We start from the raw sequence: 112,426 nt of genomic DNA, 5'->3' as shown, positions 1-112,426 counted from the left end.
ACTACGACCACTATGCCGCGCAGCGGCAGGACGAACAGGCAGCCGCCGAAGCCCAGCTGGCCCTGCGCAGGCGCGAGCGGCGGCAGGAGCAGGCCGCACTGCGCGAGCAGCGCGAACGCCAGGAGCATCGCCAGTCGCGCGCCCAGCGCGACGCACGCAGCGCAAACCAGGCACCGATCCTGCTCGGCGGCATGAAGAACCGCGCCGAGAACAGCGCCGGCCGGCTGCAGGCGCAGCAACTGGAGCGCCGCGAGGCAGCCGACACCCGGGTACGGGAAGCGGCGGCCAGCGTCGATGTTGCGGTACAGATCGCGATGCCAGGCCCCAGCCTGGCCGCGCCCGGCCCGCAGCAGGTTGCCGCCCTCGCCGGGGTGACACTGCCCTGGGTGCTGCCGCCGTGGCAGCGCATCGACCTGACCCTGCAACGCGGCGATCGCATCGGCGTGCGCGGTCGCAACGGCAGTGGCAAGTCCACCCTGCTGCGCGTCCTGGCCGGCGCGCTCGCGCCGTTGGCAGGCGAGGTCAAGCGCGCAGCAAGCGTGGCCCTGCTCGACCAGAGCCTGTCGTCATTGCCCGCCGAGGACTCCGCGCTGCAGCTGCTGCAGCGCGCGAACCCGCAGGCCAGCGACGCCACGCTGCGTACCCGGCTTGCCCTGCTCGGGCTAGATGCAGAGCGCAGCCTGCGCCCGCTGGCCACCCTCAGCGGCGGCGAACGGGTCAAGGCCGCGCTCGCCGCAGTGCTCTACGCCGAGGTCCCGCCGCAGTTGCTGCTGCTCGACGAACCGGGCAACCACCTGGACCTGGCCTCACTCGCCGCGCTGGAACAAATGCTCAACCAGTACCGGGGCAGCGTGGTGATCGTGTCGCATGACCAGGCGCTGCTGGATGCAGTGCAGCTGACGCACCACCTTGATGCTACCGAGCAGGGATGGGAGCTGCGCCTGCTCTAGTGCGAGGGCTTTGGTTCATAGCGCCAGTCATGAAGGCGCCAGTTTCAACGCCGGCGCAAATGTTACTATATAACACCCACGCTCCAGCCCCCTGCGCCCATGAAACCTACCTCCGCCCTGCTCGACGCCGGCGCCATCGCCCTATCCACCCTCTGCCTGCTCCACTGCCTCGCCCTGCCGCTGCTCGCAGCAGCCCTGCCGTTGATGGGCGTATGGGCGCAGGCGGAATGGGTGCACATCCTGTTCGTCGCCATCGCCGCCCCCACCACCGGCTTCGCGCTGTGGCGGGCGAATCGCCAGCACCCGTTGCCTGCGCTGGCCCTGCTCAGCGCAGCGACCGGCCTGTTGCTGCTCCTGGCCGGCGCCGCCGGCTGGCCCAGCCACGACGCCGAAACCCCCATGACCGTAGCCGGCAGCCTGCTGCTGGCCAGCACCCACGTCTGGAACGCCTGGCGCCGCCACCGCCACTAAGGCTGCTTGGACGCCTGCACCGCCCACTGCGCCCCGCTATGGCTGAATCGACCCCGCCATAGAGCCAGGCCCTGCCTGGCTGCCCCACCCACCCACTACAACCGAAACAGCATCCCCAACAGGTAAAGCTTCAACGGCAACGCACTGATCACAGCACCGACACTCCCCACCCAAGGCCAACGCTCACGCCGCACCCGCGAACCGATGGCGCACAACAATCCCAGTATCAGACACGCCAACACGCCCACCGCCACCCCGGCATTCCCGACCAGGAACCGGGCTGCTTCAGGCGATGCCTGTGCAGCCGCGTAAGCAGCCGACACCAACGCCGGCGCCACCAGCCAGCTGAGCGCACCCAACAGCGGCCACCGCACGTTGCCGGCAGGTGCAACAGGCGTTGCAGCGGCGGGAGAAGCAGCGCTGGCTGCGCTGTCAGACGTCGGGTGCGGCGTGACGCTGGACTGTGGCATGGGAAGGCTCCGTGGATGGCCCCAACCCTACAGCATCGCCGCGCGTGCACACGCCCTGCGCAATACCGGGTGCAAGCTGTTCCCACACCTGTCCCTGGGGGGATCCGTCATGCGCATGTTCCACGTCATGCTTCTGCTGCCCGTCCCGTTCCTGCTGTCTGCCTGCCGCGATGGCGACAACGGTCCCGGCATGCTTTCCTCCGACCCGATGCTGGGCTGTTTCTCCACCCATCCACGCAAACCGGCGGAGTTCCGCATCGAACAGCAGCAAGGCCAATACTTCGTCTCCTTCAACCGCGACGACCAATGGCAACGCGACACCACCCCGCTGCAGGTCTCCTCGCGCGCCGACATCGCGCGGTTCTTCAAGGACGACGTCGACCAGATCGACAAGGCGCTGGTACGCCCTACCGGCGGCTTCGGCATATTCCACTTCAATCCCGGTGCCACGCTCAAGGGAAAAGACAAGGACAGCGACTACATGGCGTTGGTGCTCATCGGCGCCGGGCCCGTGTTCCAGGTGAGCTGCCCCTGAGCGCTCCACCCATGGCGCGCCGCAGCGGCGAGCCCCGGATATGCAGCTGACGCCGGCGTTGCCTCGTCGGAGCGGTTCCCCGCCGCCCCCAACCCCGGCGTGTCCGTTGCATCCCACAGTGCGCCGCCAGGCGCACTCCCCTTCCCCTGTACCGCCCAGCCGCGCAGGCACCGGCGCGCTCCAGCGGGTAGCCAGCAGCCCATACCCCCGTATGGACGCTTTCCAACCCATTGGTACTGCACCGCGCGCCGCGCGAGCAAGACGGCTGGACGCTCAGCATGGCCCACTCCCCCTGTTGCAGCGTCGATGGATCGAGCTGTACGGCCACTCGCACGCATCACGCACCAGCCCCTGCTCGACCGGCAGGTCGTGCACGTAGGCAACATGCCGCTGCACGTCCTCGGCATCCCGCAGCCGATGTTCGCGGAAGTGGTCATGCCACAACGGCCGAACGCAGCGATCGCGGCGCACCATCGCGCGCGGAGGTTGGCCGGGCAACTGGCGGTCGAACACCGCCTGGATGCGCAGCCAACGCCGATGACCGTCCTCGTCGCCGGTCGGCAGCGTCCACACCCCATGCAGATGGTTCGGCAGCACCACGATCGCATTGATCCGGAAGGGATAGGCCTGCTGCGCCACGCGGAACGCTAGGCCCAACACCTGCGCATGCTCCACCAGCAACCGGCTGGAGCGATCACGCAGATGCGCGCTGAAGAAGAACGCGCCGCCGGCTTGCCGGGTGTCGTGGTGAGTAGCCATGCCCTGCAGTGTGCAAATCCGCGCAGCCGCCAACGATCAGGGCAACACCTGCCTCCTCGTCAGCGCCCCACCCAACAACAGGTCAGCGCAAAAGCTCACTGAGGACGAGCCGCATGGCATGCATCTGACGGCTGCACGCATGCAGGCACGCGGGCATTCCAGACCAGGCGCAATCGGCCCGCTCATGGGCGACGCACCGCACAGTTGTGCATGCTCCTTTCAACCGGGCCATCCAGATGCGACCCAGCGCACAGCGTTGGCCGGATAGGCTCCGACAGACTGGCCGCCCGAGCTGAAACGCGATTGGCCATGACCACCCTGCTGTTGCTGTTACTGCTTGCCACCAGTGCGCCCAACCGCTTCCCGCCCGGCTTCCATGACCGCCCGGGCATCGGCGAGGACGGCACCCCGGTTGTCATCCGCACCGCATTGTGGGACGACTTCCGCGGCGGGACTGCCGCGGTGGAACAGGTGCTGCTACCCAACCCGGATGGTTCCTTCACCTACCAGTACGCACGCCAGTCGCGGCTCACCCGCATGTACCACGCCACGCTGTGCTGGCACCGGAACATGTACCCGCCCGAAGACGACGCCATATTCAGCGGTCCGGACACCTACGGCGGCTGGCACTGCCACCGGAGCACCGAACAGCCGCCGTCACCCCCGAAACTGCCCCACGCCACCGAGCCGCCCAGCTGAACCCGCCATGCCGCCATCTCGGTTACGATGCCCACCCCTTCCCGCTCAAGCGGCTGGCTGCCCTGCAGCGTGGCCGGTCCTGCTCCCGTGCCCCATTACACCGGTCCCCTGCTCACCCGCCCCCTTGCTGACGCCCTGGTCCGCGCACGCGATGCCGGTGCCACCGAATGGAGCGGCTCGCTCGATCTGGGACGGTCCACCGGCACCGCTCTGCTCGGCCCGGACAGCTGGCAGTGGAAGGGCGAAAGCTACGCCTATCCTGGCAAGACCAAGGACCGCACCCTGTACTACTGGGACGGCGAGGAGTTCCTGGCGATATCGCGCTTCGGTTCGGCGCTGATCAAACTGGTGCCCACCGAGTGGGACGCACCTACCTTCGAGATCGACGGCATCAAGATGCTGCCCAGCGCGCAGGTGTCGCCGTACGAGGACGCGCGCCGCAAAGTGGCGCTGGTGGCGCCGGCTGGAAAGACCGTGCTGGATACGTGCGGCGGTCTGGGCTACTTCGCCGCCTGCTGCCTGGAAGCCGGGGTCAGCCGCATCCAGTCGTTCGAAAAAAACCCCGACGTGCTGTGGCTGCGCACCCTCAATCCGTGGTCGCCCGATCCGGACGCGGCCAGCAGCGGTGGTCGGCTGTCGCTGACCCACGGCGATGTTTCCCAGGCGATTGAAACACTCGAAAGCAGCTCGGTGGACGCGATCCTGCACGACCCGCCGCGCTTCGGCATCGCCGGCGAGCTGTACTCGCAGGTGTTCTACGACCAGCTGGCGCGGGTGATCCGCAAGGGCGGGCGCATGTTCCATTACACCGGCGCGCCGAACAAGCTCACCAGCGGGCGCGACGTGCCGCGTGAGGTCGCCAAGCGCCTGGAGAAGTCGGGTTTCAAGGCCGAACTGGCGCTGGACGGCGTGCTGGCGGTCAAGCGCTGAGCGGCAGCGGAGCCGAACGCGCGGGTGAACGCGTAGTCCTGCCTCTACCCGGGCTTAACCCGTGCCGGTTGCGTCTGTCCTAGGCTGGGCCATGCCCTACGCTTTCAAGGTACCCGCATGATCCAAGGCTCCACCCGCATCGACGAGACCGAGCGCCAGCGCGCGCTCGACGCCCTGCACATCGTGGGCAGCCTGCCCGAGCCGGCTTACGACGATATCGTCAAGGTTGCTGCAGCCGTCTGCGGCACGCCGATGGCGCTGGTGACCCTGATCGACCGTGATCGCCAGTGGTTCAAGGCCCGCACCGGCCTCGACGGCATCCAGACCGAACGCAACGTCGCCGTGTGCGACCACGCGATCCGGCAACCGGACCAGTTGATGGAAGTAGGCGATCTCAACCAGGACGCTCGCTTTGCCGACAACCCGGTATTGAAAGACCTAGGCGCGCGCTTCTACGCGGGCATGCCGCTGGTGACCGAAAGCGGCGCGGCCGTGGGCAGCGTGTGCGTGGTGGACGTCAATCCGCGCGAACTCAACCCGACCCAGCGCGAAGCGTTGCAGGCACTGGCGCGTCTGACCATGACCCTGATGGAGAGCCGCAGCCGAGAACGTGAGCAGCAGGTGGCCGCGATCATCGACCACGCCGGAGCTGGCGAGACAAGCACGGCGGCCGATGGCGGTGGGACGTACACCGTGGTGATCCTGGAACTGCAGGATCTCTCCGCGCTGGCACAGCGTCTTGGCGAGCGGGGGCTGGATCGCCAGCTGCAGCAGCTGGACCAGGTGCTTGAGCGCTGCCTGCAGCCCGAGCGGGGTGACAGCATCAATCGCGTTACCGGCAGTGGTGAGTTTGTCGCCATGCTGGGCAGTGGCGATGCCAGCGAGACCGTGGCGAAGTTCGAGCAGGTTGCACGCGACGTCAGCCAGAGCATCGGCGCGGCATTGCTGCTGGGCACCGCATCCACGCAGACCGCGGAACCTGCTACCACCGTGTTCCTGCGCGCGGACCAGGCGTTGAGCGCGGCAAAGGATGCAGCAACGCGTCAGTGATTCCGCCCCGCATGGCGAGGCTACGGGGTGTCGCGCTTAGCCACGCAAGGCGTGGCTCTTCGGGTGTCGCGCTCAGCCACGCAAGGCGTGGCTCTTCGGGTGTCGCGCTCAGCCACGCAAGGCGTGGCTCTACGGGGTGTCGCGCTCAGCCACGCAGGGCGTGGCTCTACGGGGTGTCGATTTCAGCCACACATTGCGGGCGATACGTGGTGTCGCGTGCGGCCACGCAGGGCGTGTGATGTCGCGTAGAGCCACGCCCTGCGTGGCTGAACGAAGCCGGCCTAAAGCAGGACACGCATGGCGTGTCCCTACAAGGCGATCCGGCGCTTTCCCGCCCTCACTCCCCGCGCGGCAACGTCTTCGCCCACATGTTGTCGACAAGATTGGGATAGGCGCGGCCATTCTCCTCCGCCCGCTGACGCGCCGCGTCCTTCTGCGACGGTGACAGCGGCTGCCCCTTCTTCCCCTTGGGATTGGGCTTCTTCCAAGGCGGCGTAGTGGTCTTGCGCATTCAACTCACCCTTGAAAAGAAGAAGGCGGGAACGCGCAGAACGCGCCCCACCTCCGCGTAGCGACACGCCACGCGTGTCCCACGCTCTGCAACCCGGCCTACCTCACCGCGCCAGGAACGCAACCAACGCCGCATTGAACTGCTCAGCATGGCTGGCATTGCACCCATGCGGCGCATCCTGGATCAACACCACCTCACTGCCCGGGATCGCCTCGTGCGTGCGCCGGCCCGAACCTTCATACGGCACCGTGCCATCGCTGTCACCATGCAGCACCAGCGTAGGCACCGTCACCTTCTTCAGGTCCTCGCGGAAGTCGGTCGTGCCAAACGCCTTCATGCAGCCCAGCGCAGCAGTCTGATCGGACTGCTTGCACAGCGCCACCGCCTCCTCCCGCTGCCGCTCACTGACCTTCAACTCACCCTTAGCGCTGAAGAAGTCCTTGGTGAAACCTTCAAAGAACTCATCGCGATGATTCTCCAGACCCATGCGCATCTGCTCGGCTTTTTCCTCGGTGAGCGGACCATCCGGGTTATCCGCGGTCTTGAGCATGTACGGCGGCACCGCCGCTGCAAACACCACGCTTCGCAGCCTCTGCTCGCCGTGGCGGGCAATGTAACGCGCCACCTCGCCACCGCCCATCGAGAAGCCCACCAGCGTAACGTCGCGCAGGTCCAGCTGCTCCAGCACGCCGGCCAGGTCGTCGGCCAGGGTGTCGTACTCGTAGCCATCGGCAGGCTTGTCCGAACGGCCGAAGCCGCGGCGGTCGTACGCCACCACGCGGTAACCGGCGGCTTTCAGTACCGGCACCTGCGCACGCCAGGACTCGGCGGAGAGCGGCCAACCGTGGATGAGTACAACGGGACGGCCGGTGCCGCCGGTATCTTCGATGTGCAGACGAACGCGCGATGCAGTCATGGAAAACCTTCGTGGTGCGAGTGAGGGTTCGACCTTAAAGAAGCACCCGCACCCCTCCCGTGAACAAAAACGCAAATGCGCTGACATCGCCTGCACGCCATGGCCATCCCCTGTCCACATGCGGGCCAGAGCCGACATGCCCGTCCCATTACTAATTACATAGTTGACACCCCGATCCCGGCGGGCGCACGATGCAGCCATCAACTAAAGAACCAGTAGAAGCCCCATGGCCCGCCCTCCGTCGCCCACGTTGACCGATTCCGAACGCCGCATCCTGGAAGTGCTGTGGAAGAAGAAGGAAGCCTCCGTGCGTGAGGTGGCCGAGGAGTTGTCGAAGAAGAAGCCGGTGGCCTACACCACCGTGCTGACCATGTTCAAAGTGCTCGACAAGAAGGGCCTGGTGCATCACCGCGCCGAGGGTCGCGCCTTCATCTACAGCGCCGCCATCAGCCGTGCTGAAGCGCGCAAGCAGGCGCTGGAAAACCTGATCAAATCGTTCTTCAGCGACTCGCCCGGCGCGCTCGCCCAGCACCTGATCGAGGAACACGACATCGACGCGGACGAACTGCAGGCGCTGAAGAAGCGCGTGGACGACGCCGCCAAACCGGGGAAAGCGAAATGACCATGCACTGGACCCAGGCCCTCGCCAGCTTCGCCCTGCAGCACCTCTGGCACAGCGCCCTGCTGTTCGCCCTTGCCACGCTGGTAGTAAGCCGCAGCCGCCTGGGCGCCGAAGCCCGCTCCTGGCTGCTCTGCGCCGCATTCGCCTTGGCAGCCACCTCCCCGCTACTGGTCCTGCGGCCCACCACACCACACACGTCATCCCACACACCACGCGTGGAAGCACCGGTAGCGCCGACCGTTGGTCGGCCCACGCACATCCACCACCAACCGACCCCAACCAACCCACCCACCCTCCTGCAGGGCATGGCCCTGCTCTGGCTGCTAGGCACCACCTACGCCCTGCTGCAACTCCTGCGCGGCATCGCCCAAGCCTCCACCCTGCACCGCACCTCCCGCCGCGCCCAGGACCTCAACGCCCTGCTCGGCCGCGACCTCCCCTACGCCACCACCGTCGCGCGCTCCGACGCTGCCACCGGCCCCATGGTCGTCGGCCTGTTCGCCCCCCGCATCCTCGTCCCAACGCACCTCACCGACACACTCGCCCCCGCCGCCCTGCGCGACCTGCTGCTGCACGAAGCCGCCCACATCCGCCGCAACGACCTCTGGATCGCCGCCGCACAGCGCGTCGTGCTCGCCGTGTACTGGTGGAGCCCGTTCCTGCGCCTGCTCGGCAAGCGCCTGGACCTGGCCCGCGAGATCGCCTGCGACACCCGCGCCGCCGCGCAGGGCGGCAGTGGGCGCGGTTACGCCGACTCCCTGCTCACCGGCATCAGCGGCCTGGGCACCCCTGCGCGCGGCAACACCCCGCTTGCCGTAGCGATGTCGGGCAGCCGCAGCGGCCTCTCCCAGCGCATCGACAACCTGCTGCGCCTGGATACCGCCCGCACCGCCTGGACCACGCGCCTGCTGTGGAGCGGCCTGTGCGTGCTCGCCCTTGGCGGGCACCTCAGCGTCACCGTTGCAGCCACCCCACGCCTCGGCACTGCCCCCCAGCGCGTCGTACACGACGAGCCCGCACGTGACGCATCGCCGAACGCCGAGCGTCTGCTGGCTGCCGCCGCCGATGGCGATGTCGCTGAACTCCAGCAACTGGTGAACGCTGGAACCGCGGTGGATACCAGCGTGCGCGGCGACGGCACCGCGCTCATCATGGCTGCCCGCAACGGCCAGCTCACCGCCGTGGACGCCCTGCTCGCCCTCGGCGCACAGCCCGACCTGCACGCCACCGGCGATGGCAACCCGCTCATCGCCGCCGCGCGACGCGGCCACCTGCCGGTGGTGGAGCGGCTGGTCGCCGCCGGTGCCGACGTCAACCGCATCGTGCCCTACGACGAAACCCCGCTGATCAACGCCGCCCGCTCCGGCGACGTGGACACCGTGGCCTTCCTCATCGACCACGGCGCCGACGTCAACCTCGGCGTAGTGGCCGACGCCGGCCAGTGGCGCTCCCCGCTCAACCAGGCCCGCAACCCGCGCGTGCGCGATTACCTCGTGCAACGCGGCGCCCGCGCCGGCCGCCGCTAGACATCTTCCAACAGCAACAACACCGGGTGGCCGACGCCGACCACCCACGGCCCGCTGCTGCCCGCACCACGCCCCATCGCCCTGCTTTCCCAGCGGCGTGCATCCGCACGCCCCCGCTTCACGCTGCCCACGCCGAGAGGTCCGTATGGAACACGCCCCGCCTTCTTCCCCCGCGTCCTGTGCACCGCCCTGGCGCTGCTGCTGGGCACGTCCGCCTTCGCCGCAGATCGCCATGACGCCGCCATCGACAGCGCCCTCGGCAACGGCCTGCGCCCCACCGTGCTGCAACCCGGCGCCGCACTGCCCCAGTGGTCGCTGCAGGCGCGCATGGCCCAGCACCACGTGCCCGGCGTGGCCATCGCCGTGCTGCGCGACGGCAAGCTGGTGCACAGCGCCGGCTACGGCACCCGCGAGGCCGGCACCGCCAGCGCCGTCGATGCGGACACGCTGTTCTCGGTCGGATCGGTGAGCAAGGTGGTCACCGCAGCCACCACGCTGCGGTTGGCGGCCGGCGGCAAGCTCGCGCTCGACCAGGACATCGCCACCTACCTGCGCAGCTGGAAGGTGCCCGCCACCCCGCAGGTGCCCGCGCCTCAGCTCACTCTGCGCATGCTGATGTCGCACACCAGCGGACTGGGCGTGCACGGCTTTGCCGACTACCTGCCCGGCGAACCGCTGCCCACCCTGGAGCAGACGCTCGACGGCATCGCCCCGGCAAAAAACAAACCGGTGCGCCTGCTCCACACCCCCGGCGAGCGCGGCGACTACTCCGGCGGCGGCGTGATGGTGGAGCAGCAGGTACTGGAAGACGTGACCGGCCAGCCGCTGGACGCCATCGCCCGCGCGCAGGTGTTCGCCCCGCTCGGCATGCAGCGCAGCCACTACAGCGACCCGCAGGCGGGCACCGACAACATCGCCAAGGCCCATGACGGTGACGGCGCCCTCACCGCCCTTCCGCGTGGCTGGCAGTCGTTCCCCGAACAGGGCGCCTCCGGCCTGTGGACCAGCGCCAACGACCTCGCCGCCTTCGTCGCCGCGCTCACCGCCAGCTATCGGGGCCTGGGCAACTTCCTGCCACGCGCCATCGCCACCGACATGATGACCGAGGTGTCGCCCAGCTGGCATGGCCTGGGTCCGCGCCTGGACGGCGCCGGGCAGGCCCGCATCTTCCACCACGGCGGCTCCAACGACAGCTACCGCGCCTGGATCGAGGGCTATCTGGAAACCGGCGACGGCTTCGTCATCCTCACCAATGGCGAAAACGGCGCCGCGCTGGCGGCGGAGATCCGCAACGCGCTGAGCGACGCCATCGGCCGCGGCGTGAACCCGCCGGTGCGTACCGTTGCCTTGGACCTGAGCGACGCCCGCTATGCGGACTACGCCGGCGTGTTCGAACGCGACGACGGCATCGCCATGGACCAGCGCCGCGCCTTGGCCGACTTCTTCGACATCCCGGCGCTGCAGGTGAAGGTCGCCAACGGCGAGGTGCGGGTGGGCATGGCCGGCACTACGCGCGACGGCCAGGTGCTGCCGCTCAGCCCGAACCGGTTCGTATCACCGGATATCGATGGGCTGCAGGTGGAGTTCCACCGGGATGCTCGTGGGCAGGTGAACGCGCTCAGCGTGGTGCATTGGGAGGGGCGCGCCCGGTATGTGCGGAAGCGGACGTAACGGGTAGGCGATCACCCCATCTGCCGCACAGCCGCCTCACGCTCCTGCGATTGCGTCTGTTCGGCCTGCGCCGCCAGCTGCTGGGTCAGCTTGCTGTCGTTGGCCAACTGCTCGCCGCGTTCCAGCGACGCTTCAAGCGGGGTCTGCGCCGCCTGGGTCGTGGGCATGGAAGCGCGCAGATGCGCCGGGTCGTTGCGCTCGCCCTGCACGACGAAGATGTTTTCCGCCGCCGATGCATGCGTGGTTCGCTCACTGAGCATGACGTGGTCCACGCGGGAAAGGCCGTTCTCCTTGGCCAGCACATACAGGCTCGCACTGAGCCGCTCGCTGGTGGAATCGAACGACCGGCCGTTGGCGGCGTCCAGCTCTGCCACCTTCTCCCGGATCTGGGACATCATGGGGTCGCGGCCGACGCCTTCGTATTCACCATTTTCCGAAATCAGCCGCTGCATCAGCGAACGCTTCGGCATCGCATGATGAACTTCGCTGTTCAGCTCGCTATGGGGATAAGGCGCTCGAATGCTCTGGATCTCAGACTTGTTGTCCAGAGGCTTGAGCGCACCCTCGAAGTTCGCATCCTGCTGTGACTTGACCTGCCTGTGCAGCCCCGCGTGGTTGAGCGCACCCCAGGTGAAGTCGATGCAGCTGTTGGACAGCCCGCTGTACTCCATTTTGAAGCCGTGCGCTGCCGCGTCCTCGCCAAAGCTGACGATGCGGTCAAACTGCTCCTTGGATATCTCCATCGTTCGTGCGTAATACGGATCCTGGTATTCGACCACGTCCTCGTACGTCACGGCGCCGGGCCCGCTGGAAGCGCCATGCCGGGCTGGTGCGAAACCGTAGCTCCTCGACCAGTCGCCGTGCTCCACAGCAAGGTACATGTGTCCAGCTGCTGATGTTCCACCTTGGAGCAGTGGCGTGCCAGGGGCCGCAACGTACACGGTGACGGTATAGGGCGCGTCCTTGCTCACTGATTACTTCGCCTTCTTGAAGTAGGCCACCAACAACTCGGTTTCTTCGTTCTGAAGCTCCGGGTGATCGGAGTCAAGATCAATGGTCAGACGGTAGTGGCCCGGCTGTACGTTCTCGGCGGTCGCAAACTTCATGATGTGGTAGTGGAGCGCAGGGTCCAGCAGACCCGCCTCTTCCAGCATCGTCGTGTCCACGCCTGAATTTGTCAGTCCTGGCACGCTGCCGTCCGGCGCGACCTCGACCCGATCGCGCAGATTGGACAGATTTCGGATAAGGGGCACCGTTGTGATGGCACCTTCCTGCACGCGGATCAATCGAACCTTGGCCGCCACTTTTGACTCAACAAGTTTGAACGACAGCGCTGTAGAGGACTCTGCATCTGCCCTGGCTATCCGAAGCCCCAGCATCAATGAAGCATAGGCATTCGGCCCTGGCGGAGGCAGCTCAAATTCCACATTGACCACCTCACCGGCTTTGCTCAACGATAGGGGTCGAGTAAGCGGAACTTCGCTGCGCATTGCCGAGTTCTCCTTCGTGGTTTGGATCGGCTGCGCGACGTCCGCACCTTGCCCGCACCCAGCGATGCCGACTGCAGCAAACAGGGCAATGCCTGCCAACAGAATTGCACGAACGTCCCTAGTCATTGTCTTTCACTGCTCCAGTTTCCAGCGAACCTGTTTCTTGCACAGTCTGGGCCGATCAAATCAACGAGGAAATAGGAAAATTCCTATCGCCACCTGCGCAAGGTCACAGTTCTGCACCACCGCCTTCCTCGGCGTCCTTCGAGCGGTTCATCTTCTTGTACGAATCCCCCCAATCCCGCATCGCCAACAGCACCGGCACCAGCGTCCTTCCCAGCTCCGACAGCCGGTACTCCACCTTCGGCGGCACCTCGGGGTACACATGCCGCACCACTACGCCGTCGGCCTCCAGCTCCCTCAGCTGACTGGTCAACATCGATTGGGTGGCGTTGGGAATCAGCCGGGTCAGCTCCATGAAGCGCCGCGTGCGTGACACCAGGTAGAACAGGATCACCGGCTTCCACGTGCCGCCGATGACCGACAGCGTGGCTTCCACGCTGCAGCCGGTTTTGCCATATACGCGCCGCGCCATTGCGGGATACTCCTGAAAACCATAGTACCTATGGGAAATCGTAGTTCTTGTGGCAACCACGGTGCGACCATAGCATGCAGACCATGTCCCCCCAGGTGATCACTGCCGATGAAAATCAATGCCCTGCTGGCCACGAAAGAAGACGGCCAGGTCTCCACCCAACTGGTGACCTTTGACGAAGCCGACCTGCACGAAGGCGATGTGCTGGTGCAGGTGGACTACTCCACCTTGAACTACAAAGACTCGCTGGCGATGACCAACGCCTCGCCGGTGATCCGCACGTTCCCGCTCATTCCCGGCATCGACCTGGCAGGCACCGTGCTGGAATCAACCAACGCCGGCTTCAAGCAAGGCGACCGCGTGGTGCTCAACGGTTACGGCCTAAGCCAGACCCACCACGGCGGGCTCGCCCAGCGCGCGCGCGTCCCCGGCGAGTGGCTGGTGAAGCTGCCCGACAGCATCAGCAGCAAGGACGCGATGGCGATCGGTACCGCCGGTTACACCGCCATGCTGTGCGTGCTGGCGTTGGAACACGGCGGAGTGAAGCCCGAGCACGGCGACATCCTGGTGACCGGCGCCAACGGCGGCGTGGGCTCCATCGCCCTGGCCATCCTGTCCAAGCTGGGCTATCGCACGGTGGCCTCCACCGGCCGACCCGAACATGCGCAGTACCTGAAGGACCTGGGCGCCGACGAGATCATCGACCGGGCCACCCTGGCCGAACCGCGCACCCGCCCGCTGGATGCCGAGCGCTGGGCCGGCGTGGTCGACGTGGCGGGCAGCCAAACGCTGGCCAACGCACTGGCGCAGACGAAATACCGCGGAGTGGTGGCAGCCGCCGGACTGGCGCAGGGTACCGACCTGCCTACCTCCGTGCTGCCCTTCATCCTGCGCAACGTCACCCTGGCCGGTATCGACTCGGTCCAGGCGCCGCACGCCGTGCGTGCCGAGGCGTGGAAGCGGCTGGCGACCGACCTGGACCTGGGCAAGCTGGCCAGCACCGTTGAAGTGATTGGGCTGGAAAAGGTGCTGGAGGTATTCCCGGCGTTCCTTGAAGGCAAGGTGCGTGGGCGGTTGGTGGTGGATGTGAACGCGTAGTTTCGCCGCAGCAACCTGGGACGAGCAGCGCGACGCCGTCGTTGCAGGGATGGACACGGCGTTGCGGCTCCGCCAGGAGCCGCATTCGATGCTGGTAATGCGCCACCGCGCGTTGCGTTGTTATCGGCGGTCGATCGGGATGCGACCCTACCGCCATTCGGCGGCATCACGTCGCGGAGCGCCTAGTGCAGCGCGCCATCTACCTCGCGCCGGACGCCGGACGCCGGACGCCGGGCACCGGGCACCAGACGGCGGTCGCCGGTCGCCGGTCGCCGGTCGCCGTGAACCTGACACTGCGATGCACTGCCTCGGTAGGGTCGCACCCCAGTCGACTGCACGTAACGGTGCAACACCCGATTACGGCATGACCTACAACGAAGGCACCGCACTCCAGACAGCCGAGGGGAAAACCGCCGAAGAGACAGCCCCACCGCTGCTTCAATCATTACGGCCGTAACATGAAATTTCGCCGTAACACGTCGAATGTTACGGTCAAAATTCATGTTACGGCCGACGGAATCCCTTACAGCGCAATCCGCGCCACAGACTCCTCACTCCCCTTCTCGTCCTTGTCCCCATTCTTGATGGTCACGTACAGGACGTTTTTCTTCGCATCCAGCGCCAGGCTGTTCGGGTGGGTCGGCACGTCATAGCTGCCCACCTGCTTGTAGCTCTCGCTGTCATACGCGGTCACCGTACCCGCTTCGCGGTTGGTCACGTACAGGCGCTTGCGCGGCGCATCCAGCAGCAGGCCCAGTGGGCCGGCGTCGGTGGCGATGCTGGCCAGTTCCTTGCCGGTGGTGGGGTCCAGCACCAGCACACGCTGGCCCGGATGCTTGGAGACGAAGCCCGGGATGCTGCTGCCCTGGTACTTGCGGATCATCTCCAGGCCCTGGTCGGTCACGAACAAGCGCTTACCGCTCGGGTCCAGGGCCAGGTTCATCGGCTGCTCGGCGCTGACCTTGAAGCGCTGCTCCACCTTGCCGGTGTCGGTGCCCACGGTGACCACTTCGCCCAGCAGGTTGGAGGTGAGCACGCGCTTGTTGGCCGCGTCCAGGGTGAGGCCCGGCGCCTTGGCATTGCCCAGGCCGGGGATGGTGTTGATGAGCTTCAGCGACTGCGTATCCACCACGAACAGGACGCTGCCTTCGCCGGAGTGGCCGGTGACGTACAGGCGGTTGTTCGCGGAATCCACCACCAGCTCGCGCAGGTCGTGGGTATAGCCGGCCTTGCCATCCTTGCCGACCTTCTTTTCCATCAGCTGCACGATGCCCACGGCCTTGTTGCTGGCGGTGTCGACCACGGTCACCGAGGTATCCACGGTGTTGCCCACGTACAGGCGGTTGTGCGCGTCGTCCAGCACCACACCGAAGGCCTTGCGCTCCAGCGGGATCCTGGCTTCAACGGCCAGCGAATCCGGGTTCAGGCGCAGCACCTGGGCCGGGCCGGCGGCATCGCCGAAGCCGCCCGACGAGGCCACGAACACCGCGTTCTGGGTGGGGCTGAAGGCCAACTCGTAAAGGCCCTGCGCCACCGCAGTGCGCTGGACGGAAGTGGTGGCTGCGGTGGTGCCGGCCTTTTCGGCGGCAAAGGCGGACGGAGCGCCAAGGGTCAGGCTGACGGCCAGCGCCAGGGCGGCCGAACGGAACAGGGAACGAGGGTGCATGCGAGCGTCCTTGTGAGAGGCAGAGGAAGGATCCTGGCTCGCGTGGCCGCTGGGAGGAGCGGCCAACCACACGCTCTGTAGAGGTGGGAAGGCTGGCTGGCGCGGATATCTTAACAGGCGGAGGCCGGAGGCATCGGCTGCGGCTATGGAACGCCGTGGAACAATCGGCTTCTCGGAAGACTCCACGAATTTGGGGCGTTGGGCGGCCGCATGGGTTGGGGTTGAACAGCTGACCTCGTCGGCGGCCGCTATTCCTCCTGGACCAGGCGCGATATTTCCGCGACCTTCCGGTCGAATTCCTGCATTTCCTTATCCGATTTGAATCCAGATCGCAGGAAGTCTTCCAAGTCCCGTTCGCAGATACCCGTATCAAGACACAGGGTGCCCATGACATCACCCGAAGCACTGCAGTCGTATCCCATCCGACATGCCACCGCCATCCAGGCGTCAGTATCAATCGAAGAGGTGACCACGTGGTTGTACTTTTGCCCGGTCGCCTCCAACGCCCGTCCGCCTGCCAGGATGCCCATCATGAACATCGCCGCCGGATCATTCGATTTCACGACGCGCTCGATGAACTGGTTCGCTTCCTCTTCGTCGAAGGACCTTCCAGTGAAGGCAGCTACCCTGGCTTGTGCAGCCAGATCGCCGTTCTTTGCTGCCTGCTCCAACCAACCCGCGATGAGCTCGCCTGGAACCACTGCGCCACCATCAACGCTCTTGCAGACCGTTGCCCGCTCCCGGGCAGTCCGCATCCTCGCTGCGGCTTGGGACGGGTCGCGCGTATGCTGCGACTTCCATTCGTATAGGGTCACGAACTCGTCCTGCCTGTAGTTTGCTTCCACGCATTTTTCGTAGGTCAAGGCCAATTCGCGCTGTGCAGCGGCATCTCCCTGCTTCGCGCGTAGCTTCAACGCCTCGAACTCCATGGTCGTCCTGGCAAGCTCGGCCGAGCCCAACTGCGCAACCGCGCGCCGCTCTTGATGCAGCGGCCTGCTGATGGGCGCGGGAGAGGCCGCAGCATCTTCGCCAGCCTCCGCTTGAACAGGCGGCACGTTAGAGTGCGTCCGCGCCACGTAGCCGGCAATGGCTACAGCGGCGAGCGTGGCAACCAAGAGTATCGTTCGTCTGGCCAACCTTTAGCGTCCTTGTTTCGAGCTTTTTTGCTTCAGAGGAACACGCTGTTACGTTCCTTCAATCGACCGCAGTATCTCCGTAACCCTCCGCTCCAGATCCCTTCGCTCTGTAGACGTGGGAAGGCAGGCTGGCCCAGATATCTTAACAACGGGTAGCCAGCGCGCATGGCCTGAGGCTATGGAAAGCCTTGGAACGATAGGTTTCGGGCGATTTTCAAGAAACTGGGCACTTCGTTCGCCTCCGTCCCAAGCTGTGAGACGGCCGTGGGCCATCCTGCCGTCCGCTTCGGAGGAACCCCATGAACACGATCGACGCCGACTGGCTGGAAGAGCTCAATGACGCCATGCGCAGCCTGTTTGCCCTCAAGGCACACGACCCGGAACTGGACCAGCGGTTGCTGATCAGCTACTACGACCTGGAACCCCGGGAGGCTGCGGTGGCCATCGGGAATGACTACGACCTGGATCGTAGCGAGGCGATCTGGCCGCCCGCCGGGTTGGTGTGGAACAGCTGATGCGGATCAAGCCGTATGCATGGCCGGGAATCCGGTAGTGCAGTACACGGGTTGTTCTAGAGCACCGCCCCGCCTTGGATGTATTCCAGATTGACTGATCTGGGCATGTTTGGTCTGAGGGAAATAGCAAGACCCAGAACCCGTTCAAGTTTTCGAAGGGTCGCTTTCAGTTCCTCGGCGCTTGCTTCATTGCCCGCAATGTAGACCTCAAGAAGGTCGTCGCCTGGGCGCCCGGAGAAGCCAGTGATGTCGGGTATGGAGCTATAGAGGAGGTCCTGATGTTTCTCAACAATCGAGTAGAACTCTTCCTCAGTATGGCGGTGGCCAGTCTCGATGACGATCCGGGTGCTCCCGCTGGCAGTTGTCAGGGTCCTGTTGGGCACAGGCGACGACCCTTTCAGTTCAACGAGAATGTGTTGGTCCGGTATGTGTTGGATGGAGATCGCAGTCAATCGGCCTGCGAACTCCTGCCGAAGATCCTGCATTGGCTGCAGGATTTCGGTCTGAACCGCGAGCCGGGTGATCGCATCGTCGATGGACACTTCAGGGTGCGCCGCGATGTAGCTCTTCACCAATACCTGCATCTCCTTGCCCTGATCGGAGTCTGGATCGGGCACCTGCGCCCAAGTGGCGCTGGATAGGCAGGCGAAGAATGAACAACCGAGAAGCTTCCATTTCATAGGGGTCTCCGTGTCCCAATTGGTTGATCCCAGCGGTTACCAAAAGCAGGCCCAAGCAGGGTATCCCTGCGATCAAGCAGGCGAAGTGACCCAGATCACGAACGTCATTTTCAAGGGGGCTTGCGGAACACCCATGGACCAGATCGATACAACCTGGCTTGAGCAGTTCGACCAGGCCATGCTCACCTTCTATGCCATCGACCACATCGACGCAGGAATGGATGAGGCCACGCTGTTGAGGTATTGCGACCTGGCGCCCCGCGAAGCGGCGCTGGTGTACGGCGAGGACTACGACCTGCATCTGCTCGATGCGATGTGGCCACCGGTGCGCAGCCAGCAATGCACCCACTCTCATCGCCCCTCGACCAACCGGAGTATCTCCGTAACCCTGCGCTCCAGATCCCGCCTGTCCGCGTCAGTGCGCTGGGATTTCATCAAGAATTCCTCGTAGCCATCTCCAGCACATGCGTTGGTCGCCAGGCACAAAGACCCCATCAATATGCTGGACGGCGCGCAGTCGTACCCCATGCGGCAGGCTGCCACCTGCCATGCGGGACTGGACTGCTCCCCGATCATCAAGGCCGCGAGCGGGTCGTCTGGGGCGCCCCGGTAAGTACTGCCCACTGTGTTGCCAATGGCAAACACGGCCGCAGCATCATTCGAGGCCAGAACCTCCTCAACCAGCTTGGCCGATTCCGCGGCATCGAGCTTTTTCTGGCTCAGCGCGTTGTCCATCAGTCGTGCGGCCAGGTCACCGTTCTCGGCGGCTTGCGCGTACCAGCCGCGAATCAGCGCCAACGGAATAATGACGCCGCCATCTACCGCATCGCATCGCAAAGCGCGTTCCTGCGCCGTCTGGTCCAGCACAGCAGCATGGGCCGGATCGCCAAGCATTTCCCGCCTGACTTGCAGGTCTTTGAAAAATCCCTCGCGGTCGAAATTGACCATGTAACAGCCGTCATAGGTCTCTGCCAGCAGGCGCTGGGCCACGGCATCTCCGGCTTTGGCGCGCTCCTTTAGCGCCTCAAAGTCCTTCACCCAGCCCGCTTGTGCCGGTCTACCGTAGCTGACCTGAGCGCTTTCCTTCCTGGCAGGCACCTCGGGCAGATCAGGCAACTGCGCCGCTTGAGCCGTTGCAGCGGGCGCACCGGGCGGCGGCGGCGCTGCCAAGCCACTGCGCCACAGCGCAAAGCCCAGCAACGCCGCAACTATCGCCGCTCCCAACCAGAGCCCAACTCTCTTCGCCCCCATACCACTCCCCTGTTCCTACCCAGTCACTCTACCCGCAGCGAACAAACGCCATCGCGCTCGGTCTGCGGCGGAGGGCACTGCTGCTTGAACAGGCGCGTGATCTCTTCAATCTGCTGGTCAAGCGAACCCGATGCCGCGGATGGCAAGGAGCACGAGCGCGCGTGCTCCTCGTAGGTCTGATGCGTGCAGATGCCCGAGAACAGGCACGCGTCGTCCATCACGGTGCTGCCAGGGCCGCAATCGAGCCCCATCCGGCAGGCGGCGATCTCCCACGCAAGTGATGAAACCGTCCCTTCGAGCACCTTGTCATACTTCAACTTACCGGTTCGTGGGCGCCCGCCCAAGATGAGCTGCCCCATGTTGAACGCAGCAACCGGATCGTTCGAGGCAATTAGCCGCTGTACAAGCCGGGTGGATTCAGCCGGGGCAAGCGCTTGCCCCCCTCTGGTGATGACCGCCATCTGCGCAAGCAGGTCACCGTTGCGAGCGGCTTCGGCGTACAACTTATCGATAGAGGGGAAAAGATTGCCACCTCCAACGGCCTGGCAATCGGCAATACGCTTCGCCACGATCTGCAGGGCCACGGCAATGCTTTCGGGGGTAGAAACGGACAGCAACGCCGACACCTCGCCGCGCGCCACCTCATCCGCGGTGAACCTGGCACTGAAGCAGGTAGCGTAGGTGTCGGCCAATTCCCGCTGCGCAACCCGCTCACCGCGTTCGGCGCGCGACTTCAGGTCACGGAAGGCCGCCACCTTTTCTTCCAAGGCCGCCGGTTCCAATGCAATTACCGGGAGCACCAAGCGCGGTCCGGCAGGCAGAGGCGTTGCTGCATGCTCAAAGGCAGCCTCCCTGCCGACAGCATGCACAGGCGCAGGCCAATACTTCCAGGCGGAAAACCCCGTGATCACCGCGACAGCCGCCAACCCGATAAGAACGGCCTTCGTTCCCGCCATGACTCAATCTCCCTTTGAGAACGGCAGCATGCGACAGCCATCCCGGGCTGGCAATAGAACCTCGCCCCTCAGGTAGACCGGCTGGTTCCAATGCCGGTGATCCCCGGCGCCGCCAGCCCGCCCGTCTCATTCCTGACCCGTTGACGACCCTTTGCCTATAGTTGACCCCAACCAACGCAACGGAATGGCCAATGCGCCTGACTTCACCCGGCCGATGCCTGCCACTGGCACTCGCCATCGCCCTGAGCGCCAGCGCGTGCGCACAGACGACGCCGCCTGAACAAGAAGGGACTTCGAGCATGTCGGAAGCTGTTGAGCAAGGCCGCACCATCAATGGCCACGTTTACACCAATGCGCCGGTGGAGGTGAAGCTGGGTCCCCATACCTTCCGTATTCCAGCGAACTACTTCGACAACCAGATAGGTCCGGAGGGTGAAGGCCTGGCGCTTAAGCTGGAGTGGCCGGAAATGGAGCCCACTTTGCCCGGCGCGCGTGCCGCGCCACGCACCAACGACTTCCTGAAGGAAATTTCGGTTTCGATCGACTTCATTGATCGCCTGCCGATCAAGGGCGCCATGGCGCGGCGGGTGACCAACGATGGTCATACCGACGAAGGCTCCCTTCAGCGTCGTGACCCGACCGCGCGACTTGAGCTGAGGGAGCCGCAGGCCGAATGGATGGGTCTGACGCCTTACGCCATCAACGAAGAGCTCCGGCGCGCCTATGCCCGCGACCAGGAAGCCAAGACCGGGCGTCCCTTTCCCCGCAACCTTGCATTCGAGCCGGATTGGTATGTTGCTCGAACGAGTGACGATGCCATCGCTACCTTCATCCAGTGCGACAACGCGGAGCACCGCAAGGACGGCGTTGTGCTGGAAGGCAACGAGGTCACCCCTGTGGATGGCACTGTTTCCGCGCTTTGCACGCACTACTTCGTGGACTTGGACAACAGCCTTTCCATCACGCTGAGCTACAAGCGCGCTTTCCTGAAAGACTGGAAGCGGATGGAGGATGCCGTTCGGGCGATCCTGGCCCAGTACAAGGTCGGTTGATCCACGTACTTCCAGGGAGCTGTAAATGAGTGGATTGACCAACCGCGACGTTGAAATCCTGGACAGCTATGCCCGCGCTGGCAACGTACGCGAATCCCAGACCCGAGCAATGCACATGGCCTGACCCAGCGTAGCCGCCAAACGCCCCCAAGCGCTACCACACCCCCGTACCGCCACCACACCCCGGTAGCGCCGACTGTTAGTCGGCAGCCCCCGAAGCCATGAACCCCACCCCCCCACGCAACTCCCAAAGGGATTGTCTATAGTCCGCCTACCGGCACCCCGGCCCAGCACAAGGAAATGCAATGGCCCTCCAACCCCCGGAAGCGACCGTAGCCGTCCTGATTGACTGCGACAACGTGCCACCGGATATCGCCGAGTTCGCGCTCCAGAAGGCAGCGCAGGCCGGTCGGGTGACCGTTCGCCGGGGCTACGGCAACCCGAACACGCTCGACAAGGGCTGGGAACCGGTCCTGGTCCGGCAGTCGTTCACCACCTGCCTGCAGTTCCCCTACGCCTCCAGGAAGAACACCACCGACATTGCCCTGGCCTTGGACGCCCTGGAGCTGCTGCTGGAGAAGCGCGCCCAAACCTTCTGCCTGGTCACCTGCGACAGCGACTTCGCCTACCTGTGCCGCAAACTGAGGGAACGCGGCGCAACCGTCTACGTTGCAGGCGGCGCCAAGAGCCCCGACGGCTTGCGAAACGCGTGTGACAAATTCTTCGAGTGGACGCCCAAGGAACAGAAGGCTGTGAACGCCCCTGCGCCAGCGAAACCAAAAGTGACGCCCGTGGCCAAGGCAGTGAAGGCAGTGAAGGCAGTGGCGAAGAAGGCAGCATCGCCCGCCCCCCTACCCAAGCAAAGCCCGCCATTCGTGCTGGCCACCGTGGTGAAACTTGCCCCTACGGTGCCCAACGGGCGGGTGCCGCTGGAGGTCGTAGGTCAGCACCTCAGGGACTCCCATCCGAACTTCAAGCCGAAGGTCTACGGCCACGCCAAGCTGCTGACCATGCTGAAGACGTATCAGGCGCTCGTTGTCCAAAAGCACGCCGGTGGCTACTGGGTCAGCTTGAAGCAGGCGGCCGCCGGACCGTGAGCTTGGCAACCAAGGCCGAGGCCTGAACCGACAGGGCCGGGATGCCACCCCGGCCCTTTACGAGCTAAGCCTGTTCCCCAGGCGCATCCAGGTGCTCCGAGTGCCAGCACGAGTTGCTTACCACGGTGAGGTCGATGGACTTCGGTTCGTCCGCCAGCCACACGTAGCCCATCATCATCTTCCGCAGCAGGTACGACGGCGTCTGGTTGGTACGCCATGCCGCTTGCTGGAAGTGGTGACGCAGGCTGTCGGCCACCTTCACCCGCATCACCACGCGCTTGCTCATCGCGGATCTCCGCTGAGGATAGGCTGGCGCTTGTCGGCTTCAACCTCCGCGTACTGGATCTTGCGCTCCAGACTTTTGGGAACGCCGTTCTGCGGCATGACGGGGCTGCCGATGAGGGAGATGGTGATGACGCCTTCTGCGGCGTCGATCTTCAGCCTGGAGCCTACGTTGAAGCCCATCTGGCGGAGCCAGCGGCCCTGGAGCTTCATGAAGGGGATTTTGGCGTCCTCGGCGAAATCGAGTGGCTGGCAATGCCTGGAACCTGCGGCGGCGGGGGCCGCAGGTCGCTCAGGAGCTGGATGGGAATGGTCTTCGTCGTAGGGCGTATCGTCCCAGTGCGCATGCATGTTGGACCTCCTGTAAGGATCGCCCCTCGCCGGGATGGCAAGGGGGTCGGGAGGTTAGAAACCGTCTGGCTAGATCCGGCGGGCGTATTTCCTCAGGAGGTGTTGTATTAGCCACCCTCCCGACACAGGGACGTCCAACATTTCCTAACCAGAGGAGTTTCTACGCTCCGGGGAACACCATGAACGTCGCTCCGAACGATTGGAAATCGTTTGTTCCTTTTGGTTCTCGCACTTCGGTTGGCACCGCCTAATGAATGACGTATTCGGCTGCTTCCTGTCTCAGGGCTTGCGACGAAAGAGCTGCATCCTCAAGTCCCACGCCTTAGGCAACCGGGAGGAGGGAACGGGATGAGCCGCCGCTCACGGGGGCTTGGGACCGAGCCGGAACCCAGCCGCAGCGCCCTCGGACGTGTCAAGAGCCGGACCGAAACGGATGGATGGGACTAAAGAATCACCGCTGCGAGCCGATGCCCTGGTATGATTCCGCGTGGCCACGCAAACACCTCTCCCGTGGCCTTGGTCAGGCTGGGGGAGTGGGCTACCTAGCCCCTCCCGAGTCGGGAAAAGGGGTGTGCCCGGACAGAGTGCGAATTTCGACAAAGGACTGGACGACGCAAATGGCTCTCTCAGCTCATGCTATTCAAGGGCTCCGTTGCGACAGCGCCATGGCGCGCCCGAATCTCCGCGCCGTGGGTTCCGCCCGAAAGCCACTGACTCAGCTGCTGCACCGACTCGCCCGCATCGAGGCGGATTGCGCACTCCCAAACCACTCCCACACGCCAACCTTCTCCCCGCAGGGAAGCTATCGAAGACGCGTCGCGCTGCTGGTTCGCGTGCAGCTTGGCATCCCAGAACTCGGGTCGGGTCTTCGGAAGTCGAAAAAATGGGCAATCAGGATGCCTATGCCAGAAACATCCATGCACAAATACCACCGCCCTCCATTTAGGGAGCACGAGGTCCGGCTTGCCGGCGAGTCGTTTCGCATGAAGGCCAAAGCGGAATCCTCTTGCCCAGAGCTTTCTGCGCACAACCATCTCCGGCCGTGTGTTCTTTGCCCTGATTCTCGACATCAGCGCTGACCTGGTCGCCGAACTCATTACATCAACCATCTAGCAGAGACTCCGTCTTGACCGCAGTACCTAAGCACATCGGCGTAATTGATATTTTTGCTGGTCCCGGCGGCCTCGGCGAGGGATTCAGCAGCTTTCAGTCCAGCGAAGACGAATCGCAGTACCCTTTCGAGCTCGCAGTATCCGCAGAGATGGAGAAGTCGGCACACTCAACTCTCCTTCTAAGAGCGTTCTATCGCCTTCTTATTCGGCAAGAGGGCCAGGTGCCTGCAGAGTACTACGACTACCTGGATGAAGTGGCTGAAGGTAAGGCCCTACCGCCTGCAGTGCACTTTGGCAGCGGCCGCTGGGGAGCACTCTGGAAGGAAGCAGAACACGAAGCCCTTAATCTTACCCTTGGGGAAGAAGCGGACAATCTGGCCCTCTACTCAAGAATCAACAAGGTCAAGGATCATTATGAACAAATGATCCTCATCGGGGGGCCTCCTTGCCAGGCATACTCCGTCGTGGGCCGTGCCCGGCAGCGGCATGTCGAGGGATTCTCATCCAAAGGCGACAAGAAGCACTTTCTCTATAAGCAGTACTTGGGCATCCTCGCGGAGTTCTCACCTGCCGTGTTCATCATGGAGAACGTGAAAGGAATCCTCACCTCCAAAGTCGGCAACAAGGAAATGTTCGCGGCGATCATGCGCGACCTTTCCGACCCTGCTGCGGCCCTGAGAAAGGACAAAAAGGAAGGCAAGAACGGAGATCGCTATGTGCTTCTTCCGATTCACGTTGAAGAAGGTCAGAAGCGTACGAGCGCTCTAGTGTCTGACGACCCCTCGGCTTTCATCATCAGGTGTGAGAGCCACGGAATCCCGCAGGCGAGACATCGCGTCATCATCATGGGGGTTCGGGAGGACTTGGTCCACGAGGGAATTGAAGATCTTCCGGGCCTCGACGTAGTTAAACAGGTCAGCGTAAAGAAAGCCTTGGAGGGACTACCCAGACTGAGAAGCGGACTGAGCCGGAAGCAAGACGACTCGGATGAGTGGAGAATGGCGATGGAGTCCGAAAGAGACCGCCTCATCCGAATTCTTGGGAAATCACACCCGCAGCTGGTGGCGACGCTCACCTCTCTAACGCCATCCGGCGCTCTCCCGCGCAGCTCCGCCAAGTACACACAGGACAGAAACCCGTATGTTGATCAGCTGAAGTCCAAGCTACAGCGCTCGGTTCTTAACCATGAGACTCGGGGTCACATGAAGTCGGACCTTGGGCGGTACCTGTTCTGCGCGGAATTCGCACGGGAGCACAAGAAGTCCCCCACAAGCCGTGACTTTCCAAAGAAACTAGCACCCGATCACTTGAACTGGGAAAGCGGCTCGTTTTCGGATCGTTTTCGAGTTCAGCTCAAGGGAAAGCCTTCAAACACAGTCACCAGCCACCTATCAAGAGACGGGCATGCATTCATCCATTGGGATCCCCGTCAATGCCGGAGTCTTACAGTAAGAGAAGCGGCGCGACTTCAATCCTTCCCTGACGACTACCTGTTCCTCGGGAATAGAACCCAGCAGTTCGTCCAGGTTGGCAACGCGGTTCCGCCATTGATTGCCAGACAAATCGCGAGAGTAGTGTGGTCGATCCTAAACCACGCAAAGACTTGAGCTCGGGGGAGTAATGAATCGAAGGGAAATGGAATCCCCAGACTCTGAAGGAACGATGATTGGCGGCGAATCCACTGCCAAGGATGGCGGTGGTCGCCCGTCATTGAAGCCATTGCTTCGGCTCGCCGCACTTCGCGGCGACTCACAGCATGTATTGCGCTATCTTCAGCTAGGTGGTGATGTGGAGGCATGCGATCAGCAGGGACGAACACTGCATATGCTCGCCGCCTCCAAAGGTCATCTCCAGCTATGTGAGCTTATCGAAGAGCATGTGCTGAATGTCCAACACCCTGCACGCCATGAAGAGCCAACGGAGGCAGCCGGGGCGATAGTGGTGTGGCCGGGGAGAGATGAGATCGCTGGACTCGACGGCGCACATATTCCCTCTCAGCACTTGGAACTCGGTGTAAGCGTAGAGGCACCCTGCGAGGCTGACGAGTTTCAATCAGGGTTCTTCGGTACGTGGATCGTGGATGTGGCCGCCGATGCGCCAGTACAGGACCCTGAGATTTGGTCGACAGTAAAAAAGGTGCATGAAGAAATCTCCAGGCACGTATTTGTCGACAAGGACGAAGACTGGAACGAACTGGCAAGGCTGCTCCCGAGCCATTCTGAGATCTCACTGATCCGCGAACTGAATCATAGCTCCACACTTCACGCCTTTAGCGGGCTGATTCAGCGGGCACGTAACGAAGGCAGCTTCAGTCCCAAGGAGATTGAGGAACTATCGTACGAGATCGAAGGAGTTGAGGATGGTGACATATCGCATCACCTAACGGTCATCATGGGCCAGCTCGGCGCGGTTCCCGAGGAGGACGATCAGTGGCTACCGCCCATTCACGTCTACGAGAGCAGCTCATCAGCATCAGACACTGACATCGAGGAGCTGGAACTGTTCATGCAGGATCTTGCATCGAAGACGAATGATCCTGGCTCTCACTTCTGGAAGATCACCCAAGGGTCCTTGCTGCTAGACCGCGCGGGAGAAGAGCGAATCGGCTTGCTCTTGGACCTGTCTCTCAAGGATGCATATCGTGCCATCGCTGAAAGCGCTTGCGCCGCCGCTTCCATTAACCGCCTTGCAGACGACTTTAAGCACGGGCGCGTCTCGACAGGTCAGATCAGCCACCTGAGCGTGGGGGACAACGTTCCACTAGCCGAATGGACCGACGGTAGCGGTGATCCGGCAGATGAAGACGAACACCCACTACCCGCCGCAGGGCCAAGCCTGCTCGCACTATTGGAGACTGCAGCGTCTGCTTGCTCTGAATGGACAGGAAGCCCAAAGGATGATTCCTTGGGAAAGCGAGCCATGGCAGCCGTTTCGGCGTTAGAACTAACCTCCTCAACCATCAGACGGATTGATCAGGAGTTTGAAGGCGCCGGAAGCGTTAGCCTGGCTATGCGTAGGGCGCTGGGCCGCCTCTCACGGCTTGAGCACGAAATGTTCTTCGCCAACGTCAAATTAGCTGTCCATGTCGCTGACATGTATTCGTGGAGCACGCTACCTAGGATGGATCGGATCCAAGAGTCCTTGATCGGCCTGCTAAAGGCTATCGACAGATTTGACTACGGACGAGGAACCAAGTTCTCCACATACGCAATGTGGTGGCTTAAGCAGTCCTTGAGTCGCGCAATCGGTGACAAGGCGAGAGTGATACGCCTTCCTATTCATGTCATGGAGAGGGTCAGCAAGATCGCCAAGGTTGCCCGGGAACGTGGCGAAGACTCCGCTCAGGCGATGCGGGCGCAGGAGATCGCCAGGCTTAGCGACCTATCGCTGAATCAAGTCGCGAAGACGTTGGCCGTGATCGACGATGCAGTCTCTTGGGACCAGGAGGACGGCGTGCAAGAGCTTGCTTCCTCCACGCAGGATACGTCGTCTTCGCCAGAGGAATGGACTGACGAGTTCCTTCGTAGGCGCGCCATCGACGAGTGCTTGGCGCAACTCCCACCGAGAGAGGCAGAGGTCGTGAGACATCGATTCGGCCTGATAAACGGCGAGGACAGGACACTCGAGGAGGTGGGTCAGATGTTCGGTGTCACCCGGGAGCGGATACGCCAGATCGAGGCCAAGGCGTTGAGAAAAATGCGTCACCCAAAGCGGCGTCTTGGTGAACTGGTCAACGGTATTGCGGAGAAGGATGATGCAGCAGAGCAGTAATGTGAAGCCGCCAGGAAGGAATGTGCCGCCCAGAGCGGATGCGATGATTGAGGCACTTCGCGGGCTTGGATATACAACAGCAACTGCACTTGCGGACTTGATAGACAACAGCATATCTGCAAGCGCCGACTGTATTGAGATCAAGTTCAACTGGTTAGACTCTGACAGCTGGATTTCCATCACAGACAACGGCAAGGGAATGACCGGCGGAGAGCTCTTCAGCGCTATGCGACTGGGCGACCGAAACCCCCTGCACACCCGAAGTGCCACGGATCTAGGCCGCTTCGGCTTGGGACTCAAAACTGCATCCTTCTCTCAGGCAAGGCGACTGACTGTTCTCAGCCTGAAGGACGGGGATGCCAACTGTCTCCGATGGGACCTGGACGTACTCGCAACAGATCCAAATGGCGAGTGGCACCTTTTGGACGGGCCTGCGCCCCGCGCCGAAGCACGCCTTGCGTCGCTTGCTGATCAGGCCTGTGGCACGGTGGTCCTTTGGGAACAGCTCGATCGCATCGTCACCGAGGGCTTCAGCAGCCGGCACTTCCTTGACCTTATGGACGACGTGGAGCGCCATCTGGCAATGATCTTCCATAGGTTCCTCGAGGGAAGCCGACCTGCCTTGTCGTTACGACTGAACGGAAAGGCTGTAGTTGCTTGGGACCCGTTCCTTTCATCCAATCCGGCGACCTGGAAGTCACCTGTGACTAAGATTGGTGTGGGCAAGACGCAGGTCACAAGCCAAGCGTACGTGCTACCCCACAAAGACCGACTCGCCGCACGGGTTTATGCCGACGCCGGCGGTGTCGAGGGCTGGTCGGGTCAGCAAGGCTTCTATGTCTATCGCGGCAGGCGACTGCTCGTGGCTGGGAGCTGGCTTGGACTAGGGCGCGGTCGATCCTGGTCCAAGGACGAGTCCCACCGGCTTGCTCGAATTCGCCTAGACATCCCGAATGACGTCGATGCTCAATGGAAGATCGATATCAGGAAGTCTTCCGCACATCCTCCAGCCGCTTTGCGTGACCAACTGTGTCGACTCGCTGAGGACGCCCGATCGAGAGCGCGCAAAGTGTTCCTGCATCGGGCATATTCCAATTCAACGTTGCGGCGCGGCGAGGAAGTTGTACCGGTGTGGCAATCAAAAGAGACTGCGACCGGCCGGCGATACAACGTTGACCGAGCCCATACCGTTGTGAAGGATCTGGTGGAAGACCCCAAGTTTGGGCCGAAGGTGGAAGCGATGCTACGCGTCCTCGAAGAAACAATTCCGGTTCAGAGGATCTGGCTCGAGGCCGCAGAAAGCGGGGAGCACGCGAAGGGTGGCTTCACAGGCGAGCCAACTGACTCCGTTCGTGAGGTCCTGGACGTATTCTATCGAAGTCTTGTGGGGAGAAAGGGAATGGCACCCAACATGGCGAAGCTCCAGCTTCTACGCACTGAGCCGTTCGACCTCTACCCTGAGCTTATCAAGAATCTGCCAGACGACATCTCCAAGGAATGAAGAGAGCGACATGAGCGAATCCGTACAAAGCAGCGTTATCAAGATCGTCCAAGAGCTTCTAGTGGATGAGAAGCAGGCTGGACCGATTACGCCGGCGATGATCTCCGACAAGATTGCTCTCGCCTTGATGCTCAAGCCGCAATGGGCACAGGAGGTTGACCGCGAGTCTGTAGCCGATGAGCTGATCAGACGTTTCAGCGTGTGGATAGGCGATGACACCAGCCTCACTGACGATCGGGGCCACGAACCATGGCTCGATTCATCGAGGAAGGAAGAGTGGCGTTACTGGCAACGCTACCGTGAGATGATCGAGAAGGACTTGTCGTGGGACATCGCGGACAAGCTGGACAAGTCAACTGACAAGATCCTCGGAATGCTCGAAGACCCTCTTCGTGAAGGCCAATGGAGCCGTCGGGGCCTGGTTGTCGGCCACGTACAATCTGGAAAGACGGCGAGCTACACCGGCTTGGTATGCAAGGCCGCGGACGCGCAGTACAAGATAATCATCGTCCTGGCCGGACTTCACAACAATCTTAGATCGCAGACCCAGATACGCCTGGAAGAGGGATTTCTGGGATACGAGACAAACTCGACGCACGACGCACTTAAGCGGGTGGGTGTCGGCCTGATTGATTCCGATATGTCAATTAAGCCCAACTGCGCCACCACTCGCGCGGACAACGGTGATTTCGGAGGTCGATCTGCCAACCCGCTTTCAATTACACCTGAGCAGCGTCCCTGGCTCTTCGTCGTCAAGAAGAACAAGTCCGTCCTTGTCCGCCTCCTTAAATGGATACAGGCGCACGTGGCAGACTCCGTCGTCCAGGATGGCGAGCCCACTCCGTCAACCGCCAGAGACCTCCCGCTGGTTAGGAAACGGGTCACCAAGTTCCCGCTGCTGATCATCGATGACGAGGCCGACAATGCTTCGGTCGATACGGGCGAGCTGGTTGTCGATGAGAACGGAAAAGCCGACGAAGAGCATAATCCAACCACTATCAACAAGCTGATCCGTCGCATACTGAATTCCTTCTCGCGCTCGGCTTACGTGGGTTACACCGCCACGCCCTTCGCAAACATCTTCATCCACGAGCGCGGTGAGACACGCAACGAAGGGCCGGATCTTTTTCCGTCCGCTTTCATCCAGAATCTTGCTGCGCCAGACAATTACGTGGGCCCTGCGACGATGTTCGGGCTTGCCTCCCCCGAAGGCCGTACTGGCCACGTCCCCTTGATCCGTCCTGTTGAGGACTACCAATCAGGCGAAGAAGGGACAGGCTGGATGCCCGTGGGCCATAAGATTGACCATGTTCCGGTATGGAGTGGTGACCATGCCCTTCCTTTGAGCCTCAGAGAGGCGCTTAACTCCTTCATCCTGGCGTGCACGATCCGGAAGCTCCGTGGGCAGGGGAGAAAGCACTGCTCGATGCTCGTCCATGTCACGCGATTCAACAGTGTTCAGAAGATCTTAAAGAGTGACATCGATGACTACGTGAAGCATGCAAGGCAGACGATTGGACGGGGCATCGAAGATGGCGATGCGCTTGCCAACCTGCACGGCCTTTGGACTCGGGACTTTCTCCCTGCATCTGCAGCCGTCCGAGAGCTTGGGCTCGGTGACGTCCCAAGTGCAGAGCTGGCCTGGCAAGACATTCTTGACACGCTGCCCGGGGTCCTCGACGACTTGGAAGTCCGAATGATCAATGGGACTGCAAAGGATGCCCTTGACTACGAACAGAACAAGGAGCAAGGACTCAAGGTAATTGCCATCGGCGGCGACAAACTTGCCCGCGGACTCACGCTGGAGGGGCTGTGCACAAGTTACTTCCTGCGTGCGTCGAAGATGTACGACACACTTATGCAGATGGGTCGCTGGTTCGGATACCGTCCGGGCTACCTAGACCTTTGCCGCCTTTACACCTCGCCCGATCTCATCCGCTGGTTCAAGCACATCTCGGATGCATCGGCAGAGCTTCGAGAGGAGTTTGATCTCATGGCCAATTCGGGAGCTACGCCCCGGGAGTTTGGCCTGAAGGTTCAGTCTCACCCGGAAATGATGGTGACCTCCCAGATCAAGATGCGAAGCGCAAAAACCCTCAACCTTTCATACAGCGGCGAGCTTGTACAAACTGTCACTTTCCCGACTGACCATTCAGCCTTGAATCGCAACCTTGTTGCGGGCAGAAATCTCTTGTTGCAGGCTGGCGAGCCTAACCAGAGATCAACTGTAAAGGCGGATTTCGATGGGGGCGCCAAGGAATGGTCTGGGCACCTTTGGAGAGCCGTGGACGTCTCTACCGTGGTCGATTTCCTAGACAGCTACAGCACCCTGTCAGCAGCGCATCGAGTGAACAGCAAGGTCCTTGCTGAATTCATCCGCAAGATGGCCGCGACCGGCGAGCTTACGCAATGGACGATTGCGCTTTTGGGCACTCAGTCCGGAGAGTCCTACGAGCTCGCCCCAGGGATCAGCGTGGGAATGTCCCGCAGAAAGAGTGACTCTGATACTGGGAGCAGGTACTCGATCGGTGTTCTGCTTGACCCCACGGATGAGTCCATCGATGTGAGCTCGGCGCAATGGGAGGCCGCTCTGGCGCTGACCATATCCACTTGGGAGAAGAAGGGGAAGAAGAGCGCTACCGCTCCAGATGCTCCCAATGGTCTGGCTCTGCGTCGCATTCGTGGCGAAGGATCGACGGGGGTCGAGGGACAGCCCGAGAAGGGACTTTTGATTCTCTATGTTCTGGATCCAGCGCGCGCCGGTGAGAAAGAAGGAATGGACTGGAAGCGCCCGAGGAATCTAAAGGGCGCCCCGCCGGTCTTGGCTTTCGCCTTAAGCTTCCCTGGAAGCACATCGATTATCAAGGTTCCGTATAAGGTGAACAATGTTGGTTGGGAGAACGACTATGCCGACTCCGCCGAGTACATTGTGAATACTGTGGCCTGGGAGACCATCAATGAAACCCTCCAGCAGTGACGTCGATCTTGCTTCTGCCTGGCGCGCCTTGAGTGGCCACGCCAGCGGCGATGGATGGAGCGTGATCGAGCTCTTCAGCTCGGGCAACTGCATTGCAATGGCGGGCCGCAGAGGCGCCCGAAATGAGGAGAGCCTGTTGGTCGGCGTAAAGGGCCACATTCCGTCGCAGCGGGGTGAACTGCCGCGTGGCCAAGGGTTTAGCCTGACCACCACGGATGTTCACAGCCATCAGACCGGCTATTCCTGGTTTGCTTTGGTTCGGCAAGAGCCGGGCTCCCTTGAGCTGTTTACCAAGGTGGCGACTGACTTGGTCGACCTCATGGAGAGCCTTTCCATGCAGGAAGGGGTGCGTGTCCATGCAGCCATGGTTGCGAGGATTCGCGCGTGGCAGGCATTCATGAAGCGTGACGATGATGGAACTCTGTCCACTGAGGAGGAGATTGGACTCTTCGGGGAACTCTTGGTTCTGCAGAACGTCATTCAAGATGGCGTGTTTGAGGTCGATGCAATAGATAGTTGGACAGGCCCCGTTGACGGGCTGCACGACTTCGATCTGGGAGTTGGATCCGTTGAAGTCAAGACGACCGTGGCATCCGCGGGTTTCCTTGCCAGGATAGCCAACCTGGATCAACTGGATGACAGCCTCCGCAAGCCTCTCTATGTCGCGGCCGTTCGTCTTACGCAGCCGGATGTGGGCACGACCCTCCCTGAGTTGGTAGATGAGATTGCCAGTCGCTTCCAAGACGCCGGCGCGCCGGCCTGCTTTGGCAATCGTCTCATAGCCGCGGGCTACATGGTCACGGCACGGTCATCGTACAAAAGACGTTTTCGGTGTAGCGAGCTCACATATCGATTCATCAGCACTAACTCGCCGCGCCTTACACGGGCAAACGTTCCCTCATCAGTACGCGAAGCGCGCTACACGCTTGATCTAGACGCACTGCCCATAGCCGGGCGCAGTTTTTCAGAAATTTCGGACAGCCTTGGAGTATAGAATCAATGGAACTGAATGATTTCCTATCGCAGATTCGCGCTGAAGTGAAAAATGAGATAGATGATCGCATGTCCGTTTCCGGCAGCGCCTATCCATTTCCTGAGCTGGTTTTTGCAGAGATCACCATGCGCCACATGGAGGAGATTGGTATGACCTATGAACCGCAGGTCTGCCATGTCGACACTCGCGTCCAAGTGGGAAAGATTAGGCTGAGTGGTTACTCAATCTCCGAGGATGGGGACCGGCTCGACCTCTTTGTGACCTCTTACAACGATAGCGAGACAGTTCAGGCAGTGCCTGACACGGAGGCGAAGCAAGCCGCCGAGTACTGTTTCCGGTTTCTGTCGCAGTCGGCACAAGGAAAGATGACCAAGACTCTGGATCCGGCGAACGACGGATATGAGCTCGCCACCCATATTGAACGTGGATACAGGGATTTCGAGGAGATTCGCATCTATGTCCTGACGGATGGTCAGGTGAAGACCAAGCAGTTCAAGTCCCAAGAAGTAGGAGGCCGGACAGTTCGACTTGAAGTCATGGACATCGAACGGCTCAATCGCCATCTGTCAGAGGGGAAACCCAGGGACGAACTGGTCGTCAACTTCGAAGAAGTTGCAGGCACCCCCCTTCCCTGCGTCTACATCCGGGGAGAGGAGGACAGCTACGATTATGCAATGACGGTCTTCCCGGCAGACGTTCTTCGCCACCTGTATGACAAGTACGGCGCCCGACTGCTCGAAGCAAATGTACGCTCCTTCTTGAGTGCGACAGGAAAAGTCAACAAGGGTATACAGGCGACCCTGCGATCTGAGCCTGAGAAGTTTGTCGCCTACAACAATGGCATTGTTGTCGTTGCCGACGAGGCCAGTCTAGGCAGGACAAGCGACGGCGGCCCAGGTATCGCATGGCTGAAGGGGATGCAGATTGTCAATGGTGGCCAGACTACAGCCTCCATCTACTTTACGAAGAAGAAGTTCGGAGACACGGACCTATCCAAGGTGCAGGTTCCAGCCAAGGTCGTGATCCTGAAAACGGACAACTCAGCTGCTGAGGAAGCCTTGATTAGCGACATCTCGCGCTTCGCGAACAGCCAGAACACCGTGAAACAGTCCGATCTCTCCGCCAATTCGCCGTTCCACGTTGAGCTCGAGAAGCTGTCCGACAACGTGTATCTCCCGGATGGCGTGGGTCGTTGGTTCTATGAGCGCGCTTCGGGTAGCTACAACACAAAGCTTGCCCGTGAGGGCAGCACGCCTGCAAAGTATCGAGTACTCAAAACCGCGGTCATACCCCCTGCGCGACGATTGATCAAAACGGATCTCGCCAAGTTCTTGAACTCATGGGACGGACGGCCAGATCAGGCCAGCCTCGGTGGCCAGAAGAATTTCGCCCGCTTCATGGATGATGTGAGAGAGCGGGAGGAGCGAGGTGACTCTGTGGTGCCAGATGCAACTGGGTTCAAAAAGATGATTGCCAAAGTCATCATTTTCAAGCAGATCCAGTCGCTGGTGCGCCCCTTGTTCCCTGCGTTCCAAGGTAACGTTGCCATCTACTTGGTTGCCCTTCTGTCCCAGCAGCACGGATCCAAGGTTGATCTGATGCGGATTTGGGAGCAACAGGGTCTTTCAGAGGGCTTCAAGGATCAGATCAGAGTTTGGGCCCGCGAGGTTAATGCAGCACTCCACTCCTCAGCGAAGGGAAGAATGATAAGCGAGTGGGCAAAGAAGGAAGAGTGCTGGCTCGGCCTGAGGGATACTAAGCTCAGCGCGATCGAAACTTCAGTCCCTGAGCTGAGGTGATTTTTATAATGGCTCTTCCCGGCCGTGTGCCGACGGTCTAAGATCGAATTTAAGTATCGCCTACTGGAATCGTTAACCATGGAAGTAAAATCAGTACTTGAAGACCACAAGGTTCGAGCGAAGAGCATACTGGTTGAGATGGAGGTTCGGCAGTATCTAGTTCTGGCGGAACACCTAGTCAACTCCAACCCCTTTCAACGGAAGAGGGTTAGAGGCTCGAAGACTGTTTATTCACTGCTAAAGCGCGACTTCCTAGAGGGGTGCGTCATTCCGCCGATCGTCTTGGCCTACACCAAGAACGGAGGTGACTTTGCAAGCGATCCAATGCAGGCTTTCCATGACGATAAAGCGCATTTTTCGCTCTTGGACGGGCTCCAACGCACGTATACCCTGTTAGATCTTCGCAGCGAGATCGAGGATCCGGACGTACTATCCACCTTTCTTAAGAGGCGGATCCGGTGTGAGATCTATCAGGGCATCGATCGCCTTGGCATACTTTACAGAATGCTGACATTGAATACCGGGCAGACCACAATGTCATTGCGCCATCAAGTTGAGATAATGTATATAGACTTTCTCGACACAAAGATTGAGCACGTTCAATTACTTCGCGAAGCCGATAGAGCCAGCAGAGCTCTGAGCGCCTATAGCTTCAAGGACGCCATCGACGGATTCAATGCCTATATAGCAAGGAGCGAGTCGCCACTAGATCGAGGCGAGATCCTCGATAACATTACCAGCCTTGAGAATATCTCGAAGGAAACCAGAGATAAGGATCTCTTTCGCGACTTTGTCCTTGCGTGGGACAGGTTCATTGTCGCCATCGATGGGCTAGCTCTGAGGCTACCAGAAGAAGACCTGGAGGATGACCAGCGCACAGAAGACGACGGTGCTGGAAATGCTTCGCCCCGGAACTGGGGCTCGACCGGCCTTCGCGCTTTCAAACGGCCACAGGCCCTATCAGGGTTCGGAGCTTCAGTATCTATACTCCGGGATGCTGGTGACAACCTATCTCTTTCCTTGCTCGACTTCTCAACACTGGAGGTGGGCGGAGATGGAGAAGAGTTTATGCTCTCATTGAATAGGTCCATCTCGACGCTAAACTCAAGAGCTAAGCGCATAGGCAATGCTCAGCGCCTGTACTTTCGCCAGTTCTTTAGAGCCTTAGTAAGCCCGAACTCCGACTCTTTTATGAACCTTGTGAAATCGGAGGCGGATGCAATGACCAGTAGCTTGAGAATCGGCATCTAGTCATGTTGAAGGTCAAGGAATTGCGATTTAAGCGAAGAGACGGTTCCATCGTGTCTCGTGACGTCCCAGAGGACCTCAACCAAGCCTTGGTGGCGAAGGCTTGCGCGAACGAATACCTAGTACTGGCCGTATCCTCTTCGGCGGAATTGCCGGAGCAGTCGGTTTCGATGGTCAAGTACAAGGGGAAGACAGCAGGGTTCGTTATTCCGGGACAGGCACTTCTGTCGCCCCTACATCCTCGCAATGGCGACCCACACTATGCGGCCTATAGCCTCGTCGCAGCGTTAGAGGTTTGCGCTCGGTCATTCAATGGGGACTTCTCCATGTCCTCCACTTCCTCTGAAGCTGAAAGCCCCGGGGAGATACCTTTCCTTGAGGGAGATGCCTATCTTGTTCTTTGGAAGAAGATCATTGGGTTGGGGGATTGCTCAAGATTTCACCCGTCCCTTTTTTTGAATGGAATATACAGCTACAGGGGATCTCGAGATTATTGCGGAATAGATAATGTTCCTCCAGAGATAATCACCCTCCGGGATCCCGCCATTGATTCCCAGTACGCAAACTCGGTTTTTTTTAACCTTTACCCATACGCCTCATTCGCCCTTCTGAGGTTCTTTTACGCTTACCAGATTATTGAGATGTTAATTGGACTCGATTTTAAGGTGCGCTCCGAGGCGATACGTACCAAGCTAAACTTGGCTGCACCCGTAAGCATCACGACTCTCCGAGACATCGTTGACGACTTCAAGAAGTCCTACCAAGATCTACCGAGAATTAAGGAGATTCTGGCTCCACCATGCGGAAGTACTGAACTCGCACTGGATCGACTTTTGGACGAAATGGCTGATGACCGTTCGGACAAAAGCTTTGCGCAAAAGATCTACCGCGTGAGAAACATCCTGTTCCACGAGCACCTGAGAGCGCACGACTTCGACGAGAGCGTAATGTCGGTAGGCGACAATCTGATCGCATATTTGGCGAGGATCAAGTTCTCCGTTTAGATCACAGAGTTTCAATTGCCCGTGGACCTTGCACAACTCGCAATTCCAATCGGCGATAACATTCTCTCGTTCTCACTCGATGGTCGGCTGGGATCCAGCTTGCGGCGGGCCGTCTTTGCCACGCCTAAGTCGGCCGAAGCAATCATGCACTTCAGCCGCAGATGGTGAACGCACAAGAGTTGTTTTCAGTTCAATAGAAGAGGGGGCCATCGGCCCCCTCTTTCAGATCTAGGTGAAGTGAATCTGCCGATCAAACCCCGACAGGATTAGCCTTCTCAGGATCAATCTTGTACTGCTTGATAGCCCGGGCCACATCCTTCCCGGTCATCTTCCCGTCCTTGGCCAGTGCCGCAATCGCGGCATGCGCGATGTAGTACCGGTCCACTTCAAAGAAGCGACGCAGGTTTGCACGGGTATCCGAACGGCCGAAGCCATCCGTACCCAGCACGGTGAACGTAGCCGGCACGAACGCGCGGATCTGGTCCGCATACGCACGCACGTAGTCGGTCGCGGCGATCACGGGACCCTGGCGGTCTTCCAGCAGCTCGGTCACATACGCCTTGCGCTGGGTTTCTTCAGGGTGCAGGCGGTTCCAACGTTCGGCGTCGAAACCATCGCGGCGCAGTTCGTTGTAGCTGGGGCAGCTCCAGATGTCGGCGGTAACGCCGAAGTCCTTCTCCAGCAGCGCGGCCGCTTCAATGGCTTCGCGCAGGATGGTGCCCGAACCCATCAGCTGCACGCGCAGCTCGTTCTTCTTCGGCTTGCCGGCGTCGGTGAGCAGGTACATGCCCTTGACGATGCCTTCGGCCGCACCTTCCGGCATTTCCGGGTGGGTGTAGTTTTCGTTCATCAGGGTCAGGTAGTAGTACTCGTCTACCTGGTCTTCCATCATGCGCTTGGTGCCGTGCTGCAGGATGACCGTGACTTCGAAGCCGAAGGTGGGGTCATAGCTGCGCACGTTCGGAATGCCGCCAGCGGCCAGATGGCTGTGGCCATCTTCGTGCTGCAGGCCTTCACCGTTCAGCGTGGTGCGGCCGGCGGTGCCGCCGAGCAGGAAGCCGCGGGTACGCATGTCGGCGGCCTGCCAGGCGATGTCGCCCACGCGCTGGAAGCCGAACATGCTGTAGTAGATGTAGAACGGCAGCATCGGCACGTTGGACACCGAGTAGCTGGTACCGGCGGCCATCCAGGAGCTGATGGCGCCCGGCTCGCTGATGCCCTGCTGCAGCACCTGGCCGCTCTGGTCTTCGCGGTAGAACATGAGCTGGTCGGCGTCGACCGGCTTGTACTTCTGGCCGAACGGGGCGTAGATGCCGATCTGGCGGAACAGGCCTTCCATGCCGAACGTACGGGCTTCGTCGGCCACGATCGGCACGATGTGCGGGCCCAGTTCCTTGTCGCGCAGGGTGATGTTCAGGCTCTGCACGAAGGCCATGGTGGTGGAGTAGCTGCGCTCGCCGCTGCTCTTGAGCAGGCGCTCGTAGGCTTCCAGCTTCGGTGCGTTGAAGCTCTTGGTGGCCTTGCGGCGACGCTGCGGCAGGTAACCGCCCAGTGCGGCGCGGCGCTCCTGCAGGTACTGCACTTCCGGCGAGTCCGGGCCCGGGTGGTAGAACGGCACCTGGCCGTCCTTGAGCTGCTCGTCGGTCACCGGAATGTTGAAGCGGTCGCGGAAGTGGCGCACCGCTTCGTCGTCCAGCTTCTTGGTCTGGTGGGTCGGGTTCAGCGCTTCACCGGCGCTGCCCATGCCGTAGCCCTTGACCGTCTTGGCCAGGATCACGGTCGGCATGCCCTTGGTGTTCACCGCTTCGTGGTACGCGGCATACACCTTGTGCGGGTCGTGGCCGCCACGGTTCAGGCGCCAGATGTCGTCGTCGGACAGACCGGCGACCATGGCGGCGGTTTCCGGGTACTTGCCGAAGAAATGCTCGCGCGTGTACGCGCCGCCGAAGGCCTTGCAGTTCTGGTATTCGCCGTCGACGGTTTCCATCATCAGCTTGCGCAGCACACCGTTGGTGTCCTTGGCCAGCAGGGCATCCCAGTAACCGCCCCACAGCAGCTTGATGACATTCCATCCGCCGCCACGGAACACGCCTTCCAGCTCCTGGATGATCTTGCCGTTGCCGCGCACCGGGCCGTCGAGGCGCTGCAGGTTGCAGTTGACCACGAAGATCAGGTTGTCCAGGCCTTCACGGCCGGCCAGCGCGATGGCGCCGAGGGTTTCCGGCTCGTCGCTCTCGCCGTCGCCGATGAAGCACCACACCTTGCGGTCGGACTTCTCGATCAGGCCACGGTTTTCCAGGTAACGCAGGAACTGCGCCTGGTAGATGGCGGCCAGCGGGCCCAGGCCCATGGACACGGTGGGGGTCTGCCAGTAGTCCGGCATCAGCCACGGGTGCGGGTAGCTGGACAGGCCGCCGCCGTCGACTTCCATGCGGAACTTGTCCAGCTGCTGCTCGTCGATGCGGCCTTCTAGGAAGGAACGCGCATAGATGCCCGGGGCGCTGTGGCCCTGGATGAAGAGCAGGTCGCCGGGGTGGTTGTCGCTGGGGGCGCGCCAGAAGTGGTTGAAGCCCACGTCGTACAGGGTGGCACCGGAGGCGAAGCTGGCGATGTGGCCGCCCAGGTCGCCCGGCTTGCGGTTAGCGCGCACCACGGTGGCCATGGCGTTCCAGCGGATGATGGAACGAATGCGCCATTCCAGTTCGGCGTTGCCCGGGCTCTTGGCCTCCAGGTTCGGCGCGATGGTGTTCACGTACTCGGTGGTGGGAGAGAACGGCAGGTAAGCACCCGAACGACGGGTGAGTTCCACCATGCCTTCCAACAGTTGATGCGCGCGCTCAGGGCCCTCGACATCAATAACGGCCTTCAGCGACTCGATCCATTCCTGGGTTTCCACAGGATTCGGGTCGTTGTTCAGCACCTCGTTCAACCAGTTCATTAGCGCTCCCATGACCGCACGCACGCGCGCGACTGTTTTTGATTTCTAGCCGCAAAGTGTAGCGCACCAATGGGTTTGCTTACTTCGCTACGGGTGCGTATGGAAGAGGTGGCGTTGTGTCTTGGGGACATTGCGCGACAGTGTGGGGAGGTGGTTGCGGGGTTCCACGGGCGGCTTGAGGTTGATGCGGGGCCCGTTTTTGTGGGGTCGCGTTGGCTAGCGCTGTCATTGAATGGCCTGCGACCAGCGGAGTGTTCCACCTGGGAGACGTACCGTTGTGGTGGGCAACCGGGCGTAGAGCCACGCCCTGCGTGGCTGCACGCAGACCATCCGAAGCTCACCGGTTTGCTGAACGATTGCGCAGCCACGCAGGGCGTGGCTCTACACGGGTGATCGATTTCGATATATCGTTTGCTCACTTCATTCGATATATCGAAATGACTCCCTCGCGTGATCTGGATGGGACTGCCCGTCCGCTTACCTCCCGCCCGCTCAGCCGGGGCGACCTGCGCCTGCTGGTGCTTTCGCTGCTGGCGGCGCAGCCGCGCCATGGCTATGAGCTGATCCAGTGCATCAGCGAGATGTTCGTGCGGGTGTATACGCCCAGTGCGGGCGCGATCTACCCGGTGCTGGGGCAGTTCGAGGCTGCGGGCTGGGTGACGGCGCTGGAAGAGGCCGGGCGCAAGCGCTACCAGCTCACGGCGCTGGGCCAGGCCGAGCTGGCGGCGCAGCGCGCGGAGGTGGACGCGGCGATGCAGCGGGTGCGGCACAGCGCGCGCATGATCGCCAAGGCCAACCTGCCGCCGGTGGTGCGCGATGCGCTGCGTGAGCTGAAGCAGGCGCTGGGCCTGCACCACGCGCATTGGCAGGACGACAACGCGGCGGCGGTTGCCCAGGCGCTGGGCGAGGCCGCTGCGCGGATCCGCGCGCTCGGGCGCTGACTCCCCCTCTATTCCCTTTCGACCCCGCCCGCTTCGCGCCAGCCAGGTCTTTCCCCCATACGCCGCTGCGGCGGCATTGAAACAGGTACATCGCCATGGCTCTGCATGAAAACAAACTGGTGCGCCACACCGTGAAGTTCCGCCCGCTGGAGGTGCTGCGCACCGAGGAGATCAGCCCGTGCATGCGCCGGGTGATCGTGGGCGGTGCGGCGCTGGAGGGTTTCGATTCGCCTTCGCCGGATGACCACGTGAAGCTGTTCTTCCCGAACGAGGAAGGCCAGTTCGTGGTGCCGACGATGACGCCGGAAGGCCCGCGGTATCCGGAGGGCCAGCTGCCCTCCCCTGCGCGCGATTACACGCCGCGCTGGTGGGATCTGGAGAGCAACGAGCTGGCCATCGACTTCGTGATGCACGGCGACGGGGTGGCGTCGCGCTGGGCGGCCAATGCGCAGCCGGGGCATGCGATTGCGGTGGGTGGGCCGCGTGGGTCGCACATTACGGCGGATGATTTCGATACGTATGTGCTGTTTGGCGATGAGACCGCGCTGCCGGCGATCGGGCGCTGGTTGGAGACGCTGCCGGAGCAGGCGCGGGCGGAGGTGTATATCGAGATTCCTGAGGCGGAGGATCGGCAGGCGTTGCCTGAGGATGAGCGGATCCGGGTGTCGTGGTTGGAGCGCAATGGGTTTGATGCGGCCAACAGTACGTTGCTGGAGGATGTGCTGACGGATTTCGAGGAGCCGGAGGGCGATACGTTCTACTGGATTGCCGCGGAGTCGCGCCGGGCGCGGATGATGCGGAAGTACATCGAGGGGCACCTGGGGGTGCCGAAGGAGTGGATCCGCTCGAAGGGGTATTGGAAGGCGCATGCGGGGCATGAGGGGGATTGAGGCGCGCGCCGTTGGCGCCCGCACGACCAACGGTCGTGCGCTACCGCGGTGGGCCGGTGCCGCCGGAACGCCACCCGGTAGCGCCGGCCGTTGGCCGGCCGTGGGAACCCCGACGAAGGGCAGCCCAGCCGGCGCAGCTGCGGTTTCGGTGTTTGGGACGATGGGACGCTGCGTGGGCCGGCCAACGGCCGGCGCTACCGGGTGGCGTTCCGGCCCCGGCTGGCGTTCCGGCCCCGGCTGGCGTTCCGGCCCCGGGTGCGTTCCGGCCCCGGGTGCGTTCCGACCCCGGGTGCGTTCCGGCCCCGGGGTGCGTTCCGGCCCCGGTGGGTTCCCGGACCTGTGTGGACGGGCGGCGCACCCCGTGCCCTGCAAACGCGCGGTTGTCCGCAAACCCCGGTAGGTCACGACCGTTGGTCGTGACCCGCCCCATGCGACAATCGCGTTTTGCCCGGCCCACTTTCGATGCAAGCAGCTTCTCTTCCGGCTCTGGCCGATCTGATCGCGCGCCTGGAGCGTGCTGATCCCGCGCTGGATGCAGCGCTGGCCACTGCCGCGCCGCTGGCCACGGTGCCGATGCGCGAGGCGGTGTTGCCGCTGGCACGGGCGCAGTTGGCGCTGGTGCAGGCCAATGCGGATATCACGCTGGTGGCCGATGAGCTGCGCCGTTACCAGAAGTACGCGCTGCCGGGGAAGCCGAGCCTGCAGATCGTGCAGCTGCGCAAGCAGCAGGGTGCGGTGAAGCAGACGGCGTTGATTGCGCGGCAGAATTTCGCACAGGCTACGCATGTGTTTTTGCGGGAGAGCGGGTTGACTGCGCCTGCGCGGCGGTTGCCTACGGATTTTGCTACCGGGTGGTTGGTGAAGATCGCTACGGTGTGAGGCTGTGGGGGGTGGGACGGCGGTTGTTTCGGTACAGGTCATGCGTTACCGGACGGTGTGCCGTTACGTGCGGTCGTTTGGGAACCGACCCTACCGATGCAGCACCCTGTCCGGTGCTGAGATCCGTTATCCCGTCGCGCGGCGCACAAACAAAAATCCCGCCTTTCGGCGGGATTTTTGCGTTCAACATCGTTACCGCTTAGGCAGCCGGCTTTTCGCCGGTGGCTTCGGTGGTGATGCGGATGTTCACTTCGTCGCTCACGTTCGGGGCGTAGGCGCCCACGCCGAAGTCGCTGCGCTTGATGGTGGTGGTGGCGTCGAAACCAGCCGCCGGCACCTTGGCCATCGGGTGCTCGCCGCCGCCGTTGACGGTCACGTCCAGGGTCACCGGCTTGGTGATGTCCTTGATGGTCAGGTCGCCGGTAACCTTCAACTTGTTGGTGCCGGCAGCTTCCACCTTGGTGCTCTTGAAGGTGGCGGCCGGGAACTTGGCGGCGTCGAAGAAGTCGGCGCTGCGCAGGTGTTCGTCGAACTTGGCGGTGAAGCTGTTCAGGCCGGTCAGCGGCAGCTTCACTTCCACGGTGCTCTTGGTCACGTCGGCGGCGTCATACACCAGGGTGCCTTCGGCCGAGCCGAAGTGCGCGGTCGGGTGCGAGAAGCCGAAGTGGCTCCACTGGGCCAGCACGTCGGTGTGGCTCGGGTCGAGCTTGTAGGTGCCCGAGGCGATCTGGATGGCGTCGGCAGCCGGGGCGGCGGCCGGGGCAGCAGCCGTTTCGGCCGGTGCGGTGGCGGCAGCGGCCGGGGTGGCGTCGGCGGCCGGAGCTGCGGTTTCTTCAGCCGGCTTGGAGCAGGCGGCGATGGCCAGGGTCAGGGCCAACGGCAGCAGCAGTTTGCGGGTCACGGTCATGGCAGGTCTCTCTCTCGAATGGGAAGGGAACACAGGAAGGGGTGCAACAGCCCGTCCGCAGGGACAGGCCAATGGTACCGGCCAGCGGGGTGCATACCCTTCGGGCCGTCACTGCGCGACGTCGAGAACGGCGCCAGGCCGTTCTCTTCGGCGGAAACGCTTAGGCGATGCGGGCCGCTTCGTCGAAGGACAGGCGAGGCAGGCGCGGGAACAGGCCCGAAGAATCACCGTAACCCAGATTGACCAGGAAATTCGACTTGATGGTGGTGCCCTTGAAGAAGGCTTCGTCGACCTTGGCCGGGTCGAAACCGCTCATCGGGCCAGCGTCCAGGCCCAGCGCGCGCGCGGCCAGGATCAGGTAGGCACCCTGCAGGCTGCCGTTGCGGAACGCCGATTCGTGGCGGCCTTCGCGCGGGCCGTCGAACCAGGCCTTGGCGTCGGTGTGCGGGAACAGGTACGGCAGCTTTTCGTGGAAGTCTTCGTCGAAGCCGATGATCACGGTGACCGGCGCGGCCAGGGTCTTGTCGTGGTTGCCTTCGGACAGCGCGGGGGCCAGCTTGGCCTTGGCTTCGGCGGACTTCACGAACACGAAGCGCGCCGGGCTGCCATTGGCGGCGGTGGGGCCCCACTTCAGCAGGTCGTACAGCGCCTTGAGCTGGTCGTCTTCCACCGGCTTGTCGAGGAAGGCGTTCTGGGTACGGGCGGTACGGAACAACTGGTCGAGCGCAGCATCGTTGAGCACGTTGGACATGAAGCCTCCAGTAGAAAGGGAATCCTGTTCACCGTGCGCTACCTTAAGGGCAGCGGCGGCCGGCGAAGGTTCGCAGTGTAGAGTGTCGCGACTGTTGCAACACCCAGCCTTATTGAAACGAATTAATGCCACACGTGAAACGATGGAGTCCGCCCTGGACGATCACTGACGGCCGCGCCGGCAATGTCCGGCAGGCGGTGGCGCTGGCCACGGCACTGAAGCTGGGGGTGCATCGGCCGCTGGTGTTGTTGCCGCGCGCGCCGTGGAAGTGGGCGGCGCCGCGCTGGCTGCCGGGCATGGCCGGGGGCTACGGCGAGGCATTCGCGTCATTGACTGCGCAACCGCCGCAGCTGGCGGTGGGCTGTGGCCGCCAGGCGGCCGGGGCGCTGCGCGAACTGCGCCGGCGTGGCAGCAACGTGGTGCAGATCCTGGATCCGCGGCTGGGCACGCGCCATTGGGACCTGCTGGTGGTGCCCGAGCACGACCGCCTGCGCGGCAGCAACGTGCTCACCCTGCTGGGCAGCTTGAACCCGGTGGACGATGACTGGCTTGCGGTGGGCCGTGCGGCATTTGCCGGTTTCGGCGAGCTGCCCGGGCCGCGTACGGCGCTGCTGGTAGGCGGGCCGACCCCGCACGCGCCGTGGCACGAGCCGGACATGGTGAAGGTCTTCCAGCAGCTGGCCGACCAGCTGCGCGCGGAGGGCGGCAGCCTGCTGGCCACCACGTCGCGGCGCACGCCGCCGGCGCTGGTGGGGGTGTTGCGCAGTGCGTTCGCCGATGTGCCGCATGTGATCTGGGGCGATGGCGGCGACGGGGTGAACCCGTACGCGGGGCTGCTGGGCTGGGCCGACCGGGTGGTGGTATCGCCCGATTCGGTGAACCTGCTGTCCGAAGCCTGCGGCACGCGCCTGCCGGTAGCGGTGGCGCTGGAACAGCAGGCGCAGGGGCGTATGGTGCAGTTCCAGCAGGCGCTGCGCGCGCGTGGGCGCTTGCAGGAACGCTGGCTGGATTGGAGCTGCGTGGGCCCGATTGAACCGTTGCGCGAAACCGGGCGCGTTGCTGCGCAGGTGCGCGAGGCGTTCGGTATCCGCGCCTGACGGCGGTGTGTGCGTGGCTGCCGATGCGGCGACGATGCGGTAGATTCGAGATTCACCAGGGAGGGAGGATGCGCATGCGTAGTGCGGTGTTGGGATTTTTGGTCCTGTTGTTGATGGGGTGTTCAAGCATGCCCACCGGGCAGGACGCGGTGTCGTGGAGCTGCCACAAGGAGCTCACCGCGTATCGCAACCAGCCGCCGCGCACGGACGCGCAGAAGAAAGAGCGCTGGCCGGAGGATCCGCCGATACCTGTGAGTGAGCCCTGTGCGCGGGAGTTGAGCCGGTGAACGGGGGGATGATGCGGGGTGGTCTGGGTCTGCGATGACACCCGTGGGGTGTCACCACGCCGCCGTTGCCGCACCCCGGTAGCGCCGACCGTTGGTCGGCACACAGCCTGATACGGCTATGATGCCCGCGCGGCCCCGTACCGCCGGAGACTGAACTGCAATGGACCTGCCCTGCCCCGCACCGCCCATCAAGCGCATCGCGCTGCCCGCACTGCTGTGCGCGGTTCTTTGGCTGGCCGCCCCACTGGCCCAGGCCCAATCGCAACAGCCCGAGTGCATGGAGCGCCACCCCACCCCGGCCGCGCTGGCATCGATGTTCGATGTGGCGCAGCGCGCCGATGAAGCCCTGGAAGCATTGGACGACGTCGATGCAGTGATCATCGCGCGCGGGGGCCAGGATCTCAGCCGGTACGGCCTGCGCCACAGCCATCTGGCCTTCGCGGTGCGCGAGGACGACGGCAGCTGGCGCACGGTGCATCTGCTCAACCGCTGCAAGTCATCCGAATCCACGTTGTTCCGCGAGGGCCTGAGCAACTTCATCGGCGAAACCGGCACGCATACCGACCTGCGCGTGGGCGTGCCGACGCCGGCCGTTCGCGCGGCGTTGAAAACGATGCTGACGCCGCCCGCGATCCAGGCCAAGGCGCTGCACGAACCGCGTTACAGCGTGGTGGCCTATCCCTTCAGCGATGAATACCAGAACTCCAACCAGTGGGTGCTGGAGGTGCTGGCGGCGGCGATCGCACAGTCGCGCGATGGCACGTTGCTGGTGCGACGCGCGCAGGTGCAGACGTGGTTGAAGGAGCAGATGTACCAGCCCAGTTCGTTGCATATCGGGGTGGGCAAGCGGTTGGGGGCGCGGTTCTTCTCGGCCAATGCAGCCACTACCGACCACCCGGCCAGCGAGCGCGTTTCCGGGAATTATTCGGTGGTAACGGTGGAATCGGTGTTTGATTTCCTGCAGAAGCGCGGGGCGCTGGCGCAGGAGTTGAGCGTGGCGCATGTGCCGGTGGCGGGGATGGCGGCACCGAAGCCCTGACGATTTTTTGCGATGCCGGCATGCTGCCGGTACCGCCTTTGCAGAAGGAGTTGGCATGAAGCGTTATTCGATCCTGGCCGTGGCATTGAGCGTGGCCATTGCCGCACCGCAGGCCGGTGCGCAGCACTTCACCCCGAGCCAGCAGTCGGTGAGCTACGCGGCGCTCAGTGCTTACGTGAGCATCGCCGTGGTTACCGCGCCGATCTGGCTGACGGCGGCGGGGTTCAAGGGGTCGGCGAAGGGTTCGGAACGGCGCAGCGCGGTCAAGGGCAAGGGGACTGGCACCGTTGGCACGAAGGCCGGTCCGTTGCCGCCGCTCACCGTGGAGAAGGTGGAGCGGCAGGCCGATGGTGCGTACCAGGTGGCATTGAAGAACCCGGAGGCACCTGCCGACCTGGCCGTGGTGCAGTGGCCTGCGCGGGATGACAGTCCGGCACAGGCGCTGAAGGTCGGCGATGTGTTGGCCTTCACGCCCACCGAGGCCGGTGCCGGGTGGATGGTGGCCGATGCGCAGGGCACGGCGCTGGCGTTTTTGCCGACGGCGGATGCGGCGGCGAGTAGTTCCAGCGAGCGATGGTAGCAGAGCAGCCGGGCAGAGCCCGGCTCTACGGGGGTTCATTGCGTCGGGGCGGCCCGTGAGATGGATCGTTGCGTCGAGCCGGTTGGTGGGGTGGATCGTTGCGTCGGGCCGATCGGTGAGGTGGATCGCCTTGGCCGGGCCGATTGATGAGATGAATCATTAGATTGGGCCGAATCGTCAGGTGAATAGCGCGGGGTGGCTGCGGGGGCGCGGAGCGGGGATAATCCGCGGCTTCCCTGCCCTGCCCCTGGTACGCCATGACCGCGCGCCCTGACATCGTGTTCGCTCCGTTGACCCCGCGCTCGCTGCTGCTGGCGGTGCTGGCCATGGGTGCGGTGGTGCTGGGCTCGAACGTGCTGGTGCAGTACCCGATCAACGACTGGCTGACCTGGGGCGCCTTCAGCTACCCGGTGGCGTTCCTGGTGAGCAACCTGATCAACCGCCGGTTTGGTCCCGCAGCGGCACGCAGGGTGGCATGGGCCGGGTTTGCGTTGGCGGTGGTGCTGTCGATCTGGATCGCCACACCGCGCATTGCGGTGGCCTCGTGCCTGGCGTTCATCGCCGCGCAGCTGCTGGATATCACCGTGTTTGATCGGTTGCGGCGCGGGCATTGGTGGCGCGCGCCGATGGTGGCGACCACGTGCAGTGCGACGTTGGATACCACAATTTTCTGGAGCATTGCGTTTGCCGGCTCGAGCTTGCCGTGGGTGAGCTGGGCAGCGGGCGACCTGGCGGTGAAGCTGGCCATCGGCGTGTTCCTGCTGGCGCCGTTCCGCGCGTTGCTGTGGAAGATGGCGCCGCGTACGGCGTGATGGGTGCAGGCACGTAACGATGGAGTACCGGTAGGGTCGCATCCCTATCGACCGCCGTTACGTTTTCCGCGTTCGGTTGTGGCATGAACGTCGTCGGGGACGGCTTTTGTTTTTGCCCGGGGTCATGCGTTACCGAATGTTGAACCGCTATCGGCGGTCGTTTGGGAACCGACCCTACCGGAAGGCATTTCCGTGCGGATTGATGGGTCCAGGCTCGTTGCGATGGAGCAGCGCCGGTGGGGTCGCATCCCTATCGACCGCCGTTAGGTGTTCCGCGTTCGGTTGCGGCATGAACATCGTCGGGGACGGCGTTTGCTTTGGTCCGGGTCATGCGTTACCGAACGTTGAACCGCTATCGGCGGTCGTTTGGGAACCGACCCTACCGAACGGCAATTCTGCCGCTTCGCAGGCTGCGGTGATGACGCGCTGCGCTTCTTCCAGGGGGGGCGTTGGCACCGCCAATCGCGGCCTCCTGTCCAGCGTGCACGCCAATCCCACGTCCAGCAACGCGGCGTGCGCTTCGTGCAGCGCCTCGCGGGTGCCGCCCGGCAGCCAGGCGATGCTGGCGAGCTGGTCGATCAGGCTTGGGGTGTCGCGCGGTTCCACTACCTGCGGGTTGGTGGCTGCGCTGTCGAGCACGCCGGTCTGCAGCAGGAACTCGAGGTCCACGATGCCGCCGGCGCCCTGCTTCAGGTCCCAGCGCGCGGCGTCGCTGCGGTCCAGTTCGGTGCGCATGCGGCCGCGCATCTTGATGACGTCGGCGAACAGCACGTCGCGTTCGCGCGGTTTCGCCAGAGTGGTGGCGCGGATCCGTTCGAAGTCGGCCAGCAGGGTGGCGTCGCCGGCAATCCCGCGCGCGCGCACCAGCGCCTGGTGTTCCCAGGTCCAGGCGCGCTCGCGCTGGTATTCGGTATAGCTGGCCAGCGAGGACACCAGCGAGCCCTTGCCGCCGTCCGGGCGCAGGCGCACGTCGATGTCGTACAGGCGGCCGGCGGCGGTGACCGCGCCGAGCAGCGCCATCACCTTCTGCGCCAGGCGCGCGTACCAGCGACCCGGATCCAGCGGGCGCGCGCCGTTGCTGCTGTCCTGGTCGGCCGGGTGGTCGTGCAGGAACACCAGGTCCAGGTCCGAGCCGAAGCCCAGCTCCAGACCGCCCAGGCTGCCGTAGCCGATGATCGCGAATCGACCACCGGGCACTTCGCCGTGCGCGCGGCGCATGTCCGCATCCGCCATCGCCAGCGCGGTGACCACCACGGCCTGCGCAAGCTGGGCGAGCTGGCGGGTGCTGTCCACGGCGCGCTGGCGGCCGTCCAGCGTGGCCAAGGCCATGCGGAAGCTCAGCGCGAGGCGGGTTTCATTGAGCAGGCGCAGCGCGGCTTCCGGGTCATCCACGGCCAGGGCGGCATCGCACTCGGCCTGCATGGCGGCGGCGTCGGGCATGGGGCCGGAGACGCGCACGTCGAGCAGTTCGTCCAGCAGCAACGGGTAGGCGGCGATGCGCTCTGCCAGCAGCGCGCTGCGCGCGAGCACGTCGACCAGCCGCGACAGCGCGCTGGGTTGTTCGTCGAGCAGCGCCAGGTAGCTGGTGCGGCGCAGGATGGCCTGCAGCAGGCCGAGCACGCGCTTGAGCGCGGCGTCGGGCTGCGGCGAGCGGGTGGCGGCGTGCAGCAGGGCGGGCAGCACGCGGTCGAGGCGTGCGCGGGCGGTGTCGCTGAGCGATTTCACGCCCAGTGACTGGGCGAAGTCGCGCAGGGACTGGTCGGCACCATTGGGATCGTGGAAGCCGGCGTTGGCCAGGACTTCGGCATCGCCCCGGTCGGGCATGCCGCGCCAGTAGTTGGCCAGCGCATCCGGCGCGGCCTGCCCGGCACGCGGCGCGAGCAGCGCGGCGAATTCGGTGCTGACTCGCTCGCGCTGCACATCCAACGCCGCCACCAGCGCGTCCCAGTCCGCGTAGCCCAACCCGCAGGCGATGCGCAGGCGGTCGGTGGGGTCGGCGGGCAGCGCGTGGGTCTGGGCGTCGCGCAGCATCTGCAGGCGGTTTTCCAGCCGGCGCAGGAAGCCGTAGGCGTGCAGCAGGTCGTCGCCGTCCTGTGCGGCCATCTGCCCGCAGGCGACCAGCGCCGGCAGCGCGTGCAGCAGGCGGCGCTCGCGCAGGCTGGCTTCGCGGCCGCCGCGGATGAGCTGCAGGGCCTGCGCGAGGAACTCGATTTCGCGGATGCCGCCGGGGCCGCGCTTGATGTCGTCGAACATGTCGCGGCGCGAGACTTCGGCGGTGATCGCGGCCTTCATTTCGCGCAGGCCGTCGAGCGCGGTGAAGTCGAGGTAGCGGCGGTACACGAACGGGCGCAGGGACTGCAGCCAGGCTTCGCCGGCGGCGATGTCACCGGCCACGGCGCGCGCCTTGAGCCAGGCGTAGCGCTCCCAGTCGCGGCCTTCGCGCTGGAAGTACTGGTCCATGCCGGCGAAGGAGAGCGCGACGCGGCCGGCACTGCCGAACGGGCGCAGGCGCAGGTCGACGCGGTGGCTGAAGCCGTCCACGGTGGTGTCGTCGAGCAGGCGTGCGAGGCGCTGGCCGAGCCGGGCGAAGTATTCCTCGGCCGCGAGCGGGCGCGCGCCGTCGGATTCGCCGCCCTGCGGGTAGGCGTAGACCAGGTCGACGTCGGAACTGAAATTGAGCTCGCCGCCGCCGAGCTTGCCCAGGCCGAACACCACCAGCTGCTGGGCGCTGCCGTCGGCGGCGCGGACCACGCCGTGGCGGGTGGCGAATTCCTGCTCCAGCGCGGCCAGCGCCAGGCCCAGGCATTCCTCGGCGAGGCGGGTGGCCCCGGCGAGGGTGGCGGGCACGTCGTCCAGGCCTTCCAGGTCGCGCCAGATCAGGCGCGTGGAACAGGCGGTGCGGTAGCGGCGCAGGCGCACCGGCCAGTCCGCCGGCTGCTGCGGATCGAGTTCCGGAAGCGGCAGCGGCGGGCAGTCGTTTTGGGTCAATTGCGACAGGAGCGCAGGCTGCCGGCACAGCGTGTCGATGGCGAAGTCGCTGGTGATGGCCAGCAGGCGGAGCTGGGCGAGGACCGGTTCCGGGGGCGGCCAGGACCCTGAGTCGTTCAGGCTGAGCGCAAGGCGGGCGAGCGCGCGGTCGACCAAGGGGACGAGGGCGGCGGGGACGGCATCGGCAGGAATCGGCATACACCGATTATGCATGGGGCCGCGCGCGGCGCCCCAATGGCACGGACACGGTGCGGTGGGGTCGGTTCCCAAACGACTGCCGATAACGGGTCAACGCCCGGTGACGCATGACCGTTGGCAGAAACAAAGACCTTCCCCGCGCAAGGTCATGCCCCATCGAACGCGGGTGATCCAACGGCGGTCGATTGGAATGCGACCCTACCAAGGCACCGCCGTCCGTCCGGCATGGCGTTGTGCCCTTCAATGAATTGGGCATCTGCCGAATTTCAGGCATAAAAAAGCCCGCTTGCAGCGAACTGCCAGCGGGCTCTGCTCCCTCCCCCACGTCGGGATGCAGGGCGATCTTCTAGGCTCCGCGAACAAGTTGCACGCTGCACTGCAAAACAATACTGACGGGTACAGATGCCCTCATTTAACTGAATAGGAGCTCATATACCCGGAGAGCGCCATTCCACCTTGGTCGCACCCGGCACAGGGGTGGTATGGCGGATAATGAATATCCCCCACAAAACGTAGTCGTCATGTCCGTTGATCGCATTGCCGACGCGCGCCTGCGCGCTCGCGTTGTATCTGCCGAAGCCGCCGCCGCGCTGATCCAGCCGGGTGAGACGGTGGCCATGAGTGGTTTCACCGGTTCGGGCTACCCCAAGGCGGTGCCGGTGGCGCTGGCGCAGCGCATCGAGGCGTTCCACGCCGACAACCTGCCCTTCCAGATCAGCCTGATGACCGGTGCCTCCACCGCGCCGGAACTGGATGGCGCGCTGGCCAAGGCCGATGGCATCGCCATGCGCATGCCGTTCCAGAGCGACCCGGACGCGCGCAACCGCATCAACGCCGGCCTGCTGGACTACATCGACATCCATCTCAGCCACGTGGCCCAGCATGTGTGGTTCGGGTTCTATGGCGAGATCGATACGGCGGTGATCGAGGTTTCCGCGATCCGCGAAGACGGTTCGCTGGTGCCCTCCACCTCGGTGGGCAACAACAAGACCTGGCTGGACCTGGCGAAGAAGGTGATCGTCGAGGTCAACGAATGGCAGCCGGCCGGTGTGGACGGCATGCACGACATCTACTACGGCACCGCGCTGCCGCCGCATCGCAAGCCGATTCCGCTGATCCACGGCAACGACCGCATCGGTGAAACCGCGCTGCGCTGCGATCCGGACAAGATCGTGGCGGTGGTGCGCACCAACGGACCCGACCGCAACAGCCCGTTCAGCCCGATCGACCAGACCAGCGAGCAGATTGCCGCCTACCTGATCGAGTTCCTGCAGCACGAGGTGGCGCGCGGCCGCCTGCCGGCCAACCTGCTGCCGCTGCAGAGCGGCGTGGGCAACATTCCCAATGCAGTGCTGGCGGGGCTGGGAAAGAGCGGCTTCCGCGACCTGAGCGCGTTTACCGAGGTGATCCAGGACGGCATGCTGGACCTGCTGCGCGACGGGGTGCTGAGCTACGCCTCGTGCACCGGGTTCGCGCTGAGCCCGCAGGCCAATGAGACGTTCAAGGAGCACATCGATTTCTACCGCGAGCGCATCATCATGCGCACGCAGGAGATTTCCAACCATCCGGAACTGGTGCGCCGCCTGGGCTGCATCGGCATGAACGGGATGATCGAGGTGGATCTGTACGGCAACGTCAATTCCACCCACGTGATGGGCACGCGGATCATGAACGGCATTGGCGGCTCGGGCGATTTCGCGCGCAACGGATTCCTGTCGGCGTTCCTCAGCCCGTCCACGGCGAAGAACGGCACCATTTCCGCGATCGTGCCGATGGTGAGCCATGTGGACCACACCGAGCACGATGTGTCGGTGATCGTGACCGAGCAGGGCTTGGCGGATCTGCGCGGGCTGCCGCCGCGCAAGCGCGCGCGTGCGGTGATTGATAACTGCGCGCACCCGGATTTCCGCGACCAGTTGAACGATTATTTCGAGCGGGCGAGCCGGGATAGTTACGGCAAGCACACCCCACACCTGTTGCCGGAAGCGTTGTCGTGGCACCAGCGGTGGTTGGAGACGGGCACGATGAAGATTTGATGGGGTGCAATGAAGACGCCGGGAATTTCCCGGCGTTTTTTTTACGTTATTAGATCGCAATGCGCCGCGGTTACGTTATTCAATCGCAATGCGCGTGGTAGGGTCGGTTCCCAAACGACCGCCCATGACGGTGCAACGTCCGGTAACGCATGACCTCGGGCAAAAAACAACCGCCGTCCCCGCCGTGATTCATGCCACAACCGAACGCGGAACATTCCACGGCGGGGCGCTCCTCCGCATCCTGCGGCCGCGCCACTCGTGCATCCATGCACATCGTCGATTGGAATGCGACCCTACCGGTTTCGCATCCGCATCGAGCTGATTCAACGGGCCGCCCCGTTCAATCAACCGCGCAGGCTGTCGAGCGACTCGTTCTGCAGGCGTTCGTAAATCACGAACTCATCCTCCACCTTCATGCCCAGCGCCTGCTCGAACGCATCGCGGTTGGCGTGCGCGGCGTAGGCGCGCTGCTCTTCCCCGCCCAGGTTGGACTGGAAAATACCCGCGGCACTGACCGGCAGGAAATCCTCGTAGACGATCGGGTCGGCACTTGCCAGCCCCGCGGCCACCAGTGCATCGGCCGGCAGGTCGCCCACTGCGGCCGGGTCGGCGCGGCCCGCGTCGGTGAGGGCGTAGCGGTAGTAGCCCAGCCCTTCGCGGCGCAGGGTGTCGTGGTCGTCGGGGAAGGCAGTGAACGCCGCGGCCAGGCGCGTTGCATAGTCCTGGCCAGTACTGCCGGCACCGCCGGCGTCACGCGCCTGTGCCAGCAGCTGGTCATACAGCGCGCGGCCCTTCGGGGTGAGCGCCAGGCCACGCTGTTCGATCTCGCCAAAGCGCGCGGTGTGGGTGCCAGCATCGCCGCCCTCGCCGTGCGGGAAGTTCACGGTTTCTTCCAGCGCCTTGAAGCTGGTCTGGCGCAGCAGGATCGGACAGCGGCGCGGCGGTGGGCCTTCGACCACGGCCTTGGCATCGATGCCACGGGCGAGCATGCCGGCCTGGGCGGCGTCGATGTCCAGCGTGCGCGGGGTGAGGTGGTTGATGTGCGGGCCGCGGAAGCTGACCACGTCGGCCACCAGCCGGTGCGCGTTGCTCAGCGCGTTGTAGGTCGCCAGCGAGACGGTGGCATCGCTGTGCCAGCGGAAGGTTTCCAGCGCGGCCAGCACGAAGCGGCGCGCGTCGGTTGCATCGAGGCCGCCGTCGCGTTCGGCCTGCGCGATGAGGGCCAGCGCGTCGTCGGTGAAGATGCGGCGGCGCGCGAGGATGCGTGCAGCTTCGTCACGCAGGGCTTCGTCCTCGATCAGTTCCAGTCGCAGCAGCGAGGTGAACACGCGGAACGGGTTGGCGGCCAGCGCCGAGGCGGTACGTGGGCGGAAAGCGGTGGAATGCACCGGCACGCCGGCCACGGAGAGGTCGTAATAGCCGATCGGGTACATGCCCATCACTGCGAACAGGCGGCCCAGGGTGGCGAGCTCGTCGGCGGTGCCGACGCGGATGGCGCCGTGGCGTTCCTGGGCCAGGCGGGCGCGCTCGTCATTGCGCTCGAGCTGCTCGGCCAGGGCCGGGTTGTCGGTGAGCACGGCATCGTTGATCTCGGCCACCAGGTCGACCAGGGTGCCGTAGAGCGGCACTTCGGTGCGGTACATGGTGGACATGGCCTGGGCGAACAGGCTGCGGATATCGTCGGGTGAAACGAAACGGTCGGCGCTCATTACGTACTCGGCAATGGAACACGAAGGGAAAAGCAGGCGCGTATTGTCGCGCAGCGAAGCGGAGGCGGCGAGGTGCACAGCAGCATCGGGGCGGCGCTTGGAACCGGAGCGGTAGGGTCGGTTCCCAAACGACCGCCGATGGCAGGTCAACGCCCGGTAACGCATGACCACGGGCACAAGCAAAAGCCCTCTCCGCCGAAGGTCATGCCATCACCGAACGCGGAAACCCTATCGGCGGTCGTTTGGGAACCGACCCTACCGCACCCCGATCAGCCAGACAGGTGCGTTAACGCCTCCGAGTGGGCGGGGCGAGGTGCACATCAGCAACGGGGCGGCGCCTGGAACCGGAGCGGTAGGGTCGGTTCCCAAACGACCGCCGATGCCAGGTCAACGCCCGGTAACGCATGACAGTGAGCAGAAACAAAAGCCGTCCCCGCCGGGGGTCATGCCATCACCGAACGCGGGCACCCTGTCGGCGGTCGTTTGGGAACCGACCCTACCGCACCCCGATCAGCCAGCCACGTGCGTTACCGCCCCCCCATCAGCCCGCCGCATGCGTTAGCGCGCCTTGCGTCAGCGGTCGCGCGTGGTGGCAGCTTCCGTGGCCGCACGGTCGCGCTTGGCGCGGTCGCCCAGCTGGGCTTTCAGGGTGGCGTCCAGCGTGACCGGGCGGTCCCAGTGGTCGTGGCTGGCCACGATGGCGTGGCGCAGGGCGCGCCAGTGCAGGTTGGTCGGGGTGACAGGCATGTCGGCGACGACGTCGGCCCAGCGCTTGGGCTGCCCTTCTTCCGGGACCGCCTGCGACCACGCTTTGACGCTGTCGCGGCAGGAACGTTCGGTCACCTTGCTCCAGAAACAGGCGAAGTAGATGTCGCCGGCCTGCCAGCCGTGGGTCTGGAACAGCGCGGCGATGTAGCCGCGCGAGACCCCGGCATAGCGGGCGACCTCGTCGAGGAAACTGTCCGGGTAGCGCTCGGCATAGCGGTTGATGTCCTGCAGCTGGGCGTCCACCCAGCTGTCGCCGGTATCCACCTGGTAGGCATCGGACTCGGCGGCGGTCTGCTGCGCGGCGGCCTGCAACGGCAGCCACAGCAGCAATGCCACCAGCAGCGCGCGCAGGACCTTCATCGGCTCAACCGCCCGCCGCTTTGGCTTCGATGGCACGCAGGGCCTGCGGCCAGTCGAAGGCGGTGGCCGCTTCGACCATGCGTGGCTCGTCGGCGGCCACGCCATGCTGGGTTTCGTGCGCCCAGGTCACTGCGTACGGGGTGTGGATGCCCCAGCCACCGAGCGTGACCACCGGTTCGATGTCCGAGCGCAGCGAGTTGCCGACCATGACGAAGCGCTCCATCGGCAGGTCGAATTCCTCCAGCACGCGGGCGTAGGTTTCCGGGTCCTTTTCGGACACGATCTCGATGCGCGGGAACAAGTCGCGCAGGTTGGCGACCTTGATCTTGGCTTCCTGGTGGAACAGGTCACCCTTGGTGATCAGCACCACCGGGTAGTCGCGGGCGATCTCGGCCACCGATTCGCGTACGCCGTCGATCAGTTCGACCGGATGGCGCAGGGTTTCATGGCCGATGTCCAGGATCAGCTGGAGGTCGCGGGCGGCGATCTTCTGTTCGGTAATTTCGATGGCGGCTTCCAGCATCGACAGGGTCATGCCCTTGACGCCATAGCCGAACACACCGAGGTTGCGCTGCTGCACGTCGAGCAGGTGCCGCGCGGTGGCGGTGTCGTGCACGTCGATATAACGCGCCAGGATGTTGAGGTATTCCAGCTCGGCCTTGCGGTAATAGTCCTCGCTCTTCCACAGCGTGTCGTCACCGTCAAAACCGACCAGACCGATGGCGCCGTGGGGCGTTGGCAGGGAGGTCATCATCGGGGAAGGATAACAAGCCGGAAAGTAGGAAGGGCGGCCGAGGCCGCCCTTCCTGACCGTTCACCGTTGTCCAGCGGTTTCAGGGGTGCTGCTGGGTTGTCGGCTCCGGATGGGGGTGCCGACTAACAGTCGGCACTACCGGCAGCGCTACCGTCGGCGCTGCGGGCGGGCGCCATGAACGGCGCCCGGCCCGATGCGTCAGCGGCCCGGGGCGGCGTTGCCGCCGGCGGCTGCGCCCTGCTGGGCGGCTACGTAGGCTTTGTACTCGTCCGGGGTGAGCTTGCCGTCCTTGTTACTGTCGGCCTGGTCGAAAACCTGGGCAAGGCCGGCGTTCACCGCTGCCTCGGACTTGCTGATGGCGCCGTCGCCGTCGGTGTCGACGCTGGCCCAGGTCTGGCCGCCGCCGCCGCCCGACTGCGCGGAGGCCTGGGCGGCCGCGCCGCTCGCCGCGTCAGCCGCGTCGCTTGCCTGCGCTGCCGACTGCTGGGCCTGCGCGGCCTGGGTCTGGGCCTGCGCTGCACTCTGCTGGGCGGTCTGCGCCATCGCCGGAATGGCCAGCACACTGCCTGCGGCGACGATCAGGGCGATCAGGGGCTTGCGGTTGCGAATAGTCATGTGGGTGGTCTCCTTTAGGGATGGTGCGCGGCTCGTTGTTTTCCGCACGGCCCCACACTGCCAGCCCGTTTGTGAATCGATCTTGCGCGCCGATCGGGGCGCGCACGCGGTCTTAACCACAACCGCGCAGCGCTCCTTTACCGCGGTGGTTACGCGCAGGTGAGCGGTTGGTAACACGCCCATTCAATCGGACCGGATTTAACCGGATGCGAACGAAAACTCAGTCCGATTTGGCGATTTTTTCGCCTGAGCGCGAACTGAACACAAGCCAGCCCACTGCAACACCGCCCAGTGCACCGGCCACTTCCAGCACCACGCGCGAGCCCAGTTCGTTCGGGTCGTGGATGGTGGCCAGGTACAGCCGCGCGTACAACGGCGACTCCAGCCGCACGATGCCCATGTAGAACAGCTTCCATGCATCGATGCCGGCCGAGGCCACCACTGAGATCACGCTGGCCCAGCCGATGGCGTGCCCCAGCGACCAGCCCGCCCAGCGGCACAGCCGCTGCCACAGCGCGTACACCAGCAGGCCGACCAGCAGGGCGATGAGCCCGGCTTCCAGCGTGCCCAGCAATCCAAAGTGCAGCGGCAGGTTCATCGTGGTCCAAGCGTTCGGTGAGCGCGCATTGTAGCGGCGCCCCGCCTCAGCGCACCGGCACGTCGTAGGCGGTGCCCGGGTCGGGTTCGGGGCTGAGGGTGAAGTGCCACCACTCCTGCGGGTAGTTGGCGAAGCCCTGGCGCTGCATGGCCTGCAGCAGGGTCTGGCGGTTGCGACGCTGTTCGGCGCTGATGTCGGGCGCGTCGGTATGCGCGCGCGGCCCGAAGAAATCGAAGTCGGTGCCCATGTCCACGCTGCGGCAGGGCGCGCTGCGGCAGTCGAGCAGGCCCAGGTCGACGGTGGCACCGCGACTGTGGCCGGAGGTTTCGGCGATGTAACCGCCCAGCAGAGCGGGCTTTTCCAGGCCGGGATACTGGATGGCCCGGCGCGACTGCTCCTGCGGGTCGTGCGCCCAGGCGACGAAGGCGCGTACCGACCGTGCGGGGCGGTAGCAGTCGAACACCTGCAGGCCGTAGCCGCGGCTGCGCAGCTCCGCTTCCACTTTCGCCAGCGCGGTGGCGGCCGGGCGCAGCAGCAGGCATTTCGGCGCGTCATAGCCCGGCACCGGGCGGGCGGTGAAGTTGTCGGCGGTGGCGTAGCGCACGTCGAGGTGGATGTCCGGCGACAGGCTGCGGATGTCGACCAGGCCGGCCTGCTCGGCGCTGCGTGCCGGGGCGATGGCGACCGCCTGCGCGCTGGCCTGCGTTGCGCCGAGCAGGCTAAGGGCAATCGCCGATGCGAGTGAAAAGCAGGTCCTGGAAGTCATAGCTGAAGTCGATGTCCGGATCGATCGCACGCAGAGTCAGCGTGGGCGGGTTGCCCGGCTGCACCTGCAGCCAGGGTTCGGCGTCCGCCCCGAGCGTATCCCACTGCACCAGCCAGCGCGTATCGACCTGCATCACGGTGCCGCGCAGGCGCGGCGATTTGTCCACGCTGAAGCGCAGGGTGCCGTTTTCCGGGCAGAGCTTGGCTTGGCCCAGCCAGGGGTCGCGATACAGGCCTTGTACGGCGATGCCCTGCGTGGCCGCAGGATGGTCGGCGCCGTGTAGAGCCACGCCCTGCGTGGCTGCAGGATGGCCAGCACCCCGTAGAGCCACGCCCTGCGTGGCTGCGGGATGGTCGGCGCCGCTCAGCCACGCAGGGCGTGGCTCTACGGGTTTGCGGGCGGTGGTGTCTGGGCGCACGTGGCCGGCGGCGTGGCGGTGGGCCGCTTCGGCCTGGAGCTGCGCGGCGTAGCCGGCGACGGTCCGCTGCTGCGCCGGTGCGGTGAAGGACTTCAGCGCGGTCTGCATGAGCACGGTGCGGGCGTCTTCGCCTTCGCCGTTGATCAGGATCACCACGCCCACCTTTCTGTCGGGCAGCAGCGCCAGCGAGGAGTACATGCCCGACAACGTACCGGTGTGGGCGACCTTCCACTGCCCGTCCATGTCCGACAGGCGCCAGCCGTAGCCGTACGCGGAAAAATGCGCGTTGTCCCAGCGGCGCTGACGCTCGCCCAGCGGCATCGGCATGTGCGCGGTCCACAGCGCGCGGCGCTGCGATTCGCTCAGCCAGTCCGGCACCAGGCTGGGATCAAGCAGCACCTGCATCCAGCGGGTCATGTCGCGCAGGCTGCAGCGGATGCCGCCGGCGGCCATGGAGGTCAGGTCCGGGGCGACGTCGGCATCGGCGCTGACCACTTCGTTGCGCCCGTCGCGCGGCGCGTGCGGCTGTGCCACGTTGCCCACCTTAGCCACCGACCAGCTGCCGGCCTGGCAGCGGGTCATGCCCAAGGGCACGAACAGTTCCTCGCGCAGCAGCTGGTCGTACGGTTTGCCGCCGGCGGCGGCGGCCACTTCGCCGGCCACCACGTACATCAGGTTGTCGTAGGCGTAGCCGCTGCGGAAGCTGGTGACCGGCTTGAGGTGGGCCAGCCCGGCAATGATGTCGGCGCGGGTGAAGCGGTTGGGCTCGGGCCAGAGCATCAGGTCGCCGGCGCCCAGCCCCAGGCCGCTGTTGTGGATGAGCAGGTCGCGGACCTGCAGGTGCTCGGTGACCCATGGGTCATGCATGCGGAACTGCGGCAGGTGCTTGATGACCGGGTCGTCCCAGGCCAGACGCCCACGGTCGACCAGGCGGGCGAGTACGGCGGCGGTCATCGCCTTGCTGTTGGAGGCGATCTTGAACAGGGTGTCTGCGTCGATGCGCTCGCCGCTGCCGGCGCGGCGTTCGCCACGCGTGCCGGTGAATACCACCTCGCCGTTGTCGACCACGGCCATGGCGATGCCTGGGAGATGGTAGTGCTGGACGGTGGCGTCGAGCATGGGGTCGAACGTTGCCGCGGGTGATGCGTGTGCGGAGGCTGCGGCGAGCGGGAGCAGCAGGAATAAGAGCGAGCGATGCATGGCATGGGTTCCAGAGCGTGCCGACCAACGGTCGGCACCTACCAGGGTTTCCGCGCGGGGTTGGGCCCCGGCGCAGGATCGGCGCCCCCGCGCCGGGTCGGGTTCCGGCGCAGGATCGCTGCTCGGCGCCGGGTTGGGTGCCGGCGTAGGGTCGCCACCCCGGTGCGGGGTCGGGTGCCGATCAGGTCGGCACCCGACCGTGCGGGCCGGTCAGAAGTTCCAGGTTGCCATCAGCTGGGTGTAGCGCGGGGCCTGCCAGCGCGTGCCGGTGTTGAAGGTGTTTTCGCGGAACTGGCCCGGCTGCGCTTCGTAACGCTGGTGCACGTTGACGACGGTCTGGTTGTTGAACAGGTTGAACACTGACAGCCGCACGCTCAGGTCGATACCCTCCACGGGCAGGCGCCAGGTGACGTTGGCACCCATGGTCCAGGTCCACGGCACGCGACCATAGGCACCGCGCGGGGTGTATTCGAACTGGCGCTGGTCGTACGGGCCGGAGCAGTTGGCCACGCACAGCCAGCCGGTGCCACCGCCGCCGCTTTCGTTGGAGGTGCTGCCACCGGCCACGGTGTCGCCCGGCCACATCACGCCGAAGGCGGTGATCGGGCCGCCGGACTGCACCTGCAGGGTGGTGCCGAACGACCACTGTTCGTTCAGGGCATACGCCGCGCGCAGCTTGAACTGGTGGCGGAAGTCGTTGAACAGCACGCCATAGCGTTCGTTGTTGGCCGGGTGGTCCCAATGCTGGACCATGCCGGTGTCGCCGTAGCCGGTGTCGGAGTTGACCGGCCCTTCGAAGTTGCCGTCGCTGCGCGACCACAGGTAGGAGGCGTTGAACAGCCACTTCTCGTCCCAGCCACGGTCGAGCTGGAATTCCAGTGCTTTGTAGGTGCGCTTGGGCTTGGAATAGCCGACTACTTCGCCGCTGCCGCCCTTGCGGTAGCCGCTGTTGGCGGTGTCGATGGTGATCCAGCCTTCGGTGGCGCAGCCGATGCTGGAATCGCCCCAGATGGTCAGGCTTTCGCCCGGGTTGGCGATCGGCCACAGGGTGGTGCCGGTCGGGCCGCACGGGGTGTAGTTCAGGCGCAGGTCGTCCAGCGCGCGGTCCATGGTGCGGTAGGTGGCGTTGACGCCCCACGACCAGGCCTGGTTGATCATGCTCTGGAAGCCCAGGATGTATTCGTCCTGGTAGACCGCCTTGAGGTCGCGGTCCACGCTCTGGCGCAGATCGGCCGCACCGGTGTTCATGCGGGTGTCGACCGGGCCGATCTGCTGGCCGATGATCGGCGCGGCGTACGGCGCGCCGGTGACCGGGTTGGACTGCTGCTGCCAGCCATTCAACACGTAGTAGGAATATTCGTCGGTGAGCCCACCGGCGAAGTTGACGTTGATGTTGTTGGTGACCGGCAGGTAGTAGCGGCCCGCGTTGCCGAACAGCTTGGTGGTGGCGTCGCCCTTCACGTCCCAGGAGAAGCCCACGCGCGGGGCGATCAGGTCGTCCATCTTGATGAAGGCATCGCCGTCGGCGGTGCGGTTCTCGAAGCGGTCCCAGCGCACGCCCAGGTTGAGCATGAGGTTGGGGGTGATGTTCCAGATGTCTTCGAGGTAGAAGGCGTTGGCTTCGGTTTCGAAGGTGCCGCCGGAAACGCGGTTGCGGGCGCGCAGCATCTCGGTCACGCCGGCCGGCACGTAGGCACCGGCGCCGTCCCACACTTCATCGCCCGGGCGCGCCACGTAGGCGGTGTAAGCAAGCTGGGTCGGACCCGGGTAGCGGGTGGCCTGCTCGGTGGTCATCAGTTCGCGGTCGACGCCGAAGCGCAGCAGGTGGCGACCCAGCTGCCATTCGAAATCGAGGCGGGCGACGTCGCGGGTGTCATCGCGCTCGGCGACGGCGGCGCCGGTGGGATGGCAGCCCGGGCGGAGGCCGTTGAGCTGGCCCAGGCGCGAGGCGTAGCTGGCGTCGGTGAACACCGGGCTGCAGGCCTGGTCGAGCGAGGAGCTGGTGAACGCACGCTGGTTGTTCTGGCCGACCATGGCGCGAGCGGTGAAGTTCTCGCCGAAATGGCCGGTGTAGGTCGCCGAGTAGTTGCGGCCGCCGGTTTCGGTGACCGAATCGCCGCCCCAGCCGCCGATCTGGTTCTCGTCCCAGTCGTAGTTGTACGAGCCGTTGGTGACGTCGCCCTCGTCGGAGAACGCCAGCAGCGCCAGGCTGTGGTTGTCGGTGATGTTCCAGTCCAGCTTGGCGCCCCAGAAGCCGTTCTCGCTTTCGTTCTTGAACCAGGTCAGGGCGTCGTTGGAGGTGTTGTGGCCGCTGTCGTTGCGGTCTTCGTACATCGCGAACAGGAACAGCTTGTCCTGTACCAAGGCGCCGGAGCCCCACACGTTGGTCTTGAAGAACGAGCTGTCGTCGCGGCTGGCGTAGGAATGCGGGGTGCCGTCGCGGTGGAAGTGGTCGCGGCCGCTGGAGCGCCAGGCGCTGGGCTCGGCGGTGATTTCCACGCCGCCCTTCAGCTCGTTGCTGCCCGAACGGGTCACGGCGTTGATCACGCCGCCGGTGGAGCGGCCGAACTCGACCGAGTAGCCGCCGGTTTTGACCTGGAATTCGTTGAAGAAGGCGAACGGTGCGCTGGAGAAGCCGCGCCGGGTGTACATGTCGGTGACGTTGAGGCCGTTGATGAAGACTGCGTTTTCGGCCACGGAGGAACCGGCGAACGACAGGCCACCGAAGGTGGAGTTGCCGCCGACCACGCCGGGAGCGAGCAGCGCCACCGCGGCGAAGTCCTGTGCCACCGGCAGGCGCTGCAGCTCCTGGCGGTTGACGTTGAAAGAGGTTTCGGTGGTGGACACATCCACCCGGTTGACCACGCGCGTGCCGACTACCTGCAGCGCGTCGAGGTTGACCACCCCACCGCCGCTGCCCAGGTTCACGGTGGTGGTGCCGCCTACCGCCACGCTGACCGCGACCGGCTCACCGAGCGGCTGGCCGTCGCGGCTGAGCTGCAGCTGGTAGTCGCCTACCGGCAGCTGGCCAAGGCGGTAGGTACCGTCGGCACTGGCGGTGACCGTGCGGGTCTGCCCGGTACTGGTGCTGACCACGGTGATCTGGTCTCCGGCACTGGCACGGCCGGCGACGGCGCCGCTGACGGCCTGTGCGAATGCCACCGTGGGCAGCAGGCTGCCCAGACACGCTCCCAACGCGACGCACAGCGCCGCCCGCTTCAAACCGTTCGCTTTCATTCCCTGCTCTCTCCTTCAAGGGTGAAAATAATCATGTTGGTCACCCCACCAACGGTGGGGTGCTACCGGGCCGTTGCCGGCGTTACGTGCGACTGGAAGTCGTAAGTCCATTGATCGAAGTACAGGTTGCCGCCGGCCCATTCGACTTCGCCGCGCTGCGAGTCGACGGTGTCTGAGCGCGGGTGCTGCTTGGCCGGCTGGAACGGCTGCTGGAAATCGTCGTTGAAGGCGATGCGGTAGGCGTCGAGGCTGCCGAAGTAGAAGTCGCGCAGCGCCGGGTCGGTGCTGTCCAGGCGCCCGGTGGTGACGTCCATCGGCACCCAGCCATACGGCGCCAGATACAACGCGCCCCAGTCGTGCAGGTTGTTGTAGCCCACCGCATCGTCGGAATACACCATGCCCGACTGCCAGCGCGCGGGAATGCCGTTCAGCCGCAACAGCGCGATCAACAGCAGGGTCTGCTGCCCGCAGTCGGCATGGCCGGCGTGCAGCGCGTAATCGCTGATGTTGGAGATGGTGGAGTATTCGCGTGCGCCCGCCCACGGAATCTGGTCCACGGCGTCGAACAGTTTCCGTGCGATGCGATAGGGGTTGGTTTCGCTGCCGACCACGCGCTGCGAAAACGCGCGCAGCGCCGGGGTGAACACCACGTGCGGCGGCTGTTCGGCCAGGAAGGGCAGCAGCGCGTCGCTTTCCGGGGTGGTCAGCACCCTGGCCGGGTCGATCGGCACATGGAGCGCGTACACGGTGAGCGCGTAGCGGATCTCGAAGCGGGTGGGTTTGCCGGCCACCGCCTTCTGCTGAAGGTGCACGGTGCGTTGCAGGGCGGTTTCCGGTGCGATCACCGCGCCCTGCGTCGGGCCGATCCAGGTGATGTCTTCCTGCTGGCCGCGGATCCAGCGCGGATACGGAATCCAGGCCTGCAGCAGTTCGCCGGCCGGCACCGCGTCGGGTTTGACCGTTATGGACTGGGTGACCTCGACCCGGCGCGGCACCACGCTGGTACCGGCGCCGCTGCGGGTGGCCGCCACGACCTCATGGTGGTGCGGGGCAAGCTGTTCGTACGGGCCGCCCACCGGCGGCGGCACGCCGGGTGCACGGCGGGCGCGTGCTTCGGCACTGATCCGGAACAGGTTGGACGGGGCGCGCTTGAACCAGCGGCGCTCGCCATCGATATCCAGGTGTTCGAGCAGGCCGGCCGCATCCCAGCGCGCGAACTCGTCGTCGCGCAGGTCGGGAATCTGCCTGCGCAGCTGCGCCTTGGCGCCCGCTTCGTCCAGGCTGAAATCCAGCTTCATGCGGCGCATGCGTTCGCGCTGGAAGGTCCACGCGGCACGCTGCTCGTCGCTGAGGGCGGGGTCGGCCAGGCGTTCGCTGATGCGCGCTTCAGCCACGGCAAACTGGCCCTGGTCGATCTGCGCGATCACCGCGTCCTGGGCCAGCACCGGCGCCTGACCCGATGCCATGCCCAGCAGCAGGCACGCCGTGGCGGCGCGACGGGCGAAGGTCGAGGCAGAGCGCGGTTTGCGTACGGGCAGATCCACAGCGACACTTCCCAAGGTGCGGGTGGTAATCGCTGTGTAACACGGGCCTGACAGGGGGTCAATAATTTATTCTTGCTTTCGCTGAAAAAAGGAATAAATATTCCTGACGCTTCCGAGGAGGATGACCGCTCCATGATCCAGGCTTCCCCCCGCCGCTCCGCGCGGCCTGCGTGGCCGACCCGCGCGATGCTGGCGGCGCTGCTGCTGCTGCCGGGCAGCGCGAGCTGGGCAGAGTCGCCATTCGGGCCGCCGCCGGCCTTCGGCGGCGTGGTTGGATTGCGCGAGGCCTACCTCGACCCGGCGTTCTGGGCGGCTCGACTGCCCGATCCCGACCGGGTGATCCTGGACAGCGCAGGCATTGCCGCGCAGAACGCGCGCATGCGTGCCGAAGACAGGGCGATCCACGACCTGCGGGCACTTCCCGCCCGGCTGGGGCGGGCGCGCGTACTGGCCGACATCCAGGCGCTGTCGCGCTGGCCGGAAAAACCGCTGTTCGGCGAAGACGGACACCCGGTGCCCGCCGCCGCGCGTACCGCCATCGAGGCCAACCTCGCGCTGGCGTCCATTCCCGTCGAACGCCCGCTGCACTACGGGCTGGTGACCCACCGCGCCGCGCTGCGTGCGTTCCCGACCGCGCTGCGGGTATTCACCACGCAGGGCGACACCGATATCGACCGCTTCCAGGAATCGGCGCTGTTCCCCGGCGACGCGGTGGCGGTGCTGCACGAAAGCGCCGACGGGCAGTGGCTGTTCGTCACCAGCGAGCGCTATTCGGCGTGGATTGAAAAGCGCTTCGTCGGCATCGGCAGCGCGGACGCCGTGTTCGGCTACGGCCAGCACGGCCCTTATCGGGTGGTGACCGGCGCCACCGCGTTCACTGCATTCACCCCGGAAGAGCCGCGCGTCTCGCGGCTGCAGCTGGAGATGGGCGTGCGCGTGCCGGTGATCGCCGACTGGCCGCTCAACCAGACCGTGAACGGCCAGCAGGCACACGCCGCGCACGTGGTGCAGCTGCCGGTGCGCAACGCCGACGGCACGCTGGCGCTGGTACCGGCGCTGCTGCCGCGTTCGCAGGACACCGCCAGCGATTACCTGCCGCTGACCCCGCGCAATGTGCTCACCCAGGCCTTCAAGTTCCTCGGCGAGCGCTACGGCTGGGGCCATTCCTACGACACCCGCGACTGCAGCGGCTTCGTGTCGGAGATCTACCGCAGTTTCGGCGTACTGGTGCCGCGCAATACCAGCGCGCAGGCGGTCAGCCCGGCGCTGGACCGGATCGCGTTCAGCGCGAAGGACGACGCGGCAACGCGCAGCGCCGCCGTGCAGCAGCTGCAGGTGGGCGACCTGGTGTACATCCCGGGGCACGTCATGGTGACCATCGGCCAGCTCGACGGGCAGGCGTGGATGATCCACGACACCGCCGGCGGCAGCTGGTTCGGCGCGGACGGTCGCCGCGTGCAGGCCCACCTCAACGGCGTATCGGTGACCCCGCTGCAGCCGATGATGGCCAGCGACACCGTGAGCTACATCGACCGCATCACCAACATCCAGCGCATCCGGCCCCAGACTCCTTGATGAAAATCACCGACATCGAACTTGGCATGCTGCGCGTGCCGCTGAAGACCCCGTTCAAGACCGCACTGCGCACCGTCGATACCGTGGAAGACGTGGTGGTGCTGGTGCGCACCGACAGCGGCCATACCGGCTATGGCGAGGCACCGGCCACCGCGGTGATCACCGGCGACACGCACGGCTCGATCATCGAGGCCATCGACCGCTTCATCAAACCGCGCCTGATCGGCCAGGAGGTCGCCAACCTCAACCGCATCTGCGCGCTGATCCAGTCGTCGATGGAGCGCAACACCAGCGCCAAGGCGGCGGTGGAGATCGCGGTATACGACCTGTGGGCGCAGCTGCACGACGCGCCGCTGTACCAGATGCTGGGCGGTGGCGACCCGGTGATCACCACCGACATCACCATCAGCGTGGACTACATCGACAAGATGGTGGCCGATTCGCTGTCGGCGATCGACCGCGGCTTCGAGTCGCTGAAGATCAAGGTCGGCAAGGACATCGGGCTGGACATCGAACGGGTCAAGGCGATCCATGCCGCCGTGCAGGGCCGTGCGCTGCTGCGGCTGGATGCCAACCAGGGCTGGACCGCGAAGCAGGCGGTGCACGCCATGCGCAGCCTGGAAGAGGCCGGGGTGGTACTGGAGCTGCTGGAGCAGCCGGTGAAGGCGGCCGACATCAGCGGCCTGAAGTATGTGACCGACCGGGTCAACACGCCGGTGATGGCCGATGAAAGCGTGTTCAACCCGGGCCAGGTGTTCGACCTGATCCAGCAGCGCGCGGCGGACATCATCAACATCAAACTGATGAAGACCGGTGGGCTGAGCAATGCGATCCGCATCGCCGACATCGCCGCCATCTACGGGGTGCCGTGCATGATCGGCTGCATGATCGAATCGAGCATCAGCGTGGCCGCGGCGGTGCACCTGGCGGTGGCCAAGAGCGAGATCATCACCAAGGTCGACCTGGACGGCCCCTCGCTGGGGCAGTTCAATCCGGTCACCGGTGGGGTACATTTCAACGAGTCGGAGATCACCATCAGCGATGCGCCGGGACTGGGCATCACCGAGGTGAGGGGCCTGGAAATGATCAAGGCACCCCGCTGGTAGCCCGGTAGAGCCACGCCCTGCGTGGCTGCACCGCGCGGTCCCGGTGCACGCCAGCCACGCAGGGCGTGGCTCTACACCTCCCCCACACAGGAACCATCGCGTCCTCCATGCCGCCCCTGGTGAAAATCCGCTCCGAGCGTGACCACATGTCGGCGATCGAACGCCGCATCGCCGATTTCATCCTCGACAACGCCCACCTGCTGCGCGACTACTCCTCGCAGCAGCTGGCCAGTGCGCTGGGGATCAGCCAGTCCAGCGTGGTCAAGTTCAGCCAGAAGCTGGGCTTCAAGGGCTACCCGGACCTGAAGTATTCGATCGGCCAGGCGGTGGCCCGCGCCGGCAGCGACCCCGCCGCCGGCCCGCCGAGCGCCGCCCCGGCCAACGATTACGACCAGCTGGCCGAACGCCTGCGCCTGAGCCGCACCGCCGCCGATGAGGAAACCCGGCTGGCCAACCCGCAGGCGGATGTGGAAACCATCGTGCAGCTGGTCGACGCGGCGCCGAAGCTGTTCGTCTACGGCCTGGGCGATGACGGCCTGTACGCGCGCGAGTTCGCGATGCGGCTGTCGCTGCTGGGCATGCTGACCGTGCACCACGCCGACCCGATCCTGATGATGGCCAACCTCTCGGCCGCGCGCGCGGGCGACGTGCTGCTGGTGTTTTCCGAGTTCGGCAAGCTGCCGCAGCTGTTCCAGCTCTCGCGCCAGTTCCAGGACATGGGCGGCAAGGTGGTCTCGATCACCCGGCACAGCGCCAACCCGCTGCGCGCGCATGCCGACGCGTCGCTGGTGGTGTGCGCGCACGACCCGGCGCCGCACGTGGCGCAACTGTTGTACCGTTCTGCCTTGCAGTCGCTGCTGGACTTCGTGTTCGTGCTGCTCTGCCACGCCAACCCGGACCGCCACCGCCAGCTCGGGGTGAACCTGGAACGGATCGAACACCTGATCGACACCTGATTCCCGGAGTCCACCACGATGCTGCCGCTGCTGCGTTCCGCCCTTGCCGTCGTGCTGGTTGCCAGCGCCCTGCCCGCTGCCGCGCTGGCCCCGCCGCCCGTGCCGCTGGTGCAGGACACCCGCCAGATGATCGTGGTCACCACCGATGGCTGGGACGCCACCCAGGGTTCGCTGCAGGCCTACACGTATGCCGATGCCAAGGGTTGGCAGGCGGAAGGCGAGCCGTTCGCGGTCGCCGTGGGCCGCAACGGCAGCGCCTGGGGCGTGGGCCTGCGGCCCAACCCGACCGATGAAGGTGCGCAGCAACCCGGCGACCCGATCAAGCAGGAAGGCGATGGCCGCAGCCCGGCCGGCATGTTCTTCCTGGGCACTGCGTTCGGGTATGCCGCCAAGGCCGATACCGCCCTGCCCTACCAGCCGATGCTGGCCAGCTCCTACTGCATGGACGTCCCGGATTCGAAGTACTACAACCGCATCGTCGATGCCGAGGTGGTGGGTGCGGAGGCGGTGGAAGGCTCCACCGAACCGATGCGGCTGGACCTGCACAACAAGGGTGACGTGCGCTATCGCGAGGGCTTCGTGATCGAGCACAACCCCGGCGGCAAAGCGGGCAAGGGCAGCTGCATCTTCGCCCACCTGTGGCGCACGCCGGGCGAGGCCACCGCCGGCTGCACGGCGATGCAGCCCGAACACATGCGTGCCCTGCTGAAGTGGCTGGACCCGGCGCAGAAGCCGATCTTCGTGCTGCTGCCGCGCGCGCAGTACCATCGCCTGCAAGGTCCATGGGCACTGCCGACGCTGCCGCCGCAGTCCGAGGCGGCGCGATGAGCACACCGACCGAACCGCAGCTGGAACGCGCGGTCAGCCGCTGGCAGATCGTCGGGCTGTCGATCAACGATGTGATCGGCAGCGGCATCTATCTGCTGCCGGCCGCCACCGTGCTGCTGCTGGGTCCGTTCAGCCTGTGGGGCGTGGTGGCGGCGGGCATCGTGGTGGCGCTGCTGGTGCTGTGCTACGCGCAGGCGGCCAGTTACTTCGACGAGCCCGGCGGCAGCTACCTGTATGCGCGCGAGGCGTTCGGGCGCTTTGCCGGGTTCGAGATCGGCTGGATGATCTGGCTGACCCGCATCAGTTCGGCGGCGGCGTTGAGCAACGCGCTGGCCGATGCGGTGGCGCGCTTCTGGCCGTGGGCCGGGCACGACCTGGGCCGGGTGGTGGTGATCGTGGTGTCGCTGGGCTTTTTGACCGCGGTGAACGTGGCCGGGGTGCGCTCGGCCGCACGCACCGGGGTGGTGCTGGTGGTCGGCAAGCTGGTGCCGCTGCTGCTGTTCGTGGCGATTGGTGCGTTCTACGTGGACACCGACCTGGCGTTCTCCGGCGCACGACCGGACCCGCACGACCTGCAGCGCATGGGCGAGGCGGCGCTGCTGCTGCTGTATGCCTATGCCGGTTTCGAAAACATTCCGGCCGCTGCCGGTGAGTACCGCAACCCGCGCCGTGACATTCCGTTTGCCTTGATCACCATGATCATCACGGTGACGGTGATCTACGGCGCGGTGCAGTTCATCGCGCAGGGCACGCTGCCCGGGCTGGCCGATTCAGCCACGCCGCTGGCCGATGCGGCGGCCGGGTTCGGTGGCGAGGCGCTGGCGTTGATCCTCACCGTGGGCGCGACGATTTCGATCCTGGGCACCAACAGCAACACGATGATGATGGGGCCGCGCTTCCTGTTCGCGCTGGCACGCGATGGCTACGGGCCGAAATTCCTGGCCCAGGTGCACCCGCGCTTCCGTACGCCGGCCGCGGCGATCGTCACCCAGGGGGTGATCGCGCTGGTGCTGGCCCTGTCTGGTTCGTTCGTGCAGCTGGCGTTGTTGTCGATGACCACGCGCCTGTTCGCCTACATCGGCACGGCGGCGGCGGTGATCGTGCTGGCGCGCCGCTTCCGCGACCGGCCCGGCGCATTGAAGCTGCCGGGCGGACCGTTGATTCCGATCCTGGCGCTGGTGCTGTGCCTGGCGCTGTTCGCCAGTGCGAGCTGGCAGAACATCGCTGCGGCGCTGATCGCATTCGCGGTGGGCGCGGTGATCTATCTGGTGCCGCGCAAGGGTTGATGGGACGTTGTGGCACCGCGTGCAGCCACGCAGGGCGTGGCTCTACGGCTGGTCGGGGCAACCACGCGCACGCAAGCCACGCAGGGCGTGGCTCTACGCCCGGATGGAACATGAATCCGTAGAGCCACGCCCTGCGTGGCTGAACCACCCACCTCCCCTTCAGCACCCTTGACCCGACATTCACCCCACGCGCCCGCCGCGTTAACCGGCCCACCGGTAGGTTGAAGCCTCACCCAACCGGAGCCACACATGAGCCCTGACTACCAGATTCCCGGCCGGGTGCCGGAAGACGGCGTGCCGCGCGAAGCGGTCTCGGATTACTGGCGCGAGCGCTTCAGCGCTGAGCCGTACTACGACAGCAACCTGGCATTCGAGGATTACGAGCCGGCCTACTACCTCGGCTACAGCTCGCGCCACACCCGTACCCGCGCCGATGAAGTGATTGAAGCCTACGAGCAGGTGGAAGCCGAACTGGAATCGCGCTGGGCGCGTGAACAGGCGACCAGCAAGCTGACCTGGGCGCAGGCCCGCAACGCGGTTCGCCGCGGCTGGGACGAGTCCACCGCCCTGCACCAGTCGCACCTGGACAGGGGCGTTCCGCGCGGCACCTGACGGCGCGGCATCGTCGGCCATCCCCAAACACCCGTGGCGGCGAGGCCACGGGTGTTTTCATGTGTGCGCCCCGGCGTGATGTCCTCCCCGCGGGATGACCTATGGTCCACGCCGCGTTGATGGGCATGGTGTACAACATCGCTTGGCCATTCGCGTCCCCTTCTGGAGATTTCCCATGACCCGCCGCCTGCTGCTCACGCTTGCCCTCGCCGCCACGCCGGCCCTGTTCACCACCGCCTGCGTTGCCGCCGATGCCCCGGCCAAGGCCGCCGCGCCCGCGCTGGAGAAGGCGCAATGGCCATTCACCGCCACCGAATTCGCCCGCTTCGACCAGCCCTGGGCGATGAGCTTCCTGCCGGACGGCAGCCTGCTGGTGACCGAGAAGGAAGGCAGGCTCAAGCACTTCAACCTGACCACACGCAAGAGCGCGGAGATCACCGGCGTGCCGAAGGTGGCCTACGGCGGCCAGGGCGGCTTTGGTGACGTGCTGCCGCACCCGCAGTTCGCGCAGAACCAGCTGGTGTACCTGAGCTACGCCGAAGAAGGCGAGAAGGACACCCGCGGTGCCGCGGTGGGGCGCGCCAAGCTGGTGCTGGCCGCCGATGGCAGCGGCACGCTGGAAGACTTCAAGGTGATCTGGCGCCAGACCCCGAAGGTGGAAGGCAAGGGCCACTACGGCCATCGCCTCGCATTCGGCCCCGATGGCAAGCTGTGGATCACCTCCAGCGAACGGCAGAAGTTCGATCCGGCGCAGGACATGGGCGGCAACCTGGGCAAGATCATCCGCCTCAACGACGATGGGAGCGTGCCGGCGGACAACCCGTTTGCCTCGAAGGGTGGCGTGGCCGCACAGGTGTGGTCGCTGGGCCACCGCAACGCGCTGGGCATCGCTTTTGACGCGAACGGCAAACTGTGGGTGCATGAGATGGGCCCTGCCGGTGGCGACGAGCTGAACCTGATCGAACGTGGCGCCAACTACGGCTACCCGATCGTGTCCAACGGCAACCATTACGATGGCCGCGACATTCCCGACCACGACACGCGCCCGGAGTTCAAGGCACCGAAGGTGACCTGGACCCCGGTGATCTCGCCGGCGGGTTTCATCATCTACAGCGGCAAGCTGTTCCCGCAATGGCAGGGCAGCGGTTTCATCGGCGGGCTGTCGTCCACCTCGCTGGTTCGGGTGGCGTTGGAAGGCGACACCGCGCACGAAGCCGAACGATTCCTGATGGGCGAGCGCATCCGCGAAGTGGAGCAGGGCCCGGACGGCGCGATCTGGCTGCTGGAAGACGGCAGCAACGGCAAGCTGTTGAAGCTCACCCCGAAGGGCTGAAGCAGGTGGGGGGCGCCGGGCGATGCCCGGCCTTCCCCGCCAAGGGTCATGCCATTACCGAACGCGGGCAACTCCATGGCGGTCGATCGGGATGCGACCCTACCAGCGCGCCGGCATCTGCGGCGCATGCGGTGGCGTGCCGGCATGTGCGGCGCATGTGGTGACGCGCCGGCATGTGCGGCGCATGCGGTGGCGTGCCGGCATGGGCGGTGCATGCGGTGGCGTGCCGGCATGTGCGGCGCATGCGGTGGCGTGCCGGCATATGCGGCGCATGCGGTGACGCGCCGGCATGTGCGGCGCATGCGGTGGCGTGCCGGCATATGCGGCGCATGCCGTGGCGTGCCGGCATGTGCGGCGCATGCGGTGACGTGCCGGCATGTGCGGTGCATGCGGTGGCGTGCCGGCATATGCGGCGCATGCGGTGGCGTACCGGCATGTGCGGCGCATGCGGTGGCGCGCCGGCATCTGCGGCGCATGCGGTGACGCGCCGGCATATGCGGTGAATGCGGTGACGCGGCGGGATGGGCGGTGCATGCGGTGGCGCGGCGGCAGTGAGGTAGGGTCGGTTCCCAAACGACCGCCGATACGCCATCAACATCCGGTAACGCATGACCTTAAACGAAGGCATGCGTCATTGCCCGATATTGTTGACCTTCACCTCGCTCTTCGTGCATTCCTTGTCCAGGCACTTGCCGTTGATCCACACCTCGCCCTGGCCCAGCATCACGCCCTGCCAGTTCACGAACAGGGTGTCGAACTTCTGCTCGGCAATCAGCTTTGCAAGCGCCGGGGTCACGATCTTGTCGTAGTCGCGCTGGAACGCGGCGGCGTCGGCCACGTTCTGGTTTTTGCCGGCGATGGTGACCCGCACGGGGTAACGCATCAGGCCTGCCACGGCGGCACGATCACCCGCGGCGACACCGCGCTGCAGGTCGTTGAACACCGCCTCGTACTGGTCGGCATCGCCGAGCAGTTTGCCGATGCGTTCGCGCGCTCCGGCTTCGCTTTGGTCCGCAGGGCCCGCCGGCGTGGCGGCGGAATCCGTGCCCGCCACCGGCGGCGCGGTATCCGGCGTTGCCGCGCTGCTGGGCTCCACTGCATCGGGCGACAACCCGGCCTGCGGCGCATCTTCGGCCGCGGAGGCGGTGGTGGCCGGCGGCGAAGTCGACGGTGCGCTCGCCTCATCTGCCGGCGGCGTGGGCTGGCTGCAGGCAGCCAGCATCAAGGTGGGAAGCAGGATCGTGATCAGGCGCATGGGCGGCTCCGCAGGGGTGCAAAGACGCAGCGTAGCGTCATCGGTGTCAGCCACCGATGACGGTTGGGTCGACGGATTGCCGGGCAGAGCCCGGCTCTACGTCGGTGCGCAGGACGACATGTCGGCCTGCAGAGCGTTACCTCAGCTTGCCAGCAGTTCGAAGACGACCGGCTCGCCGCTGGCCGAGGAGGCGCATACCCACAGGTCGAACTGACCCGGCTCCGCACGGAACACGCCGTCACGACCGGTGAAGCCCAGTGCGTGGCGATCCAGGGTGAAGCGCACCTGGGTGCTTTCGCCCGGCTGCAGCGCCACCTTGCGGAAATCCTTCAGCTCGCGCACCGGCCGCACACGGCTGGCCACGCGGTCGTGGATGTACAGCTGCACCACTTCCTCGCCCGCCACCGCGCCGGTGTTCGTGAGCGTGGTGGTGATCTCCAAGGTGTCGTCCCAGCCCAGCGATGCACTGCCCAGCTGCGGTACGCCGTAGTCGAACGTGGTATAGCCCAGGCCGTGCCCGAACGGGTACAGCGGCGCGTTCGGAATCTCGCGCCAGCGCGCCTTGAACTCCGACATCGTCGGCAGCTCCGGGCGACCGGTACGCGGGTGGTTGTAGAAGAACGGCTGCTGCCCCGACACCTGCGGGAAGCTGACCGGCAGGCGCCCGGACGGGTTGTAGTCGCCGAACAGCACGTCGGCCACGGCCGGGCCGGTCTGGGTGCCCAGGTACCAGGTGACCGCCACCGCCTGCGCATTGCGCACCGCGCCCTGCAGGGCCAGCGCGCGGCCATTGCGTAGCAGCACGACGAGCGGCTTGCCGGTCATCGCCACCGCTTCGGCCAGCGCCTGCTGCGCCGGCGGCAGGGTGATTTCCACGCGCGACTGCGCTTCACCGCTGTAGCGTTGCGGTTCGCCCAGCGCCAGCACCACCACGTCCGCACGCAGCGCGGCCGCCACGGCCTGTTCGATTCCGTCCTGCACGGCCGCTTCAAGGTCGCAGCCCGGCACGATCTCCAGCAGGTTTTCATCGCTGATCGCCGCGCGCACGCCGGCTTCCAGGGTGACGTAGCGGTCCTTGTCGCCGAACAGCGTCCAGCAGCCCTCGATGTTGTCGCGGTCCTGCACGAACGGACCGATCAGCGCGATCTTCTGCCCGCTCTTTCGCAGCGGCAGCACGTTGCCGTCGTTCTTCAGCAGCACGATGGAACGGCGCGCGGCATCGCGCGAGAGTTCATCGTGCGCGGCCAGGTAGGAGGTGTCGGCTTCGCGGGCCAGGTCCAGCGAACGGTACGGATCGTCGAACAGGCCGATCGCTTCCTTCAGCTTGAGGATGCGGCGCACCGACTCGTCCAGCGTGGCCATCGGCACTTCGCCGCTCTCGACCAGGTCCGGCAGGTGCACGGCATAGAAGCCGCTCTGCATGCTCAGGTCCAGGCCGGCGGTGAACGCCTTGGCGGTGGCATCGCGGTCGTCGGCGGCGTAGCCGTGCGCGACCAGCTCCATGTCGGCGGTGTAATCGGAAATCACCACGCCCGGGAAGTTCCACTCGCCGCGCAGGATGTCGGTCAGCAGTTCGGCGTTGGCGCTGGCGGGCACGCCGTTGATGTCGTTGAAGGACGACATCACGGTGATCGCGCCGGCTTCAAAGGCGGCCTTGAACGGCGGCAGGTGCACGTCGCGCAGGGTCTGCGGCGAGATGTCCACCATGTTGTATTCCATGCCGGCCATGACCGCGCCGTAGGCGGCGAAATGCTTGGGCGTGGCCAGCAGCGCGTCGGCCGCACGCAGGTCCGGGCCCTGGAAGCCGCGCACGCGGGCGGCGGCGAACGCACAGCCCAGCACCACGTCTTCGCCGGCGCCTTCGGCACCGCGGCCCCAGCGCTGGTCGCGGGCGATGTCCACGGCCGGTGCGTAGGTCCAGTGCAGGCCGGCAGCGGTGGCTTCCACGGCGGTGGCGCGCGCGGTGCGCTCGGCCAGGTCGGGTTCGAAGCTGGCCGCTTCACCCAGCGGGATCGGGAACACGGTGCGCATGCCATGGATGACATCGGCGGCCAGGATCACCGGAATGCGCAGGCGGCTTTCTTCCAGTGCCACCTGCTGGATGCGGCGGCCGGCTTCCACGCCCACGCCATTGAACAGCGAGCCCACCTTGCCTTCGCGTACCTGCTGCAGCACCTGGTCGGCGTTGCTGACGTTGGCTTCGGGATTCACGTCCGGCGCGAACGGCCGGACCATGTCCGCGAACACACCCAGCTGGCCGACTTTTTCTTCGACGGTCATCTGGGCAATGAGGGTTTCGATGCGATCGGAGGCCACCGGCGGTCCTTATGAAAACGTTTACAAGGCCGGGATTCTAGCGTTCCCGAGCCCCTTGTGGAGGATTTTGGCGTTCATTTTTCATCCCCGAGGGGAAATTCCGGTCCCGACCAGGCAGCACCGGAGGCACAGGAGCTTACTCCGCGGCGACCCGCTGCTGCTGCGCGGCCATCAGCATGGCATCGCTGGAGGCCTGGAATACGCGCAGCCCGAACACCGGCAGGATCGCCAGCAGGTGGTCGAACACATCCGACTGGATGCCTTCGTACCCGGCCCAGGCGGTGGTGCGGGTGAAACAGTACACCTCCAGCGGCAGGCCTTCGGTGGTGGGCTGCAGCTGCCGTACCAGCAGCGTCATGTCCGTATGGATGCCCGGATGCTGGCGCAGGTAGCGCTCGACATAGGCGCGGAAGGTGCCCAGGTTGGTGACCCGGCGCGCATTGACCGCGGCCATGCCCTTGGCCTGCAGCCCGGTGTTCCACTGCGCCAGTTCGGCCTGCTTGTCGCGCAGGTAGTCGCCCAGTACCGCGAACTGCTGCAGCCGCGCCAGCGTTTCCTCGTCGACGAACCCCACGCTGTGCTGGTCCAGGTACAGCGCGCGCTTGATCCGTCGTCCGCCGGCTTCCTGCATGCCGCGCCAGTTCTTGAACGACTCGGTGACCAGCTTCTTGGTCGGGATGGTGGTGATGGTCTTGTCGAAGTTCTGCACGGTGATGGTGTGCAGGGCGATATCGATCACATCGCCATCCGCGTTCTGGCTGGGCATTTCGATCCAGTCGCCCAGCCGCACGCGGCCATCTCCGCTGATCTGCACGCTGGCCACCAGCGACAGGATGGTGTCCTGGAAGATCAGCATCAACACCGCCGTGGCCGCGCCCAGCCCGGTCACCAGCGGGCCCAGCTTGACCCCCAGCAGGGTGGCGACGATGGACAGGCCGGCAACCACGAAGACCACGATCTTCACGACCTGCAGGTAGCCCTTGATCGGCTTGTTGCGGGCATCGGGGCGGCGCTCGTACAGCTCGTTGGCCGCATCCAGCGCGTGCGAGACCGCCAGCGCGACGGTCAGGACCGCCCAGGCCCGGCAGGCACCGATGACGAATTCCACCAGCTGCGGCGGCAGGTCCGGCACGATCCGGATGCCGGCGGCGATGACCATGCTGGGCACCACGTTGGCCAGCCGCGAGATCACCCGCAGGTTGCTGCCGCCTTCGTTGCCGGCACCGTGGCCCGGCAGGCGCCGCACCAGCCGGCGCAGGCCGCGCAGCAGGATGCGCTTGGTGACGAAGTTGGCCAGCCATGCGGCCAGCGCCAATGCGCACAGCACGATGGTGGTGTAGGCCCAGGGCCAGGGTTCGAGGGTGTCCTGCAGGTTTTCCAGAAGTTGTACGGCGATTACGGCGTCTACCATCGTTTACGGGTTCTCTTGGTATTGCGAGGGCCGACTGACAGTCGGCGCTACCGGGGCGCGGCCCCTGCGACAGCTGCGCGACCGGGGCGCGGCCCGTGCGACAGCTGCGCGGTCAGTGCCGGGCAGCGGTGCCTCAGGCGGCGCTGCGCTCGATGATCACGCCCACGGCCTTGGCACCACGCACCGCGCCGGGCTTGCTCAGCTTCAGGCGCAGCCACTGCACGTTGAACTCGCGCAGCACGATCTCGGCGATGCGCTCGGCCAGGGTTTCAACCAGGCCGAAGTCGGATTCGCGCACGAACTGCTCGATGCGCTTGCTCACGGCCTTGTAGTTCAGGGTGTCGGCGATATCGTCGCTGGCCGCCGGCCTGCGGTTGTCAAAGCCCATTTCCAGATCGAAGCGCAGGGTCTGGCGGATCCGCCGTTCCCAGTCGTAGATCCCGATCAGGGCATCGATCTCGAGCCCTTCGATGAATACCTTGTCCATAGGAGTGCCACGTAGAAGATGGCGACCATGGTAACGGGACGGCCCCGAACGTGCCTCGAACCGGTGCCTGACGGCGCCCGATGTGAAATGCGGGCCGAAATAGACAAAGGGCCCCGCGCGGGGCCCTTTGCTTTACCTCTTGTCCCCGGGTGGAGATGGGATACCCATCCGCGAGTCCCGGTGGCGCGTGAGGCAGAAACTACGTGGGCGGCGCTACGCCGTCAACCATTGTTGACTGGAATTGGGACGAGTTTCGCTCTTGCGGTCGATTCAATAGAGACAGTCAATCAGGCTCCGCAGATCGATTGAGACAACCTCGCAACAGCCTCCTGATCCCTGATGTTCACAGCACCGCCTGCGACTCCATCCTCCACCCATCGGACATGAGGGGCCAGCAGTGCGCATATGGAAGACGCAGTAAGACGTGCTTTGTCGGAAGAACGGCTGCGCACATTCGATTGTGCAGTCACCTGCAGCACACAGTGCACGCCACTCGAACTGTACCTCTGGAATGCACGCATCTCCGCCGCGTTTCTGGTGCCGCTGCACATTGGCGAGGTGGTGACCCGCAACGCCTTATCCGATGCGCTTACCCGAATCCATGGGCCGCGGTGGCCATGGGTTCAAGGCTTTGAAGACAGCCTTCCCAGCCCTGCAGGCGGATACGATCCACGAAGGGAGTTACGTCGCGCCGCAGCCCGCAGCAGCGCGACGGCGACCGTCATCCCGACGCTCAGCTTCGTGTTCTGGCAGAAAATGTTCACGCATCGCTTCGACGCCCGCCTCTGGTCCCGCTGCATGGGCCAGGTATTTCCCGGCGCCGATCGCGGGATGCCATTGCACGGGATCCGGGCTGAGATGCACCGTGATCTCGAGCAGATCCGGCGTCTGCGTAATCGTATCGCGCACCATGAACCCATCTTCGGGAGGGCATTGGCCGACGACTATGCGGCCATCGAGCGAGTAGTGAAGCTGCGCTGCCCGCGCACAGCGGCATGGATGGCCAGACACGATAGGGTGAGGCCACTGCTGCGGGATCGACCGGTCTGACGCCGACTGCTACACCGCCGGCAGCGTCGCCATGTCCCAGCGCGGGGTGACCTGCACCTGCGGCGGGTTTCGCTGGCCGGCCTCCAGGCGCAGCGCGCCAGCGAAGGCGATCATGGCGCCGTTGTCGGTGCACAGCGAAGGGCGCGGGAAACACGCCCGGCCGCCACGGCGTTCGGCCATCTGCTTCAGCTTGGCGCGCAGGCGCTTGTTGGCGCCCACGCCACCGGCTACCACGATGACGTCGGTGCCGGCCGCATCCAGCGCGCGGTCGCATTTGATCGCCAGGGTCTCGACCACCGCGTCTTCAAAGCCACGGGCGATGTCGGCGCGGGTCTGCTCGCTCTGGTCGCTGTCGCGCCAGGCCAGCAGGACCTGGGTCTTCAGGCCGGAGAAGCTGAAATCCAGCCCGGGCCGGTCGGTCATCGGTCGGGTGAACTTGAATTTGCCGGGCGTACCGCGTTCAGCCAAGGCGGCCAGCTGCGGGCCGCCGGGGTACGGCAGGCCCATCAACTTGGCGGTCTTGTCAAAGGCCTCGCCGGCAGCGTCGTCCAGGGTCTCGCCCAGCAGGCGGTACTGGCCGATCCGGTCCACCGCCACCAGCTGGGTATGCCCGCCAGAAACCAGCAGGGCCACGAACGGGGCCTGCGGCGGGTCGTCTTCCATCAACGGCGCCAGCAGATGGCCTTCCATATGGTGGACACCCACCGCCGGCACCTCCAGCGCCCAGGCCAACGAGCGGGCCACGCCCGCCCCCACCAGCAGCGCGCCGACCAGCCCGGGGCCGGCGGTGTAGGCCACCCCGTCGATGTCGTTCACGCCCAGCCCGGCCTCGGCCAGGGTCTGGCGGATCAACGGCAGCAGTTTGCGCACGTGGTCGCGGCTGGCCAGCTCGGGCACCACCCCGCCGTATTCGGCGTGAAGGGCGATCTGGCTGTAAACGGCATGGGCGCGCAGGGCGTCAGGGCCGGCCAGGGAGGTGTCGTACACCGCCACGCCGGTCTCATCGCAGGAAGATTCGATACCAAGGACTCGCATGGCTGCTATTATGGACCTCTTGAGGCCTTGGCAGACGTACCGCCAGCGCGCCCTTCACTACCCAAGGCCAGGAAGTTTGCCGGGGTGGGTTGCAAGTTCTTTTCTCGCCGCTATAATGTGCGGCTCTCACCGGGCGTGACCCGGTTCTACTGTGTCCCGGAGATTCCATGCCCAGCGTTAAAGTCCGCGAGAACGAGCCCTTCGAGTTTGCGCTCCGTCGCTTCAAGCGCACCTGCGAAAAGGCCGGCGTGCTGGCCGAAACCCGCAAGCGCGAGTTCTACGAAAAGCCGACCCAGGAGCGCAAGCGCAAGGCTGCTGCTGCTGTGAAGCGTCAGCTGCGCCGCTCGTCGCGCGACGTCACCAAGCGTCAGCGCCTGTACTGATCGGACGCAACTTCGATGCGGCAGGCCTGGCCTGTCGCGGCGGAGCCGAAGCCGGAACGCGCGAGCGTTACCGGCTTTTTGCGTTTCCATCGATCCTGTTCCCGCCCCACCCTTTCACCGAACGAGGTGTTCCATGAGCATGAAGCAGCAGCTCACCGACGACATGAAGGCCGCCATGAAGGCGGGCGAAAAGCACAAGCTGGGCGTCATCCGCCTGATCAACGCCGCCATCAAGCAGCGCGAAGTGGACGAGCGCATCGAGCTGGACGACGCCGCGGTGATCGCCGTGCTCGACAAGATGGTCAAGCAGCGCAAGGACTCGGTCAGCCAGTTCGAGGCCGCCAACCGTGAAGACCTGGCGGAAATCGAGCGCCAGGAGCTGGCGGTGATCGATACCTACCTGCCGGCCAAGATGGGCGAAGCCGAGATCCAGGCCGCCATCCAGGCCGCCGTCGCCGAAACCGGCGCCAGCAGCGCGGCCGACATGGGCAAGCTGATGGGCGCGCTGAAGCCGAAGCTGGCCGGCCAGGCCGACATGGGCCTGGTGTCCAAGCTGGTCAAGGCACACTTCGCCGGTTGAGCGTGCGGGGGACACGACCAACGGTCGTGTCCTACCCGGCCTCGGCGGTAGGCACCGACCGTCGATCGGTGCGCGTGGCAGGCACCGACCGTCGATCGGTGCGTGTGGTAGGCACCGACCGTTGGTCGGTGCGTGCGGTAGGCACCGACCGTTGGTCGGTGCGTGCGCCAGCCCACCGCCGCGTTTCACCCGGCCTTCGACCCGGGCCTGCTAGAAATCAGGCATGTCTTCGCTGCCGCCTTCCCCCGCGCCCGCACCGGCGCATGATCCGTCCCGCGTTCCGCCACGCCTGCGCAAGTACGTGGACCGGCTTGAACGCAGCTTCCCGGTCGCAGTGGGCAAACGCTTCGTCGAAGTCGACGTGCTGACCCAGGCCGCGTCGGTGTCCTTCTATGCCCTGCTCTCGATGGCACCATTGCTGGTGCTGCTGCTGTGGCTGACCGCGTCGCTGTATCCACCTGCCCAGCAGGCGCTGATCGGGCAGATCAACGACGTGGCCGGCAGCAGTGCCGCCACCGTCGCCGACACCGTGCTCAAGAACGCCGACAACCAGCCGTCGATGGGCTCGCTGGCCGGCATGTGGAGCACGCTGCTGCTGTTCATTGGTGCCACCGCCGTGTTCGCCCAGCTGCAGAACGCGCTGAACCTGATCTTCAACACCAGCGGCGAGCGCCTGGACGGCATCGTGGCCTGGCTGCGCAAGCGCGTGTTCTCGTTCGGCGTGGTGCTGGCACTGGGGTTCCTGCTGATCCTGTCGATGACCGCCACCACCATGCTGCAGGTAGCCTTTGCACAGCTGCCCTCGGTGCTGCCGGCAGTGGGCTACCTGACCAGCCTGGCCCTGTACACGGTGGGCTTCGCCTTCCTCTACCACTACCTGCCCGACCGGCGCGTAGCCTGGCGCCAGGCGTTCATTGGCGGGGTGATCACCTCGGCGCTGTTCGCGCTGGGCCGCTATGCGATCGGGCTGTACATCGCCACGGTGGCGCCGGGCAGCGCCTACGGGTCGATGGGCGCGCTGGTGATCTCGCTGGTGTGGATCTACTACGCCACGGTGGTGTTCTTCGTCGGTGCGCTGATGACGGCGGTGATCGACGAACGCCTGCGCGCCCGCACCCACCTGGCCGAAGCCGGTATCGAGCCGCCGAAACCGGGCGCGGCCAGCGCCAGCTAGTAGACTAGCGGGGTTCTCCGCTACCGCGCGCGGCCGTTACCGGCCCTGCCCCAGCCTGCTGCCCATGGCCCGTATCCCCGACGCATTCATCGACGACCTGCTGGCCCGCTCCGATATTGTCGAAGTGGTGGGCAGCCGCGTGCCGTTGAAGCGCCAGGGCAAGGAGTATTCGGCACGCTGCCCGTTCCACGATGAGCGCTCGGCATCGTTCACGGTGTCGCCGACCAAGCAGTTCTACCACTGCTTCGGCTGCGGCGCGCACGGGACCGCGATCAGCTTCCTGATGAATTACGACCGCCTGGAGTTCCTCGACGCCGTCGACGAGCTGGCCAAGCGGGTGGGCATGGAAGTGCCGCGCGATACGCAGCCGCGCACTGCGCAGCAGCAGGACGACAGCCGCGAACTGTACGCGGCGCTGGATGCGGCCACGCGCTTCTTCCAGAAGTCGCTGGAAGGCAGCGACACCGCCCGTGCCTACCTGGACCAGCGCGGCGTGGACGAGGAAAACCGCGCGCGCTTCGCGATCGGCTACGCGCCCGATGGCTACAGCGCGCTGAAGGATGCGCTGGGCAAGGACGAGCGGCGCATGAAGCTGCTCGATCGTGCCGGGCTGTTCTCCAAAAACGACCGCGGCCACGTCTACGACAAGTTCCGCGACCGGGTGATGTTCCCGATCTACGACCGGCGCGGGCGGGTGATCGCCTACGGTGGCCGGGTGCTCGAGAAGGACGACGGCCCCAAGTACCTGAACTCGCCCGAGACCGCGCTGTTCCACAAGGGGCGCGAACTGTACGGCCTGTGGCAGGTACGCCAGGCCAACCAGAAGATCGAACGCCTGATCGTGGTCGAAGGCTACATGGACGTGGTGTCGCTGTTCCAGTTCGGGGTCACTCAGGCGGTGGCGACGCTGGGCACGGCCACCACGCCGGACCATGCCGAGCTGCTGTTCCGCAACGCGCCGGACGTGTTCTTCTGCTTCGACGGCGACGCCGCCGGGCGCCGCGCCGGCTGGCGTGCGCTGGAATCGGTGCTGCCGCGCATGAAGGACGGGCGCCAGGCGTTCTTCCTGTTCCTGCCCGACGGCGAAGACCCGGACACGATCGTGCGCAAGGAAGGCAAGGAAGGCTTCGACCAACGCCTGAAGCAAGCCACGCCGCTGTCGCAGTTCTTCTTCGACGAGCTCACCCGCGAGGTCAACATGGCCACGCTGGACGGCAAGGCGCGGCTGGCCGAGCGCGCCAGGCCGATGCTGGCGCAGATTCCCGACGGCGCCTTCGGCGACCTGATGAAGCAGCAGCTGGCCATGCTGACCGGGCTGGGCAGCACGCCTGCTGCGGCACCGGCAGCGCGGCCGCCGCAACGCGCGGTGGCCCCGGCGCAACGGCGCAGCCTGGTGCGTGCGGCCATCGCGATCCTGCTGCAGCAGCCGTCGCTGGCGATGACCCTGGACGGCCATCACTTCGGTGGCCTGCGCCTGCCGGGCGTGGAGTTGTTGATCGAGCTGCTGACCCTGGTGGAACAGCGTCCGGACATCAGCACCGGCGCATTGCTGGAGCACTTCGAAGGCCGCGAGGAGCAGGACGCGCTGCAGAAGCTGGCCGCGCAGACGCTTCCGGGCGATGAGGCGATGTGGAACCAGGAACTGCACGATGCGGTGGCGCAGCTGGAAAAGCAGCTGCTGCTGCAACGCCTGGAGGAGCTTCAGGCAAAGCAGCGCCAGCAGGGTCTGGACGATACTGACAAGTACGAACTGCGCGAGCTGTTGAAGGCACGTGCCACCCTGCGTTGACCGATCGAGGAGGAAGGTCACGTGATGCGATGCTGGAACCGTGCTGCTTTCCTCCGTGCCTGTGTGATGTCGTTGGGGTTGCTGGCTTCGGCAAGCAGCGGGGCAGAGCCCCGCTCTACCTCGGGGGGCCTGGTATTCGCGGCTTCGGAGGGCGCCGCCGTAGAGCGGGGCTCTGCCCCGCTGCCGTCCCCCGCCGCCCCGTTGCCCCCCACCGTAGAGCGGGGCTCTGCCCCGCTGCCGTCCCCCGCAGCCCCGTTGCCCCTCACCGTAGAGCGGGGCTCTGCCCCGCTGGCCGACGCCGACCTTCTCAACGCCTTCCGCCAACCGACCCCAGGCCTCCACACCGGCGGCCAACCCACCGCGACGCAGCTGCAACAGGCTGCGGCGACCGGCATCACCACCGTAATCGACCTGCGCCAGCCCGACGAAGATCGCGGCTTCGATGAAGCAGGCGTCACCGCCCAGCTCGGCCTGCATTACGTGCGCATCCCCGTCGCCGGCGCCACTGGCCTCACCTCCGCCAACGTACAGGCGCTGCACACCGCGCTGGCCGAGGCCGACGACCCGGTGCTGCTGCACTGCGCCTCCGGCAACCGCGTCGGCGCGCTGCTGGCCTTGCTGAAAGCGCGGCAGGGCATGCCGGTCGATCAGGCCCTGCAGTTCGGCCGCGACGCCGGCATGACCTCGCTGGAAACAACGACACGCGCCCTGCTCGAGCAGGACACCACGCGTTGATCCTGCCCGTGCGTCACCCTCATTCCCCCAGCTCTACAGGAGCCTGCCCACCATGACCCGCTGGTGGTCGCGCCTGCGACCGGACAACTTCACCCTCGCCCTGCTCGGCACTGTGCTGCTGGCTTCCTTCCTGCCGATGCACGGCGCCGCCGCCCTGGTGCTGGACGATGTCACCGACGTGGCCATTGCCGCGCTGTTCTTCCTGCACGGTGCGCGCCTGCCGCGCGAATCGATCGTCGCCGGACTGCTGCACTGGCGCCTGCACCTGACCATCCTGGCCTGCACCTTCGTGCTGTTCCCGCTGCTCGGGATGGGCTTCAAGCCACTGGAAGGCTGGCTGCTCACCCCGGAACTCTTCATCGGCGTGCTGTTCCTGTGCGCGCTGCCATCCACCGTGCAGTCGTCGATCGCGTTCACCTCGCTGGCGCGCGGCAACGTACCGGCCGCGGTGGTCAGCGCGTCGCTCTCCAGCATCCTCGGCGTGTTCCTGACCCCCCTGCTGCTGGCCCTGCTGGCCGGCACCGCAGGCGGCATGCACAACCCTGGCGAGGCCATCCTGGGCATCATGCTGCAGCTGCTGGTGCCATTCGTGGTCGGCCACCTGCTGCGGCCGTGGATCGCCCGCTGGGTGGAGCGGCAGCGCGCGCTGCTGCGCTATACCGACCAGGGCACGATCCTGCTGGTGGTGTATTCGGCATTCGGCGAAGCAGTGAACGAAGGTCTGTGGAGCAAGACGCCGATCCTGTCGCTGCTGGCCGTGGCGGTGGTTGCCGCGGTGCTGCTGGGCGTCGCCATGCCGCTGATCAACCTGCTGGCCAGGAAGCTGGGCTTCAACCGCGAAGACCGCATCACCATCCTGTTCTGCGGCTCGAAGAAGAGCCTGGCCACCGGCGTGCCGATGGCCAAGATCCTGTTTGCCGGCGGCAGCCTGGGCGCCATCGTGCTGCCGATCATGATCTACCATCAGATCCAGCTGATCGTGTGTGCGGTGGTGGCGCAACGGTATGCGCGCCGAGCTTGAGTCGAACGCATTCTCGGGCGGGGTCGATGTTGAACGCCCTGCCGACTCAGTCCACGATCGATCGCGCAATCTCCTTCAACACGTCTGCTTTGCGCTGCACGTCGTCGTTCCCAGTGGCGATCAACTTGTACAGTTTGTCTTTGCCCGCCCACACCAACACTACCTGCCCGCGCCCTTGGTCGTCCATGGACATATCCAGCTGACCAGGCACGCCTTTGATTTCGGTGTTCTGCGCCTCGACAAAGGCTTCAATGACGCCCCCCGGTACGCGGAAATTCTCCTCGTTGAACTCAACGATACCGATCCCGCCAAGACGGAAGAAGCGTGAGAGCCCGGAAGACTTCACGCCATCGATAGCACCCGTTGGCTCCATGCCTATGACTTCAGCGGCGCCCAGCAATGTCCCCTGAAGCGTACTGGGCGGATTTGGCAGTCGCTGGCGCAGGATTGCATCCGATCTCTGTGTTTTCGGAACCGCATTGAACAGCGCCTCTAGGGAAGGTATCGAGTCTCGCTCGACCTTTTCCACACCGGATCGGCTGCGCCGGATCTGCTCGCGGAAATAGTCCTTGACGGGCTCCGGAGCATCCAACTCGGCCAATGGGATGAGCCTGTAGACCCCTTCATCGAGCCCTCTCGCACCCACCTCGCTATCCAGTTCGGCTGCACGCATTACCCGATCGTTGAGCCATTGGCCCACCGCGTCGACTGATTCAGTGGGCGGCGATGCCGACCATGTTGGAAATGCAGCGGCCATCAACGTGATTGCGTATTTAATTTTCATACCGATCACCACTCCGTCAGAGCACAGTCAACGACGGCGGTGTGCCGCACATACGGTAGCCGATCCAGGATCCAGGTGTGGTAACCCCGAACAAGCATTCGCTCAGGATCTGACTGATCGCCGGCTCTGAAGCGCCATGAAAACCCTCCGTTGTTCGGCGCTCCGAGGTTGTGCTTGGGATGGATGTTTCCTTGTGGAATGTGTCTGCTTGCAGCCGAGCCTTGGATGTTCCTGAACAAAGGGCGATCATAGGTCACGGATTCGTTGACGAAGCCAAGACAGTTGGCACGGCTGAGGGCCTTTACTTCGGCGGCGGCTTCATTGGTGGACAGCATGCTCACCAAAAGTAGTCCTGCGCCTGCGCAGCGCGGCAATCTCATTGTTGCTCCCTGATGGTTGCGAGACATCTCGCAACATCTGTATACGCAGCTGCGCGATGAGAAATTGCGGCACGGGTCCAGGTATCCACAGCAACCGAGTTGTCTGACGGACAGGCACGCGGTTTCCTTACCTGAAGCATTCGGAGAAGCGCAAACCTAACGGCGCCTGCAAGGCCGAACTCCGGCAAAGGTCATGCCTTACCGCGCTGGTCGGGTCTGCGTGCGGTCGTTTGGGAAGCGACCCTACCGAGGCACCGCGGCGTCCGGATTCGGCCACCCTACGGATCTGTCAGCGTCCCCACGCTCAGCTCGGGCAGATACACCCACACGTCATAGGACCGATTCACGCCGGTTTCGGCGACTGGATCTTGTTCCGGACGCTCAATCAGCGTGAGCGCTCGGCAGGGCACCATGCAGCCCCAGAACTGCCCATGCAGCGCTTCCACGCGCACGCTGTACAGCGGCAGGTCCAGCAGGTACGACGCCATGGTGCGGTGCTTCATCTCCGGTGGCGCGTCCGCAAAGGGGTGGCGCATTGCGTGCACGTTGCCGGTGAGCACCAACATCCGCGTTCCGGTCGGCAATGCGCTGAACTGCTGGCGAAGGTGGGTGGCCATCGCCGCATCGCGATCCACATCGCTGTCGTACGCGCTGATTTCAATGTCATAGCCGGCCACGCCGATATCGCGTCCCTGCAGGCGCAGCACGCGCAGCGTTTCGATCAATGCCAGCATGTCGCGGCTGCGGCGGCCGTCGTGCTGGTCGTCCTTCACCCGCCAGAACGGCGAGGTGCGCAGTGCCGCCCGCGCATCCGCATCGCCGTTGGAGCGGAGGTAACGCGCAAGCGCGGCGTTCTCGCTCATCGGAAGCTCCACGCCCAGCCGCACGGGTGCGTCGTCGCGGCTGTAGCGCTCCATCAGGTCGGCCACCAGCAGCGGTGTCTCGGCGGTGCCGTGGTATTCGCCCAGCATCACCAGCCGGTGGTCGCCTGCGAAGGTCATGATCTGCGTGGCAGTGTCCTCCACGCGCATTGCGGGCGCGGCGCAGACGGTGCCGTACATCATCGAAGCCACCATCACGGCCATCCAGAGCCATCGCTTCATACCATCACGTCCTGTTGGGGTCATGGAAGCAATGGCGACGCGATTTTCGGATTCAAGGCCGGCGCAGGAAGCTCACAGGAACGGCAGCATCCAGTGGTCCACCATCAGGAAGGCGAACAGTGCCATCAGGTAGACGATTGAGTAGCCGAACATCTTCATTGAGAACAGCTCGTCCGGCGGGTTCAGCATGCGCCAGGCGTACCAGACGAACACGGCGTTGAGCACCACCGCGCCGCCCAGGTAGAACAGCCCGCTCATGCCGACCACGGTAGGCAGGAGGCTGACGATGGCAAGGATGATCGAATAGACCAGGATGGACTTGCGGGTATACGCGACGCCGTGGGTGACCGGCAGCATCGGGATCTTGGCCTTGGCGTAATCCTCGCGGCGGAAGATCGCCAGCGCCCAGAAATGCGGCGGGGTCCAGATGAAGATGATCAGCACCAGCAGCGAGGCATAGGCCCAGTCCCACGGACCCTGCATGCCGGTGATCGCCGCCCAGCCCAGCAACGGCGGGGTCGCGCCAGCGAGGCCGCCGATGACGATGTTCTGCGAGGTCGCGCGCTTGAGATACACGGTGTAGATCACCGCATAGCCGATCAGCGAAGCGAAGGTCAGCACCGCGGTGATGACGTTCACCCACAGCACCAGGATGGTCATCGACAGCACGATCAGCACGCCGGCGAACACCAGCACCTGCCACGGCTTGACCTTGCCCACCACCAGCGGTCGCCATGAAGTGCGCGCCATCTGCGCGTCTATCTGCGCGTCCAGCAGCTGGTTGATCGCCGCGGCCGCCGAGGCGGCCAGCCAGATGCCCAGGAACCCCAGCGCGCCACGCAGCGCCTGCTCGGCGGTGGGCAGCGCGGGAATGGCCAGGAACATGCCCACCAGCGCGGTGAACACGATCAGTGCCACCACTTTCGGCTTGGTCAGATCCCAATACTGGCGAACGTTGCTGGTCATCGGATCAACCCACGCCCCGGTCGGCCAGGTCCACGCCAGCGCCGACCGCTGGCCGGCTGCTCTCCGCTGCGGGTTCGCGCAACCGCGCCAGCAGGGTCACCAGCACGAACAGCAACGCCACCGCGCCACCGCTGTGTGCCACCGCCACTTCCAGCGGCACCGCCAGCTTCACGTTGAGGATGCCCAGGGTGATCTGCAGCAGCACCAGCAGGCCCAGCGCGCTGGCCCAGCCGCGCATGCTCGGCAGCCGGTACAGGCGCAGCGCAAGCCACAGCAGGTACACCGCCACCACCACCGCGAACATGCGGTGCGCCATCTGGATCGCGATGCGCGAGGCGCCGTCGAGCACGCCCCCTTCGTAATCCACGCCGATGCCACGCCACAGGGTGAAGCCTTCCTTGAAATCGTGCGGCGGCCACCACTGGCTCACGCAGCGCGGGAAGTTGTCCAGCGAGGCACTGCCGCCACCGCAGGCCAGCGCCGCGTAGTTGGCGCTCACCCAGCCGCCCAGCGCGATCTGCGCGACCAGTACCGCCACGCCAATGCGCAGCAGCCATTTCAGCTTCGGCGCTTCGACCAGGGTGATCGGCATGTGCGTAGCACGCCACGCCATCCAGACCAGCAGGCCGAACATCAGCATGCCGCCCAGCAGGTGGCCCATCACCACGATGGGTTTGAGCAGCAGGGTCACCGTCCACATGCCCAACAGGGCCTGGAAGATCACCACCGCCAAGGTCAGCAACGCTGCGCGCGCCAGGTCGATGTTGTTCCAGCGCAGTGCGGCGACCAGCAGGATCACCTCGCCGGTGATGGCCAAGATGCTAGCCGGGACGTGGTGCCCCAGCATGTACAGCGGTATGCCGGTGGCCACCAGTACGCACGCGGTGACCACTGCGGTAGTGCCCCAGTTGCGCCGGCGCACGGCGAGCAGCGCCAGGGTGAGGATTTCAATGCCCAGCGCACCGGCCAGGAAACGGTGCACCTGTTCGCGCCACGCCTTGTGCGTTTCCAGCGGGCGGATCTTCGCCGCCTCGTGGCCGATCACCTCCTGCGCATGCTGCGGCCAGGTGACGCGGCCATAGCAGGTCGGCCAGTCCGGGCAGCTCAGGCCGGCATCGGACAGGCGCACGAACGAACCGAACATGATCGTGCTGGCCGTCATGATCAGGGCGAACCACGCCAGACGGTGGAAATTGCGATGCAGCGCCGGGCGCGCGGTGGGGTTCATCAAACGGAACTCACTTCAGTTTCAACAGCGTGGCCATGTCCTTGCGCAGACCGGCCAATTCGAATCCCGGCGCATATCGCATGATCACGAACCCATTCGGATCGATCACATACACGGGCGTGCCGGCGGCGTCATCCACGGCGGGCAGGGCGGCGCGCAGGCTCGGCTGGGGGGCCAGCACGCGCAGGGCGGGAAGGCCCTGTGCCTCGGCCGGCGGCGTACCCAGCCACAGGATCTCGACATTATCCGCCCTATGGCCGAACAGCTGCCACACCTTGCCCAATCCCTGCGACAAAGTGACGCACTCGGCGGCGCAGTTTGGCGCGGGCGCCACCAGGATGCGCCAGACGTGCGCATCGGGATTCCACGGGTAGGCATCGCCGCTGGCCAGGGTGGGCGGCAGCGCGCGCGCGTCCACCGGCGGTTGCAGCATCTGCCCGGTATTGCGGTGGGCGGCCGGCTGCCAGCCGGAGAAGCGCAGTACGCCGGCCAACGCCATCGCGCCGAAGAACAGGCCGAACAGCGCGACCAGGGTCCAGCGGCCACGGTTGCGGGCCTTCAGCTGTTCCGGGGTGATGGCATTCATGCGTGGGATTTTCTCATGGTTGGGTGGGGCGTGCCGGCGGCGCGGACGGTTTGGGCCTGCGTGGGCCGGCCAACGGCCGGCGCTACCGGTGGGGAGGGTCGCGCGCGGGATGGCGGCGGGAGCGCCATTCGAGGACGAGGGCGACGATCAGCACGGTCAGGGCCAGGCCGAACCACTGCACCGCGTAACCCAGGTGACGGCTGGGCGGCAGGGTGTTGGGCAGCAGGTCCAGGTCGCGCGCATGGCCGCCGGGCAGTGCCGGGTCCAGGCGCAGCACCGGGATGCGCAGGCTGCGCGCGGGCAGCTTCAGCGCGGCGGCCACCTCGTCGGGCGGAATGCGGTTGGCCAGCCATACATCAGGCCGTGCTGCAGGGGTCAATGCCGGACCAAGCGCGATGCCGGTGGCCGGGGGCGGTGCGAGCAGGCCGGCAATGCGCGCGGCCCCCTCACGCGGGGTGATCGGGGGCAGCTGGCGGTCGGCAGGCATCGGCAGCCAGCCGAGGTCGACCAGCACGTGGGCGCCGGCGGCGCTGCGGAAGGGCTGGTAGACCTTGATCCCGGCGCGCCCTGCGCGGATCTGGTTGTCGAGCAGCACGGTGCCGGACAGGAACCGGCCCTCGTCCTCCACCCAGCGCAGCTGCGGCGGCGCGGCCTGCGCGTCGGCCAGGGTCAGCGACTGCGCCCGAGCAGGCAGCTGCTGGTCCAGCAGGGCCTGTTTCTCGTGCATGCGCTGCAGCTGCCAGCGGCCCAGCTGGGAGAACGCCACGATCACCAGCACGGCAGCCACCCAGCCGATCAGGCGCGTGTGCTGGCGCATCATGACAACGCCGTCGAAACGCGGTCAGATAGGCGTACCCGCCCTGCCCTTGAGCCGCGCATGAATGATTCGTTGAAGACCCTGCTGGTAATCGCGTTTCTGATCGTCATCGTCTGGAATCTGGGCGCCGGGCTGTACTACCTGCTGGTCGACCGCGGTCAGACCAAGCGCACCGTCAATGCGCTCACCCGCCGCATCGCGGTCTCGGTGGCGCTGATCGTGCTGGTGGCCATCGGCATCTACGGCGGCTGGATCAAGCCGCATGGCATCGGCGGGTGACGCCGGCGGCTACAGCACGTAGACGAACAGGAACAGCATCAGCCAGACCACGTCGACGAAGTGCCAGTACCACGCCGCCGCTTCGAAGCCGAAGTGGTTGTCGCGGGTGAAGTGGCCCTTCGCCGCGCGCAGCCACATCACCATCAGCATGATCGTACCCAGCAGCACATGCGCGCCGTGGAAGCCGGTGAGCATGAAGAACGTGGACCCGTAGATGCCCGAGCCCAGGGTGAGGTTCAGTTCCTTGTAGGCGTGGATGTACTCCTCGGCCTGCAGGGTGAGGAAGAAGATGCCGAGCAGCACGGTGATGCCCAGCCACACCAGCAGCTGGCGCCGGTGGCCGGCCTTGAGCGCGTGGTGGGCGATGGTCAGGGTGACGCCGGAGGTCAGCAGGATCAGGGTGTTGATCAGCGGCAGGCCCCAGGCCGGAATGGTCTGGAAGTGGCCACCGATGGCGCCGGGACCGTTGGTCGGCCAGGCGGCCGAGTAGCCATCCCACAGCAGTTCATTGGTCATCACACCGTCGCCGGCGCCGCCCAGCCAAGCCAGGCCCAGGGTGCGGGTGTAGAACAGCGCGCCGAAGAAGGCACCGAAGAACATCACCTCCGAGAAGATGAACCACACCATGCCCATGCGGAACGAACCGTCGACCTGGCGGTTGTAATGGCCCGCCTGCGATTCGCGCACGACGTCGCTGAACCACCAGAACAGGGTCAGCACCAGCATCGCGAGGCCGGCGTAGAAGGTCCACTTGCCCCACCCGGCGTCGTTGAGCCAGCTGGCCACGCCCACCATGGTGACCATCATCGCGATGGAACCGACGAAGGGCCACTTGCTGTGGGTGGGCACGAAGTACACGTTGGCGTCGGGGCTGTGCTGTGCGGCCATGGTCGGTATCCAGGTACGTATCAGGGTGCCGAGCGCGCGGTGGCCGGCGGAGCTGCCGTGGCCAGCTGCGCCGACAGCGCGTCGTTCTTGTAGAACGTGTAGGACAGGGTGATGGTCTTGATGTTGGCCGGCAGGTCGGGGTCGACGATGAAACGCACCGGCATGTCGCGTTTCTCGCCGGCCACCAGGGTCTGCGCGGTAAAGCAGAAGCATTCGGTCTTGCTGAAGTAGCCCGAGGCCTTGGCCGGTGCCACCGACGGCACCGCGCTGCCCACCAGCGGGCGGTCGCTGTCGTTGCGCGCGTAGTACAGCGCCTCGTTGAGCTCGCCGGGCACCACGTCCATGCTCAACTGCTCGGGATGGAACGCCCACGGCAGTTTCGAATTGACCCCGCCGTCGAATTCCACCCGCACGGTGCGCCGGGCGGCCGCCGGGGCGCCGCTCGCGTCGGCGCCCGGCCCGCGCTCCAGGCGCACGCCGAACACCTTTTCGCAGGCGATCCGGTACAGCGGCACCAGCGAGAAGGTCAGCACGAACACCGCCACCGCCACCCCGATCAGGCGCGGAAGCCCGGCATGCGGCGCGGGCGTGGCGGGGCGCGGTGCGCTCATCTGCCCAGCACCCCGCTCAGGATGAAGCCCACATAGACCAGCACGGCCACCGCGCCCACCCACAGCGCGGTGCGGCGGGCGCGTTTACGGCGCTGGATGAAGTCTGGGTCGGTCATGTCCTGCATGCGCGCCTCAATGGGTGATGTCGTCGTGGGCCAGGTCGCCCGGGCGGATGGTCGGCGGCACGGTGAAGGTATGCGCCGGGGCCGGTGACGGCACCGTCCACTCCAGCCCACGTGCGCCCTCCCACGAACGATCGGCCGCCTTTTCGCCGTTGCGCAGCGACGCGATCAGGATCGCGGCCATCATGAACGGGGTGACGAACATGCCGAACGCACCGATCGAGCTGATCAGGTTCCAGTCGGCGAAGGCCACGCTGTAATCGGGAATGCGCCGCGGCATGCCGGCCAGGCCCAGGAAGTGCTGCGGGAAGAACAGCAGGTTCACGAACACGATCGACCACCAGAAGTGCACCTTGGCCCAGAACTCGCTGTACATCCGCCCGGTCCACTTCGGCCACCAGTAGTACACCGCGGCGATCAGCGCGAACACCGCGCCGGTGACCAGCACGTAATGGAAGTGCGCGACCACGAAGTAGGTGTCGTGGTACTGGAAGTCGGCCACCACGATGGCCAGCATCAGGCCGGAGAAACCGCCGATGGTGAACAGGATGACGAAGGCCACCGCCCACAGCATCGGCGCTTCGAAGGTGAGCGAACCGCGCCACATGGTGCTCACCCAGTTGAACACCTTCACCCCGGTCGGGATGGAGATCAGCATGGTGGCGAACATGAAGTAGATTTCGCCGCCCAGCGGCATGCCCACGGTGAACATGTGGTGGGCCCAGACGATGAACGACAGGAACGCGATGGCGGCGATGGCGTAGACCATGGCCTGGTAGCCGAACAGCGGCTTGCGGCTGAAGGTGGGGATGATCTCGCTGACCACGCCGAAGGCCGGCAGGATCATGATGTACACCTCCGGGTGGCCGAAGAACCAGAAGATGTGCTGGAACATCACCGGGTCGCCGCCGCCGGCGGCGTTGAAGAAGCTGGTGCCGAAGAACTTGTCGGTGAGCAGCATGGTCACCGCACCGGCCAGCACCGGCATCACCGCGATCAGCAGGAACGCGGTGATCAGCCAGGACCAGCAGAAGATCGGCATCTTCAGCAGGTCGATGCCCGGGGCGCGCATGTTGAGCACGGTGGCGATGATGTTGATCGCGCCCATGATCGAACTGATGCCGGCCACGTGGATCGCGAACACGGTGAACGCCACGTTGTAGCCCCCCTGCAGCGACAGCGGCGGGTACAGCGTCCAGCCACCGGCCGGGGCGCCGCCGGGCAGCGCGAAGGTGAGCAGCAGCAGGCTGAAGGCCACCGGCAGCAGCCAGAACGACCAGTTGTTCATGCGCGGCAGCGCCATGTCCGGCGCGCCCACCTGCAGCGGGATCATCCAGTTGGCCAGGCCGACGAAGGCCGGCATCACGCCGCCGAAAATCATCACCAGCGCATGCACAGTGGTGAGCTGGTTGAAGGTTTCCGGCTTCACGAACTGCAGACCGGGCTGCATCAGTTCGGCGCGGATGATCACGCTCATCGCCGCACCGATGATGAACATGATGAAGCTGAAGAGCAGATACAGCGTGCCGATGTCCTTGTGGTTGGTCGAGAAGAACCAACGCTCGAAGAACGACTGTTGATGCCCGTGATGCCCGTCGTGATCAACTGCGGTATGCGCCATCGCAACTACACCTCATTGGTTCCGCTGGTAGCCACGCGCACCGTGCGGCGCGCGCGGTTCGATGATGTCAGGCGTTGCCCGGCGCCGCGTCCGGCGCGGGCGCCGGTGCTGCCGGTGCCGCCGGTGCGGCAGCAGGCGCTGCCTCCGGGGTGGCTTCGGGCGCGGCCGGTGCCGGCGCCGGATCGGCCGCCTTCGGGCGCTTTTCCGCCAGCCACTTCTGGAAGTCGTCCTTGGACACCGCCTCGACCACGATCGGCATGAAGCCGTGGTCCTTGCCGCACAGCTCGGCGCACTGGCCGCGGTAGACGCCGACCTGCTCGATGTTGGTCCAGGCCTCGTTGATGAAGCCGGGAATGGCGTCCTGTTTCCAGCCGAGCGCAGGCACCCACCACGCATGGATCACGTCGTCGGAGGTGATCACGAAGCGCACCTTGGTGTCGACCGGCAACACCAGGCGGTTGTCCACGTCGAGCAGGTAGTGCGGGTGGGTTTCGCGGTCGGGCACCTTGCCGCTCTGCCGGACCCGGTCCGATTCACGGTCCAGGCGGCTGGTGAAGCTGACGTCCTCACCCAGGTATTCGTATTTCCACATCCACTGGTAGCCGGTGACCTTGACGGTCATTTCGGCATCGCGGGTGTCGTAGAACTTGATCAGGTTGGCGGTGGCCGGCCAGGCCATCACCACCAGGATCAGCACCGGAATGACCGTCCAGATCACCTCGGCCTTGGTGTTGTGGCTGAAGGTGGCGGCGACCGCGCCCTTGGATTTGCGGAACTTGAAGATGGCATAGAACATCGCGCCGAACACCAGCACGCCGATGACCGTACACACCCACAGCGAGAACATGTTGGATTCCCAGGCCAGGCGCGAGCTCTGGGTGACCCCCTTGCCCATGTTCAGCTGCCACGGAACCGGGTCGGCCGCCTGGGCCCACGCCAGTGCCGGCGCCATCAGCGCTGCCCCGTACCCCACTGCCTTTGCGAACTGCGTGCCCCACTTTCTGCGTTGCTTCATTGCCTAGACCCTTAGCGTCGTCGGTTGCAGCCATCGCTGGCCACGAGCAAGCCTTCTAGTGTCTCTGCCAGTGCCTGGCGTTCGGCTGGTGCGAGGAAACTCCCCACTTCCACCTGCCTACCGCTGGACGCAAGCCGGACCCTCGTTTCGTCGGCGAGCAGGCGCACCCAATGCGGATGTGCGCTGAACACCGGCGATTGACCGGGTGCGGGGATCACCTCCACGCACGCCGGCACTACCCGGATTTCTTCCTGCCGTTCACCCCTGCGCCACAACGCGCGCAGTGCCGCTGCCAGCAACAGGCTGTACAGCAGCGCAAACAAGGGGGCGAACACGTTGCCGGTGAACCAGCCCAGGGCGGCCACCAGCCACATCACCCCCGCCAACACAGCAAACAACAGGACGAACTGCCGGGCATCGAGCGCCCGTGGGGGACGCAGCCGCAGTTGCGTTCCTGATCCGTCCGGAGCTGTCAGCACCTCGATCATGTCGCAACCGCGTTTTCCTGCCGCGGGAAACGTCTCGATGGTAGCCCTGCTGTCGCGCGAGCCGCAAGGGTGCATTCACAATTTCAGAGATGGTGCAACACAGCATAAGCATCGGCGGCCGATTTGACGAAAACGGCACACTTTTTGACAGCCCTGCCTGATCCGCCGAATCCCCTTGTATGAAAGGCTATGAACGTCATCGGCAGTGCCTTCCCGATTGTTTCCAGAGATGAAAAAGCGATTAAAATGGTCAAGTTCTCCATGAGCCAACCGGCATGACCGCATCTTCCGCGCTTCCCCCTGCCCCGGCCCCGTCCGGCGCCTCCCGCCCGCCGCTGCTCTCACCCGAGCTGCCGGTCGTTCCCAATGCGTTCCGCCAGGCGATCACCGATGCCTGGATGAAGGACGAGGCCAGCCACGTGCGCGAGCTGCTGGCGCAGGCACGCCTGCCGGCCGACGAACAGGCCGCGGTGCAGGCCACCGCCGCCGACCTGGTGGCACGCGTGCGGGTGCGCGCCAAGGACCAGGGCGCGATCGAAGCCTTCATGCGCCAGTACGACCTCGGCAGCGAAGAAGGCGTGCTGCTGATGTGCGTGGCCGAAGCGCTGCTGCGCATTCCCGACCAGGACACCGCCGACAAGCTGATCCGCGACAAGCTCGGCGAAGCGGACTGGAAGAAGCACCTGGGCGGCAGTGACTCGGTACTGGTCAACGCCTCGACCTGGGGCCTGATGCTCACCGGCCACATCGTGCAGATCAACGATGCCACCCGTTCCGACGTGCCCGGTGCGTTCGCACGCCTGATGGGCCGCGTGGGCGAGCCGGTGATCCGCCTGGCCGTGCGCCAGGCGATGAAGATCATGGGCCATCAGTTCGTCATGGGTCGCACCATCGACGAAGCGCTGTCGCGCTCGCACAAGGGCGACAATGCCAGCTACCGCTATTCGTTCGACATGCTCGGCGAAGGCGCGCTGACCATGAAGGACGCCAAGCGTTATCTGGAAGACTACCGCCGCGCGATCCACTCCATCGGCGGCGACCACAAGGCCCGTGGCGGCCGTCCGGACGGCGACGTCAACGCGGCACCGGGCATCTCGATCAAGCTGTCGGCGCTGTATCCGCGCTATGAACACGCCAAGCGCGCGCGGGTGATGGCCGACCTGGTGCCCGGCGTACTGGAGCTGGCGCAGCTGGCCAAGTCTTACGGCATCGGCTGCACGGTGGATGCCGAGGAAACCGACCGCCTGGAACTGTCGCTGGACATCATCGAGAAGGTGGTGAGCGATGCTTCACTGGCCGGCTGGGAAGGCTTCGGCGTGGTGGTGCAGGCGTACCAGAAGCGCACCCCGTACACGATCGATTACCTGGCCGACCTGGCCCGCCGCATCGGTCGCCGCCTGCAGGTGCGCCTGGTCAAGGGCGCCTACTGGGACGCGGAGATCAAGCGCGCGCAGATCGACGGCCTGCCGGCCTACCCGGTGTTCACCCGCAAGCAGAACACCGACGTGTCCTACCTGGCCTGCACCAAGCGCCTGTTCTCGCACGCCGACGCGCTGTACCCGATGTTCGCCACGCACAACGCGCACACCATCGCGGCGGTGAAGGCGATCGCCAAGGGCGGCCAATACGAGCACCAGAAGCTGCACGGCATGGGCGATGACCTGTATGCCGAAGTGGTGCCGGCCAACCGCCTGAACGTGCCGTGCCGCGTGTACGCGCCGGTGGGTTCGCACGAAGACCTGCTGCCGTACCTGGTGCGACGCCTGCTCGAGAACGGCGCCAACTCCAGCTTCGTCAACCGCATCACCGACGAAGACGTGGCCATCGACGACCTGATCCGCGATCCGGTTGAAGCGGTTGCTTCGTTCGATTCCATTCCACACCCGAAAATCCCGCTGCCGGTCGACCTGCTGCGCAGCCAGAACCACGACAGGAAGAACTCCATGGGCGTCAATCTCGCCAACGACAACGATCTGCGCGCCCTGGCCGAGCAGCTCAACGCGGCGATCAAGCCGTGGCAGGCCGCCCCGCTGGTGCCGGGTGCGCAGCCGACCGGCGCGCTGGTCAACGTGATCAACCCGGCCGACACCCGCCAGGTGATCGGGCAGTGGCAGCCGGCCGACAGCGCCACCGTGGAAAAGGCGCTGGCCAATGCCGTGGCCGCGCAGCCGCAGTGGAACCGCACCCCGGCCGCCAGCCGCGCGGCGATCCTGGAGCATGCGGCCGACCAGCTGGAAGCACGCATGCCGGAGTTCATGGCGCTGTGCGTGAAGGAAGCCGGCAAGAGCCTGCCGGACGGGATCGCCGAAGTGCGCGAAGCGGTGGACTTCCTGCGCTACTACGCCAAGCAGGCGCGCGAGCAGTTCGGCCACGCTGAGAAGCTGCCCAGCCCGACCGGCGAATCCAACGAGCTGCAGCTGCATGGCCGTGGCGTGTTCGTGTGCATCAGCCCGTGGAACTTCCCGCTGGCGATCTTCCTGGGCCAGGTTGCCGCTGCGCTGGCCGCAGGCAACAGCGTGATCGCCAAGCCGGCCGAACAGACCAACCTGATCGGCTACTACGCGGTGAAGCTGCTGCTGGATGCCGGCATTCCCGACGGCGTGGTGCAGTTCCTGCCGGGCGATGGCGCCACCGTCGGCGCGGCGCTCACCGCCGACCCGCGCGTGGCCGGCGTGGCCTTCACCGGTTCGACCGACACCGCGCGCGCGATCAACCGTGCGATGGCCGCACGCGACGCCGCCATCGGCGTGCTGATCGCTGAAACCGGCGGCCAGAATGCCTTCATCGCCGACTCCTCGGCGCTGCCGGAACAGCTGGTCAAGGATGCCATCGGTTCGGCGTTCACTTCGGCCGGCCAGCGCTGCTCGGCCGCACGCGTGCTGTTCGTGCAGGACGATATCGCCGACAAGGTGATGACCATGCTGGCCGGTGCGATGGCCGAACTGAAGATCGGTGACCCGGGCCTGCTGTCCACCGACGTCGGCCCGGTGATCGACGCCGATGCACTGCAGATCCTGCAGGAACATGCGCTGCGCATGGAAAAGGAAGCGCGCCTGATCGCTGCGGCCGAGCTCAGCGAAGCCGCCGCGCATGGCACCTTCTTCGCGCCGCGCGCGTACGAACTGAAGAACCTGGACCAGCTGCACAAGGAAATCTTCGGGCCGGTGCTGCACGTGATCCGTTGGAAGGGCGACCAGCTCGATGCGGTGATCGACCAGATCAACGCCACCGGCTACGGCCTCACCCTGGGCGTGCATTCGCGCATCGATGAAACCGTAGAGCGCATTTCCTCGCGCATCAACGTGGGCAATGTGTACGTCAACCGCAACCAGATCGGTGCGGTGGTGGGCGTGCAGCCGTTCGGCGGCCAGGGCCTGTCGGGTACCGGTCCGAAGGCCGGTGGTCCGCACTACCTGCTGCGTTTTGCCACCGAAAAGACCGTGACCGTGAACACCACGGCCGCCGGTGGCAATGCCTCGCTGCTGACCCTGGGCGATTGATTCCGGCAGCGGGGCAGAGCCCCGCTCTACCGCGCTCTGATTGTCGTCGTATCAATGAAAAACCCCGCTGAAAAGCGGGGTTTTTCGTGTCTGCCGCAGTCGCTTCAGTCGGCGTGGATCGCTTCGATCTCATCACGCATCAGCAGCTCTTCGCCCATGTAGCGCTCGAACTTGATGCGGCCGAAACCGGCCGCGTACCAGGCTTCGATGCGGTTGTCTTCGAAGGTTGCGGTGACGTGGCAGCTGTCCTTGAAGGTGCGCGGTGCATTGTCGACCTCGGCCTGCACGTCTTCGAAGCCGACGAAGGTGTAGTCGGTGAAGCCGTCGTAGTCGATCGGGGTGACCGTTTCCTCGACGTGGTGGGTGCGCTCACCCTGGCCGCTGAGCTGGAAGCGCTCGCCCGGCTTCGCGCGCTCCGGGAAGGTCGGCGCGGGCTTGAAGGTGTCGGTCATCACCGGCTGGGCGGCGTCGCCACCCCATGCGGAAATGCCATAGCGCTCTTCGCCCAGCAGCTGCCGGCCGCTGGCATCGTAATAGCTGGCCATGCCGACGCCACCACCCGCGCTGTGCACCTTGATGGCGTCCTGGCCGTTGAAGGTGGCCTGCTCGATGGTCAGCGTCTCATCGCCGTTGGACCAGCGCAGGCCGGGCGTGAGGGTGAAGCAGGCGGCGAAATCGGCGGCGAAGGCCGGTGCGGCCAGCGCGGACAGGCCGAGGGCCAGGGTGGTACGGAGTAGAACGGGCGACATGTGGTGTCCTTGTCATGGATCGTGGAGCGGTCCCTGCGCCGCGTGCCGGACGGTCCGGGTCGGCGCGGACCGGGATTGTACGTGGCTGTGGCATGATCCAGCCATGCGCCCGATTGTCCTGCCGATCCTGCTGGCGATGTGCCTGTCCACCGTTCCGGCCGCCGTTGCAGCGGCCTCGGAGCGCGTGCTGGTGTTCACCCATACCGCCAAGTTCCGCCACGACTCGATCCCGACGGCGGTGAGCACGTTGCGCCTGCTGGCCGAGCGCGAGCGGTTGACGGTGGACCAGAGCGAGAACCCGGCCGATTTCAACGACGCCAACCTCGCCCGCTACCGGGTGGTGGTGTTCGCCAACACTACCGGCGATGTACTCGACGCGACGCAGCAGCAGGCGATGCAGGCCTTCATCCGCGGCGGCGGTGGTTTCATGGGCGTGCATTCGGCGGCGGATACCGAGTACGAGTGGCCGTGGTATGGGCAGCTGGTCGGCGCCTACTTCAAGAACCACCCCGAGGGCCTGCAGTTCAGCCGGGTGCAGCCGGAGCGGGACGGCAAGGCGCACGGCAACGCGTGGCCGGTGCGCGACGAGCTGTACAACTACCGCAGCAATCCGCGTCCTGCCGTGCAGGTGATCGCCACGGTGGACGAACGCCTGTACCAGGGCGGCACGATGGGCGCCGACCATCCCATCGCGTGGTGCCACGCCTTCGATGGCGGCCGCAGCTGGTACACCGGCCTGGGGCATGACGCGGCGCTGTACCGCAACCGCGACTTCCAGGCACAGCTGCGCCAGGGCCTGTTGTACGCCGCAGGACGCTCACCCGCGTGCGGGTAGAGCCGACTGTCAGTCGGCTGCCGTTCGCATGAAGCCGTAGACCGCGCGTAGAGCAGCCGACTAACAGTCGGCGCTACCGGTGCGGTTTCGCATCCGGTTTCGCATCCGGTTGCTGACCCACAACGCAGAAGGCCCCGCTTGCGCGGGGCCTTCCGGTGTTACGCGGCGCGAACGCCGTGGATCAGAACTTGTAGTTGAACGAGGCCGCCAGCACGTCGCCGCGGACCTTGTACTTGCCGTTCAGCGAGTTGCCCTGGTTGTTCGTGGTGGCCGGAACGATGACGTTCGGGTCGCTGGTGAACAGGTGGGTGTAACCGAAGTTGTATTCGGTGTTCGCCGACGGAGTCCAGCCCACGCCCAGCGACAGCCACTTGCGGCTGGTGTCCGGCACGCGGACGTCGCGGTGTGCGTCGGTGGTCGGGGTCTGGTCGTATGCCACGCCGCCACGCAGGGTGACGGTGTCGCTCAGCTTGAAGTCGGTACCGAGCGAGACGAAGGTCGTGTCGCGGTAGCCGAATTCCAGCACCGAGTCCGGCTGCGCCGACGCGTAGTCGATGGTGACCTGGTCGAACGCGGTCGACCAGGCAGTGCAGGTGACGTCACCCATCACGGTCCAGCGGTCGTTGACGTTGTGGGTGATGCTCATCGTAGCCGACGCCGGCAGGGTCACGGTGGCCTTGCCCGAGGTGGTCACGAAGCGACCCGGCTGGGCAACCGCCAGTACGGCAGCCGCATTGCCCGGCACGTCGAAGGTGGCGTCGCCGCCGGTGATCTTGTGCTCGACCTTGGAGCGGTAGCTGAAGCCGATGTGGGTGTTCTCGTCCGGGCTGAACAGACCGCCGACGGTCCAGCCCACGGCGTTGTTGTCGCCTTCGACGGTCAGCTTGCCATCGGCGCTGCCCGGGGCGAAGCCCGGCACGCGGGACTGGGCCAGCGCGGTACCGAAGTCGATGTTGTTGCTCAGTTCGATGGTCAGGTGCTCAACGAACACCGACGCGCCGAAGGACACGTACGGGTTGACGTCGTACGAGGCGGCAAAGCCCAGGTCGATCGCCTTCAGGTCGGTCTTCAGGCCGCTGTAGCGACCCACCCAGCCATTGTCGTAATCGGTCTTGAAGCCGAACGGGGCGGTCAGCGAGACGCCGAAGTGGGCCTGTTCGCCGATCGGCATGTGGAAGTACGCGGCCGGAACCGGGGCGATCATGCCGGCGTCGCCGCCGTCACCGCCGGTCTGCGGCTGGCCGGTCGGCTTGCGGCCGGTGCCTTCGTATTCGGCCTTGAAGCTGATGGCGCTCAGGTCGCCCTGGATCTGCATGCCTTCCAGCTGGCGCATGCCGGCCGGGTTGACGGCCATGATCGAGGCATCGCCCTGGGCGGAGCCCGAACCGGCGAAGGCGCGGCCGAGGCCCTTGGCGCTGTTTTCCTTCAGCTGGAAGGCGGCGGCGTTGACGTGGCCAACGGCCAGCACGCCGGCGATGCCGACAGCCAGGGCGGTGACGCGGGCGAGGGTGGAAGCGGTATGCATCGTGTGTTCTCTCCGGAAATGCGTGTGGTTTTGTCTACGCGCGCCTGCGCTGCTTCCGGTCCCGAAAGACTGGAAACAACGCGCCGGAGTCCCCTCCCGACATACGACGCCGTATGCGAGTATACCCAGACCGGTTAATGAAACAATAACGCGATCAGCCGCTTTGGCTATTCAGGCTGAACCCGCGATTACTCCCTCCAGCCGCCGCCCACGGTAGGCTAGCGCCCACATGTTCGTCTCGCTCCCTTCGCGCAAGAAATCCGCCGTCCGCTGGGCCACGCCCCTGCTGTTCGCGACGTTGTGGGCGGCGTTCCTGTGGTCGATCTCCCGACCCGGCGACGCCCGCCGCAGCCTGTGGATGGACTGGGGCGCGCTGTCGACCGGGCTGACCCGGCCACTGGACTGGTGGGCCACCTTCGAAGACGGCAGCGTGCTGCGCCTGTTCACCGCGCTGTTCCTGCACGCGGACTGGTCGCACCTGCTGGGCAACCTGGTCTTCCTGCTCATCTTCGGCTTTCCTGCCGAGCGCGTGCTGGGGCCGTGGCGGCTGATGCTGCTGTTCCTGGTCGGTGGGGCGATCTCCAACCTCACTGCGATCTACACCATGGGCAGCCCGGACCAGATCATCATCGGTGCCAGTGGCGCGGTGTCGGCGCTGATCGGTGCCTACCTCGCCCTGTTCCCCGGTGCACGGCTGGGCGTGGTGATTCCGCTGGGGCTGTTCCTGGAATTCGTGCGCGCCCCGGCCTACCTGTTGATCGGGGTGTGGGCCGGGCTGCAGGTGGTTTTCGCCTACATCGGCCCCAGCTTCGGCATGGTGGCCTGGTGGGCGCACATCGCCGGGTTCGTGTTCGGGCTGGGGTATGGGGTGTACGTGCGCGCGGCCATTGCCCGGCGCCTGCGGAAGCGGCACGGGTTCTGAGGCGCGGCGCGGTGGCGCCGGCGCACGACCAACGGTCGTGCGCTACCTCAGGGTTTGGGTTCCGGTTTGGGTTCCGGTTTGGGTTCCGGTTTGGGTTCCGGTTCCGATTTGGCTTCGGGTTTGGCTTCGGGCTTGGCTTCGGGTTTGGGTTCCGGCTTTTGTTCGGGCTTCTGCGTGGGCCGGCCAACGGCCGGCGCTACGGGTTTCTGCTTTGCTGCTACTGAGCCGGGCTGTTTCAGTTCGGCCAGCGCGTCCTTGATCGGGCCGTCGCCGGGCAGCACGTCGCCGGCCTGGTAGCCTTCGACCTCTTCGTCGTCGCCGCGCAGGTGCCCCGGCAGGGTCGCTTCGCTGTAGTCGCTCAGGCTGGCGGGCAGCTCGTCCTGTTCGCCCGGCTTCTTCTCCGGCAGCAGCACCACGTCCGGCACGATGCCAGTGGCCTGGATCGATTTGCCACTGGGGGTGTAGTAGCGCGCAGTGGTCAGCTTGACCGAGTCGCCGTTGTCCAGCGGCAGCACGGTCTGCACCGAGCCCTTGCCGAAGGTACGGCTGCCGACCACGCGGGCACGTCCGTTGTCGCGCAGCGCACCGGCCAGCACTTCAGAGGCGCTGGCCGAGCCGGCGTCGGTCAACACCACCACCGGTGCGCCCTTGAGCAGGTCGCCCGGGGTGGCGTCGAAGCGCGCGTCGCTGATCGAGATGCGGCCAAGGGTGCTGACGATGTTGCCCTTGTCGAGCAGGTCGTCGGCGACCTGTACAGCGGCGGTCAGCAGGCCGCCCGGATTGCTGCGCAGGTCGAGCACCAACCCCTTGAGCGTGCCGCCGGCCTGCTGCTGCAGCTGCGCCACGTGCTTCTGGAAATCGGCACCGGTGTCGGCCTGGAAGGTGCTCAGGCGGATGTAGCCATAGCCTGGCTCGAGCATGCGGCTGCGCACGCTGGTGACGCGGATGGTTTCGCGGGTGATCGGCACGTCGAACGGCTTGGGCTTGCCCTCGCGCACGATGGTCAGCACGACCTTGCTGCCGGCCTTGCCACGCAGGGGTTCGGTGGCCTCGATGGCGCTGATCGGCTTGCCATCGATGGCGATGATCAGGTCGCCCGCGAGGATGCCGGCCTTGGCTGCCGGGGTGTCGTCGATCGGGGAGATCACCTTGAGGCTGCTGTTGTCGGGCTGCTGCTGCAGCTCCACGCCGATGCCTTCATAAGCGCCTTCGGCCTGCTCGTCGAAAGCCTCGGCATCTTCCTTGTCGAAGTAGGTGCTGTGCGGATCCAGGTCCAGCAACAGCCCTCGGATCGCCGACTGCATCAGCTTCTTGTCGTCCACCGGCTCCACGTACGCGGCGCGCACCGCGTTGTACACACCCACGTAGCGGCGGATTTCCTCCAGCGGCACGCGCGAGGTGACTGCTTCTTCCGCGGAGGCGGCATCGCCAGCGCGTTCCGGAACCGGGGCGGTCTGCTGTGCCCATGACAGCGCCGGCACCAGGGCCAGCAGCAGGGTGGCGGAACGGGCTACGCGCATGAAGCACTCCAGGGTGAGCGGGGGACGGGAACAGGCGCACCAGCGATGCGCCGCCCGATTATGCGCGAAGGCACGGTAAATTCCCGTTGAACAACCCACCCGTAGAGCCACGCCCTGCGTGGCTGCACGTATACCTACCGGCGCTGCAACCACGACGACGGATCCACCGGCTGTCCGTTACGCCGCAATTCAAAGTACAGCGCCGTAACTCCCTGCCCGCCCGAGTTACCCACCTTCGCCACGGCATCGCCCTTCTTCACCGTGCCACCGGCATCGCGCAGCAGGGTGTCGTTGTGGGCGTAGAGACTCATGTAGCCGTTGCCGTGGTCCACGATCAGGATCATGCCGTAGCCCGTCATCCAGTCGGAAAACACCACGGTGCCGTCGGCCACGGCGGTCACCGTGCTGCCGGCTGCGGCGCCGATCAGGACGCCGCTGCTGGTGCGCCCGTCCGGCAGCTTGCCGCCGTAACGCGCCAACAGGTTGCCCGACAACGGCCAGCCCAGCCCGCCGACCTTCGGGGCCGGCGCCGAGGCCACCGCGGGCGGCGTCTTGCCCGGGCGTGGCGGTGGGCGGGTGCCGCTGGCCGCGGCAGCGCGGTCGGCTTTTTCCGCCGCAGCCTTCTCGGCCGCGGCCCGGCGTGCGGCGGCGCGCCGTTCGGCTTCGGCGCGGGCGGCGGCGGCACGCAGGTTGGCAAGCAGGGTTTCCAGTGCCTTGGCATCCTGGCCCAGCGCCTTTTCGCGTTCGCTGCGGTCCTTGTAGCGCTCGTCCAGGCTGGCCACGGTGGCGGCGCGGGTTCGACGGTCGTCGGCCAAGGTAGCGGCCTGCTGCTTCTGCTGCTGGCGGGTGCCTTCGAGTGCCTGCCGGCGCTCCACGATCTGGGCTTCCACCGTCTCCAGTTCGGTCAGGTCGGCGGTGAGTGCGCCGATCCGGCGCGCGCGCTCGCGCTGCAGGTAGCGATGGTAGGCCAGGGTGCGGTTGGCATCGGCCACCCGGTCCTGGGAAAGCAGCAGCTTCAACGGTGCGTTGTTGCCGATCCGGTACGCCGCACGCAGCAGCGAGGCCAGTTCTTCCCGCTGCGCCTGCAGCCCGGCCTGCAGTTGGCTGCGACGCTGCTGCAGTTCCTGCAATGCGCGGGTTTCGCGCTGCAGGGCGGTTTCGGTCTGGGCCAGCACGCGGCTGGTGCGCGCGACCTTTTCGTCGGCTTCGCGCAACTGGCGCGACGCCTGCCCACGCTGGCCCTCGAGGGTACGACGCTCCTGGGCCACGCCCTTCAATTCGGTGCGCAGCTTCTGCAGCTTGCGTTCGGCCTCCTTCGGATTCTGCGCGGCCACCGGTGCGGTGACTGCCAGCGCCGTCACTGCCAGCGCCAACAGTGCGGCCATCCAGCGCGGGCCACGGCCCGATCCGGCGGACGATTTGTTATGTCGACGTGAGGAGGAAGCGTTGTGGCGCAAGGGCTTTCCAGTGACTTCAGGCAGATGCGGATTGCAACGCTGCATGGTGACATTCCTGCAGGCGGCCTGCCAGCCGCATACCGGACGACGCACCCATGAAATCCCTCTCGCTCCCGCTGCTCCTGATCCTGACCCTGTCCTCTGGGTCGGCCTGGGCCGTGGATGACATCAGCAAGGTCAACGGCGCCATTTCCGCCGAGGCCGGTCGCGCCTATGGCGATCTCGAGACGGTCAATGGCGGCATCACGGTGGGTGCCGGTGCCACCGCGCGCAGCATCCAGACCGTCAATGGCGCCATCACCGTCCATGACGGCGCCAGCACCGGCAGCGTGTCCACGGTCAACGGCAAGATCGCCCTGGGGCTGCGGGTGATGGCTGAAGGCAACATTGAAACCGTCAACGGCCACATCTTCGTGGACCGCGGCAGCCAGATCGATGGCGGAGTGGAAAACGTGAACGGCAGCATCGGCCTGGTCGAGACCCGGGTCAGCAACAGCATAGAGACAGTCAACGGTGACATCACCGTGGGCGTCGGCTCACAGGTTGGCGGCGGCATCCACGTCGAAAGGCCGAGCTTCGGGATTTCGTTGAGTGCGCCGCGCAAGCCGCGGATCATCATCGGTCCGAACGCGTCGGTCGCTGGCGAGCTGCGCTTCGAGCGCGAGGTGGTGCTGTACGTGCACCGTACCGCGTCGATCGGGCCGGTGATGGGTGCCGAGGTTGTGCCCTTCGACACCGACACCGCGCCGCGCAATTGATACCCTTTTCACCGGTGCCCGCGCACCGGCCCTTTGTCTCCAGGAATCGATGATGTCCCGCAAACTTCTGTTGTGCCTGGCCGCCACTGCCGCATTGACCGCGTGCAAGGGTGAGACCGATGCCCCGGCCGCTGCGCCGGTGGCCGACACCGCACCGGCTGCCGCCGGCCACGCGTTCTCCGCCGACATCAATGCCGCCGACTTCGGCGAGCTGGTCAAGACGCTGTCGTCGGACGAGTTCGAAGGCCGCGCCCCGGGCAGCACCGGCGAAGAGCGCACGGTGAACTACATCCGCGACCAGATGCAGCGCATCGGGCTGCAGCCCGGCAACGGCGACAGCTGGTTCCAGGAGGTGGCGATGACCGAAACCACCGCCGACGAGAGCACGGTGCTGAAGCTGGACCAGGCCGGCAAGCAGCGCGACCTGAAGTTCGGGACCGACATGGTGATCGGTACCCGCAGCGGCCAGCAGGAAGTGAAGATCGACGGCAGCGAGCTGGTGTTCGTCGGTTACGGCGTAGACGCGCCGGAACAGAAGTGGAACGACTACGCCGGCCAGGACTGGAAGGGCAAGACGGTCGTGATGTTCGTCAACGACCCGGGTTTCCATGCCAATGACGACAAGCTGTTCGACGGCAAGCGCATGACCTATTACGGGCGCTGGACCTACAAGTTCGAGGAAGCGGCGCGCAAGGGCGCGGCGGCGGCGCTGATCGTGCATGACACCGCCGGCGCATCCTATGGCTGGGACGTGGTGAAGAACTCCTGGGCCGGCCCGCAGTACGACCTGCCGGCCAAGGACGATCCGGAACGGCGCCTGCCGGCCCAGGGCTGGCTGAGCGCCGATGCGGCGCGCCAGCTGTTCGCCGACGCCGGCCTGGACCTGGACCAGGCTTACAAGGACGCCAACAAGCGCGGCTTCAAGCCGGTGCCGCTGAAGGCGAAGATCTCGCTGGACCTCAAGAGCACCATCGCCGAAAAGAAGTCGCGCAACGTGGTCGGTGTACTGCCGGGCACCAAGCATGCCGACGAGGCGGTGCTGTACATGGCGCACTGGGACCACCTGGGCAAGCACGAGGGTGAGCAGGGCGACAACATCTACAACGGCGCGATCGACAATGCGACCGGTGTGGCCGGCATCCTGGAGATTGCTGACGTGATGGCGCATGAGCAGCCGGCTCCGGAGCGGTCGGTGGTGTTCCTGGCGGTGACGCTGGAAGAGTCTGGCCTGCTGGGCTCGAAGTACTACGTGAGCCACCCCACCTTCCCGCTGGACAAGATTGCCGGGGTGATCAACATCGATGCGATGTCGGTGGCCGGTCGCGCCAAGGACATGACCGTTACCGGCTTCGGCAGTTCGGAGCTGGAGGACATCCTCAAGCCGCTGGCGGCGGAGCAGAACCGCACGCTGCATGGCGAGACCTCGGTGCAGAGCGGCTTCTACTTCCGTTCGGACCACTTCAACTTCGCCAAGGCCGGCGTTCCGGCCCTGTATGCCGACGGCGGCGAAGACCTGCTGGACGGCGGCGTGGACGCGGGCCGCAAGGCTGCGGAAGCCTATGGCCGCGACCGTTACCACGGGCCGAAGGACGAGTACGACCAGAGCACCTGGAAGCTGGACGGCACCGTGGAAGACCTGCAGCTGCTGCACGGCGTCGGCAAGGCGATCGCGGTAGGTGGCCAGTGGCCGAACTGGTACGAGGGCAACCCGTTCAAGGCGGCCCGCGACGAGATGATGAAGGGCAAGACCGACGCGGCAGCGCCGAAGCCTGCGGCGAAGTAAGCCTGGTTTACAGGATGGGTTTGGAGGAAGCGGCGCCCATCGGGCGCCGCTTTTTTTTCGTCATTCCGACGCCGAGGGCCAGCGGGTCCAGCAGTAGCGGTACTCGCCGACCTTGCTGGCGAGTCCGGATCGGACCGGGTTCTCCATCAGGTAGTTCGCCTGGGTGAGCAGCGATTCGTCGGAGCGGATGCAGTGATCGTAAAAGCCGCGTTGCCATAGGGCGCCCTGACTGCCGCGGTGCAGGTTCACTGCGCGCGAGGAGCGGGATTTGAAGGCCTGCACGCACCGGCTGATGTTGCCGTTGCCCAGTTGCATGAGCCAGTGAACGTGGTCGGGCATGACCACCCAGGCGAGCGTACGAGAGCGGTGTTCGCGGTCGGAGCAGCGTAGCGCCTCGACCACGCATTCAACGCTGGCATCGTCGACGAACACGGATTCGCGGCCGGCGACGACGGTGGTGAGCATGTAGTACGCCCCTTGCATGGAGCGGCGGCCGATAAGAAGACGTGGGCTGGACATGGCCACAGGGTGGTCCTTCGCAGGGACCTGTTGTATCCGGGAAGTCTCAAGCGCCCTGTCAGACGATGCCCGTAGGGTCGCATTCCAATCGACCGCCGGGGTGGTGATTACCCCATTGGGGCATGACCAGGAACGCAGGCTTGCCGTTTTCGGGGTGGGTTCATGCGTCACCGTGCTGATCACCGTTATCGGCGGTCGTTTGGGAACCGACCCTACCGCGTGCTTGGCACGGATCCGGCCGGTCGTCGCCTGTGAGTTTGATGCCGGTAGGGTCGCATCCCAATCGACCGCCGGGGTGGTGATTACCCCATTGGGGCATGACCACGAACGTAGCGAGACGTTTTCGGGGTGGGTTCATGCGTCACCGTGCCGATCACCGTTATCGGCGGTCGTTTGGGAACCGACCCTACCGCGTGCTTGGCACGGATCCGGTCGGTCGGCGCCTGTGCGTTCGATGCCGGTAGGGTCGCATTCCAATCGACCGCCGGGGTGGTGATTACCCCATTGGGGCATGACCACGAACGTAGCGAGACGTTTTCGGGGTGGGTTCATGCGTCACCGTGCCGATCACCGTTATCGGCGGTCGTTTGGGAACCGACCCTACCGCGTGCTTGGCACGGATCCGGTCGGTCGGCGCCTGTGCGTTCGGTGCCGGTAGGGTCGCATTCCGATCGACGATGTGCATGGATGCACGAGTGGTGCGGCCGCAGGATGCGGATGAGCACCACCGCCGGGGGGTGATTACCCCATTGGGGCATGACCACAAACGCAGCGAGACGTTTCCGACGTGGGTCCATGCGTCACCGTGCCGATGACCGTTATCGGCGGTCGTTTGGGAACCGACCCTACCGCGTGCCCGGCACGGATCCGGCTGTGCCCGGAACGGATCCGGCTGTGCCCGGCACGGATCCGACTGTGCCCGGAACGGATCCGGGCGGTAGGTGCCGACCGTTGGTCGGCACGCCTGCGCCGGGCGGCGCAAAGAAAAAACCCCGCTGCGTGAGCAGCGGGGTTTTTGGGTGTAAACCCTGGCGATGACCT

Annotated in this window: 100 protein-coding genes (1 of these 100 cut by a window edge); 50 read left to right on the top strand and 50 right to left on the bottom strand. The window is 65.1% G+C overall.

The window, feature by feature from the left end; translation table 11 throughout:
• On the top strand, positions 1 to 950 hold the 3' portion of the coding sequence (locus FSZ13_RS15745) for an ABC-F family ATP-binding cassette domain-containing protein (protein WP_145481355.1). It extends 661 nt beyond the left edge of the window; 950 of the gene's 1,611 nt are visible here — the last part of the coding sequence; its start codon lies off the left edge, out of view; it ends in the stop codon at positions 948 to 950.
• Positions 951 to 1,049: 99 nt separating this feature from the next.
• Positions 1,050 to 1,421 (top strand): MerC domain-containing protein, encoded by a 372-nt coding sequence (locus FSZ13_RS15740; protein ID WP_145481353.1) that lies wholly within the window; start codon positions 1,050 to 1,052, stop codon positions 1,419 to 1,421.
• Between the two features lie 95 nt (positions 1,422 to 1,516).
• Here FSZ13_RS15740 and FSZ13_RS15735 read toward each other — a convergent pair whose 3' ends face one another.
• The gene (locus FSZ13_RS15735) at positions 1,517 to 1,891 is read right to left on the bottom strand and encodes a hypothetical protein (RefSeq protein WP_145481351.1); all 375 of its coding nucleotides are present in this window, start codon (positions 1,889 to 1,891) and stop codon (positions 1,517 to 1,519) included.
• Between the two features lie 127 nt (positions 1,892 to 2,018).
• Here FSZ13_RS15735 and FSZ13_RS15730 point away from each other — a divergent pair, with 127 nt between their 5' ends.
• Positions 2,019 to 2,426 (top strand): hypothetical protein, encoded by a 408-nt coding sequence (locus tag FSZ13_RS15730; RefSeq protein ID WP_429000013.1) that lies wholly within the window; start codon positions 2,019 to 2,021, stop codon positions 2,424 to 2,426.
• A 273-nt stretch (positions 2,427 to 2,699) separates the two neighbouring features.
• On the opposite strand, the gene FSZ13_RS15725 is transcribed toward FSZ13_RS15730, so the two are convergent.
• Positions 2,700 to 3,185, bottom strand: coding sequence for an REP-associated tyrosine transposase (locus FSZ13_RS15725; protein WP_145481347.1), 486 nt, complete (start codon positions 3,183 to 3,185; stop codon positions 2,700 to 2,702).
• Positions 3,186 to 3,494: 309 nt separating this feature from the next.
• On the opposite strand from FSZ13_RS15725, the gene FSZ13_RS15720 reads away from it, so the two are divergent.
• From FSZ13_RS15720 to FSZ13_RS15710, 3 genes are all read left to right on the top strand, one after another.
• Positions 3,495 to 3,884, top strand: coding sequence for a hypothetical protein (locus FSZ13_RS15720; RefSeq protein WP_145481345.1), 390 nt, complete (start codon positions 3,495 to 3,497; stop codon positions 3,882 to 3,884).
• Positions 3,885 to 3,911: 27 nt separating this feature from the next.
• Positions 3,912 to 4,814, top strand: a complete 903-nt coding sequence (locus FSZ13_RS15715) for a class I SAM-dependent methyltransferase (protein ID WP_186308966.1) — start codon at positions 3,912 to 3,914, stop codon at positions 4,812 to 4,814.
• 117 nt (positions 4,815 to 4,931) lie between these two features.
• Complete coding sequence (locus tag FSZ13_RS15710) at positions 4,932 to 5,864, top strand: GAF domain-containing protein (RefSeq protein WP_145481342.1); 933 nt, start codon at positions 4,932 to 4,934, stop codon at positions 5,862 to 5,864.
• Positions 5,865 to 6,201: 337 nt separating this feature from the next.
• Here FSZ13_RS15710 and FSZ13_RS18515 read toward each other — a convergent pair whose 3' ends face one another.
• Together FSZ13_RS18515 and FSZ13_RS15705 are read right to left on the bottom strand one after the other, a co-directional pair.
• Complete coding sequence (locus tag FSZ13_RS18515; RefSeq protein ID WP_186308965.1) at positions 6,202 to 6,375, bottom strand: hypothetical protein; 174 nt, start codon at positions 6,373 to 6,375, stop codon at positions 6,202 to 6,204.
• Positions 6,376 to 6,478: 103 nt separating this feature from the next.
• Positions 6,479 to 7,291, bottom strand: coding sequence for an alpha/beta fold hydrolase (locus tag FSZ13_RS15705; RefSeq protein WP_145481626.1), 813 nt, complete (start codon positions 7,289 to 7,291; stop codon positions 6,479 to 6,481).
• A gap of 226 nt (positions 7,292 to 7,517) precedes the next feature.
• Here FSZ13_RS15705 and FSZ13_RS15700 point away from each other — a divergent pair, with 226 nt between their 5' ends.
• The 3 genes from FSZ13_RS15700 (at position 7,518) to FSZ13_RS15690 (ending at position 11,110) form a co-directional block, all read left to right on the top strand.
• Entirely contained in the window at positions 7,518 to 7,913 is a 396-nt protein-coding gene (locus FSZ13_RS15700; RefSeq protein WP_145481340.1) for a BlaI/MecI/CopY family transcriptional regulator, read from the top strand.
• Entirely contained in the window at positions 7,910 to 9,439 is a 1,530-nt protein-coding gene (locus tag FSZ13_RS15695) for a M56 family metallopeptidase (RefSeq protein WP_145481338.1), read from the top strand. The genes FSZ13_RS15700 and FSZ13_RS15695 overlap by 4 nt, the downstream gene beginning before the upstream one ends.
• A gap of 327 nt (positions 9,440 to 9,766) precedes the next feature.
• Positions 9,767 to 11,110 carry a serine hydrolase domain-containing protein gene (locus FSZ13_RS15690; protein WP_145481336.1) on the top strand — a complete coding sequence of 448 codons (1,344 nt, stop codon included), beginning with the start codon at positions 9,767 to 9,769 and terminating at the stop codon, positions 11,108 to 11,110.
• 11 nt (positions 11,111 to 11,121) lie between these two features.
• On the opposite strand, the gene FSZ13_RS15685 is transcribed toward FSZ13_RS15690, so the two are convergent.
• From FSZ13_RS15685 to FSZ13_RS15675, 3 genes are all read right to left on the bottom strand, one after another.
• On the bottom strand, positions 11,122 to 11,991 hold the full coding sequence (locus FSZ13_RS15685) for an XVIPCD domain-containing protein (RefSeq protein WP_260844215.1): 870 nt from the start codon (positions 11,989 to 11,991) through the stop codon (positions 11,122 to 11,124).
• A gap of 93 nt (positions 11,992 to 12,084) precedes the next feature.
• Positions 12,085 to 12,600 (bottom strand): hypothetical protein, encoded by a 516-nt coding sequence (locus FSZ13_RS15680; protein WP_145481332.1) that lies wholly within the window; start codon positions 12,598 to 12,600, stop codon positions 12,085 to 12,087.
• Positions 12,601 to 12,829: 229 nt separating this feature from the next.
• A complete protein-coding gene (locus FSZ13_RS15675) occupies positions 12,830 to 13,195 on the bottom strand; it encodes a winged helix-turn-helix transcriptional regulator (RefSeq protein WP_145481330.1) in 366 nt (121 codons plus the stop codon).
• A gap of 108 nt (positions 13,196 to 13,303) precedes the next feature.
• Here FSZ13_RS15675 and FSZ13_RS15670 point away from each other — a divergent pair, with 108 nt between their 5' ends.
• Positions 13,304 to 14,293 (top strand): MDR family oxidoreductase, encoded by a 990-nt coding sequence (locus tag FSZ13_RS15670; RefSeq protein WP_145481328.1) that lies wholly within the window; start codon positions 13,304 to 13,306, stop codon positions 14,291 to 14,293.
• 523 nt (positions 14,294 to 14,816) lie between these two features.
• Here FSZ13_RS15670 and FSZ13_RS15660 read toward each other — a convergent pair.
• Together FSZ13_RS15660 and FSZ13_RS15655 are read right to left on the bottom strand one after the other, a co-directional pair.
• The gene (locus FSZ13_RS15660; protein ID WP_145481326.1) at positions 14,817 to 15,959 is read right to left on the bottom strand and encodes a YncE family protein; all 1,143 of its coding nucleotides are present in this window, start codon (positions 15,957 to 15,959) and stop codon (positions 14,817 to 14,819) included.
• A gap of 248 nt (positions 15,960 to 16,207) precedes the next feature.
• Positions 16,208 to 17,074, bottom strand: a complete 867-nt coding sequence (locus FSZ13_RS15655) for a hypothetical protein (protein ID WP_145481324.1) — start codon at positions 17,072 to 17,074, stop codon at positions 16,208 to 16,210.
• A 320-nt stretch (positions 17,075 to 17,394) separates the two neighbouring features.
• Here FSZ13_RS15655 and FSZ13_RS15650 point away from each other — a divergent pair, with 320 nt between their 5' ends.
• Positions 17,395 to 17,610 (top strand): hypothetical protein, encoded by a 216-nt coding sequence (locus FSZ13_RS15650; RefSeq protein WP_145481322.1) that lies wholly within the window; start codon positions 17,395 to 17,397, stop codon positions 17,608 to 17,610.
• A gap of 56 nt (positions 17,611 to 17,666) precedes the next feature.
• Here the strand turns inward: FSZ13_RS15650 and FSZ13_RS15645 are convergent, their stop codons facing one another.
• Positions 17,667 to 18,290: a hypothetical protein gene (locus tag FSZ13_RS15645; protein ID WP_145481320.1), complete on the bottom strand. Its 624-nt coding sequence runs from the start codon at positions 18,288 to 18,290 to the stop codon at positions 17,667 to 17,669.
• Between the two features lie 10 nt (positions 18,291 to 18,300).
• Here FSZ13_RS15645 and FSZ13_RS18825 point away from each other — a divergent pair, with 10 nt between their 5' ends.
• A complete protein-coding gene (locus tag FSZ13_RS18825) occupies positions 18,301 to 18,741 on the top strand; it encodes a hypothetical protein (protein WP_313955410.1) in 441 nt (146 codons plus the stop codon).
• Here the strand turns inward: FSZ13_RS18825 and FSZ13_RS15635 are convergent.
• Together FSZ13_RS15635 and FSZ13_RS15630 are read right to left on the bottom strand one after the other, a co-directional pair.
• A complete protein-coding gene (locus FSZ13_RS15635; protein WP_145481318.1) occupies positions 18,642 to 19,490 on the bottom strand; it encodes a hypothetical protein in 849 nt (282 codons plus the stop codon). The two genes, FSZ13_RS18825 and FSZ13_RS15635, sit on opposite strands and share 100 nt — an antisense overlap.
• Before the next feature lie 74 nt (positions 19,491 to 19,564).
• Complete coding sequence (locus tag FSZ13_RS15630; RefSeq protein ID WP_145481316.1) at positions 19,565 to 20,497, bottom strand: hypothetical protein; 933 nt, start codon at positions 20,495 to 20,497, stop codon at positions 19,565 to 19,567.
• Positions 20,498 to 20,688: 191 nt separating this feature from the next.
• On the opposite strand from FSZ13_RS15630, the gene FSZ13_RS15625 reads away from it, so the two are divergent.
• Both FSZ13_RS15625 and FSZ13_RS15620 read left to right on the top strand, forming a co-directional pair.
• Positions 20,689 to 21,549, top strand: coding sequence for a hypothetical protein (locus tag FSZ13_RS15625; RefSeq protein ID WP_145481315.1), 861 nt, complete (start codon positions 20,689 to 20,691; stop codon positions 21,547 to 21,549).
• A 305-nt stretch (positions 21,550 to 21,854) separates the two neighbouring features.
• The gene (locus FSZ13_RS15620; protein ID WP_145481313.1) at positions 21,855 to 22,646 is read left to right on the top strand and encodes an NYN domain-containing protein; all 792 of its coding nucleotides are present in this window, start codon (positions 21,855 to 21,857) and stop codon (positions 22,644 to 22,646) included.
• A 64-nt stretch (positions 22,647 to 22,710) separates the two neighbouring features.
• On the opposite strand, the gene FSZ13_RS15615 is transcribed toward FSZ13_RS15620, so the two are convergent.
• From FSZ13_RS15615 to FSZ13_RS15605, 3 genes are all read right to left on the bottom strand, one after another.
• Positions 22,711 to 22,932, bottom strand: a complete 222-nt coding sequence (locus FSZ13_RS15615; RefSeq protein ID WP_145481311.1) for a hypothetical protein — start codon at positions 22,930 to 22,932, stop codon at positions 22,711 to 22,713.
• Positions 22,929 to 23,279 carry a SymE family type I addiction module toxin gene (locus FSZ13_RS15610; RefSeq protein WP_145481309.1) on the bottom strand — a complete coding sequence of 117 codons (351 nt, stop codon included), beginning with the start codon at positions 23,277 to 23,279 and terminating at the stop codon, positions 22,929 to 22,931. The genes FSZ13_RS15615 and FSZ13_RS15610 overlap by 4 nt, the downstream gene beginning before the upstream one ends.
• Positions 23,280 to 23,905: 626 nt before the next feature.
• Positions 23,906 to 24,376 carry a very short patch repair endonuclease gene (locus FSZ13_RS15605; RefSeq protein ID WP_260844214.1) on the bottom strand — a complete coding sequence of 157 codons (471 nt, stop codon included), beginning with the start codon at positions 24,374 to 24,376 and terminating at the stop codon, positions 23,906 to 23,908.
• 29 nt (positions 24,377 to 24,405) lie between these two features.
• Between FSZ13_RS15605 and FSZ13_RS15600 the strand changes: the two genes are divergently transcribed.
• The 8 genes from FSZ13_RS15600 (at position 24,406) to FSZ13_RS15565 (ending at position 37,685) form a co-directional block, all read left to right on the top strand.
• Positions 24,406 to 25,998: a DNA cytosine methyltransferase gene (locus FSZ13_RS15600; RefSeq protein WP_145481305.1), complete on the top strand. Its 1,593-nt coding sequence runs from the start codon at positions 24,406 to 24,408 to the stop codon at positions 25,996 to 25,998.
• A gap of 28 nt (positions 25,999 to 26,026) precedes the next feature.
• A complete protein-coding gene (locus FSZ13_RS15595; RefSeq protein WP_186308964.1) occupies positions 26,027 to 28,162 on the top strand; it encodes a sigma-70 family RNA polymerase sigma factor in 2,136 nt (711 codons plus the stop codon).
• Positions 28,146 to 29,663 (top strand): ATP-binding protein, encoded by a 1,518-nt coding sequence (locus FSZ13_RS15590; protein ID WP_145481301.1) that lies wholly within the window; start codon positions 28,146 to 28,148, stop codon positions 29,661 to 29,663. Before FSZ13_RS15595 ends, FSZ13_RS15590 begins: the two co-directional genes overlap by 17 nt.
• Before the next feature lie 10 nt (positions 29,664 to 29,673).
• Positions 29,674 to 32,640, top strand: a complete 2,967-nt coding sequence (locus FSZ13_RS15585) for a Z1 domain-containing protein (RefSeq protein ID WP_145481300.1) — start codon at positions 29,674 to 29,676, stop codon at positions 32,638 to 32,640.
• Positions 32,621 to 33,634: a PD-(D/E)XK motif protein gene (locus FSZ13_RS15580; RefSeq protein ID WP_145481298.1), complete on the top strand. Its 1,014-nt coding sequence runs from the start codon at positions 32,621 to 32,623 to the stop codon at positions 33,632 to 33,634. The genes FSZ13_RS15585 and FSZ13_RS15580 overlap by 20 nt, the downstream gene beginning before the upstream one ends.
• A 5-nt stretch (positions 33,635 to 33,639) precedes the next feature.
• Positions 33,640 to 35,433, top strand: a complete 1,794-nt coding sequence (locus FSZ13_RS15575) for an AIPR family protein (RefSeq protein ID WP_145481296.1) — start codon at positions 33,640 to 33,642, stop codon at positions 35,431 to 35,433.
• A gap of 78 nt (positions 35,434 to 35,511) precedes the next feature.
• On the top strand, positions 35,512 to 36,684 hold the full coding sequence (locus tag FSZ13_RS15570) for a hypothetical protein (RefSeq protein WP_145481294.1): 1,173 nt from the start codon (positions 35,512 to 35,514) through the stop codon (positions 36,682 to 36,684).
• Positions 36,685 to 36,686: 2 nt separating this feature from the next.
• Complete coding sequence (locus FSZ13_RS15565; protein WP_145481292.1) at positions 36,687 to 37,685, top strand: hypothetical protein; 999 nt, start codon at positions 36,687 to 36,689, stop codon at positions 37,683 to 37,685.
• Positions 37,686 to 37,935: 250 nt separating this feature from the next.
• Here the strand turns inward: FSZ13_RS15565 and aceE are convergent, their stop codons facing one another.
• The gene (gene aceE, locus FSZ13_RS15560) at positions 37,936 to 40,623 is read right to left on the bottom strand and encodes a pyruvate dehydrogenase (acetyl-transferring), homodimeric type (protein WP_145481290.1); all 2,688 of its coding nucleotides are present in this window, start codon (positions 40,621 to 40,623) and stop codon (positions 37,936 to 37,938) included.
• 437 nt (positions 40,624 to 41,060) lie between these two features.
• On the opposite strand from aceE, the gene FSZ13_RS15555 reads away from it, so the two are divergent.
• The 3 genes from FSZ13_RS15555 (at position 41,061) to FSZ13_RS15545 (ending at position 43,333) form a co-directional block, all read left to right on the top strand.
• Entirely contained in the window at positions 41,061 to 41,564 is a 504-nt protein-coding gene (locus tag FSZ13_RS15555; RefSeq protein ID WP_145481288.1) for a PadR family transcriptional regulator, read from the top strand.
• Positions 41,565 to 41,659: 95 nt separating this feature from the next.
• Complete coding sequence (locus FSZ13_RS15550) at positions 41,660 to 42,454, top strand: siderophore-interacting protein (RefSeq protein WP_145481286.1); 795 nt, start codon at positions 41,660 to 41,662, stop codon at positions 42,452 to 42,454.
• A 462-nt stretch (positions 42,455 to 42,916) separates the two neighbouring features.
• On the top strand, positions 42,917 to 43,333 hold the full coding sequence (locus FSZ13_RS15545) for a hypothetical protein (protein ID WP_145481285.1): 417 nt from the start codon (positions 42,917 to 42,919) through the stop codon (positions 43,331 to 43,333).
• Positions 43,334 to 43,532: 199 nt separating this feature from the next.
• Here FSZ13_RS15545 and FSZ13_RS15540 read toward each other — a convergent pair whose 3' ends face one another.
• Together FSZ13_RS15540 and FSZ13_RS15535 are read right to left on the bottom strand one after the other, a co-directional pair.
• Complete coding sequence (locus tag FSZ13_RS15540) at positions 43,533 to 44,240, bottom strand: YceI family protein (RefSeq protein WP_145481283.1); 708 nt, start codon at positions 44,238 to 44,240, stop codon at positions 43,533 to 43,535.
• A 160-nt stretch (positions 44,241 to 44,400) separates the two neighbouring features.
• Positions 44,401 to 44,991, bottom strand: coding sequence for a malonic semialdehyde reductase (locus tag FSZ13_RS15535; protein WP_145481281.1), 591 nt, complete (start codon positions 44,989 to 44,991; stop codon positions 44,401 to 44,403).
• 125 nt (positions 44,992 to 45,116) lie between these two features.
• Between FSZ13_RS15535 and FSZ13_RS15530 the strand changes: the two genes are divergently transcribed.
• From FSZ13_RS15530 to FSZ13_RS15515, 4 genes are all read left to right on the top strand, one after another.
• Positions 45,117 to 46,088 (top strand): mitochondrial fission ELM1 family protein, encoded by a 972-nt coding sequence (locus FSZ13_RS15530; protein ID WP_145481280.1) that lies wholly within the window; start codon positions 45,117 to 45,119, stop codon positions 46,086 to 46,088.
• Between the two features lie 447 nt (positions 46,089 to 46,535).
• Positions 46,536 to 47,414 (top strand): DUF2145 domain-containing protein, encoded by an 879-nt coding sequence (locus FSZ13_RS15525; protein WP_145481278.1) that lies wholly within the window; start codon positions 46,536 to 46,538, stop codon positions 47,412 to 47,414.
• A 55-nt stretch (positions 47,415 to 47,469) separates the two neighbouring features.
• Positions 47,470 to 47,994, top strand: coding sequence for a hypothetical protein (locus FSZ13_RS15520; protein ID WP_145481276.1), 525 nt, complete (start codon positions 47,470 to 47,472; stop codon positions 47,992 to 47,994).
• A gap of 257 nt (positions 47,995 to 48,251) precedes the next feature.
• Positions 48,252 to 48,806, top strand: coding sequence for a queuosine precursor transporter (locus tag FSZ13_RS15515; protein WP_145481274.1), 555 nt, complete (start codon positions 48,252 to 48,254; stop codon positions 48,804 to 48,806).
• A 327-nt stretch (positions 48,807 to 49,133) separates the two neighbouring features.
• On the opposite strand, the gene glnE is transcribed toward FSZ13_RS15515, so the two are convergent.
• Positions 49,134 to 51,992 carry a bifunctional [glutamate--ammonia ligase]-adenylyl-L-tyrosine phosphorylase/[glutamate--ammonia-ligase] adenylyltransferase gene (gene glnE / locus FSZ13_RS15510; protein WP_145481272.1) on the bottom strand — a complete coding sequence of 953 codons (2,859 nt, stop codon included), beginning with the start codon at positions 51,990 to 51,992 and terminating at the stop codon, positions 49,134 to 49,136.
• A 521-nt stretch (positions 51,993 to 52,513) separates the two neighbouring features.
• Between glnE and FSZ13_RS15505 the strand changes: the two genes are divergently transcribed.
• On the top strand, positions 52,514 to 54,028 hold the full coding sequence (locus FSZ13_RS15505; protein WP_145481271.1) for an acetyl-CoA hydrolase/transferase family protein: 1,515 nt from the start codon (positions 52,514 to 52,516) through the stop codon (positions 54,026 to 54,028).
• Between the two features lie 344 nt (positions 54,029 to 54,372).
• Here the strand turns inward: FSZ13_RS15505 and hglS are convergent, their stop codons facing one another.
• The 9 genes from hglS to FSZ13_RS15460 all read right to left on the bottom strand — a co-directional run bounded on the left by hglS (position 54,373) and on the right by FSZ13_RS15460 (position 65,997).
• Positions 54,373 to 55,737: a 2-oxoadipate dioxygenase/decarboxylase HglS gene (gene hglS / locus FSZ13_RS15500; protein WP_145481269.1), complete on the bottom strand. Its 1,365-nt coding sequence runs from the start codon at positions 55,735 to 55,737 to the stop codon at positions 54,373 to 54,375.
• A gap of 573 nt (positions 55,738 to 56,310) precedes the next feature.
• A complete protein-coding gene (locus FSZ13_RS15495) occupies positions 56,311 to 56,865 on the bottom strand; it encodes a hypothetical protein (protein WP_145481267.1) in 555 nt (184 codons plus the stop codon).
• 4 nt (positions 56,866 to 56,869) lie between these two features.
• Positions 56,870 to 57,619 (bottom strand): HAD family hydrolase, encoded by a 750-nt coding sequence (locus FSZ13_RS15490; RefSeq protein ID WP_145481264.1) that lies wholly within the window; start codon positions 57,617 to 57,619, stop codon positions 56,870 to 56,872.
• 198 nt (positions 57,620 to 57,817) lie between these two features.
• Positions 57,818 to 58,234 (bottom strand): EF-hand domain-containing protein, encoded by a 417-nt coding sequence (locus tag FSZ13_RS15485; protein WP_145481262.1) that lies wholly within the window; start codon positions 58,232 to 58,234, stop codon positions 57,818 to 57,820.
• Between the two features lie 220 nt (positions 58,235 to 58,454).
• Positions 58,455 to 58,832: a DUF4175 domain-containing protein gene (locus FSZ13_RS15480; protein WP_145481260.1), complete on the bottom strand. Its 378-nt coding sequence runs from the start codon at positions 58,830 to 58,832 to the stop codon at positions 58,455 to 58,457.
• A gap of 46 nt (positions 58,833 to 58,878) precedes the next feature.
• A complete protein-coding gene (locus tag FSZ13_RS15475; protein ID WP_145481259.1) occupies positions 58,879 to 59,598 on the bottom strand; it encodes a M15 family metallopeptidase in 720 nt (239 codons plus the stop codon).
• Positions 59,552 to 61,216 (bottom strand): serine hydrolase domain-containing protein, encoded by a 1,665-nt coding sequence (locus FSZ13_RS15470; RefSeq protein ID WP_145481257.1) that lies wholly within the window; start codon positions 61,214 to 61,216, stop codon positions 59,552 to 59,554. Before FSZ13_RS15470 ends, FSZ13_RS15475 begins: the two co-directional genes overlap by 47 nt.
• Before the next feature lie 210 nt (positions 61,217 to 61,426).
• Positions 61,427 to 64,453: a TonB-dependent receptor gene (locus FSZ13_RS15465; protein ID WP_145481255.1), complete on the bottom strand. Its 3,027-nt coding sequence runs from the start codon at positions 64,451 to 64,453 to the stop codon at positions 61,427 to 61,429.
• A 62-nt stretch (positions 64,454 to 64,515) separates the two neighbouring features.
• The gene (locus tag FSZ13_RS15460) at positions 64,516 to 65,997 is read right to left on the bottom strand and encodes a transglutaminase-like domain-containing protein (RefSeq protein ID WP_429000012.1); all 1,482 of its coding nucleotides are present in this window, start codon (positions 65,995 to 65,997) and stop codon (positions 64,516 to 64,518) included.
• A gap of 132 nt (positions 65,998 to 66,129) precedes the next feature.
• Here FSZ13_RS15460 and FSZ13_RS15455 point away from each other — a divergent pair, with 132 nt between their 5' ends.
• From FSZ13_RS15455 to FSZ13_RS15425, 7 genes are all read left to right on the top strand, one after another.
• Complete coding sequence (locus tag FSZ13_RS15455) at positions 66,130 to 67,572, top strand: SH3 domain-containing protein (protein WP_260844212.1); 1,443 nt, start codon at positions 66,130 to 66,132, stop codon at positions 67,570 to 67,572.
• On the top strand, positions 67,572 to 68,678 hold the full coding sequence (locus FSZ13_RS15450) for a dipeptide epimerase (protein WP_145481253.1): 1,107 nt from the start codon (positions 67,572 to 67,574) through the stop codon (positions 68,676 to 68,678). The genes FSZ13_RS15455 and FSZ13_RS15450 overlap by 1 nt, the downstream gene beginning before the upstream one ends.
• Positions 68,679 to 68,785: 107 nt before the next feature.
• Positions 68,786 to 69,634 carry a MurR/RpiR family transcriptional regulator gene (locus tag FSZ13_RS15445; RefSeq protein WP_145481252.1) on the top strand — a complete coding sequence of 283 codons (849 nt, stop codon included), beginning with the start codon at positions 68,786 to 68,788 and terminating at the stop codon, positions 69,632 to 69,634.
• Positions 69,635 to 69,652: 18 nt separating this feature from the next.
• A complete protein-coding gene (locus FSZ13_RS15440; RefSeq protein WP_145481250.1) occupies positions 69,653 to 70,462 on the top strand; it encodes a L,D-transpeptidase family protein in 810 nt (269 codons plus the stop codon).
• Positions 70,459 to 71,748: an APC family permease gene (locus FSZ13_RS15435; RefSeq protein WP_145481249.1), complete on the top strand. Its 1,290-nt coding sequence runs from the start codon at positions 70,459 to 70,461 to the stop codon at positions 71,746 to 71,748. The genes FSZ13_RS15440 and FSZ13_RS15435 overlap by 4 nt, the downstream gene beginning before the upstream one ends.
• Positions 71,749 to 71,997: 249 nt before the next feature.
• Positions 71,998 to 72,360, top strand: a complete 363-nt coding sequence (locus tag FSZ13_RS15430; RefSeq protein ID WP_145481247.1) for a hypothetical protein — start codon at positions 71,998 to 72,000, stop codon at positions 72,358 to 72,360.
• A 175-nt stretch (positions 72,361 to 72,535) separates the two neighbouring features.
• Positions 72,536 to 73,693, top strand: coding sequence for a PQQ-dependent sugar dehydrogenase (locus tag FSZ13_RS15425; RefSeq protein ID WP_145481245.1), 1,158 nt, complete (start codon positions 72,536 to 72,538; stop codon positions 73,691 to 73,693).
• 631 nt (positions 73,694 to 74,324) lie between these two features.
• Here FSZ13_RS15425 and FSZ13_RS15420 read toward each other — a convergent pair.
• The 4 genes from FSZ13_RS15420 to folB all read right to left on the bottom strand — a co-directional run bounded on the left by FSZ13_RS15420 (position 74,325) and on the right by folB (position 79,162).
• A complete protein-coding gene (locus FSZ13_RS15420; protein WP_145481243.1) occupies positions 74,325 to 74,948 on the bottom strand; it encodes a hypothetical protein in 624 nt (207 codons plus the stop codon).
• A 141-nt stretch (positions 74,949 to 75,089) separates the two neighbouring features.
• Positions 75,090 to 77,264 (bottom strand): beta-glucosidase BglX, encoded by a 2,175-nt coding sequence (gene bglX / locus FSZ13_RS15415; protein WP_145481241.1) that lies wholly within the window; start codon positions 77,262 to 77,264, stop codon positions 75,090 to 75,092.
• A gap of 136 nt (positions 77,265 to 77,400) precedes the next feature.
• The gene (locus FSZ13_RS15410; RefSeq protein WP_145481239.1) at positions 77,401 to 78,675 is read right to left on the bottom strand and encodes a mechanosensitive ion channel family protein; all 1,275 of its coding nucleotides are present in this window, start codon (positions 78,673 to 78,675) and stop codon (positions 77,401 to 77,403) included.
• A 133-nt stretch (positions 78,676 to 78,808) separates the two neighbouring features.
• Positions 78,809 to 79,162 (bottom strand): dihydroneopterin aldolase, encoded by a 354-nt coding sequence (folB, locus tag FSZ13_RS15405; protein ID WP_093532979.1) that lies wholly within the window; start codon positions 79,160 to 79,162, stop codon positions 78,809 to 78,811.
• Positions 79,163 to 79,567: 405 nt separating this feature from the next.
• Here folB and FSZ13_RS15400 point away from each other — a divergent pair, with 405 nt between their 5' ends.
• Positions 79,568 to 80,212 carry a hypothetical protein gene (locus FSZ13_RS15400; RefSeq protein WP_260844211.1) on the top strand — a complete coding sequence of 215 codons (645 nt, stop codon included), beginning with the start codon at positions 79,568 to 79,570 and terminating at the stop codon, positions 80,210 to 80,212.
• Between the two features lie 9 nt (positions 80,213 to 80,221).
• On the opposite strand, the gene tsaD is transcribed toward FSZ13_RS15400, so the two are convergent.
• On the bottom strand, positions 80,222 to 81,247 hold the full coding sequence (gene tsaD, locus FSZ13_RS15395) for a tRNA (adenosine(37)-N6)-threonylcarbamoyltransferase complex transferase subunit TsaD (RefSeq protein WP_145481237.1): 1,026 nt from the start codon (positions 81,245 to 81,247) through the stop codon (positions 80,222 to 80,224).
• A 167-nt stretch (positions 81,248 to 81,414) separates the two neighbouring features.
• Here tsaD and rpsU point away from each other — a divergent pair, with 167 nt between their 5' ends.
• The 6 genes from rpsU (at position 81,415) to FSZ13_RS15365 (ending at position 86,929) form a co-directional block, all read left to right on the top strand.
• Positions 81,415 to 81,630, top strand: a complete 216-nt coding sequence (rpsU, locus tag FSZ13_RS15390) for a 30S ribosomal protein S21 (protein ID WP_002808376.1) — start codon at positions 81,415 to 81,417, stop codon at positions 81,628 to 81,630.
• Between the two features lie 133 nt (positions 81,631 to 81,763).
• On the top strand, positions 81,764 to 82,210 hold the full coding sequence (locus FSZ13_RS15385; RefSeq protein WP_145481235.1) for a GatB/YqeY domain-containing protein: 447 nt from the start codon (positions 81,764 to 81,766) through the stop codon (positions 82,208 to 82,210).
• Between the two features lie 223 nt (positions 82,211 to 82,433).
• A complete protein-coding gene (locus tag FSZ13_RS15380; RefSeq protein ID WP_260844210.1) occupies positions 82,434 to 83,384 on the top strand; it encodes a YihY/virulence factor BrkB family protein in 951 nt (316 codons plus the stop codon).
• Positions 83,385 to 83,448: 64 nt separating this feature from the next.
• Positions 83,449 to 85,173: a DNA primase gene (gene dnaG, locus FSZ13_RS15375; protein ID WP_145481233.1), complete on the top strand. Its 1,725-nt coding sequence runs from the start codon at positions 83,449 to 83,451 to the stop codon at positions 85,171 to 85,173.
• A 255-nt stretch (positions 85,174 to 85,428) separates the two neighbouring features.
• On the top strand, positions 85,429 to 85,908 hold the full coding sequence (locus tag FSZ13_RS15370) for a protein tyrosine phosphatase family protein (protein WP_260844208.1): 480 nt from the start codon (positions 85,429 to 85,431) through the stop codon (positions 85,906 to 85,908).
• Positions 85,909 to 85,960: 52 nt separating this feature from the next.
• The gene (locus FSZ13_RS15365; RefSeq protein WP_145481229.1) at positions 85,961 to 86,929 is read left to right on the top strand and encodes a bile acid:sodium symporter family protein; all 969 of its coding nucleotides are present in this window, start codon (positions 85,961 to 85,963) and stop codon (positions 86,927 to 86,929) included.
• Positions 86,930 to 86,975: 46 nt separating this feature from the next.
• Here FSZ13_RS15365 and FSZ13_RS15360 read toward each other — a convergent pair whose 3' ends face one another.
• The 7 genes from FSZ13_RS15360 to FSZ13_RS15330 all read right to left on the bottom strand — a co-directional run bounded on the left by FSZ13_RS15360 (position 86,976) and on the right by FSZ13_RS15330 (position 92,796).
• Entirely contained in the window at positions 86,976 to 87,713 is a 738-nt protein-coding gene (locus FSZ13_RS15360; protein WP_145481227.1) for a hypothetical protein, read from the bottom strand.
• A 5-nt stretch (positions 87,714 to 87,718) separates the two neighbouring features.
• Positions 87,719 to 88,054, bottom strand: a complete 336-nt coding sequence (locus FSZ13_RS15355; RefSeq protein ID WP_145481226.1) for a hypothetical protein — start codon at positions 88,052 to 88,054, stop codon at positions 87,719 to 87,721.
• A gap of 317 nt (positions 88,055 to 88,371) precedes the next feature.
• The gene (locus tag FSZ13_RS15350) at positions 88,372 to 89,196 is read right to left on the bottom strand and encodes a calcium-binding protein (RefSeq protein ID WP_260844206.1); all 825 of its coding nucleotides are present in this window, start codon (positions 89,194 to 89,196) and stop codon (positions 88,372 to 88,374) included.
• A 72-nt stretch (positions 89,197 to 89,268) separates the two neighbouring features.
• Complete coding sequence (gene cyoE, locus FSZ13_RS15345) at positions 89,269 to 90,162, bottom strand: heme o synthase (protein WP_145481224.1); 894 nt, start codon at positions 90,160 to 90,162, stop codon at positions 89,269 to 89,271.
• A gap of 4 nt (positions 90,163 to 90,166) precedes the next feature.
• Positions 90,167 to 91,390, bottom strand: coding sequence for a COX15/CtaA family protein (locus tag FSZ13_RS15340; protein WP_260844205.1), 1,224 nt, complete (start codon positions 91,388 to 91,390; stop codon positions 90,167 to 90,169).
• 10 nt (positions 91,391 to 91,400) lie between these two features.
• Entirely contained in the window at positions 91,401 to 91,976 is a 576-nt protein-coding gene (locus tag FSZ13_RS15335; protein WP_145481222.1) for a hypothetical protein, read from the bottom strand.
• An 82-nt stretch (positions 91,977 to 92,058) separates the two neighbouring features.
• Entirely contained in the window at positions 92,059 to 92,796 is a 738-nt protein-coding gene (locus tag FSZ13_RS15330; RefSeq protein ID WP_145481221.1) for an SURF1 family protein, read from the bottom strand.
• Positions 92,797 to 92,853: 57 nt separating this feature from the next.
• On the opposite strand from FSZ13_RS15330, the gene FSZ13_RS15325 reads away from it, so the two are divergent.
• Positions 92,854 to 93,072, top strand: a complete 219-nt coding sequence (locus FSZ13_RS15325) for a twin transmembrane helix small protein (RefSeq protein ID WP_145481220.1) — start codon at positions 92,854 to 92,856, stop codon at positions 93,070 to 93,072.
• A gap of 9 nt (positions 93,073 to 93,081) precedes the next feature.
• Here the strand turns inward: FSZ13_RS15325 and FSZ13_RS15320 are convergent, their stop codons facing one another.
• From FSZ13_RS15320 to FSZ13_RS15300, 5 genes are all read right to left on the bottom strand, one after another.
• Positions 93,082 to 93,960 carry a cytochrome c oxidase subunit 3 gene (locus tag FSZ13_RS15320; protein WP_145481219.1) on the bottom strand — a complete coding sequence of 293 codons (879 nt, stop codon included), beginning with the start codon at positions 93,958 to 93,960 and terminating at the stop codon, positions 93,082 to 93,084.
• A gap of 20 nt (positions 93,961 to 93,980) precedes the next feature.
• A complete protein-coding gene (locus tag FSZ13_RS15315) occupies positions 93,981 to 94,571 on the bottom strand; it encodes a cytochrome c oxidase assembly protein (protein WP_145481218.1) in 591 nt (196 codons plus the stop codon).
• Between the two features lie 132 nt (positions 94,572 to 94,703).
• Positions 94,704 to 96,314 (bottom strand): cytochrome c oxidase subunit I, encoded by a 1,611-nt coding sequence (ctaD, locus tag FSZ13_RS15310; protein WP_145481217.1) that lies wholly within the window; start codon positions 96,312 to 96,314, stop codon positions 94,704 to 94,706.
• Positions 96,315 to 96,381: 67 nt separating this feature from the next.
• Complete coding sequence (coxB, locus tag FSZ13_RS15305; RefSeq protein WP_145481216.1) at positions 96,382 to 97,329, bottom strand: cytochrome c oxidase subunit II; 948 nt, start codon at positions 97,327 to 97,329, stop codon at positions 96,382 to 96,384.
• Positions 97,330 to 97,340: 11 nt separating this feature from the next.
• Positions 97,341 to 97,817 (bottom strand): DUF2244 domain-containing protein, encoded by a 477-nt coding sequence (locus tag FSZ13_RS15300; RefSeq protein ID WP_145481215.1) that lies wholly within the window; start codon positions 97,815 to 97,817, stop codon positions 97,341 to 97,343.
• 275 nt (positions 97,818 to 98,092) lie between these two features.
• Between FSZ13_RS15300 and putA the strand changes: the two genes are divergently transcribed.
• A complete protein-coding gene (gene putA, locus FSZ13_RS15295; RefSeq protein ID WP_145481214.1) occupies positions 98,093 to 101,317 on the top strand; it encodes a bifunctional proline dehydrogenase/L-glutamate gamma-semialdehyde dehydrogenase PutA in 3,225 nt (1,074 codons plus the stop codon).
• Between the two features lie 104 nt (positions 101,318 to 101,421).
• Here the strand turns inward: putA and FSZ13_RS15290 are convergent, their stop codons facing one another.
• A complete protein-coding gene (locus FSZ13_RS15290; protein WP_145481213.1) occupies positions 101,422 to 102,066 on the bottom strand; it encodes a hypothetical protein in 645 nt (214 codons plus the stop codon).
• A 103-nt stretch (positions 102,067 to 102,169) separates the two neighbouring features.
• Here FSZ13_RS15290 and FSZ13_RS15285 point away from each other — a divergent pair, with 103 nt between their 5' ends.
• Positions 102,170 to 102,901 (top strand): ThuA domain-containing protein, encoded by a 732-nt coding sequence (locus tag FSZ13_RS15285; RefSeq protein ID WP_145481212.1) that lies wholly within the window; start codon positions 102,170 to 102,172, stop codon positions 102,899 to 102,901.
• A 181-nt stretch (positions 102,902 to 103,082) separates the two neighbouring features.
• Here the strand turns inward: FSZ13_RS15285 and FSZ13_RS15280 are convergent, their stop codons facing one another.
• Positions 103,083 to 104,426, bottom strand: coding sequence for an outer membrane protein transport protein (locus tag FSZ13_RS15280; RefSeq protein WP_145481211.1), 1,344 nt, complete (start codon positions 104,424 to 104,426; stop codon positions 103,083 to 103,085).
• A gap of 229 nt (positions 104,427 to 104,655) precedes the next feature.
• Between FSZ13_RS15280 and FSZ13_RS15275 the strand changes: the two genes are divergently transcribed.
• The gene (locus FSZ13_RS15275; protein ID WP_145481210.1) at positions 104,656 to 105,348 is read left to right on the top strand and encodes a rhomboid family intramembrane serine protease; all 693 of its coding nucleotides are present in this window, start codon (positions 104,656 to 104,658) and stop codon (positions 105,346 to 105,348) included.
• A gap of 47 nt (positions 105,349 to 105,395) precedes the next feature.
• Here FSZ13_RS15275 and FSZ13_RS15270 read toward each other — a convergent pair whose 3' ends face one another.
• Together FSZ13_RS15270 and FSZ13_RS15265 are read right to left on the bottom strand one after the other, a co-directional pair.
• Complete coding sequence (locus tag FSZ13_RS15270) at positions 105,396 to 106,868, bottom strand: S41 family peptidase (RefSeq protein WP_145481209.1); 1,473 nt, start codon at positions 106,866 to 106,868, stop codon at positions 105,396 to 105,398.
• Positions 106,869 to 107,002: 134 nt separating this feature from the next.
• Positions 107,003 to 108,253: a murein hydrolase activator EnvC family protein gene (locus FSZ13_RS15265; protein ID WP_260844204.1), complete on the bottom strand. Its 1,251-nt coding sequence runs from the start codon at positions 108,251 to 108,253 to the stop codon at positions 107,003 to 107,005.
• Between the two features lie 167 nt (positions 108,254 to 108,420).
• On the opposite strand from FSZ13_RS15265, the gene FSZ13_RS15260 reads away from it, so the two are divergent.
• Positions 108,421 to 109,083, top strand: a complete 663-nt coding sequence (locus FSZ13_RS15260) for a hypothetical protein (RefSeq protein ID WP_145481207.1) — start codon at positions 108,421 to 108,423, stop codon at positions 109,081 to 109,083.
• 52 nt (positions 109,084 to 109,135) lie between these two features.
• Positions 109,136 to 110,866 (top strand): M28 family metallopeptidase, encoded by a 1,731-nt coding sequence (locus FSZ13_RS15255; protein WP_145481206.1) that lies wholly within the window; start codon positions 109,136 to 109,138, stop codon positions 110,864 to 110,866.
• 60 nt (positions 110,867 to 110,926) lie between these two features.
• On the opposite strand, the gene FSZ13_RS15250 is transcribed toward FSZ13_RS15255, so the two are convergent.
• A complete protein-coding gene (locus FSZ13_RS15250; RefSeq protein WP_429000025.1) occupies positions 110,927 to 111,349 on the bottom strand; it encodes an REP-associated tyrosine transposase in 423 nt (140 codons plus the stop codon).
• Between the last annotated feature and the right edge of the window lie 1,077 nt (positions 111,350 to 112,426).

Source organism: Stenotrophomonas rhizophila (assembly GCF_007667275.1).
GTDB lineage: Bacteria > Pseudomonadota > Gammaproteobacteria > Xanthomonadales > Xanthomonadaceae > Stenotrophomonas > Stenotrophomonas maltophilia_AE.
The sequence above is the reverse complement of the archived record's forward strand: the minus strand, read 5'-3'. Positions and strand labels throughout refer to the sequence as shown.

What these genes read in the sequence shown, in the direction of transcription:
- FSZ13_RS15385 (WP_145481235.1), top strand. Translation starts at nt 81,764, where the DNA reads ATGAGCATGAAGCAGCAGCTCACCGACGACATGAAGGCCGCCATGAAG.
- FSZ13_RS15525 (WP_145481278.1), top strand. Translation starts at nt 46,536, where the DNA reads ATGGACCTGCCCTGCCCCGCACCGCCCATCAAGCGCATCGCGCTGCCC.
- FSZ13_RS15630 (WP_145481316.1), bottom strand. Translation starts at nt 20,497, where the DNA reads ATGGCGGGAACGAAGGCCGTTCTTATCGGGTTGGCGGCTGTCGCGGTG.
- FSZ13_RS15280 (WP_145481211.1), bottom strand. Translation starts at nt 104,426, where the DNA reads ATGCATACCGCTTCCACCCTCGCCCGCGTCACCGCCCTGGCTGTCGGC.
- FSZ13_RS15485 (WP_145481262.1), bottom strand. Translation starts at nt 58,234, where the DNA reads ATGACTATTCGCAACCGCAAGCCCCTGATCGCCCTGATCGTCGCCGCA.
- FSZ13_RS15520 (WP_145481276.1), top strand. Translation starts at nt 47,470, where the DNA reads ATGAAGCGTTATTCGATCCTGGCCGTGGCATTGAGCGTGGCCATTGCC.
- dnaG (WP_145481233.1), top strand. Translation starts at nt 83,449, where the DNA reads ATGGCCCGTATCCCCGACGCATTCATCGACGACCTGCTGGCCCGCTCC.
- FSZ13_RS15700 (WP_145481340.1), top strand. Translation starts at nt 7,518, where the DNA reads ATGGCCCGCCCTCCGTCGCCCACGTTGACCGATTCCGAACGCCGCATC.
- FSZ13_RS15270 (WP_145481209.1), bottom strand. Translation starts at nt 106,868, where the DNA reads ATGCGCGTAGCCCGTTCCGCCACCCTGCTGCTGGCCCTGGTGCCGGCG.
- FSZ13_RS15575 (WP_145481296.1), top strand. Translation starts at nt 33,640, where the DNA reads ATGGAACTGAATGATTTCCTATCGCAGATTCGCGCTGAAGTGAAAAAT.
- tsaD (WP_145481237.1), bottom strand. Translation starts at nt 81,247, where the DNA reads ATGCGAGTCCTTGGTATCGAATCTTCCTGCGATGAGACCGGCGTGGCG.
- FSZ13_RS15470 (WP_145481257.1), bottom strand. Translation starts at nt 61,216, where the DNA reads ATGCATCGCTCGCTCTTATTCCTGCTGCTCCCGCTCGCCGCAGCCTCC.
- FSZ13_RS15645 (WP_145481320.1), bottom strand. Translation starts at nt 18,290, where the DNA reads ATGAAATGGAAGCTTCTCGGTTGTTCATTCTTCGCCTGCCTATCCAGC.
- FSZ13_RS15515 (WP_145481274.1), top strand. Translation starts at nt 48,252, where the DNA reads ATGACCGCGCGCCCTGACATCGTGTTCGCTCCGTTGACCCCGCGCTCG.
- FSZ13_RS15285 (WP_145481212.1), top strand. Translation starts at nt 102,170, where the DNA reads ATGCGCCCGATTGTCCTGCCGATCCTGCTGGCGATGTGCCTGTCCACC.
- FSZ13_RS15710 (WP_145481342.1), top strand. Translation starts at nt 4,932, where the DNA reads ATGATCCAAGGCTCCACCCGCATCGACGAGACCGAGCGCCAGCGCGCG.
- FSZ13_RS15250 (WP_429000025.1), bottom strand. Translation starts at nt 111,349, where the DNA reads ATGCAAGGGGCGTACTACATGCTCACCACCGTCGTCGCCGGCCGCGAA.
- aceE (WP_145481290.1), bottom strand. Translation starts at nt 40,623, where the DNA reads ATGAACTGGTTGAACGAGGTGCTGAACAACGACCCGAATCCTGTGGAA.
- FSZ13_RS15275 (WP_145481210.1), top strand. Translation starts at nt 104,656, where the DNA reads ATGTTCGTCTCGCTCCCTTCGCGCAAGAAATCCGCCGTCCGCTGGGCC.
- FSZ13_RS15530 (WP_145481280.1), top strand. Translation starts at nt 45,117, where the DNA reads ATGCCACACGTGAAACGATGGAGTCCGCCCTGGACGATCACTGACGGC.
- FSZ13_RS15360 (WP_145481227.1), bottom strand. Translation starts at nt 87,713, where the DNA reads ATGAAAATTAAATACGCAATCACGTTGATGGCCGCTGCATTTCCAACA.
- FSZ13_RS15545 (WP_145481285.1), top strand. Translation starts at nt 42,917, where the DNA reads ATGCAAGCAGCTTCTCTTCCGGCTCTGGCCGATCTGATCGCGCGCCTG.
- FSZ13_RS15740 (WP_145481353.1), top strand. Translation starts at nt 1,050, where the DNA reads ATGAAACCTACCTCCGCCCTGCTCGACGCCGGCGCCATCGCCCTATCC.
- FSZ13_RS15675 (WP_145481330.1), bottom strand. Translation starts at nt 13,195, where the DNA reads ATGGCGCGGCGCGTATATGGCAAAACCGGCTGCAGCGTGGAAGCCACG.
- FSZ13_RS15540 (WP_145481283.1), bottom strand. Translation starts at nt 44,240, where the DNA reads ATGACCGTGACCCGCAAACTGCTGCTGCCGTTGGCCCTGACCCTGGCC.
- FSZ13_RS15435 (WP_145481249.1), top strand. Translation starts at nt 70,459, where the DNA reads ATGAGCACACCGACCGAACCGCAGCTGGAACGCGCGGTCAGCCGCTGG.
- FSZ13_RS15455 (WP_260844212.1), top strand. Translation starts at nt 66,130, where the DNA reads ATGATCCAGGCTTCCCCCCGCCGCTCCGCGCGGCCTGCGTGGCCGACC.
- FSZ13_RS15335 (WP_145481222.1), bottom strand. Translation starts at nt 91,976, where the DNA reads ATGAATGCCATCACCCCGGAACAGCTGAAGGCCCGCAACCGTGGCCGC.
- FSZ13_RS15595 (WP_186308964.1), top strand. Translation starts at nt 26,027, where the DNA reads ATGGAATCCCCAGACTCTGAAGGAACGATGATTGGCGGCGAATCCACT.
- FSZ13_RS15720 (WP_145481345.1), top strand. Translation starts at nt 3,495, where the DNA reads ATGACCACCCTGCTGTTGCTGTTACTGCTTGCCACCAGTGCGCCCAAC.
- FSZ13_RS15670 (WP_145481328.1), top strand. Translation starts at nt 13,304, where the DNA reads ATGAAAATCAATGCCCTGCTGGCCACGAAAGAAGACGGCCAGGTCTCC.
- putA (WP_145481214.1), top strand. Translation starts at nt 98,093, where the DNA reads ATGACCGCATCTTCCGCGCTTCCCCCTGCCCCGGCCCCGTCCGGCGCC.
- FSZ13_RS15255 (WP_145481206.1), top strand. Translation starts at nt 109,136, where the DNA reads ATGTCCCGCAAACTTCTGTTGTGCCTGGCCGCCACTGCCGCATTGACC.
- FSZ13_RS15565 (WP_145481292.1), top strand. Translation starts at nt 36,687, where the DNA reads ATGTTGAAGGTCAAGGAATTGCGATTTAAGCGAAGAGACGGTTCCATC.
- FSZ13_RS15590 (WP_145481301.1), top strand. Translation starts at nt 28,146, where the DNA reads ATGCAGCAGAGCAGTAATGTGAAGCCGCCAGGAAGGAATGTGCCGCCC.
- FSZ13_RS15725 (WP_145481347.1), bottom strand. Translation starts at nt 3,185, where the DNA reads ATGGCTACTCACCACGACACCCGGCAAGCCGGCGGCGCGTTCTTCTTC.
- FSZ13_RS15410 (WP_145481239.1), bottom strand. Translation starts at nt 78,675, where the DNA reads ATGGTAGACGCCGTAATCGCCGTACAACTTCTGGAAAACCTGCAGGAC.
- FSZ13_RS15400 (WP_260844211.1), top strand. Translation starts at nt 79,568, where the DNA reads ATGGAAGACGCAGTAAGACGTGCTTTGTCGGAAGAACGGCTGCGCACA.
- FSZ13_RS15315 (WP_145481218.1), bottom strand. Translation starts at nt 94,571, where the DNA reads ATGAGCGCACCGCGCCCCGCCACGCCCGCGCCGCATGCCGGGCTTCCG.
- FSZ13_RS15650 (WP_145481322.1), top strand. Translation starts at nt 17,395, where the DNA reads ATGAACACGATCGACGCCGACTGGCTGGAAGAGCTCAATGACGCCATG.
- hglS (WP_145481269.1), bottom strand. Translation starts at nt 55,737, where the DNA reads ATGAGCGCCGACCGTTTCGTTTCACCCGACGATATCCGCAGCCTGTTC.
- ctaD (WP_145481217.1), bottom strand. Translation starts at nt 96,314, where the DNA reads ATGGCGCATACCGCAGTTGATCACGACGGGCATCACGGGCATCAACAG.
- FSZ13_RS15505 (WP_145481271.1), top strand. Translation starts at nt 52,514, where the DNA reads ATGTCCGTTGATCGCATTGCCGACGCGCGCCTGCGCGCTCGCGTTGTA.
- FSZ13_RS15320 (WP_145481219.1), bottom strand. Translation starts at nt 93,960, where the DNA reads ATGGCCGCACAGCACAGCCCCGACGCCAACGTGTACTTCGTGCCCACC.
- FSZ13_RS15465 (WP_145481255.1), bottom strand. Translation starts at nt 64,453, where the DNA reads ATGAAAGCGAACGGTTTGAAGCGGGCGGCGCTGTGCGTCGCGTTGGGA.
- FSZ13_RS15490 (WP_145481264.1), bottom strand. Translation starts at nt 57,619, where the DNA reads ATGATGACCTCCCTGCCAACGCCCCACGGCGCCATCGGTCTGGTCGGT.
- rpsU (WP_002808376.1), top strand. Translation starts at nt 81,415, where the DNA reads ATGCCCAGCGTTAAAGTCCGCGAGAACGAGCCCTTCGAGTTTGCGCTC.
- FSZ13_RS15450 (WP_145481253.1), top strand. Translation starts at nt 67,572, where the DNA reads ATGAAAATCACCGACATCGAACTTGGCATGCTGCGCGTGCCGCTGAAG.
- FSZ13_RS15350 (WP_260844206.1), bottom strand. Translation starts at nt 89,196, where the DNA reads ATGAAGCGATGGCTCTGGATGGCCGTGATGGTGGCTTCGATGATGTAC.
- FSZ13_RS15420 (WP_145481243.1), bottom strand. Translation starts at nt 74,948, where the DNA reads ATGCGCCTGATCACGATCCTGCTTCCCACCTTGATGCTGGCTGCCTGC.
- FSZ13_RS15265 (WP_260844204.1), bottom strand. Translation starts at nt 108,253, where the DNA reads ATGGCCGCACTGTTGGCGCTGGCAGTGACGGCGCTGGCAGTCACCGCA.
- FSZ13_RS15610 (WP_145481309.1), bottom strand. Translation starts at nt 23,279, where the DNA reads ATGCATGCGCACTGGGACGATACGCCCTACGACGAAGACCATTCCCAT.
- FSZ13_RS15260 (WP_145481207.1), top strand. Translation starts at nt 108,421, where the DNA reads ATGAAATCCCTCTCGCTCCCGCTGCTCCTGATCCTGACCCTGTCCTCT.
- FSZ13_RS18515 (WP_186308965.1), bottom strand. Translation starts at nt 6,375, where the DNA reads ATGCGCAAGACCACTACGCCGCCTTGGAAGAAGCCCAATCCCAAGGGG.
- FSZ13_RS15290 (WP_145481213.1), bottom strand. Translation starts at nt 102,066, where the DNA reads ATGTCGCCCGTTCTACTCCGTACCACCCTGGCCCTCGGCCTGTCCGCG.
- coxB (WP_145481216.1), bottom strand. Translation starts at nt 97,329, where the DNA reads ATGAAGCAACGCAGAAAGTGGGGCACGCAGTTCGCAAAGGCAGTGGGG.
- FSZ13_RS15570 (WP_145481294.1), top strand. Translation starts at nt 35,512, where the DNA reads ATGGAAGTAAAATCAGTACTTGAAGACCACAAGGTTCGAGCGAAGAGC.
- FSZ13_RS15340 (WP_260844205.1), bottom strand. Translation starts at nt 91,390, where the DNA reads ATGAACCCCACCGCGCGCCCGGCGCTGCATCGCAATTTCCACCGTCTG.
- FSZ13_RS15735 (WP_145481351.1), bottom strand. Translation starts at nt 1,891, where the DNA reads ATGCCACAGTCCAGCGTCACGCCGCACCCGACGTCTGACAGCGCAGCC.
- FSZ13_RS15685 (WP_260844215.1), bottom strand. Translation starts at nt 11,991, where the DNA reads ATGTACCTTGCTGTGGAGCACGGCGACTGGTCGAGGAGCTACGGTTTC.
- FSZ13_RS15680 (WP_145481332.1), bottom strand. Translation starts at nt 12,600, where the DNA reads ATGCGCAGCGAAGTTCCGCTTACTCGACCCCTATCGTTGAGCAAAGCC.
- FSZ13_RS15585 (WP_145481300.1), top strand. Translation starts at nt 29,674, where the DNA reads ATGAGCGAATCCGTACAAAGCAGCGTTATCAAGATCGTCCAAGAGCTT.
- FSZ13_RS15625 (WP_145481315.1), top strand. Translation starts at nt 20,689, where the DNA reads ATGCGCCTGACTTCACCCGGCCGATGCCTGCCACTGGCACTCGCCATC.
- FSZ13_RS15715 (WP_186308966.1), top strand. Translation starts at nt 3,912, where the DNA reads ATGCCCACCCCTTCCCGCTCAAGCGGCTGGCTGCCCTGCAGCGTGGCC.
- FSZ13_RS15380 (WP_260844210.1), top strand. Translation starts at nt 82,434, where the DNA reads ATGTCTTCGCTGCCGCCTTCCCCCGCGCCCGCACCGGCGCATGATCCG.
- folB (WP_093532979.1), bottom strand. Translation starts at nt 79,162, where the DNA reads ATGGACAAGGTATTCATCGAAGGGCTCGAGATCGATGCCCTGATCGGG.
- FSZ13_RS15620 (WP_145481313.1), top strand. Translation starts at nt 21,855, where the DNA reads ATGGCCCTCCAACCCCCGGAAGCGACCGTAGCCGTCCTGATTGACTGC.
- FSZ13_RS15425 (WP_145481245.1), top strand. Translation starts at nt 72,536, where the DNA reads ATGACCCGCCGCCTGCTGCTCACGCTTGCCCTCGCCGCCACGCCGGCC.
- FSZ13_RS15690 (WP_145481336.1), top strand. Translation starts at nt 9,767, where the DNA reads ATGGCCCAGCACCACGTGCCCGGCGTGGCCATCGCCGTGCTGCGCGAC.
- FSZ13_RS15300 (WP_145481215.1), bottom strand. Translation starts at nt 97,817, where the DNA reads ATGATCGAGGTGCTGACAGCTCCGGACGGATCAGGAACGCAACTGCGG.
- FSZ13_RS15615 (WP_145481311.1), bottom strand. Translation starts at nt 22,932, where the DNA reads ATGAGCAAGCGCGTGGTGATGCGGGTGAAGGTGGCCGACAGCCTGCGT.
- FSZ13_RS15605 (WP_260844214.1), bottom strand. Translation starts at nt 24,376, where the DNA reads ATGAGTTCGGCGACCAGGTCAGCGCTGATGTCGAGAATCAGGGCAAAG.
- FSZ13_RS15550 (WP_145481286.1), top strand. Translation starts at nt 41,660, where the DNA reads ATGGCTCTGCATGAAAACAAACTGGTGCGCCACACCGTGAAGTTCCGC.
- FSZ13_RS15325 (WP_145481220.1), top strand. Translation starts at nt 92,854, where the DNA reads ATGAATGATTCGTTGAAGACCCTGCTGGTAATCGCGTTTCTGATCGTC.
- FSZ13_RS15440 (WP_145481250.1), top strand. Translation starts at nt 69,653, where the DNA reads ATGCTGCCGCTGCTGCGTTCCGCCCTTGCCGTCGTGCTGGTTGCCAGC.
- FSZ13_RS15580 (WP_145481298.1), top strand. Translation starts at nt 32,621, where the DNA reads ATGAAACCCTCCAGCAGTGACGTCGATCTTGCTTCTGCCTGGCGCGCC.
- cyoE (WP_145481224.1), bottom strand. Translation starts at nt 90,162, where the DNA reads ATGACCAGCAACGTTCGCCAGTATTGGGATCTGACCAAGCCGAAAGTG.
- FSZ13_RS15660 (WP_145481326.1), bottom strand. Translation starts at nt 15,959, where the DNA reads ATGCACCCTCGTTCCCTGTTCCGTTCGGCCGCCCTGGCGCTGGCCGTC.
- FSZ13_RS15430 (WP_145481247.1), top strand. Translation starts at nt 71,998, where the DNA reads ATGAGCCCTGACTACCAGATTCCCGGCCGGGTGCCGGAAGACGGCGTG.
- FSZ13_RS15555 (WP_145481288.1), top strand. Translation starts at nt 41,061, where the DNA reads ATGACTCCCTCGCGTGATCTGGATGGGACTGCCCGTCCGCTTACCTCC.
- FSZ13_RS15535 (WP_145481281.1), bottom strand. Translation starts at nt 44,991, where the DNA reads ATGTCCAACGTGCTCAACGATGCTGCGCTCGACCAGTTGTTCCGTACC.
- FSZ13_RS15445 (WP_145481252.1), top strand. Translation starts at nt 68,786, where the DNA reads ATGCCGCCCCTGGTGAAAATCCGCTCCGAGCGTGACCACATGTCGGCG.
- FSZ13_RS15475 (WP_145481259.1), bottom strand. Translation starts at nt 59,598, where the DNA reads ATGACTTCCAGGACCTGCTTTTCACTCGCATCGGCGATTGCCCTTAGC.
- FSZ13_RS15705 (WP_145481626.1), bottom strand. Translation starts at nt 7,291, where the DNA reads ATGACTGCATCGCGCGTTCGTCTGCACATCGAAGATACCGGCGGCACC.
- FSZ13_RS15495 (WP_145481267.1), bottom strand. Translation starts at nt 56,865, where the DNA reads ATGAAGGTCCTGCGCGCGCTGCTGGTGGCATTGCTGCTGTGGCTGCCG.
- FSZ13_RS15695 (WP_145481338.1), top strand. Translation starts at nt 7,910, where the DNA reads ATGACCATGCACTGGACCCAGGCCCTCGCCAGCTTCGCCCTGCAGCAC.
- FSZ13_RS15730 (WP_429000013.1), top strand. Translation starts at nt 2,019, where the DNA reads ATGCTTCTGCTGCCCGTCCCGTTCCTGCTGTCTGCCTGCCGCGATGGC.
- FSZ13_RS15480 (WP_145481260.1), bottom strand. Translation starts at nt 58,832, where the DNA reads ATGAACCTGCCGCTGCACTTTGGATTGCTGGGCACGCTGGAAGCCGGG.
- glnE (WP_145481272.1), bottom strand. Translation starts at nt 51,992, where the DNA reads ATGCCGATTCCTGCCGATGCCGTCCCCGCCGCCCTCGTCCCCTTGGTC.
- FSZ13_RS15330 (WP_145481221.1), bottom strand. Translation starts at nt 92,796, where the DNA reads ATGATGCGCCAGCACACGCGCCTGATCGGCTGGGTGGCTGCCGTGCTG.
- FSZ13_RS15365 (WP_145481229.1), top strand. Translation starts at nt 85,961, where the DNA reads ATGACCCGCTGGTGGTCGCGCCTGCGACCGGACAACTTCACCCTCGCC.